Annotated in this window: 97 protein-coding genes and 14 pseudogenes (1 of these 111 cut by a window edge); 77 read left to right on the top strand and 34 right to left on the bottom strand. The window is 51.5% G+C overall.

Annotation, left to right across the window (positions count from 1 at the left end; translation table 11 throughout):
- Nucleotides 1-21: 21 nt before the first annotated feature.
- The 6 genes and pseudogenes from LU633_RS17725 to LU633_RS17700 all read left to right on the top strand — a co-directional run bounded on the left by LU633_RS17725 (nt 22) and on the right by LU633_RS17700 (nt 2,505).
- Complete coding sequence (locus LU633_RS17725; protein WP_016190063.1) at nt 22-381, top strand: GtrA family protein; 360 nt, start codon at nt 22-24, stop codon at nt 379-381.
- A pseudogene (locus LU633_RS17720) lies at nt 378-864 on the top strand (glycosyltransferase family 2 protein); the annotation flags it as partial. The gene LU633_RS17725 and the pseudogene LU633_RS17720, both read left to right, overlap by 4 nt.
- 70 nt (nt 865-934) lie before the next feature.
- Nucleotides 935-1,332 (top strand): annotated as a pseudogene (locus LU633_RS17715) (transposase); the annotation flags it as partial.
- Between the two features lie 141 nt (nt 1,333-1,473).
- Nucleotides 1,474-1,785: a hypothetical protein gene (locus LU633_RS17710; RefSeq protein WP_016190061.1), complete on the top strand. Its 312-nt coding sequence runs from the start codon at nt 1,474-1,476 to the stop codon at nt 1,783-1,785.
- Nucleotides 1,786-1,880: 95 nt separating this feature from the next.
- Nucleotides 1,881-2,027, top strand: coding sequence for a hypothetical protein (locus LU633_RS17705; protein WP_157275211.1), 147 nt, complete (start codon nt 1,881-1,883; stop codon nt 2,025-2,027).
- A gap of 1 nt (nt 2,028) precedes the next feature.
- Complete coding sequence (locus tag LU633_RS17700; RefSeq protein WP_016190060.1) at nt 2,029-2,505, top strand: hypothetical protein; 477 nt, start codon at nt 2,029-2,031, stop codon at nt 2,503-2,505.
- Between the two features lie 41 nt (nt 2,506-2,546).
- Here LU633_RS17700 and LU633_RS17695 read toward each other — a convergent pair whose 3' ends face one another.
- From LU633_RS17695 to LU633_RS17685, 3 genes are all read right to left on the bottom strand, one after another.
- A complete protein-coding gene (locus LU633_RS17695) occupies nt 2,547-2,852 on the bottom strand; it encodes a DUF1493 family protein (RefSeq protein WP_016190059.1) in 306 nt (101 codons plus the stop codon).
- Nucleotides 2,846-3,286, bottom strand: coding sequence for an STM2901 family protein (locus tag LU633_RS17690; RefSeq protein ID WP_016190058.1), 441 nt, complete (start codon nt 3,284-3,286; stop codon nt 2,846-2,848). The genes LU633_RS17695 and LU633_RS17690 overlap by 7 nt, the downstream gene beginning before the upstream one ends.
- Nucleotides 3,287-3,490: 204 nt before the next feature.
- Nucleotides 3,491-3,736 (bottom strand): DinI-like family protein, encoded by a 246-nt coding sequence (locus LU633_RS17685; protein ID WP_016190057.1) that lies wholly within the window; start codon nt 3,734-3,736, stop codon nt 3,491-3,493.
- 99 nt (nt 3,737-3,835) lie between these two features.
- On the opposite strand from LU633_RS17685, the gene LU633_RS17680 reads away from it, so the two are divergent.
- Nucleotides 3,836-5,056 carry an ISL3 family transposase gene (locus LU633_RS17680; protein ID WP_046371806.1) on the top strand — a complete coding sequence of 407 codons (1,221 nt, stop codon included), beginning with the start codon at nt 3,836-3,838 and terminating at the stop codon, nt 5,054-5,056.
- A gap of 246 nt (nt 5,057-5,302) precedes the next feature.
- Here LU633_RS17680 and LU633_RS17675 read toward each other — a convergent pair whose 3' ends face one another.
- Complete coding sequence (locus LU633_RS17675; protein WP_046371813.1) at nt 5,303-6,343, bottom strand: IS481 family transposase; 1,041 nt, start codon at nt 6,341-6,343, stop codon at nt 5,303-5,305.
- A gap of 253 nt (nt 6,344-6,596) precedes the next feature.
- Here LU633_RS17675 and LU633_RS17670 point away from each other — a divergent pair.
- Nucleotides 6,597-7,407, top strand: a pseudogene (locus LU633_RS17670) (IS5 family transposase).
- A 605-nt stretch (nt 7,408-8,012) separates the two neighbouring features.
- Here LU633_RS17670 and LU633_RS17665 read toward each other — a convergent pair.
- Entirely contained in the window at nt 8,013-9,335 is a 1,323-nt protein-coding gene (locus LU633_RS17665; protein WP_046371900.1) for an IS4 family transposase, read from the bottom strand.
- 153 nt (nt 9,336-9,488) lie between these two features.
- On the opposite strand from LU633_RS17665, the gene LU633_RS17660 reads away from it, so the two are divergent.
- Both LU633_RS17660 and LU633_RS17655 read left to right on the top strand, forming a co-directional pair.
- Nucleotides 9,489-10,609 (top strand): IS3 family transposase gene (locus tag LU633_RS17660; RefSeq protein WP_152664185.1). Its coding sequence is split into 2 segments (ribosomal slippage): nt 9,489-9,747 and nt 9,747-10,609, totalling 1,122 coding nucleotides; the frame shifts between segments, so codons are not numbered across the junction.
- 716 nt (nt 10,610-11,325) lie between these two features.
- Nucleotides 11,326-11,715 (top strand): cytochrome c-type biogenesis protein, encoded by a 390-nt coding sequence (locus LU633_RS17655; RefSeq protein ID WP_016190054.1) that lies wholly within the window; start codon nt 11,326-11,328, stop codon nt 11,713-11,715.
- Between the two features lie 31 nt (nt 11,716-11,746).
- Here the strand turns inward: LU633_RS17655 and LU633_RS17650 are convergent, their stop codons facing one another.
- Nucleotides 11,747-11,968, bottom strand: a complete 222-nt coding sequence (locus LU633_RS17650; RefSeq protein WP_152664184.1) for a hypothetical protein — start codon at nt 11,966-11,968, stop codon at nt 11,747-11,749.
- 104 nt (nt 11,969-12,072) lie between these two features.
- Here LU633_RS17650 and mlaA point away from each other — a divergent pair, with 104 nt between their 5' ends.
- The gene (gene mlaA / locus LU633_RS17645; protein WP_016190053.1) at nt 12,073-12,834 is read left to right on the top strand and encodes a phospholipid-binding lipoprotein MlaA; all 762 of its coding nucleotides are present in this window, start codon (nt 12,073-12,075) and stop codon (nt 12,832-12,834) included.
- A 47-nt stretch (nt 12,835-12,881) separates the two neighbouring features.
- On the opposite strand, the gene fadL is transcribed toward mlaA, so the two are convergent.
- Complete coding sequence (gene fadL / locus LU633_RS17640) at nt 12,882-14,153, bottom strand: long-chain fatty acid transporter FadL (protein ID WP_016190052.1); 1,272 nt, start codon at nt 14,151-14,153, stop codon at nt 12,882-12,884.
- Between the two features lie 375 nt (nt 14,154-14,528).
- Here fadL and LU633_RS17635 point away from each other — a divergent pair, with 375 nt between their 5' ends.
- From LU633_RS17635 to sixA, 5 genes and pseudogenes are all read left to right on the top strand, one after another.
- Complete coding sequence (locus LU633_RS17635) at nt 14,529-14,825, top strand: YfcZ/YiiS family protein (protein WP_016190051.1); 297 nt, start codon at nt 14,529-14,531, stop codon at nt 14,823-14,825.
- A gap of 173 nt (nt 14,826-14,998) precedes the next feature.
- Nucleotides 14,999-15,608 (top strand): annotated as a pseudogene (locus LU633_RS17630) (thiolase family protein); the annotation flags it as partial.
- A gap of 65 nt (nt 15,609-15,673) precedes the next feature.
- Entirely contained in the window at nt 15,674-15,856 is a 183-nt protein-coding gene (locus tag LU633_RS17625; protein ID WP_040465306.1) for a 3-hydroxyacyl-CoA dehydrogenase family protein, read from the top strand.
- A gap of 122 nt (nt 15,857-15,978) precedes the next feature.
- Entirely contained in the window at nt 15,979-16,314 is a 336-nt protein-coding gene (locus LU633_RS17620; RefSeq protein WP_152664183.1) for a hypothetical protein, read from the top strand.
- Between the two features lie 168 nt (nt 16,315-16,482).
- On the top strand, nt 16,483-16,965 hold the full coding sequence (sixA, locus tag LU633_RS17615; protein ID WP_016190047.1) for a phosphohistidine phosphatase SixA: 483 nt from the start codon (nt 16,483-16,485) through the stop codon (nt 16,963-16,965).
- Between the two features lie 34 nt (nt 16,966-16,999).
- On the opposite strand, the gene smrB is transcribed toward sixA, so the two are convergent.
- Entirely contained in the window at nt 17,000-17,551 is a 552-nt protein-coding gene (smrB, locus tag LU633_RS17610) for an endonuclease SmrB (RefSeq protein WP_016190046.1), read from the bottom strand.
- 172 nt (nt 17,552-17,723) lie between these two features.
- Here smrB and prmB point away from each other — a divergent pair, with 172 nt between their 5' ends.
- From prmB to LU633_RS17580, 6 genes and pseudogenes are all read left to right on the top strand, one after another.
- Nucleotides 17,724-18,656, top strand: a complete 933-nt coding sequence (gene prmB, locus LU633_RS17605; protein WP_016190045.1) for a 50S ribosomal protein L3 N(5)-glutamine methyltransferase — start codon at nt 17,724-17,726, stop codon at nt 18,654-18,656.
- Nucleotides 18,657-18,826: 170 nt separating this feature from the next.
- Nucleotides 18,827-19,912: a chorismate synthase gene (gene aroC, locus LU633_RS17600; protein WP_016190044.1), complete on the top strand. Its 1,086-nt coding sequence runs from the start codon at nt 18,827-18,829 to the stop codon at nt 19,910-19,912.
- A 10-nt stretch (nt 19,913-19,922) separates the two neighbouring features.
- Nucleotides 19,923-20,727, top strand: a pseudogene (mepA, locus tag LU633_RS17595) (penicillin-insensitive murein endopeptidase).
- Nucleotides 20,728-20,758: 31 nt separating this feature from the next.
- The gene (locus tag LU633_RS17590; protein ID WP_016190043.1) at nt 20,759-21,562 is read left to right on the top strand and encodes a sulfite exporter TauE/SafE family protein; all 804 of its coding nucleotides are present in this window, start codon (nt 20,759-20,761) and stop codon (nt 21,560-21,562) included.
- 48 nt (nt 21,563-21,610) lie between these two features.
- Complete coding sequence (locus LU633_RS17585) at nt 21,611-22,156, top strand: elongation factor P hydroxylase (RefSeq protein ID WP_016190042.1); 546 nt, start codon at nt 21,611-21,613, stop codon at nt 22,154-22,156.
- 30 nt (nt 22,157-22,186) lie between these two features.
- The gene (locus tag LU633_RS17580) at nt 22,187-22,468 is read left to right on the top strand and encodes a YfcL family protein (RefSeq protein WP_016190041.1); all 282 of its coding nucleotides are present in this window, start codon (nt 22,187-22,189) and stop codon (nt 22,466-22,468) included.
- Nucleotides 22,469-22,517: 49 nt separating this feature from the next.
- On the opposite strand, the gene mnmC is transcribed toward LU633_RS17580, so the two are convergent.
- Entirely contained in the window at nt 22,518-24,518 is a 2,001-nt protein-coding gene (gene mnmC, locus LU633_RS17575; protein ID WP_016190040.1) for a bifunctional tRNA (5-methylaminomethyl-2-thiouridine)(34)-methyltransferase MnmD/FAD-dependent 5-carboxymethylaminomethyl-2-thiouridine(34) oxidoreductase MnmC, read from the bottom strand.
- 155 nt (nt 24,519-24,673) lie between these two features.
- Here mnmC and fabB point away from each other — a divergent pair, with 155 nt between their 5' ends.
- Nucleotides 24,674-25,897 (top strand): beta-ketoacyl-ACP synthase I, encoded by a 1,224-nt coding sequence (gene fabB, locus LU633_RS17570; RefSeq protein WP_016190039.1) that lies wholly within the window; start codon nt 24,674-24,676, stop codon nt 25,895-25,897.
- A 541-nt stretch (nt 25,898-26,438) separates the two neighbouring features.
- On the opposite strand, the gene flk is transcribed toward fabB, so the two are convergent.
- Nucleotides 26,439-27,473 carry a flagella biosynthesis regulator Flk gene (flk, locus tag LU633_RS17565; protein ID WP_016190038.1) on the bottom strand — a complete coding sequence of 345 codons (1,035 nt, stop codon included), beginning with the start codon at nt 27,471-27,473 and terminating at the stop codon, nt 26,439-26,441.
- A gap of 668 nt (nt 27,474-28,141) precedes the next feature.
- Between flk and LU633_RS17560 the strand changes: the two genes are divergently transcribed.
- From LU633_RS17560 to LU633_RS17545, 4 genes are all read left to right on the top strand, one after another.
- Nucleotides 28,142-29,254 (top strand): DUF3410 domain-containing protein, encoded by a 1,113-nt coding sequence (locus tag LU633_RS17560; protein WP_152664273.1) that lies wholly within the window; start codon nt 28,142-28,144, stop codon nt 29,252-29,254.
- A 109-nt stretch (nt 29,255-29,363) separates the two neighbouring features.
- Nucleotides 29,364-30,374: an aspartate-semialdehyde dehydrogenase gene (locus LU633_RS17555; RefSeq protein WP_016190036.1), complete on the top strand. Its 1,011-nt coding sequence runs from the start codon at nt 29,364-29,366 to the stop codon at nt 30,372-30,374.
- Nucleotides 30,374-31,189, top strand: a complete 816-nt coding sequence (gene truA, locus LU633_RS17550) for a tRNA pseudouridine(38-40) synthase TruA (RefSeq protein WP_016190035.1) — start codon at nt 30,374-30,376, stop codon at nt 31,187-31,189. Before LU633_RS17555 ends, truA begins: the two co-directional genes overlap by 1 nt.
- A gap of 29 nt (nt 31,190-31,218) precedes the next feature.
- Nucleotides 31,219-31,878 carry a DedA family protein gene (locus LU633_RS17545; protein WP_016190034.1) on the top strand — a complete coding sequence of 220 codons (660 nt, stop codon included), beginning with the start codon at nt 31,219-31,221 and terminating at the stop codon, nt 31,876-31,878.
- 284 nt (nt 31,879-32,162) lie between these two features.
- Here LU633_RS17545 and LU633_RS17540 read toward each other — a convergent pair whose 3' ends face one another.
- A complete protein-coding gene (locus LU633_RS17540; protein WP_016190033.1) occupies nt 32,163-32,705 on the bottom strand; it encodes a chorismate mutase in 543 nt (180 codons plus the stop codon).
- Between the two features lie 359 nt (nt 32,706-33,064).
- Between LU633_RS17540 and LU633_RS17535 the strand changes: the two genes are divergently transcribed.
- The 8 genes and pseudogenes from LU633_RS17535 to LU633_RS17500 form a co-directional block, all read left to right on the top strand.
- Entirely contained in the window at nt 33,065-34,489 is a 1,425-nt protein-coding gene (locus LU633_RS17535) for a hypothetical protein (protein WP_016190032.1), read from the top strand.
- 288 nt (nt 34,490-34,777) lie between these two features.
- On the top strand, nt 34,778-35,692 hold the full coding sequence (accD, locus tag LU633_RS17530; RefSeq protein WP_016190031.1) for an acetyl-CoA carboxylase, carboxyltransferase subunit beta: 915 nt from the start codon (nt 34,778-34,780) through the stop codon (nt 35,690-35,692).
- 64 nt (nt 35,693-35,756) lie between these two features.
- The gene (gene folC / locus LU633_RS17525) at nt 35,757-37,019 is read left to right on the top strand and encodes a bifunctional tetrahydrofolate synthase/dihydrofolate synthase (RefSeq protein WP_016190030.1); all 1,263 of its coding nucleotides are present in this window, start codon (nt 35,757-35,759) and stop codon (nt 37,017-37,019) included.
- A complete protein-coding gene (dedD, locus tag LU633_RS17520) occupies nt 37,009-37,743 on the top strand; it encodes a cell division protein DedD (RefSeq protein ID WP_016190029.1) in 735 nt (244 codons plus the stop codon). The genes folC and dedD overlap by 11 nt, the downstream gene beginning before the upstream one ends.
- A 437-nt stretch (nt 37,744-38,180) precedes the next feature.
- Entirely contained in the window at nt 38,181-38,666 is a 486-nt protein-coding gene (cvpA, locus tag LU633_RS17515; protein ID WP_016190028.1) for a colicin V production protein, read from the top strand.
- A 37-nt stretch (nt 38,667-38,703) separates the two neighbouring features.
- On the top strand, nt 38,704-40,221 hold the full coding sequence (gene purF, locus LU633_RS17510; protein WP_016190027.1) for an amidophosphoribosyltransferase: 1,518 nt from the start codon (nt 38,704-38,706) through the stop codon (nt 40,219-40,221).
- Nucleotides 40,222-40,317: 96 nt separating this feature from the next.
- Nucleotides 40,318-40,887 (top strand): UbiX family flavin prenyltransferase, encoded by a 570-nt coding sequence (locus LU633_RS17505; RefSeq protein ID WP_016190026.1) that lies wholly within the window; start codon nt 40,318-40,320, stop codon nt 40,885-40,887.
- 37 nt (nt 40,888-40,924) lie between these two features.
- Nucleotides 40,925-41,315, top strand: a pseudogene (locus tag LU633_RS17500) (ATP-binding cassette domain-containing protein); the annotation flags it as partial.
- 323 nt (nt 41,316-41,638) lie between these two features.
- On the opposite strand, the gene LU633_RS17495 reads toward LU633_RS17500, so the two are convergent.
- Nucleotides 41,639-42,532 carry a TIGR01777 family oxidoreductase gene (locus LU633_RS17495; RefSeq protein WP_016190022.1) on the bottom strand — a complete coding sequence of 298 codons (894 nt, stop codon included), beginning with the start codon at nt 42,530-42,532 and terminating at the stop codon, nt 41,639-41,641.
- Between the two features lie 226 nt (nt 42,533-42,758).
- Here LU633_RS17495 and yfcF point away from each other — a divergent pair, with 226 nt between their 5' ends.
- From yfcF to LU633_RS17470, 4 genes and pseudogenes are all read left to right on the top strand, one after another.
- Complete coding sequence (gene yfcF, locus LU633_RS17490) at nt 42,759-43,406, top strand: glutathione transferase (protein WP_016190021.1); 648 nt, start codon at nt 42,759-42,761, stop codon at nt 43,404-43,406.
- Nucleotides 43,407-43,500: 94 nt separating this feature from the next.
- Nucleotides 43,501-44,043 (top strand): NUDIX hydrolase YfcD, encoded by a 543-nt coding sequence (yfcD, locus tag LU633_RS17485; protein ID WP_016190020.1) that lies wholly within the window; start codon nt 43,501-43,503, stop codon nt 44,041-44,043.
- A gap of 70 nt (nt 44,044-44,113) precedes the next feature.
- Nucleotides 44,114-44,811 (top strand): IS1 family transposase gene (locus LU633_RS17475; protein WP_325175728.1). Its coding sequence is split into 2 segments (ribosomal slippage): nt 44,114-44,363 and nt 44,363-44,811, totalling 699 coding nucleotides; the frame shifts between segments, so codons are not numbered across the junction.
- 10 nt (nt 44,812-44,821) lie between these two features.
- Nucleotides 44,822-45,394 (top strand): annotated as a pseudogene (locus LU633_RS17470) (ABC transporter ATP-binding protein); the annotation flags it as partial.
- A 149-nt stretch (nt 45,395-45,543) separates the two neighbouring features.
- Here the strand turns inward: LU633_RS17470 and LU633_RS26525 are convergent.
- Nucleotides 45,544-46,777, bottom strand: a pseudogene (locus LU633_RS26525) (IS91 family transposase).
- A 326-nt stretch (nt 46,778-47,103) separates the two neighbouring features.
- Between LU633_RS26525 and LU633_RS17455 the strand changes: the two are divergent.
- A pseudogene (locus LU633_RS17455) lies at nt 47,104-48,042 on the top strand (omptin family outer membrane protease).
- Nucleotides 48,043-48,732: 690 nt separating this feature from the next.
- Here LU633_RS17455 and LU633_RS17450 read toward each other — a convergent pair.
- Both LU633_RS17450 and LU633_RS17445 read right to left on the bottom strand, forming a co-directional pair.
- Nucleotides 48,733-49,947, bottom strand: a complete 1,215-nt coding sequence (locus tag LU633_RS17450; protein ID WP_046371879.1) for an IS91 family transposase — start codon at nt 49,945-49,947, stop codon at nt 48,733-48,735.
- Between the two features lie 8 nt (nt 49,948-49,955).
- Nucleotides 49,956-50,291: a hypothetical protein gene (locus LU633_RS17445; RefSeq protein WP_052734695.1), complete on the bottom strand. Its 336-nt coding sequence runs from the start codon at nt 50,289-50,291 to the stop codon at nt 49,956-49,958.
- Nucleotides 50,292-50,490: 199 nt separating this feature from the next.
- On the opposite strand from LU633_RS17445, the pseudogene LU633_RS17440 reads away from it, so the two are divergent.
- A pseudogene (locus LU633_RS17440) lies at nt 50,491-50,799 on the top strand (TOBE domain-containing protein); the annotation flags it as partial.
- 51 nt (nt 50,800-50,850) lie between these two features.
- On the opposite strand, the gene pta reads toward LU633_RS17440, so the two are convergent.
- Together pta and ackA are read right to left on the bottom strand one after the other, a co-directional pair.
- On the bottom strand, nt 50,851-52,998 hold the full coding sequence (gene pta, locus LU633_RS17435) for a phosphate acetyltransferase (protein WP_016190016.1): 2,148 nt from the start codon (nt 52,996-52,998) through the stop codon (nt 50,851-50,853).
- A 179-nt stretch (nt 52,999-53,177) separates the two neighbouring features.
- Nucleotides 53,178-54,380, bottom strand: a complete 1,203-nt coding sequence (gene ackA, locus LU633_RS17430) for an acetate kinase (RefSeq protein ID WP_016190015.1) — start codon at nt 54,378-54,380, stop codon at nt 53,178-53,180.
- Nucleotides 54,381-54,696: 316 nt separating this feature from the next.
- On the opposite strand from ackA, the gene yfbV reads away from it, so the two are divergent.
- The 4 genes from yfbV to LU633_RS17410 all read left to right on the top strand — a co-directional run bounded on the left by yfbV (nt 54,697) and on the right by LU633_RS17410 (nt 58,372).
- Nucleotides 54,697-55,149, top strand: a complete 453-nt coding sequence (gene yfbV / locus LU633_RS17425; RefSeq protein ID WP_016190014.1) for a terminus macrodomain insulation protein YfbV — start codon at nt 54,697-54,699, stop codon at nt 55,147-55,149.
- 144 nt (nt 55,150-55,293) lie between these two features.
- Nucleotides 55,294-55,788 carry a YfbU family protein gene (locus LU633_RS17420; protein WP_016190013.1) on the top strand — a complete coding sequence of 165 codons (495 nt, stop codon included), beginning with the start codon at nt 55,294-55,296 and terminating at the stop codon, nt 55,786-55,788.
- Nucleotides 55,789-55,802: 14 nt separating this feature from the next.
- Nucleotides 55,803-56,462, top strand: a complete 660-nt coding sequence (locus tag LU633_RS17415; protein WP_016190012.1) for a sugar phosphatase — start codon at nt 55,803-55,805, stop codon at nt 56,460-56,462.
- Nucleotides 56,463-56,539: 77 nt separating this feature from the next.
- Entirely contained in the window at nt 56,540-58,372 is a 1,833-nt protein-coding gene (locus LU633_RS17410; RefSeq protein WP_016190011.1) for an SLC13 family permease, read from the top strand.
- A 4-nt stretch (nt 58,373-58,376) separates the two neighbouring features.
- On the opposite strand, the gene yfbR is transcribed toward LU633_RS17410, so the two are convergent.
- Both yfbR and LU633_RS17400 read right to left on the bottom strand, forming a co-directional pair.
- The gene (gene yfbR / locus LU633_RS17405; RefSeq protein WP_016190010.1) at nt 58,377-58,973 is read right to left on the bottom strand and encodes a 5'-deoxynucleotidase; all 597 of its coding nucleotides are present in this window, start codon (nt 58,971-58,973) and stop codon (nt 58,377-58,379) included.
- 121 nt (nt 58,974-59,094) lie between these two features.
- On the bottom strand, nt 59,095-60,309 hold the full coding sequence (locus LU633_RS17400; RefSeq protein WP_016190009.1) for a pyridoxal phosphate-dependent aminotransferase: 1,215 nt from the start codon (nt 60,307-60,309) through the stop codon (nt 59,095-59,097).
- An 850-nt stretch (nt 60,310-61,159) separates the two neighbouring features.
- Between LU633_RS17400 and lrhA the strand changes: the two genes are divergently transcribed.
- The 14 genes from lrhA (at nt 61,160) to nuoN (ending at nt 77,911) form a co-directional block, all read left to right on the top strand.
- Nucleotides 61,160-62,086 (top strand): transcriptional regulator LrhA, encoded by a 927-nt coding sequence (lrhA, locus tag LU633_RS17395; RefSeq protein ID WP_016190008.1) that lies wholly within the window; start codon nt 61,160-61,162, stop codon nt 62,084-62,086.
- 661 nt (nt 62,087-62,747) lie between these two features.
- Nucleotides 62,748-63,185: an NADH-quinone oxidoreductase subunit A gene (locus tag LU633_RS17390; RefSeq protein ID WP_016190007.1), complete on the top strand. Its 438-nt coding sequence runs from the start codon at nt 62,748-62,750 to the stop codon at nt 63,183-63,185.
- Nucleotides 63,186-63,200: 15 nt separating this feature from the next.
- Nucleotides 63,201-63,875 carry a NuoB/complex I 20 kDa subunit family protein gene (locus tag LU633_RS17385; protein WP_016190006.1) on the top strand — a complete coding sequence of 225 codons (675 nt, stop codon included), beginning with the start codon at nt 63,201-63,203 and terminating at the stop codon, nt 63,873-63,875.
- A gap of 106 nt (nt 63,876-63,981) precedes the next feature.
- Complete coding sequence (nuoC, locus tag LU633_RS17380; protein ID WP_016190005.1) at nt 63,982-65,781, top strand: NADH-quinone oxidoreductase subunit C/D; 1,800 nt, start codon at nt 63,982-63,984, stop codon at nt 65,779-65,781.
- A 2-nt stretch (nt 65,782-65,783) separates the two neighbouring features.
- The gene (gene nuoE, locus LU633_RS17375; RefSeq protein WP_016190004.1) at nt 65,784-66,299 is read left to right on the top strand and encodes an NADH-quinone oxidoreductase subunit NuoE; all 516 of its coding nucleotides are present in this window, start codon (nt 65,784-65,786) and stop codon (nt 66,297-66,299) included.
- Nucleotides 66,296-67,642: an NADH-quinone oxidoreductase subunit NuoF gene (nuoF, locus tag LU633_RS17370; RefSeq protein ID WP_016190003.1), complete on the top strand. Its 1,347-nt coding sequence runs from the start codon at nt 66,296-66,298 to the stop codon at nt 67,640-67,642. The genes nuoE and nuoF overlap by 4 nt, the downstream gene beginning before the upstream one ends.
- A 114-nt stretch (nt 67,643-67,756) precedes the next feature.
- Entirely contained in the window at nt 67,757-70,483 is a 2,727-nt protein-coding gene (gene nuoG / locus LU633_RS17365; protein WP_016190002.1) for an NADH-quinone oxidoreductase subunit NuoG, read from the top strand.
- The gene (gene nuoH / locus LU633_RS17360) at nt 70,480-71,457 is read left to right on the top strand and encodes an NADH-quinone oxidoreductase subunit NuoH (protein WP_016190001.1); all 978 of its coding nucleotides are present in this window, start codon (nt 70,480-70,482) and stop codon (nt 71,455-71,457) included. Before nuoG ends, nuoH begins: the two co-directional genes overlap by 4 nt.
- A gap of 13 nt (nt 71,458-71,470) precedes the next feature.
- Nucleotides 71,471-72,013 carry an NADH-quinone oxidoreductase subunit NuoI gene (gene nuoI / locus LU633_RS17355; protein ID WP_016190000.1) on the top strand — a complete coding sequence of 181 codons (543 nt, stop codon included), beginning with the start codon at nt 71,471-71,473 and terminating at the stop codon, nt 72,011-72,013.
- A 10-nt stretch (nt 72,014-72,023) separates the two neighbouring features.
- On the top strand, nt 72,024-72,572 hold the full coding sequence (gene nuoJ, locus LU633_RS17350; protein ID WP_016189999.1) for an NADH-quinone oxidoreductase subunit J: 549 nt from the start codon (nt 72,024-72,026) through the stop codon (nt 72,570-72,572).
- Entirely contained in the window at nt 72,569-72,871 is a 303-nt protein-coding gene (gene nuoK / locus LU633_RS17345; RefSeq protein ID WP_016189998.1) for an NADH-quinone oxidoreductase subunit NuoK, read from the top strand. Before nuoJ ends, nuoK begins: the two co-directional genes overlap by 4 nt.
- Complete coding sequence (nuoL, locus tag LU633_RS17340) at nt 72,868-74,706, top strand: NADH-quinone oxidoreductase subunit L (protein WP_016189997.1); 1,839 nt, start codon at nt 72,868-72,870, stop codon at nt 74,704-74,706. Before nuoK ends, nuoL begins: the two co-directional genes overlap by 4 nt.
- Before the next feature lie 220 nt (nt 74,707-74,926).
- On the top strand, nt 74,927-76,447 hold the full coding sequence (nuoM, locus tag LU633_RS17335) for an NADH-quinone oxidoreductase subunit M (RefSeq protein WP_016189996.1): 1,521 nt from the start codon (nt 74,927-74,929) through the stop codon (nt 76,445-76,447).
- Nucleotides 76,448-76,453: 6 nt separating this feature from the next.
- Nucleotides 76,454-77,911 (top strand): NADH-quinone oxidoreductase subunit NuoN, encoded by a 1,458-nt coding sequence (gene nuoN, locus LU633_RS17330; protein WP_016189995.1) that lies wholly within the window; start codon nt 76,454-76,456, stop codon nt 77,909-77,911.
- A 45-nt stretch (nt 77,912-77,956) separates the two neighbouring features.
- On the opposite strand, the pseudogene LU633_RS17325 reads toward nuoN, so the two are convergent.
- A pseudogene (locus LU633_RS17325) lies at nt 77,957-79,278 on the bottom strand (IS4 family transposase).
- Nucleotides 79,279-79,571: 293 nt separating this feature from the next.
- Here LU633_RS17325 and LU633_RS17320 point away from each other — a divergent pair.
- Nucleotides 79,572-79,778 (top strand): hypothetical protein, encoded by a 207-nt coding sequence (locus LU633_RS17320; RefSeq protein ID WP_016189994.1) that lies wholly within the window; start codon nt 79,572-79,574, stop codon nt 79,776-79,778.
- A gap of 323 nt (nt 79,779-80,101) precedes the next feature.
- On the opposite strand, the gene LU633_RS17315 is transcribed toward LU633_RS17320, so the two are convergent.
- From LU633_RS17315 to LU633_RS17295, 5 genes are all read right to left on the bottom strand, one after another.
- Nucleotides 80,102-81,316 (bottom strand): IS91 family transposase, encoded by a 1,215-nt coding sequence (locus tag LU633_RS17315; protein WP_046371879.1) that lies wholly within the window; start codon nt 81,314-81,316, stop codon nt 80,102-80,104.
- 8 nt (nt 81,317-81,324) lie between these two features.
- Nucleotides 81,325-81,465: a hypothetical protein gene (locus LU633_RS17310; protein WP_161796965.1), complete on the bottom strand. Its 141-nt coding sequence runs from the start codon at nt 81,463-81,465 to the stop codon at nt 81,325-81,327.
- Nucleotides 81,466-81,968: 503 nt separating this feature from the next.
- Entirely contained in the window at nt 81,969-83,621 is a 1,653-nt protein-coding gene (locus LU633_RS17305; protein WP_040465407.1) for a glucan biosynthesis protein D, read from the bottom strand.
- A gap of 209 nt (nt 83,622-83,830) precedes the next feature.
- Nucleotides 83,831-84,031 carry a hypothetical protein gene (locus tag LU633_RS17300; protein WP_016189992.1) on the bottom strand — a complete coding sequence of 67 codons (201 nt, stop codon included), beginning with the start codon at nt 84,029-84,031 and terminating at the stop codon, nt 83,831-83,833.
- A 19-nt stretch (nt 84,032-84,050) separates the two neighbouring features.
- Nucleotides 84,051-84,362: a LysR substrate-binding domain-containing protein gene (locus tag LU633_RS17295; RefSeq protein WP_051124329.1), complete on the bottom strand. Its 312-nt coding sequence runs from the start codon at nt 84,360-84,362 to the stop codon at nt 84,051-84,053.
- A 277-nt stretch (nt 84,363-84,639) separates the two neighbouring features.
- Here LU633_RS17295 and LU633_RS17290 point away from each other — a divergent pair, with 277 nt between their 5' ends.
- The 5 genes from LU633_RS17290 to LU633_RS17275 all read left to right on the top strand — a co-directional run bounded on the left by LU633_RS17290 (nt 84,640) and on the right by LU633_RS17275 (nt 88,094).
- The gene (locus LU633_RS17290) at nt 84,640-85,176 is read left to right on the top strand and encodes a hypothetical protein (RefSeq protein WP_232426807.1); all 537 of its coding nucleotides are present in this window, start codon (nt 84,640-84,642) and stop codon (nt 85,174-85,176) included.
- Between the two features lie 33 nt (nt 85,177-85,209).
- The gene (locus LU633_RS17285; RefSeq protein WP_016189988.1) at nt 85,210-85,419 is read left to right on the top strand and encodes a hypothetical protein; all 210 of its coding nucleotides are present in this window, start codon (nt 85,210-85,212) and stop codon (nt 85,417-85,419) included.
- Nucleotides 85,420-85,638: 219 nt separating this feature from the next.
- Entirely contained in the window at nt 85,639-86,181 is a 543-nt protein-coding gene (locus LU633_RS25820) for a phage protease (protein ID WP_016189987.1), read from the top strand.
- Entirely contained in the window at nt 86,178-87,023 is an 846-nt protein-coding gene (locus LU633_RS25815) for a phage protease (protein ID WP_016189986.1), read from the top strand. Before LU633_RS25820 ends, LU633_RS25815 begins: the two co-directional genes overlap by 4 nt.
- A 48-nt stretch (nt 87,024-87,071) precedes the next feature.
- Complete coding sequence (locus LU633_RS17275) at nt 87,072-88,094, top strand: BNR-4 repeat-containing protein (protein ID WP_016189985.1); 1,023 nt, start codon at nt 87,072-87,074, stop codon at nt 88,092-88,094.
- A gap of 29 nt (nt 88,095-88,123) precedes the next feature.
- On the opposite strand, the gene LU633_RS17270 is transcribed toward LU633_RS17275, so the two are convergent.
- The gene (locus tag LU633_RS17270) at nt 88,124-88,261 is read right to left on the bottom strand and encodes a LysR family transcriptional regulator (RefSeq protein WP_016189984.1); all 138 of its coding nucleotides are present in this window, start codon (nt 88,259-88,261) and stop codon (nt 88,124-88,126) included.
- A 25-nt stretch (nt 88,262-88,286) separates the two neighbouring features.
- Here LU633_RS17270 and LU633_RS17265 point away from each other — a divergent pair.
- Nucleotides 88,287-88,481, top strand: a pseudogene (locus tag LU633_RS17265) (VOC family protein); the annotation flags it as partial.
- A gap of 70 nt (nt 88,482-88,551) precedes the next feature.
- On the opposite strand, the pseudogene tnpA reads toward LU633_RS17265, so the two are convergent.
- Nucleotides 88,552-88,988: pseudogene (gene tnpA / locus LU633_RS17260) on the bottom strand (IS200/IS605 family transposase).
- A 547-nt stretch (nt 88,989-89,535) separates the two neighbouring features.
- Between tnpA and elaB the strand changes: the two are divergent.
- From elaB to LU633_RS17210, 8 genes and pseudogenes are all read left to right on the top strand, one after another.
- Nucleotides 89,536-89,847, top strand: coding sequence for a stress response protein ElaB (gene elaB / locus LU633_RS17250; RefSeq protein WP_016189981.1), 312 nt, complete (start codon nt 89,536-89,538; stop codon nt 89,845-89,847).
- A gap of 332 nt (nt 89,848-90,179) precedes the next feature.
- On the top strand, nt 90,180-91,841 hold the full coding sequence (menD, locus tag LU633_RS17245) for a 2-succinyl-5-enolpyruvyl-6-hydroxy-3-cyclohexene-1-carboxylic-acid synthase (RefSeq protein WP_016189980.1): 1,662 nt from the start codon (nt 90,180-90,182) through the stop codon (nt 91,839-91,841).
- Nucleotides 91,838-92,602: a 2-succinyl-6-hydroxy-2,4-cyclohexadiene-1-carboxylate synthase gene (gene menH, locus LU633_RS17240; protein ID WP_016189979.1), complete on the top strand. Its 765-nt coding sequence runs from the start codon at nt 91,838-91,840 to the stop codon at nt 92,600-92,602. Before menD ends, menH begins: the two co-directional genes overlap by 4 nt.
- Nucleotides 92,603-92,611: 9 nt before the next feature.
- On the top strand, nt 92,612-93,469 hold the full coding sequence (menB, locus tag LU633_RS17235; RefSeq protein ID WP_016189978.1) for a 1,4-dihydroxy-2-naphthoyl-CoA synthase: 858 nt from the start codon (nt 92,612-92,614) through the stop codon (nt 93,467-93,469).
- Nucleotides 93,469-94,440, top strand: a complete 972-nt coding sequence (gene menC, locus LU633_RS17230; RefSeq protein ID WP_040465403.1) for an o-succinylbenzoate synthase — start codon at nt 93,469-93,471, stop codon at nt 94,438-94,440. The genes menB and menC overlap by 1 nt, the downstream gene beginning before the upstream one ends.
- Nucleotides 94,428-95,798 (top strand): o-succinylbenzoate--CoA ligase, encoded by a 1,371-nt coding sequence (gene menE, locus LU633_RS17225; RefSeq protein WP_016189976.1) that lies wholly within the window; start codon nt 94,428-94,430, stop codon nt 95,796-95,798. The genes menC and menE overlap by 13 nt, the downstream gene beginning before the upstream one ends.
- A gap of 284 nt (nt 95,799-96,082) precedes the next feature.
- A complete protein-coding gene (locus LU633_RS17220) occupies nt 96,083-97,288 on the top strand; it encodes a nicotinamide mononucleotide deamidase-related protein YfaY (RefSeq protein ID WP_016189975.1) in 1,206 nt (401 codons plus the stop codon).
- Nucleotides 97,289-97,659: 371 nt separating this feature from the next.
- A pseudogene (locus LU633_RS17210) lies at nt 97,660-98,358 on the top strand (IS1 family transposase).
- Nucleotides 98,359-98,546: 188 nt separating this feature from the next.
- Here the strand turns inward: LU633_RS17210 and LU633_RS17205 are convergent.
- The 5 genes from LU633_RS17205 to ubiG all read right to left on the bottom strand — a co-directional run bounded on the left by LU633_RS17205 (nt 98,547) and on the right by ubiG (nt 104,124).
- Nucleotides 98,547-98,870, bottom strand: coding sequence for a hypothetical protein (locus tag LU633_RS17205; protein WP_040465300.1), 324 nt, complete (start codon nt 98,868-98,870; stop codon nt 98,547-98,549).
- A 279-nt stretch (nt 98,871-99,149) separates the two neighbouring features.
- A complete protein-coding gene (yfaE, locus tag LU633_RS17200) occupies nt 99,150-99,410 on the bottom strand; it encodes a class I ribonucleotide reductase maintenance protein YfaE (protein ID WP_016189973.1) in 261 nt (86 codons plus the stop codon).
- 1 nt (nt 99,411) lies between these two features.
- A complete protein-coding gene (nrdB, locus tag LU633_RS17195; RefSeq protein WP_016189972.1) occupies nt 99,412-100,542 on the bottom strand; it encodes a class Ia ribonucleoside-diphosphate reductase subunit beta in 1,131 nt (376 codons plus the stop codon).
- A 63-nt stretch (nt 100,543-100,605) separates the two neighbouring features.
- Complete coding sequence (gene nrdA, locus LU633_RS17190) at nt 100,606-102,891, bottom strand: class 1a ribonucleoside-diphosphate reductase subunit alpha (protein ID WP_016189971.1); 2,286 nt, start codon at nt 102,889-102,891, stop codon at nt 100,606-100,608.
- Nucleotides 102,892-103,395: 504 nt separating this feature from the next.
- Nucleotides 103,396-104,124, bottom strand: coding sequence for a bifunctional 2-polyprenyl-6-hydroxyphenol methylase/3-demethylubiquinol 3-O-methyltransferase UbiG (ubiG, locus tag LU633_RS17185; protein ID WP_016189970.1), 729 nt, complete (start codon nt 104,122-104,124; stop codon nt 103,396-103,398).
- 192 nt (nt 104,125-104,316) lie between these two features.
- On the opposite strand from ubiG, the gene gyrA reads away from it, so the two are divergent.
- Nucleotides 104,317-106,956, top strand: coding sequence for a DNA topoisomerase (ATP-hydrolyzing) subunit A (gyrA, locus tag LU633_RS17180; protein WP_016189969.1), 2,640 nt, complete (start codon nt 104,317-104,319; stop codon nt 106,954-106,956).
- A 199-nt stretch (nt 106,957-107,155) separates the two neighbouring features.
- The gene (gene rcsC / locus LU633_RS17175) at nt 107,156-110,011 is read left to right on the top strand and encodes a two-component system sensor histidine kinase RcsC (RefSeq protein WP_016189968.1); all 2,856 of its coding nucleotides are present in this window, start codon (nt 107,156-107,158) and stop codon (nt 110,009-110,011) included.
- 395 nt (nt 110,012-110,406) lie between these two features.
- On the opposite strand, the gene rcsB is transcribed toward rcsC, so the two are convergent.
- Nucleotides 110,407-111,057 carry a response regulator transcription factor RcsB gene (rcsB, locus tag LU633_RS17170; protein WP_016189967.1) on the bottom strand — a complete coding sequence of 217 codons (651 nt, stop codon included), beginning with the start codon at nt 111,055-111,057 and terminating at the stop codon, nt 110,407-110,409.
- A complete protein-coding gene (gene rcsD / locus LU633_RS17165) occupies nt 111,054-113,708 on the bottom strand; it encodes a phosphotransferase RcsD (RefSeq protein ID WP_233485069.1) in 2,655 nt (884 codons plus the stop codon). Before rcsD ends, rcsB begins: the two co-directional genes overlap by 4 nt.
- A 1,372-nt stretch (nt 113,709-115,080) precedes the next feature.
- Between rcsD and ompC the strand changes: the two genes are divergently transcribed.
- On the top strand, nt 115,081-115,343 hold the beginning of the coding sequence (ompC, locus tag LU633_RS17160; protein ID WP_016189964.1) for a porin OmpC. Its footprint extends 844 nt past the window's final position; the window shows 263 of its 1,107 coding nt (coding positions 1-263); its start codon is at nt 115,081-115,083; its stop codon lies off the right edge, out of view.

The raw sequence follows: 115,343 nt of genomic DNA, 5'->3' as shown, positions 1-115,343 counted from the left end.
CGGTCTATCCGGTCGTCTGATATGCTAAAACTATTCGCCAGATATTCCTTTATAGGGGTCTTTAACACGCTAATACACTGGCTGGTCTTCTCGTTGCTTTATTCACAAGAAGTCAGCCAGTCCCTGGCAAACCTTGTGGCTTTCTGTATCGCCGTTACATTCTCATTTTTTGCTAATGCACGCTGGACATTCAACACTGAAGCGACGACCATTCGCTATGGCCTTTATGTATTTTTTATGGGTTCTATGGCGGCTGGTATCGGAAAATTAGCCGACCATGCACATATTAACCCGGTAATCATGCTCATAGCGTTCTCAGTTCTCAGCCTGGCATTCGGCTTTATCTACTCAAATTTCATTGTTTTCAGGGAGAAAAAGTGAAAATTTCTCTGGTTGTTCCGGTCTTCAATGAAGAAGACGCAATACCCATTTTCTACCGTAGCGCAAAAGAAAAGCTTTCCACTTACAATATTGAAATCATCATTTATCAATGATGGCAGTACCGATGCTACTGAGCAGATTATCAACTCGCTTGCAGAAACTGATACTTCTGTTAAGGCAATCAACTTCATTCGTAACTTTGGCAAAGAGCCGGCCCTGTTAGCAGGTCTGGAGAATGCAACTGGCGATGTGGTTATCCCGATTGATGTTGACCTTCAGGATCCAATTGAAATCATTCCATCACTAATAAGTAAGTGGCAGGAGGGTTGGTCGGTTGTGCTGGCCAAGAGATGTGACAGAAACAGTGACAGCCACTTTAAACGGAAAACCGCCGCGTGGTTTTACAGCCTTCATAATAAAATCAGATCTCCCCAAATTGAAGAAAATGTCGGTGACTTTCGCTTTCTCTCCCAGGAAACTGTAGTGGCACACTAAACCTGTCCACCTGAACAGAGGTGATATCATCGTCTCATAGTTAAAAACAGGTGACATTATGACCGGACGTAACAGACGCAATTTTAGCCCCGGATTTCGCCTCGAAGCTGCCCGGCTTGTTCTTGATCAGAACGACACCGTCACCGCTGCTGCCACGGCAATGAATGTCGGTAAATCCACGATGGATAAGTGGGTTCGGCAGTTGAAAGAAGAGCGAGCGGGAAAATCCCCTACAGCTTCACCCATGACACCTGAGCAAATTGAAATACGCGAACTTAAGAAACGACTTCAACACGTTGAAATGAAAAGAGATATATTAAAAAAGGCTACCGCGCTCCTGATGTCAGACTCCCTGAACAGTTCTCATTAATTGAGAAACTCAGAGCGCGGTTTCCTGTTGCCGTTGTGTGCAATGTGTTTGGGGTTCATCGCAGCAGTTATAAATACTGGCGGCAGCCAGAGAAACCTGACTCTGCACGGGTGACGCGGGGAATGATTCTGGATAAAGTCAACTGGCAGTAATTCTACTCAGCTGACGGAAATATTACCGTCAGTCTTCCTGATAATACATCCGTAAACGGCCCCGGCTGGCCTGCCATGCAGCAAACAATCAGCAATGGCATCAAAGGAAGAGCGGCCAGTGGCGCGAACAGTGATATCACTTCACTCACCGGGCTGACAACAGCACTGAGTATTGAGCAGGGCGGTACGGGAAAAACCAGCACGGCAGATGCTATTACCGCGCAGGGTGGACTGCCAGTGTCGGGTGGAACCATGAAGGGGCGCTGGACTGGATTTCAGCGGCGATCCTGCAAACCAGCCTCGGCAACAGTGGCTTCACCGCTATTGATACAAACGGCTCTCAGTCCGGCGTTACCGTACATACCTCTATCGGGACGTTTACAATAAAATTTGGCAGCATGGTTGTAATTGCTAATGCGGCTGGCGAGGGGACGATATCATACTCTTCAGCTTTTACGACGCGGGCCGATACGGTAATGATAATGAACGGTGATAATGGCCACAACACATCGGACGGCACTATTTACGGCATTAATTTTAACCAGTCACGCACCGCAGGCTTTGACTATCACGCAGTCAACCGCGCTAACGCAATGATGCGTATAAATTTCATCGCAACAGGCAGATAATATGAGCTATTTGTACAGTATGAAGACGAAGGGATTTTATCCTGCAGGCGAAGAAGAACAGCAACCTTATATTGAAGCCGCGACGCTGCCGGATGATCGGCAGGCCATAAGCGATGAGGATTACGCAGCCTTCTTTAATCCGCCTGATGGCTGCTATGGGGTGTTTGATGAAGCCGGGCCGTACCTTGAAAAAGTCCCTGAGCCGGACCACGCCGCAGAAAATTTACAGACGGCTCAGGATGAGTACGATTCTGTGCCTGAGCACATCACAGCACTGCAACAGCGTATGGATGATGACGATTACAACGACGCGAACACAGAGGAATCGGTGAAGGCGCAGAAGGCGACGTGGACAATCTACAGGAAAGCGCTCAGGGCTTATATTGCTGCGGCTGACGGCACTAAGTCTCTTCCCACCGCTCCCCGGCAGAGTCTTAAGGCAGGCACAAAAGACCCGTGCCGGTATGGCCGGGTTTGATTACTGTCCATAAATTTAAAATTATGATGGGTAAATATCATTCATAATTTAATATCCTGCCATACCCCAATCTCTGCTGAACGAATTAAAAGGTCTATCGTAATTGGGGCGTGAGGAGCGCTCAGGTCATCGGGGAAATATCTCTGAAAATTAATGTCTTTAGGATTTAAATTGAATGTCTCAGCATATTTAACCAATAAATCATAGGCGTCCTCAGGAAGCATCCTGAAGTCATCATTCAAATCGGTTTCTCTCTTCAATACAGGGCGCTTACTACTGAAAAGCCCAGGTCCGTTATAGGTTTCAATTAAATCGAATACGGACTTTTCGATATTTTTATCTACCATATACGGTCTTCCTTCTTGACTATATTGTTGTATTTGTTAACAGCTTTCCATATGATGAGACCAATATCAGAACCAACAATCACCCATCCTACTACTGGTATTGTTCTTCCAATTGCAGCGGCAAGATTATTTGTCGTCCGAATCTTCACCTTGAACGGATTTGGGCCGCCAACCAGGGTTGGGACGGGGCGGGAAAGCGTAAAGTTTTTAATATATTTCCGGCACCACAGGGAGGCGCGTGACGTGCCATACTTTGCGCCACCTAATTTGCCAGGAACGTAGATATTGTTATCACCAGCGAGTAGCATTGCTGCGGCAGCAAGATTCACTGTGGATGTTACCAGCCCGACAAAATGTTTAGAGACAACATCTACGGACACCCAGAAAAAAAGCTCACCTGGAGACAGGTTGGTGAATCCGCGATAATCCGCCATAGAAGTATCCATCAATTTTCGCAACAGTATCCATCAGTAATCTCCTTGTACCAGCGCTATTGAAATCCCTTCATCGGATTACCTAATCATAACCTGGCCTTAACATTAGTAAATTATGGTGATTTAAACAGTCTGGATGGGCGTACAGATTTAAACACAGGCGCGGGGACTCAATTGCCCGGCACACCAGGCTTAGGACTATTTTTAAACTTCATTCACCAGCCACATATCAGCCTCCTCAAACATTTCTTCCAGCAGTCTGTTGAGCTTCTCTTTTTCGCTTTTGCTGGCATCGGTGTTAATGCTGCTGTTATCCATCATTGGTTTCACTTTTACTTCTGCCTGAGGGAAGATACGGTGCACACGCTTCTCCAGTTCAGCCAGGATCAGCGCTTTAGCGTTCGGCAGCTCTTCAACATTGCGTTTGTCATAGATGAGTTCGACGTACATATTACACCTCTGATTTATACTGGTTTAAATATGGGTCTTCCCCTGTTGTGGTGGCTAAGGGCATTATGATGGCAGTCTTGATTTTCTGAGGAGTCTGCCATGGACGAAAAGTCCCTCTATGCCCATATCCTTAACCTGTCCGCACCGTGGCAGGTAAAATCCCTTTCTCTTGATGAAAAATCTGGTTCAGTGACTGTGATTGTCGGCATTGTCGGGCACACTCAACTGACCTGTCCAACATGCGGTAAATCCTGCCCCATACATGACCACCGGCGTCGCAAATGGCGTCACCTCGATACCTGTCAATTCACCACGCTGGTTGAAGCTGATGTACCCCGCATTGACTGCCCCGAGCACGGTTGCCAGACACTGCCGGTTCCGTGGGCGGGGCCAGGCAGCCGCTACACCCTGTTGTTCGAAGCCTTTGTTCTTTCATGGCTGAAAATTAGCACCGTGGATGCTGTCAGAAAGCAGCTCAAACTCAGTTGGAATGCCGTGGACGGCATCATGATGCGCGCAGTAAAACGAGGCCTGGCCCGGATAAAACAACCCTTATCGGCCCGTCATCTCTGCGTGGATGAAGTCGGGTTCAAAAAAGGACACCAGTACGTCACCGTTATCTCTGACAGGCAGGGACGCGCTTTGCAACTGACCGACGATCGCGGTGTAGAAAGTCTTGCCAGTTATCTGCGTAGCCTGAGAGATCACCAGCTTGAAGAGATAAAAACGCTGTCTATGGACATGAACACGGCCTATATCAGTGCTGCACGCATCCATCTCCCCAATGCCGTGGATAAAATCGCCTTCGATCACTTCCATGTGGCAAAAATGTTGTGCGCCATCGTTGATAAAACCCGTCAGGCTGAGATGAAACAGATCCCGTCGTCAGACAGGAAAGACGCCCACCGCTCACGCTACTTATGGTTTTACAGCAAACAAAATCGCTTTGGGCGCCGCGCTGAGAGGTTAGAAGTTGCCCGGCTGGTGTTACCGCAAACGAACCAGTGCTGGGTAATGAAAGAGCTTGCCCGCGATCTGTGGCACCGCCGCTATGACGACCATAGCCGTAAGTTGTGGCAGGAATGGATGGCGATGGCTAAAGACACCGGCATACCACTCATGGTCAGCATTGCCCGCATGGTGGCAAAGCGGCTTTACGGCATTCTGAATGCGATGAAAAACCGGGTATCGAACGGCAATGCGGAGTCTCTGAACAGTAAAATACGGTTGCTGAGGATCAAGTCACGGGGCTTCAGGAATAAAGAACGGTTCAAGCTGGGCGTAATGTTCCACTACGGGAAGCTGAACATGGCGTTCTGAGTCTCCCACCATGATCGGGGAAGTCCCTTTAATATACAGAAAATTAGTAGTGGATTAACAATGAATAAATCAGTAATGAGAAAATTTGGGAGTTGTTCAACATTACGGGAAAAGACTAAGAGATGAGTTTAACCGAATGATAGTGCGTACATGGATTGGTACATAAAAAACAAAACAACCATATTATGTGTACTAGCTCAGACCTGATCTGACAGTTACCGGTTATTTATACAGGTGTCTGTCAGATTACATCTGGTTCAGATTTTTTTCTGCCCAGACTCGTTTACCATCAAGTAACGTGGCCATTGGCGTACGCCCGCAGCACATTTTTCCCTGATGAGTTCGCTCATTATTGTAATGCCACAACCAGTTGTCCAGATCCGTTTGCAGGCTCTCCAGGTCTTCGTATAACTTCTTACGGAACGTAACCTGATAAAAATCCTGCAAAATAGTTTTATGGAAGCGCTCGCAGATGCCGTTCGTCTGCGGAGACATCGCCTTCGTTTTTGTATGGTCGATATCGTTGATGGCCAGATACAGCTGGTAATCATGCTGCTCCACCTTACCACAGTACTCCGTTCCCCTGTCGGTCAGGATCCTCAGCATCGGCAGTCCCTGAGCCTCGTAGAACGGCAGTACGCGATCATTGAGCAGGTCTGCGGCGGTGATCGGCGTTTTACTCGTATACAGCTTGCAGTGTGCCACTTTCGAGTACGTATCCACGAACGTCTGCTGGTAGATACGACCCACACCTTTCAGATTGCCCACGTAGAAGGTGTCCTGCGACCCGAGATAACCCGGGTGAGCAGTTTCGATTTCTCCGCTGGCCTCGTCATCGTGGGCCTTCTTCTCCAGCGCTGCGATTTGAGCGTCGGTAAGCACGATGCCTTCTCTGGCGACCTTTTCCTCAAGTGCCTTCAGGCGTTTACGGAAGTTCTCCAGGTCGTGCCGTTGCCAGATGGAGCGCACGCCGCTACCGGAGATAAACACGCCTTTTTTACGCAGCTCATTACTGGTCCGGTGTTGCCCGTGGGCCGGGAACTCAACGGCATATTCAACAACAGCGCGTTCAGTGGCTTCGTCGGCGCGGTTCTTCAGGTTGGGGACGCGGCGGTTCTGGTTAATCAGCGCATCGATGCCGCCTTCAGCAGCCAGTTCCTGATAACGGTAAAACGTGTCGCGTGACACGCCCATGATCTTGCAGGCTTTTGATACGTTACCGAGTTCTTCGGCGAGATTGAGCAGGCCGGCTTTGTGTTTGATGATGGGATTGTTAGTATGAATCATGAGAGTTACCTCGCGTTTTGTTTAAGGATTAGACACCCATATCAAAACCGGTAACTCTCAACCTTTCAAGGTCCAGTGTCAGATCAAGTCGCGACTAATACATATTATGTATATGATACTTATTGTTTTATTTTTATCCATTTAACTAAGAACCTATCCCGGAAGGGATTGCCAGATACTAAAAAATGGCAATTTCTGAGGGCGAAGAATGGCGGGCGGCAAGTGGCAAATCAGCGTTTAACTTTGGGAGAAAATGGCTCCTCCCATCCCTGAACATAAAACTCAGCATCCGCCGGGTACGCATCGTCGGCGGGTTGATAATCGTGCTGCAATGAACGCTGTTTTCTTTGTACTCAGAACGGGTTGCCAGTGGAATGCCCTCAATGCCACAGAGCGCTGCTCGTCAGGCTCTGCCCACCGACGATTTCAGGAGGGGCGTGATGCCGGGGTGTTTGAACGCTTCTGGCAGAACGCCTTGCCTGCCTGCGAACATCCGGACGGCACTGACTGGTCATGGTTATCAACAGATGGCTGCATGACCACATCGCCGCTGTCAGGGACAAAAAACTGGCCGCAACCCCACGGACAGAGGGAAACAGGGCGTAAAGCGCAGTCTGATGACAGATGCCAGCGGGCTTCCTCTTTCACGGGTCGTTGCAGCGGCGAACACCCATGATATCAGACTGGTTGCGGATACACCTGATGCTCTTCAGACGGGGCGTCAGGTGCAAAAACCCGGGCTATGCCCGGGCAACGGCGACGAAGCGGTCTGGCTGAAAACATAGCTGCAAAGCCGCCGTTACGAGCCTCATATTCAGCCCCGAAAAGAGGAATCCGATGCCAGTAAATCAGGGGAGGTCAGGGTCCACAGGTGGGCCGTCGGGAGGGTTCATAGCGGGATGAACCGGTTTCGCCAGCCCCTGACCCGACGGGAAAAGACGTCTGAAAATGACGAGGTCCTGTTGCATTTTGCCTGTGGTCTTATCGTATGGAATAACGTCCTGTTGAGACAGGCTCTAAGGAGACAGTGTCGGCAGTATATTGTAGTTTTATCAGCAGATTAAGCAGTTATCCATCTGACTGATGTTTTTGTCATCAATGCTTTCTTTGCCAGGGGCTTGATGCTCGTCGATAAGCCATCATCCCCGGTTCTGAGTCTGCCCTTACTGAAACGTGCAATTCCCGAAAAAGTTGGGCCAGATCAATATTACTCTCATCACTCAGGAATACTTTAATCCGAAATCCCCTGTCTGAATCATTCCTGAGGAATTTACTATGCCAACCAAATTAACGCTCACCATAATTATTGCTATCTGGCTAAGTTACATTGTGTTTGCTGCGGGATATTACGCCAGTACTTTCGCCCTGTTTAACTGAGCGCCGCGGTCCGTGCTGTAGGGTTAGCAGAAAAGCAGTCGATATTGCCAGGCGACAAAATAATGTCTGGCTTTCATTCCGTCCTTTGAAAATCGCAGCTTACCGTGTTTGCTTTAAACAGGTTAGTTGCGATTGATACCAGTGAGTTATGCAGATCTGATAGCTAGCCGTCCCGGGCATTTTTTTCTTTCTTCCCTTGGCCTGATGACTTTCCAGAGAAAACCGGCATATCGCACAACGCTATGGTCATGGCTCTGAGATACGATTCCATTGACCTGCTCCCTAATGCTGGTCACTTAAGGTGACCAGCAACCTTTTTATCCGGATATTTCCTGCTCTTTACCCTCAACTCTCTCGGGTAACTTCGCTCTCTTCTACCCGGTAACACAAGCCATTTCGCCTGTTCATACAGGGTTCTCAGTTCTCCCGGCATTTTTCCCGGCGAAGCCCAGGGCAGGGTTATCAGCATCCGGATTATTTCGCTTATCGCTCCACTGAAGCTCAGCTGGTAAGGCAGGTAATCTCCTTTCAGATGGAACGCCATCTGCACCATCTGATATCGCACCAGGTTATAAGCCAGCAGTACCCCCCATAGCTCCTGTCTCACCAGCTCCGGCAGGCGACTGCGTAATGTCCACCGGCTGTCCAGCATACCCTGCTTTGCTTCCCGGTAGCCCAGTTCTGTTTCCCAGCGGTGGCGATATAGCTCGCTGATATCTTTACCCGGATAGCGATTCGGGTCTGTCAGTGACGTCAGCACCTGCCTCTCTTTACCGTCTACCCTGCGGGTCAGCAGTCTTGCCACCATTTCTTCCGGGACCCCTGGCCATTGCTTCCTGGCTCGTGGACTGGTTTTCAGGCATATCAGTTCATCTCCACGCCCCAAACGGCGAACCACCTGATACTGTACGTGTTTTTTCAACGGCAACAACCAGTGACGGTGTTCTCCTGCTGTCTGCCAGTGATGAAGCAGACCCATCGAATAAAATCCCTTATCGAACAGGGTGATACTGTTATTCGGGGTTTTCTCCGTCAGGTGTTCAGCCAGCCGCATTTCACTGACTTTTTCACTGTCGAATGCACTGGCGGCGATCAGATGGCTGCTCAGCTCCATCAGACAAACCATTCGCACCTGAGGATAGCCGCCTTCGCCGTACTGGCTGCTGTGTTTACTGAAGACGGCTCTGTTTTCCGGCGTATCGGCGGTACGCCAGACCACGCCGTCGACAGCAAACAGATTCAGACCGTGCCATTTTGGATGTGCAGCCTGCTGATTCCAGTGCTGCTGTGTGATATCAAAAAGCTCCCGCACTGCATTTTCACCCAGAGTCTTACGGCGCTGAATGACAGCGCTGCGTGCGGTAAAAGGAGCTCCGGTCCGGTCAGTAATATCCATCAGATTGACGATTTCGGTCATCGGACGATCGCAAAAAATGGACATCCCAACGACAAGCCAAATCATGGATTCGAGGGAAAGTTTACGTTTACGCAAAGTAACGGTATCGGTCAGGGTGAGCGCCTGCTGAATAAGCTCGGGAGGAATAAGGTCGGCGAGACTACGGGCGCGCTCAGGAGTGGCGGCATTGATGATGCCGAGGGCCTGGGAAAGTTCCATTTAAAAAGGGTTCCATGATGAACATAGAACCCTTTTTACCGCATAAACCGGATCGGTCAACCGATCCTTAAATGATCGGCATTAACCTGCTCCCCGTTGATTAATACAGCGCGATGTTAGTAATGTCTTCATAAGTCACATGAGGACATCCCCATGAAGAAGCGATTTTCCGACGAACAGATCATCAGTATTCTCCGCGAGGCCGAAGCCGGGGTTTCGGCCCGGGAACTCTGCCGCAAGCATGCTATTTCAGACGCTACCTTCTACACCGGGCGCAAGAAGTTTGGCGGCATGGAAGTCCCCGAAGTGAAGCGGCTCAAGTCACTTGAAGAGGAGAACGCCCGCCTCAAGAAGCTGCTCGCTGAAGCCATGCTGGATAAGGAGGCGCTTAAGGTGGCTCTGGGCCGAAAGTTCTGACGACAGACCAGAAGCGGGAAGCCGTGGAAGTCATGTGTGAGATAACGGGTCTGTCGCAACGTCGTGCCTGCAGGCTGGCCGGTCTGTCCCTTTCAACCTGCCGTTATTCGGTTCAGCGTCCGGCTGCTGACGCGCAACTATCTCTGCGTATCACAGAGCTGGCACTTGAACGTCGCCGATTTGGTTACCGGCGCATCTGGCAGTTATTGCGTCGGGAGGGCCTTCACGTCAACCACAAGAGGGTTTGCCGCATCTATCACCTTAACGGTCTCGGTGTAAAACGCAGGCGACGCCGTAAGGGTCTGGCGACTGAGCGGCTTCCGCTTCTCCGCCCGGATGCGCCGAACCTGACATGGTCGATGGATTTTGTCATGGATGCACTTGCCAGCGGCCGCCGGATTAAGTGCCTGACCTGCGTGGATGATTTCACGAAGGAGTGTCTGACGATCACCGCCGCTTTCGGTATTTCAGGCGTTCAGGTCGCACGTATTCTGGACGGCCTCGCGCTGTTTCGCGGCTATCCGGCAACGATAAGAACCGATCAGGGCCCGGAATTTACCTGCTGTGCGCTCGAACAGTGGGCTTTTGAGCATGGTGTAGAACTGCGACTTATCCAGCCGGGTAAGCCAACACAGAACGGATTTATTGAGAGTTTTAACGGACGCTTTCGGGATGAATGCCTGAATGAGCACTGGTTCAGCGATATTCTTCATGCCCGGAAAATCATTAATGACTGGCGGCAGGATTATAACGAGTCCAGACCTCATTCATCGCTGAATTACCAGACGCCGCTTGAATTTGCAGCATGCTGGCGAAACGGGAAACATGAAGAAAAACCAACCGACATTACTAACTGAAGGTTGTATCTAATACTGGGGGCAGGTCACCATGACAGACCAGGAGCGTCTTGAGCTTTTAGCCAACATAGAGAGGACTCACTCGTCAGTATCTGGCCACAAGCCAGGTGACAAGCAAACGGGTTGAGGGGCTTCATTAGCCCCGTTGTCTAAAGGCGATTTAAAAATGATTTAAACGCTGATTGATGCGGTCCCTCGCTTTATCAGAATAAGTGACTCAAAAGCAGTTACACAGAATTTTTTCTCATTTCAAAAAATGCACTTTTCTTTGCAGGGTTAATCTATAACATAGTGCCACAAGCCGATTCCATACCCGCGAAATCCCGTTTTTTTTCATTTATTTCCTGCCTACGCTGTTTCTCATTCCTTGTGGTTCATAACACAGAGTAAGTGGCGTAAAGCCTGTTGAGGAGGTGGCCGGGATCCTTAGTAAAAAAAGTGTAACTTCATGAATTATCGGAAAATGAAATGTAATCCTGTAAGAAACCTGATTAAAGAACTAAAGCGGATAATTGCTCCGGATAATGCTTATTAATTGAGTCTGTGAGAGGGTGACGGTATGCTCTGGGCTAATGAAAGTGCTCAGGACGTCCTGAGGATTCCTCTGAAAAATGGCAATGAAATGTTCATTGTCACAAAGTAAGACGGTTTGCATAGTGGGTGAGGGAATACTCAAAAAGTAACTGAAAGATAAATCAGGCAAGGAGGCGAAATCCATGAAGATCTGCATCATTTTACTGATGTCATTACTGCTGGCGGCGACTAAGGTGCTGTCTGAGACGACCTACAGCTCAACATTTTCTGCAATTGCGGAACAACAATATCCTTACTTCACTGAAACACTACGTTGCCCTGAATGTCAGTACAAAAGTATTGCTGATTCCGGTTCATTTATTGCGGCTGATATGAGGCTCATAACGTTTCAGTCGCAGATGATAAGAAAGAAATCTGACGAAATAAACGCGCAAATGGTGGACAGTCATTGTCCCGATGTGGTTGATCGGTCTTCTAATCTCCTTCTCTGGGCCGGCCCTGCACTTTTTGCATTTTTAGGGGCAGCGCTCATTCTTTTACGAGCCAGAATACGTCGACTGGGCCAGCGTTAATCTGTGCGCAAAGCAGAGAAACAGAAATACGTTACTTAACCTCAATAACTTCAGCGTGATTATCTGACCTTGCAGCGATGAAGGCTGCAGCAGGCTGATTTTCCATCACGTCCGATAATAATACTGCCAGAAAAAATGTTGCCTGCAGGCAGAGTAATGTATATTTTTGTCGCTGTTTTACTCTGGCGCACGACGCTAAAAGAGAGTGTATCTCTCTTTTAACAGTCGATAGAGGAGCTGCTATCTTTTGCACTTAAGCAGATCCACGGTCCTATATTTTAAGTGCAAGCTTTCTCAGTCCGTTAACATTCATCAACAAAAATATACATACCTACTACTTGCTACAGGGAGAATGATATGAGCTACCGTGTGATGGGCATCGCGCTCGCCAGTATGCTGCTGTTTGGCTGTGCCAGTTCACAAAGGGCGGATCAGCCGCAGGGCAGACCCGATCCGTTGGAAGGCTTTAACCGCTCCATGTTCAACTTTAACTATACTGTGCTCGATCCTTACATTGTCCGTCCCGTGGCAGTGGCATGGCGTGACTATGTTCCTGTCCCAGCGCGAACCGGTATAAGCAATTTCCTGGGGAACCTCAGTGAGCCATCGACCATGGTGAACTATTTTGTGGAAGGTAAGCCCTACAAAGCAATGATCCATTTCAATCGTTTTTTCCTGAACACTATTCTTGGAATGGGCGGTTTTATTGATGTTGCCGGAATGGCAAATCCTGCGCTGGCTAAAGAAGAACCGCACCGTTTTGGCAGTACGCTGGGCAACTATGGCGTGGGCTATGGAACCTATGTAGTTCTGCCGGGCTATGGCAATTTTACCCCGCGGGAAGATGTAGGTGGCCTGGTTGATAATCTTTACGCCCCGCTGGGCTTGCTGACGTGGTGGATGTCTGTTGGCAAATGGACGCTGGAGGTGGTGGAAACCCGTGCGCGGCTGCTTGACAGCGATGCGATGCTGCATAATACCGGCGACCCTTATTCATTCGTCAGGGCAGCCTACTTCCAGCGTCATGACTTCCTGGCGAGAGGGGGGAAACTCACTCCGCAGGAGAATTCAAATGCGGCGGCAATTCAGGGCGATCTGAATGATATCGATGCCAACTAGCTAAAAAAAGGTCTGTCAATGACAGGCCTGCTGCATATGTGTCGCCATTAAAATTTATAGTTAAAGTTCGCGCCATACAACCATGCTTTGCCGGTTGAATGGAAAGTGTAAGGGCCTTCTTTAACGGTGACATCCTGGCCGTGCATATAGGAAATACCCAGGTCAACTGAGGTATCCTGATTGAAAGCATAAGAGGTACCGGTACTTAGCCATAAACGGTCCTGATCGGGTATGGAGATGGTGCGGTTATCGGTCGGTACCGGGCTGTCATCGAAGGCAATGCCTGCGCGGAATGTCCAGTTATCATCATAAAAGTAAGATGTACCTAACGCGATTCTGTAAGCATCTCTGTAACTTTTATCTTTTTGGAACAGCGTCTGGCCACTGCTACCCGTTGCTTTCAGCTCCTGGAACTGACTCCAGCTGGTGTAGGCCATGCTGTAATGAATGACCCATTGAGGAGCAACCTTATGATAGCCGGAGACTTCCCATACTTCAGGCAGGTTGAGTGTTAAGGCTCCGGGGATGGTTGAGCCACTGGTTGCGTACGGTAACCCAAGGTTTAGCGGGTTAATGGAGCCAGGCAGGTCGCTTCTGTAATTGCCGTCAAAATCAACCTTGACTTCAGATCGATAGGTGAAACCAAACCGGTTATCTTTATCAACCTCATATAAAACCCCGGTATTCCAGCCATAGCCCCATTCGTCCCCTTTCAGGTGTGCGATTTGAGTATCTGAGGGTAACCCCAGCGCCTGGCCTGACTCACCGGCATAGCGTTCAATTTTGGCTCTTGCATAAACGGCATCGAATCCCACGCCAAAGCTAAAATGTTCGTTGAGCCGATAAGCCGTGCTCAAATTCAGATTCATGGTTTGCAGGCCCGTTTTTCCGGCGTAGAACCCTGCGGTGTAGTCATTATTGTACTCAGTCGCCAGCCCGTAATTCGATGTCGCCGACGCGCCCAGCCACCAACGATCGTTTAATGGTTGAACATAGTGAATATTGGGTACCCATTGCGACGGCGCGATATTACTGGCGTTGAGACTCCATCCGGTCGGACTGCCGCCGTTGACGCTGACGTCGGGGTCGATAAACACCGCGCCAATGGAAAACTCAGGACTATCCATCAGTACCATGGTTGCCGGATTACGGCTGGCTGAGGCTGCCGTGTCCCCCATCGCACCTTCACCTGAATAAGCCCGGCCCAGACCAATAGCGGAAAATTCATTAAGCTGGAAGCCTGCTGACCAGACGGTTGAAGAAACAAGCACCACTGCCATGGCTAAAGCCGACTTTGCAAACAGGTTTTTATGGTTCATGACCACAACCTCATTATCTGATTATTATTTACTCTGTTGCATCAAGTAACAAATGCCGGGGAGTGCAGGGACGGAATAACAACTGACAAATCAGACCAGTGGCCCCAGTATAGGTCTGACCTGTTACGCAGTGGCAATATTGATTTATAAATATTTCAGAAATGATCCAAGAAAAGCGTTAATCATAACAAAAAATAACAATGTTCTGCGGTTGTTTGCGTCAGAGATGTTTCAGATCAATTTTTACTGTGATATTCGTCACTTAACGTCATGAGCCGAATCCGTCAGCGGACAAATTAAACGCAGCTGAGTAAACTGTGGGCATTCTGCTAATGCAAAGCCAGTGTGCAAACACCGTCTAACCGGAGACCTTATATGACTGATGCGATAAAAAAATGCAGTGCTAATGAAACGGCAACCTGCTGCTGTGTCGATGTTGGCACCATTATTGACAACACAGGCTGTACAGCCATCTGGCGTCAGCTTTTCACCAGTCGTCAGCAGGCAGAGCAGACGCTGGCGGAACTGACTGAAAAAGCACGCTGTGTGGAATCGGAGCCTTGTAAAATCAATGCCAGTCTGACGGAGTTGCCGCAAGGCGTTCAGCTTGACGCACATTTTACTTTCAGCTGTCAGGCTGAAACCATGATTTTTCAGCTTGGTCTGCGATAACGTCCTCTTCTGAAGGGTTGGCGGACGAGCCAGCCCGCTTGCTTTTCGCTAAAATGTGTTCATTCTCCTGTTTTCAGCATCTCCCTTGTGCAAAATGTAAGAACCTGATTAACAATAAACAGGTCAGACCTCTTCAGGCCAAACGGCCCGTTGCGATTCTAAAGGGGAAAAGCATGTCTGAAACGTTATCGTTGCTGACCCGAAAGGGTGATCGTATCGTCATCACGCATGGTTTGCATACGCCGTTTGCCTGTCAGGCGATGGTGCTGCACGGCATTTCTGTGCTGGAATTAGGGCGGATGATCATTAGCGAGCTACTGGCGCGTGGCGAGATCCTCCAGAGGCGATAGAGATGCTGGTGTTTGGGCAGTAACACAAATGCCAGAAGCCCCCAATATTGCGCGTGAAATAGTGCTGAGTAGCGGTCTGCATGTTGCAACGGATGCCTACAGCGTCACTTGTGCTACCAGCTTTCAGACGGTGGCGAATATCGCTGAAAGCCTGCTGGCTGGCACCATCTGTGCGGGAATAGCGGGCAGAGCGGAATCGTCATCTGTTCTGCCTGTTGGGATGAGTAAAAAACTTGCCCGCATTTTGGTTGAGCTTAGTAAAGCACGAACATGGCAGTAGAAACGGTTTAATCAGCTGCGTCCACGCGATTTGTTGCCTGTTCCCCCTGCGGTTGCAGAATACTCCACCGGCCTGCGTATGGGGGACACTGCAGAACAAATGGCAAAAACATACGGTATCACCCGCGAGCAGCAGGACGCACTGGCGAAGAAACAGGGAAAGATGCCGATAGTGGTGGCGGATAAAGCAGGTACGTTAATCGTATTCTGGCACCTGACATGAAGGAAGCAATGCATTGCCTCCCTGACGGTGAGCCTGTTGGTGCCATTGACCTGGCCCTGGTTGATTTCGGCTTTCCGGTTGGGCTAATCCAGCTACTGTACGAGGTGGGTATTGATGTGGCAACGCATATTATGCCGCTACTGGCCAGGGCGATCACTTCAGTGCTCCGCAGGAATTGAGTGCGCTACTCAACGATGATCGTAAAGGGAAGAAAAACAGCCGGGGGTTCTAACTGTATAACGCTAACAAACCTGGACGGAAAAAAACGTCATATCGCAGCATTTATACGCTGCTTAAGATCGTGCCAACGTCTCATCTCAGCAGCGATAACATTGCCCGGCGCTGTGTGATGATGAACGAAGTGGTCAGGGCGCTGGATGATCGAGTGATAGGTTCTGCGCGTGAGGGCGGTATAGGGGCGATATATGGTATCGACTTCCCTCCTTTTCTTGGGGGACCCTTTTGTTATATGGAGCGGCTGGGTATTCTCCATGTGGTTAATACTCTGGAGCATCTGATGCAGTCTGAAGGCGAGCGGTTTACACTTTGTCCGCGTCTCTGCCAGATGGCAGGTGCACAGGAAATTTTTTATTCAGCACGTTTGCAAGGTGAGAATGAACACAATTCAGCAGGTTAGAATTTCTTCTGTTGCAGTATGGGACGAGAGTATTCTGGAATGCGGTTAATTAGTAAACAAGCGGTTGACTTAACTTCCGGCATTAAGGTACAACACAGCGTTTATTCCCTGAATGAAGAGTCGGAAAGCGGTTTTTCCGGCGTTTTTGTCTAACAAAAGCGGTGCATTATGCAAGTTTTCATTATGCGTCACGGCGATGCGGCTCTGGATGCTGCCAGTGACTCGGTAAGACCTCTGACCCATTGTGGCTGTGATGAATCACGGCAAATGGCAAGCTGGCTCAACGGCCAGGTAATTGATATTGAACGGGTGCTGGTCAGCCCTTATCTGCGCGCAGAACAAACCCTCACAACCGTGCGAGAGTCGCTGACACTGCCTGAAGGACAGGATGTTTTGCCGGAATTGACGCCGGGTGGCGACCCCGAGATGGTCGCTGGCTATCTGCAGATGCTGGCAAAGGAAGGGGTAAAATCCGTGCTGGTCATTTCTCATCTGCCGCTGGTGGGATACCTGGTCTCGGCGCTCTGCCCGCAGGAAGCTCCACCCATGTTCGCCACCTCGGCGATTGCCTGTATTGAATACGATATTGACAGTGCCTGCGGCAAGCTTGAATGGCAGGTCAGCCCGTCGAAGCTGGCAAAAGCTATCTGATCGCGCGGTGGGCCAGTCACATCGGCCCACCCCGTCAGGGAAGTTCAGGCGGTTGCCACTCTTCCACCTCAATGAGTACCAAAAGTGCCGCATCCCCACCAAACAGTTTTGTTGCCTGATGAAACGCCATCACCATTGGATGCTGGGCCAGCCAAAGCGGCGTTTGTTGCTTTAACACATGTTTTCCGTGGCCGTGCATCACACTGGCACAAAGAATGTGCTCGCGGCGGCAGGCCGCAATCAGCGCGCCCAGTTCATCTTTAGCCTGCCTCTGGGTTAAACCATGCAGGTCCAGAAATATTTCCGGCGTGTAATCGCCGCGACGCAGCTTCTTCAGTTCATAGTGCCTGACGTCCCTGCGGACATAGCGCACCGGGCCTTCTTCCGCCAGCAACGGCTGAAATTCATCCGAAAAATAATGGCTGGCGTCCGCTTGTTCAGACAGCAGGCGTTTCTGCGGCACCCGCGATATTTTTTTACGGACAGGTTTATGAACAATTTTATCCTGTGACAGTTTGCGTGTACCTGCCATTAATCCGCGAAACAGCGCCTCATCTCCGGCACTGAGAGACTGCTTTTTATTCATTGATTCTCCCAAGACACAAACAGTGCCTGGATTTTTAACGACTGAGCACAGTCTACCCCGACTTTTCCGGGCTGATAAACAAAAGTGCGCTTTTTCACACTGCTGCGCTGAATTATCCGTGGCTTCATGGCAAACTAGTTGCCAGGATTAAATCTGGCCTGTGGAGGGCACTTTGGACAAAATATTCGTTGACGAGGCAGTCAGTGAACTGCATACCATCCAGGACATGTTGCGCTGGTCAGTCAGTCGTTTTGCTGCGGCCGAACTCTGGTATGGACATGGCACCGATAACCCCTGGGACGAAGCTGTTCAACTGGTCTTGCCCACACTCTATTTGCCTCTCGATATTCCTGAAGATATGCGTAACGCACGCCTGACGTCTAGTGAGCGTCACCGCATTGTTGAGCGAGTCATCCGCCGTATCAATGAACGTATACCGGTCGCCTATCTGACCAACAAAGCCTGGTTCTGTGGCCATGAATTCTACGTCGACGAGCGCGTGCTGGTGCCTCGTTCACCCATCGGCGAATTAATCAACGAGCGCTTTACCGCCATTTTGCCGCAGGAGCCAACGCATATTCTTGATATGTGTACGGGCAGCGGCTGCATTGCCATTGCCTGTGCTTATGCGTTTCCGCAGGCGGAGGTGGATGCGATAGATATCTCGCCGGGAGCGCTGGCGGTGACTGAACAGAATATTGAGCAGCACGGCATGGAACATCATGTCACGCCGATTCGTAGCGATCTGTTCCGCGAGCTGCCAAAAACGCCTTATGACCTGATTGTGACCAATCCGCCTTACGTCGACGAAGACGATATGAGCGATCTGCCGGGTGAATACCGCCATGAGCCTGAGCTGGGCCTCGCGGCAGGAAGCGATGGACTCAAGCTGGTACGGCGAATTATTGCCTGTGCCCCGGATTATCTCAGTGAGCAGGGCGTGCTGATTTGTGAGGTTGGCAACAGCATGGTGCATATGGTTGAGCAGTACCCGGACGTGTCATTCACATGGCTGGAGTTCAGCAACGGCGGGGACGGCGTATTTATGCTGACCCGCGAGCAAATTGTTGCGGCACAGCACCATTTCAGTATGTTTAAAGATTAACCAACGCAGGCATTGCCGGGCAGTTTCGACGCTATCCCGAAAAAACAGCAAGGTTGGCGCTGCCAGTGAAGGTGCCGGGAGCTAACGCTCTCCTTCTGGTATCTCAGTCACCGGCTAATGTGTCAGTGCAGGGCAAGATAAACGGCCCTTTAAAGAATAAAGGAGTAAAAATGGCGGGTAATACTATCGGTCAGATCTTCCGTGTCACTACCTTTGGTGAATCCCACGGGCTGGCGCTTGGCTGCATTATTGACGGTGTTCCGCCGGGCATGCCGTTGATGGAAGCCGATTTGCAACACAATCTGGACCGTCGTCGTCCGGGAACCTCACGTTACACCACCCAGCGCCGTGAACCCGACAGCGTGAAAATTCTGTCTGGTGTTTTTGAAGGCGTAACTACGGGGGCCAGCATTGGCTTGTTAATTGAAAACACCGATCAGCGCTCACAGGATTATGGTGAAATCAAAGACCTGTTCCGTCCCGGTCACGCAGACTACACCTACGAGCAGAAGTATGGTGTGCGCGACTACCGTGGCGGTGGACGTTCCTCCGCCAGGGAAACCGCGATGCGCGTGGCTGCCGGTGCTGTGGCAAAAAAATATCTGGCGATGAAGCACGGCGTCCGGGTGCGTGGTTACCTGGCGCAAATGGGCGATGTTGTCTGTGAACTGAAGGACTGGGATCAGGTCGAAAAAAATCCGTTCTTTTGCCCGGACCCGGATAAAATTCCGGCACTGGATGAACTGATGCGCGGGTTGAAAAAAGAAGGCGATTCTATCGGCGCAAAAGTGTCCGTGATGGCGGAGAATGTGCCGGTGGGCTTGGGTGAACCGGTTTTTGACCGCCTGGACGCCGATTTAGCCCATGCGCTGATGAGCATCAATGCGGTGAAAGGTGTTGAAATGGGTGACGGTTTTGCCGTTGTTGCCCAGCGTGGCAGTGAGCACCGTGATGAAATCCGTGCTGACGGTTTTCAAAGCAATCATGCTGGCGGCATTTTAGGCGGCATCAGCACCGGACAAACGATTCTGGCGACCATTGCGATGAAACCTACCTCCAGTATCACCGTGCCGGGTAAGACGATTAAGCGCGATGGTTCTGAAGTCGAGATAATCACGAAAGGTCGTCACGATCCCTGCGTGGGTATCCGTGCGGTGCCGATCGCAGAAGCGATGATGGCGATTGTGCTGATGGATCATCTATTGCGGCAGCGCGCTCAGAACGCCGATGTTAAAACGGAGATCCCTCGTTGGTAAGCTTACCCTGATGAAAAAGACGCGACTTGCGCTTTGTGCGCTGATAATAAGTGCAGGCGCTCTTGCCGCCACGCCCTTGCAGTCGATTCGCCAGCCGATAGAGGGACGCCCTCAGGCTATAGGGTCTTTTGCCAATGGCTGTATTATTGGTGCGCAACCTTTGCCGTCAGACGCGCCCTGTTGCCAGATTATGCGCCAGGATCAGCGACGGTTTTATGGTCATCCTGAGCTGATACTGTTTATTCAGCGCCTCAGCCGCCTGGCATATAACCAGCATCTGGGAGAGGTGTTGGTGGGTGATATGGCTATGGCGGCCGGGGGAGGCTTCAGCAGCGGTCATGTCAGCCACCAGTCGCGGTTTGATGTCGATATCTGGCTGCAATTGCTTGAAACGTGCTGGACGGTCAACCATGCTGCTTAACCCACGGTCTTTAGATCTGGTCAGCGCGGACGGTAAAAGTGTGGTTGTTCGGCACTGGCAGCCGGGGATTGCCAGCCTGATCAAACTGGCAGCAGAAGACGATAATGTCACGCGTATCTTTGTTAACCCGGCGATTAAAAAGCAGCCCTGCGCCGATGTCGGTGCTGATCTTGACTGGCTACGAAAGGTGCGTCCCTGGTTCGCACATCGGGCGCATATGCATGTTCGTTTTCGTTGTCCTGCTGACAGCCCTGAATGTCAGGATCAGCCTGTGCCGCCGCCGAGTGATGGCTGTGGGACCGAATTGCAAAGCTGGTTTTCGCCAGCGAAACCGGGTGATGGTGAGGCAGTAAAACGTCAGCCGCCACCTTTACCGCCACCCTGTCAGGCATGACTCGATAAGCATTTGTTTTAGGAAGGTAATAATGGCGTGGTTTGCTGTCAGCCCTGCTGTGGCTGGCCTGTTGTTTTTTGTGGCGGTATTTGCCGCATTTATTGATTCGATTGCCGGCGGCGGTGGGCTGCTGACCGTGCCTGCATTGCTGTCGGCGGGATTATCGCCTGCGCAGGCGCTGGCAACCAATAAGCTGCAGTCAGTGGGGGGTTCTTTTTCTGCCAGCCTGTATTTTGTCCGGCGCAAAGCGGTGAATCTTCGCGAGCAGCGTCTTAATATCCTGCTGGCGTTTGTAGGATCGGTCACCGGGGCCATGCTGATTCAGCATATTCAGCCGGGCCTACTGCGACAGGTACTGCCGTTGCTGATCATCAGCATTGGCCTGTATTTTTTGCTGATGCCAAAAGTGGGTGAGGAAGACCGACATCACCGTCTTCACGGTCTGCCTTTTGCTCTGGTCGCCGGAGGTTGCGTCGGGTTTTACGATGGTTTCTTTGGGCCGGGTGCCGGCTCGTTTTATGCGCTGGCTTTCGTCACGCTCTGCGGCTATAACCTCGCAAAATCTACCGCCCATGCAAAGGTGCTTAACTTCAGCTCTAATTTGGGCGGTCTGCTGTTCTTTATGTTTGGCGGCAAAGTGGTATGGGGCATCGGCTTGATTATGCTGATTGGTGCCATGTGCGGTGCCCGCCTTGGCGCACGTATGGTGCTGAGTCGGGGACAGACACTAATCCGTCCTGTGGTGGTGACGGTCTCTGTTGTGATGAGTGCAAAGCTGCTGTACGACAGCTATGGTGCAGCGATGCTGGCTTCGTACCACCACTTTTTTGGTTAAAACCGCGTGCACCATGGATTTGGTGCCAAATCAGAGTGATTAACAACCATGCGTTCGGCACACCATTTTCAGCAGTTGATTGATATCTTTGAGCGCTGTTTTTTTGACGATTTTCAGACGCGCCTCATAAAAGGCGATGACGAGCCAATTTATCTTCCTGCAGATGAGCAGGTGAAATTCCACCGCGTGGTATTTGCCCATGGCTACTATGCCAGCGCCATGCATGAAATATCTCACTGGTGTATTGCCGGTGCGGAGCGACGTAAGTGGGTTGATTTTGGTTACTGGTATTGCCCTGATGGGCGTGATGCGATGACGCAGAAACAGTTTGAGGCCGTGGAGGTTAAACCCCAGGCGTTGGAATGGATGTTTTGTGTTGCTGCGGGGTTTCCCTTCAACGTGAGTTGTGACAATCTCAGCGGGGACTGTGAACCAGATCGCATAGCATTCCAGCGTAGCGTTCACGCACGGGTGATGCTGCTATTGGAAAACGGCCTGGCTGAACGGCCAGCGCGCTTTATTACTGAACTGGGCCACTATTATTCAACTCCCCCGCTGAGTGCAGCACAGTTTCCGTGGCCGGAAGACCTGTGAACCCGGAAAAATGATCGGAAAAGGATGAATATGATTGACGAATTCGAAGCACGTATCCTGACTCTGATCGACGATATGGTGGAAAGCGCCAGTGATGATGAACTGTTTGCCAGTGGCTATTTGCGTGGTCACCTGACCCTTGCGGTAGCGGAGATAGAGCAGGCGGGCCAGCACACGCCTGAAGCATTACAGATTCAGGTGCAAAACAGCCTGCAAAACGCCATCCAGGCCAGCGAGTTGTCACCCCGGGATCAGGCGCTGGTAATCGGCATGTGGGATAATCTTTTTCTTCAGGCCAGTCAGCCAGTGTGACTTAACGCTGGCGGGGTTGAACCGCCAGCTTGCCCTCTTTTTAGTCGGTTTATTTTACCGCTTTGCCTTTCAATAATTTTCTTACCCAGTAGCGATTTGTATGCAGGGCAGCCAGAGTATGGCTGTCCAGCGGGACAGGTTCACCACTGAGTTGTGCAGCCAGTACCTCTGCTGCCAGCGGTGCGCTGCACAAGCCTCTGGAACCCAACGCCCCTAATACGAACAGCCCCGGATGCACCGGTGCCGGACTGGCATGGTCTTTTTTTTCCGCAAGTGTGGCGTACTGTTCCAGCGTCTGCTGGTAGTCGGGCAGGGGCCCCACCATCGGAAGGTGGTCACGGGTGGCACAGCGCACAGCGCAGCGTGCGTTACCTTCACTGATATCCACTGCTTTAGTCCATTCTGCTTCTGGCAGGCAGCGTATTAATCGCTCGCGGTTCTCCTGCTGGTCCTCCTCACGGTAGCGGGGCGCACTTTCGCCACGATGGTAGCTGGCACCAATACAGTGATGTTGGTTAGTCGGGCTGACCGGTGTCAGGTAGCCATCATAACAGAGCACCTGCCTGAGTTTTCCCAGTTCGGGAGTTGTTGGAACATGGCTGACCTGTCCGCTAACAGCATATACAGGCAGTTTTTCACTTTGTGAAAATGAAGTCAGCGCATGACCGGTTGCCAGTACCACATTTTGGTGTGACCGCTGTGGGTGAGTGGAAAAATGCAGTATCCAGTCTTTATCGCTCTGTGTCAGGTGTGTCAGATGGTGCCGCCAGTTAAGCTGTAACCCCTGCAGCGCGGCCAGTTGATGCAGTGCCTGAGTAAGCTGGCCGGGAGAGAGCCAGCCACCATCAGGATAGGTTATGCCATCACATCCGGTTGCCACCCCGCTGAGGGCGTCAACTTGTGCTTTACTGATGCCACAAGCCAACTGTTCAGGCAGCCTCATGCTGATCATTTTGGCAATTTTGTCACGGCTTTTCTCATCCCAGCCAAGCTGTGTGACGCCGCACCAGTGATGATCGAAGCACACATGCAGCCGGTCATACATGCGGCGGGCAAAGGTGAATGCGCTGGGAAAAAAGCAGGCAAGCGCCGGATCGTGAGGATTAAGCAACGGGTACAGTGCGCCTTGACGATTGCCCGATGCCCCTTCAGCAGCGGCGTCATCGGCACAGTAAAGCGTCACTTTTTTGCCGCGCCGCAGCAGAGCAAGCGCCAGCAGTACGCCGGAAATTCCTCCGCCGATAACGGCAAAGTCGTTTCCTGAAGCGGCAGGGCGGGCATACCACGGTGCCGCGGGCTGTGTGCAAGCAGCCCTGGGCAGTACGCCGCAAAGCATTTCCCGTTTAATGCCAAAGCCTTTACGTTTTATCATCGTAAATCCGGCATCTTGCAGGCCACGACGGACGAAGCCTGCAGAGGTAAAGGTGGACAGTGTACCGTCTTTACGGGATAACGTTGCCATGCACTGGAACAGTGCTGGCGTCCACATATCCGGATTTTTAGCGGGTGAAAATCCGTCGAGAAACCACGCATCAGTTTGTTGGTGCAGGCTGTCATCAAACTGATGTATCAGTTGATTAATATCGCCAAACCACAGATCGAGCGTCACCCGGCCGCTATCCAGCAGCACTCGCTGACAGCCGGGCAGCGCCACTGGCCACTGTTCACGCAGTGCCGCCGAGAACGGGGCCAGCTCAGGCCAGCTGGCATGGGCGCTGGCGAGGTCGCTGACCGTTAACGGATATTTCTCACAGCTGATGAAGTGCAAACGTTGTAACCTGGCGGCCGGATTTGCCTGGCGAAATTGCGCAAAGGCCTGCCAGAGTGCCAGAAAGTTCAGCCCGGTACCGAACCCGGTTTCAGCCACGATAAACAGGTCGCGTGGATGTTGCACAAACCGCTCGGGTAAGCCGTTGCCTGCGATAAAGACGTAACGACTCTCCTCCAGCCCGTTATTGTTAGAAAAATAGACGTCGTCAAAGGTTCGGGATACAGGTGTACCCTGTTCATTCCAGAACAGTCTGGCGTGTTCAATCGGCGAATTTTCCACAAAAGATGCTCATTTATCAGGCGGTGTCGCGATTGTAACGATGCGCTGATGACTGCGCAAATTTACAAACTAACCGCTGATCGGACTTGTTCGGCTTACAACTGTAAGCTAAAGTACCTGTCGAATCCAAACGTAAGTGGTAAATGAGGTATTGAATGAAACGAGCAGTGATTACTGGTCTGGGGATCGTTTCCAGCATTGGTAATAACCAGCAGGAAGTTCTCGCATCTCTGCGCGAAGGACGTTCCGGCATTACCTTCTCTCAGGAGCTGAAAGATTCCGGCATGCGTAGTCACGTCTGGGGGAACGTCAAGCTGTCTAAAGACGATATCGCCAGCCTCATTGACCGCAAAGTGTTGCGCTTTATGAGTGATGCCTCGGCCTATGCCTATATTTCAATGCTGGAGGCTGTAAAAGACTCTGGTCTTACCGTTGAGCAGTATCAAAATAATCCTCGAGTTGGCCTGCTTGCTGGTTCCGGCGGCGGCTCGCCTTTTTATCAGGTAGCCAGCGTGGATGGTATGCGGGCAAAAGGCTTGCGCGGAGTCGGCCCTTATATGGTCACCAAAGCCATGGCCTCCGGCGTTTCAGCCTGCCTTGCCACCCCGTTTAAAATTCACGGTGTGAACTACTCAATCAGTTCGGCCTGTGCGACCTCCGCCCACTGTATCGGTAATGCGGTAGAGCAAATCCAGTTAGGCAAGCAGGATATCGTTTTTGCTGGCGGCGGCGAGGAGCTGTGCTGGGAAATGTCCTGTGAATTTGACGCGATGGGTGCACTTTCAACCAAATATAACGAGACGCCGGAAAAAGCGTCTCGTACCTACGATGCCAGCCGTGACGGTTTTGTTATCGCTGGCGGTGGTGGCATGGTGGTGGTCGAGGAACTGGAGCACGCACTGGCGCGCGGTGCACACATCTATGCTGAGGTGGTTGGTTATGGCGCAACCTCGGATGGCGCGGATATGGTGGCCCCATCCGGCGAAGGAGCTATCCGCTGTATGCGCATGGCGATGCAGGATGTTGATACTCCCGTTGACTACCTCAACACGCATGGCACCTCAACGCCGATTGGCGATGTGAAAGAGCTGGGTGCTATTCGTGAAGTATTTGGTGATGCTGCTCCCGCGATGTCAGCAACCAAATCTATGACCGGTCACTCGCTGGGCGCGGTCGGCGTACAGGAAGCAATCTATTCATTGCTGATGTTAGAGCATGGCTTCATTGCTCCAAGTATTAATATTGACCAGCTTGATCCGGCGGCCGAAGGGCTGAATATTGTTACACAGCCTGTTAACAAGCCGCTGAAAACCGTTATGTCCAACAGCTTCGGCTTTGGCGGCACCAACGCAACTCTGGTGATGCGTAAGCTGAACTGATTTTCTCCGGGGCGCTGCTGTGCCCCTCTTTTTTCCACCTTTTTTTCTGCGATTTTCCAGCTTTCCTGCGCCGTATCACACATTGCTTCACCGTCATGCTCCGCTGATGTCACCGTTCGGTTTCTGAAAAACGGATCGCTATTATCAGTGCTGTGGAAAAGACAGTGCTGCGTGCCTGATACGTCTTCCTTTTGTTTCCTGGTAAAAATGAGACAGACCACATCGTCTGATAATTAAGGACACCCAGCGAGCGGTATTGGGAAAGGCACATGGCAAAAACCAGGGTGACAGGCAAGATGAGACATATCCTCAGCCGACGCAGCAACGACAACCTGTCCTGAGACCCACGCTCGGAGATCTGGTGGTGATGTTTACCAGAAACGTAGGCTATTAACGCCCGCTTTTGAATATCCGACAACGCAGACCACGCCAGCGGGCGTTGATAACTGCAGGTGAGAAGCTGAAATTAAGCAGGGGCGGGCGGGGTTCATTTCACGCTCACCCTGCGCACCCTGGCGTCAATGTACTGTCCGGGCAGGCTTCAGAGAAAAAACCACATCAGAAAAACCAGCAGCACTGCGGCAAAGACGGTGACTGCTGGACGATAGAACAGCGGTTGCAGGTTCGGAGGAACCCAGGTCCAAAGCGGTGAAACAATTGGCTGCGGATCCATTTCGCTTGCGCTTACTGGCTGCTCGTGTAATCGCTCGGCTCGCCGGGCAAAAAACAGGTTAATCAAATCCTGTGCCTGGGCGGGAGTAAGTGCCGCCTGGGGAGGCAGCTGGAAACGTTGCTGACTGGCGTCTTCCAGCATTTTTTGTTCCGCATGATCGGGGGGCACTTTCAGGGCAGAAAGCAGGTGCGAGAGCGTGGGCGCACTATGCTGGTTCAGCATTTGACTGGCCTGAAGATACTGGGTCAGCAGGGGGAAAACCCGCGAAGGAATGGGATCGCCACTGTGCAGGTTGACCATTTTCAATACCGCCGCCCACAGTTTCACCGGGTGCTCGCCAGTGGCAGCAGCCAGCTTTGCCATCTGTTGATTCAGCGTATGATATTCGGCAGGCAGCAGAGTGCGATCGGTTATATGATTCTGCTGTGGTTGAGGGATCGTCATCTGGCTATTTTGCAACATAGTCAGTACCTGGCGCAGCTGGTCCGGGGTCAGCGTACTGAGCACGGTATGACCAAACTGCTGGCGAATAAAATCACTGACGGCCTGGCGATTATTACCCTGTGGTAGCAGGTCGGTTAACTGTTGAAAGAGCTGGCGGGTTGCGTGTGTGGTTTGCACCTGCGCCAGCCGTTCGGTAAGAAACTGCTCGGCTACGGAAAAATGACGCGAAAGCAGACCTGCATCATTCTTCACCCCCACTTCGTGATGCACACCAGCCCACAGTTCCGCGGCTTTTAGCGAACTGAGCGACACAATCTTAATGATCAACTTCTCCAGCGTGGTGCGCTGGGCAGGTGATAGCGGTTGATCTCCGGGGCCGGATGACAGCGTCGCCGGTCTGACATCGACCGTTGTACGAACGCCGGTAATCGGCGCACCGGGGCCACTAAGCGGTTGCATGGCAAAATCCTTAACTGATCGATCAACATCCGGGGCGCGCCGGAACAGGGTGAAACAGCATGATAACAATCCCGCTTGGGGATAGGTAGAGATCGCAGCCAGATGTGGGGAAATATTTTACGGGGCAACCTGCTGGAATTCTGAAACCTCAAGCTGTTCGACGTTCGTTGATTGCACGATTTGGCGCTATTGCAGGTCAGCGTCCGGGCGTGCCATGTCGGGAACAGGCCGGGAGCTTTTTCACTGCCTTAAACAACACGCCCTATCCTGTTGATATTATTGCTGGGGCTGCTGTTTTCTGAAACCGACTGCAAGGGGTTTTGCTCCGTACTTAACATGCCATTTATTAATAAGCACCCCTGGCAGGCACATTTACTGCCTTGCAGAGTGGAATCTGACACGGTAGTGAAATGGCCTGAATATTTCTATCTGATCTGACGCTCCCGATAGTCGATGCGGGGCAGCGTCCCGGGTCTAGCACCCGCCTCTTTGACGATTACGCCTGAAACAGGAACGTATGCTTTTACTCTGCCGGGATGTGATAAATTTATTGCAATTTTTTTTAAAGGCTTTCTTGCTATTACGTTCAGATATGCAGCAGCGATACCCACAGGAGGTTAACCGTGCCAGAAACGAAGAAAGAGCTCAAAATCCTCGTTGATGAAAATATGCCCTATGCCCATGAACTGTTCAGCCGTACGGGGACGGTTGTTGCCGTACCGGGACGCCCCATACCGCAGCACGAGTTGAATGATGCTGACGGGCTGATGGTGCGATCGGTCACGCCGGTCAATGCAGAGCTATTAAAGGGTAAGTCGGTCAGGTTTGTGGGGTCCGCAACCGCCGGGACCGATCATATTGATGAAAGCTGGCTGAGGGAGCAGGATATCGCCTTCTCGGCTGCGCCGGGCTGTAATGCCATCGCCGTAGTGGAATATGTCTTCTCGGCGCTATTGATGCTGGCCGAACGGGACAGTTTCCAGCTTAAGGACCGCACCGTTGGCATTATCGGTGTCGGGAATGTTGGCAGTCGTTTGCAGGCACGGCTTGAGGCGTTGGGGGTGCGCACGTTGTTATGCGATCCTCCCCGCGCTGATCGTGGTGAGGAAGGCGATTTCTTGCCGCTTGCCACGCTGGTTAGCCAGGCTGATATTCTCACTTTCCACACGCCATTATTCAGGTACGGAAATTATCAGACACTGCATCTGGTAGACGACGCGCTGCTGCGTGCGCTTAAACCCGGAACCATTCTGATTAACGCCTGCCGCGGTTCGGTGGTGGATAATGTCGCTTTGCTGAGGGTCCTCCAGGAGCGCCACGACCTGAGCGTGGTGCTGGATGTGTGGGAGCCGGAACCAGAAATCTCTCTTCCACTGCTGGAAAAAGCGGATATCGCCACTGCACACATTGCGGGCTACACGCTGGAAGGCAAAGCTCGCGGAACCACCCAGGTTTTTGAAGCCTGGAGCGCATTTTTAGGTCAGTCCCAGCAGATAGCACTGGATACGCTCCTGCCCGTACCAGAATTTCGTCGCGTATCGTTGCATGGTGAGCTTGATCAACCCGCGCTAAAAAGACTGGTTCATCTGGTGTATGATGTGCGTCGCGATGATGCGCTGTTGCGGAAGGTCGCCGCGCATAAAGGGGAGTTTGATCGACTGCGTAAAAATTATCAGGAACGTCGGGAATGGTCTTCGCTTGAGGTGATGTGCGACTCGCGTGAGGCTACCACTTTATTGTCAAAACTGGGCTTTAATGCTGTTTTCCTGACGTCATCCTGAAAGCGCGGATGCTTCCTAAGGTTGCCATAAGGTGTTGTGAATAATCTTATTTCCTGGGCGGTGCTGTCACCGCCTTATGTTTTTGTGCCAATGTCTGGAGTAAACCAACATGTCTGACGGCTGGAATATTGCGCTATTGGGCGCGACAGGCGCAGTAGGGGGAGCGTTACTGGAGCTACTGGCAGAACGCCAGTTCCCGGTTGGTGAGTTGTATTTGCTGGCCAGTGAATGTAGCGTCGGTGAAAACTTTCGCTTTGAAGGTCGAACGTTGTCGGTCACGGCTGCCAGTCAATTTGACTGGTCTCAGGTGCAGCTGGCGTTTTTTGTCGCTGGGCGTGACGCGTCGGCGTGCTACGCAGAAGATGCGGCGAACGCCGGTTGTCTGGTGATTGACACCAGCGATTGCTTTGCACTGGAGCCGGATGTGCCGCTGGTGATACCGGAGGTGAATTCGCAGGTGCTGGCGGACTACCGTAACCGCAATATCATCAGCGTTGCAGATAGCCTGACCAGCCAGCTACTTTGCGCAATCAAGCCGCTGGTGGATCGGGCTGGAGTGGGGCGTTTGCAGGTAACTAACCTGATTGCTGCGTCCTCCCACGGAAAAGCCGCTGTCGATTCGCTGGCAGGCGAGAGCGCTCGTTTATTAAATGGCCTGCCTGCAGAGGATAATTTTTTTGGTCGGCAGCTGGCTTTCAATATGCTGCCGTTACTGGCTGATGCTGAGGGCAGCGTGCTGCACGAGCGCCGTCTGGTCGATCAGGTACGTAAAGTCATGCAGGATGAGGGGCTGCCGATCACGGTGAGTACCGTTCAGGCACCGGTTTTCTATGGCAATGCGCAGATTGTGCATCTCGATAATCTTCGCCCGTTATCGGCTGAAGAAGCGCGTGAGGTACTGATGCAGGCCGAAGATATTGTGCTGTCTGAGGAGGATGATTACCCCACTCAGGTAGGAGATGCCTCCGGCAACGTACACCTTAGCATTGGCTGCCTGCGCAATGACTATGGCGTGCCGGAAATGCTGCAATTCTGGTCGGTAGCGGATAACGTCTGTTATGGCGGCGCACTCATGGCAGTCAAAACCGCGGAAAAACTGGTGCAGGAGTTCTTCTGGTGATGTCAGATCTCGCCCCAGCGCCGTCGGTATTCAGGCTGGCGTTGGGCATCGAATATGACGGTGCCCGTTATTATGGCTGGCAGCGTCAGCAGGAAGTTCGGAGCGTACAGGAAAAGCTTGAAAAAGCGCTTTCCAGCGTCGCCGCGCATCCCGTCACCGTTTTCTGTGCGGGGCGAACAGACGCTGGCGTGCATGGTACCGGTCAGGTTGTCCATTTTGATACCACCGTGTTGCGTAAGGATACAGCCTGGACATTGGGGGTGAATGCCAACCTGCCGGATGATATTGCGGTTCGCTGGGTTAAAGCGGTACCGGACGATTTCCACGCCCGTTTTAGTGCTACGGCTCGGCGCTACCGTTATGTTATTTACAACCAACGTTTACGACCAGCGATCCTGCATGGTGGCGTGACGCATTTTTATCATCCTCTGGATGTGCAGAAAATGCAGCGGGCAGGACAGGCGTTGCTGGGTGAAAATGATTTCACCTCGTTTCGTGCCGTGCAGTGCCAGTCGCGTACGCCCTGGCGCAATGTGATGCACCTGAATGTCAGTCGACACGGCGTATGGGTGGTAGTGGATATCAAAGCCAATGCGTTTGTTCACCATATGGTTCGCAATATTGTTGGCAGTCTGATGGAAATAGGCTGTGGAAATCAGCAGGAAAGCTGGATGGCAGAATTGCTGGCGGCAAAAGACCGCACGCTGGCTGCTGCAACCGCCAGAGCTGAAGGGCTTTATCTGGTGGCGGTTGATTACCCTGAATGTTTCGATTTACCACGTCCGCCAATGGGGCCATTGTTCCTTGCGGATTAAATCTGACCTGGAGTATCAAGGAAACACCTATGGAACTGATTCACACCGTTATTGATTTTATTCTGCACATTGATGTCCATTTGCAAGCGATGGTTGCGCAGTACGGCGTCTGGATTTATGCCATATTGTTCCTGATTCTGTTTTGTGAAACGGGGTTAATTGTCACGCCGTTTTTACCGGGTGACTCGCTGCTGTTTGTTGCCGGAGCGCTGGCGGCAATTCCTGACAGTGCCCTTAACGTGTATTTGATGGCGGGGTTACTGTGCGTGGCGGCCATTGCGGGTGATACGGTGAACTACACAATTGGTCGGCTGTTCGGTGACAAACTGTTCAGCAACCCGAATTCAAAAATTTTCCGCCGGAGCTATCTGGATAAAACGCACCAGTTCTATGAGCGTCACGGTGGCAAAACCATCATTCTCTCGCGCTTTGTTCCGATTGTCCGCACTTTTGCCCCTTTCGTTGCGGGAATGGGCAATATGTCCTATCGGCATTTTGCGTTTTATAACGTTACTGGTGGACTGCTGTGGGTTCTGCTGTTCTCCTACGCTGGCTATTTCTTCGGTAACCTGCCTGCGGTGCAACAAAATATTCATTATCTGATCGTGGGGATCATCCTGGTTTCCATTCTGCCCGGAATAGTGGAAATTGTGCGTCATCGCCTTGCGGGAAAAAAACAAAAATCATAACGGCCGTTTTTTTATTCTGGTGCCAGAGCGTATGCTCTGGCACTGGCCAGCTAGCCACCAGTCATATTCCACGATGGTTTGGCGTTCCTACTTTCAACCAATATAACAGGGCCTTATAAGGTCCTGTGCCAGTGAGAAACGCGTTCAGACCAATAAAACTTAAGGTCAGTTGCAAAATTCAGTATCGGCAAAAGGCCCGGCGTAGCCGCGAGTGGGAAAGCCCGACGGTGGTGTTTTCAGTTCTTTTATCGGTCAGAGTGTGGTGATGCCACTGACAAGATAATTTACTGTTTAAGCGTAATTTTTTGCAGGGAATGCCACAGCTGTTTTTTATCCGCAGGTGCTAAGTTTTTCTGGGCAATAGCCTGCATAAAGGCCTGCTTGTCCGTGAAGTTGACACCGTGTTTAAGGTTTGCGCTAATATCCGCTAGTATCTCGCTGTTCAGCGCGCTAATTTTAACTCTCACCTGATCAAGCGGAGCAGGTTGCCAGCCACTTTCCCTTTGTGATAGCCAGTCAGCCCGATAGCGATATTGAATGGCTTTAGCCGCGTCCATTTGCGCATGAATAAATGGTTTTACGGATTCACCATCCAGTCCCGACTTCTCAGCAATGGCCACTGAGTCAGACAACACCTTGTCTTCCTGGGTTAAATCTTCCACAGGCAGATGATTTTTTGCCTTGTAACCAGCGACGTCTTTCATATAAGAGAGACGCTGATTAATTAACTGGGCTACGCTATCTTTTACCGCAGGTAAAGCCATCGCGCTGGTAGACATCACTATTCCCCCTAATAGCAGCGAACTCATCATCATCTTACTTTTCATTTTTTCATTTGCCTTAATTTATGTTTCCATGGAAGATCAGTGGATAATATTCATGAATTTTGCCTTTAAATAGCGCGGCAGTTAGGCATATTACATCTGTTGCGATAAATCTGCACCTGATGCCTTAACATTTTTTTTCATTGAACGCAAATATCAGTTAATTCTTATCGCCAGATAAGTTAAGCCGACCTTGCCCGGCAGACGTTTCGAACCGACGTTGTGTCAGAACTGCCCTGAAACGGAAGACTTCAAAGCAGTCGCTAAAGAAATGTCAGCTGAGAAAAAGCGTTTTTTGAAAGTAAAGATGCCAGCTTATGGGTTTACTGTAAGCTTTACAGGAAAAATAAGGTGGAAAAATTATGTCTGTTATAAATGGAAAAAGTGCTGCCATATTTCCAAATACGGAAATCATCAGCGGTTCAATCACAAGGCCAAATTGGGAGGAGGGTAAAAAATTTTCTTCCAGACTGTTGTCATGTTTGCGGATGGTGAGCAATACATTTCTAAAATTAATTCCTTGCGTCAGGTGCCAGGGAAGCCATGAAGTTCAGAAAAGTCAGTGGGTTCGGGAAAGTCAGTTAGAAACAAGCCATAATAAGAAAGCAGAGTTAATCAATCTTTACAAAAATTTTATTTTAATCAAAATTAAGGATAATGATGTAAACGGTATTTTTCGGGTGTCACCTCATCCCGGAAAAATCAAAGAATTAGAAAGTGATAAGTTAAATCCAGAAGAAACACAATCATTTTTACAAAGTGATAAGGGCGGGGCCATCGTTGCTGCTTATATGTTATTAAAAGAGCTAAAAAGAATTAACGGTAATCTTGATATGAAAGCCACTGCAGAAGTGTTAAATTCAGGTGGTAATTTGCACGATATAATAGTTAAAGTATGGAAGACAGAAAGCAAATCCGAAAATAAATGCGGGAAGGATGAGTTTCAGTTAATCCTGACTGCGCTATCTGAAATATATGTTGCCCTCAGAGAGACACCACGTGAAGAAGCGCCCCCTTATGCGCTTGCTATGGCCGTTGCACCAAATCTGTTCCCTCCCAGGTTTTCATCTGAGCCAGGGAATGCAGTGGTTTCAGGGGAACAATTTAAAACAATCATGGATGAGGGAATTGCAATCACTGAGCGAATGATGGCTCAATCAAAAAATAATGGCAGCGTAAAAAAAACAGTTCAACACGAGGAAAATAAAAAAAGTGAACCGACGAGCACTTTCTTGGATAAGTTCAAAACTGTTGCAATTAACAAAAATGACTTATTTGATACATCGAAAGATCAGGGGGTAAAGTTCAGTCATGAAAATAAGGAGAGCACAGCGCAGCCAGACTCTGCTCCTTCTTTCAGAGAAATAAGGCCCAATAAAAGCCAGCTTTACGCAATAGTAGCAGGAGGTGTAAATAAAGAAAAATTATCAATGCCAGGCGGCTATATTGAAAGTCTTGTTTTCTGTATGTTGCAGCATTTTAACAAGGCTAATGGTGATAATACAGGTGTTAGTAAAAAAGATTTTGATTATTATCTCAATCGGGTACAAGGAAACAAATCGAGGGGTAATGGATTTGTATACGCCACCGAGAGTATTGGTATGTCCCTAACCGAGCTGTTAAATAATAAATTATTGGAGAACAATAAAAGTCAGATGCGAGTCATAGTTAACAGGCATATTCCCGCTCCTCTAAGTCATATTAAACACCAGGAAAAGTTTGGTCCAAACGATGGCACAGAAGTGCATATATATCAGAATGGCAATGAATTTATCGCCGGTGATTAAGCTCAGAAGAGAATGAAACGCAATAATATCACCACCGCATCAGGCGAGTTAGCAGTCTGTCACTTTAAAAGGGAGAGTCGCTTCAAAGCGATAGCAACTTGAAACTGAACGGTTAATGTTTGATTCCTCTGATACGCTTTTGTCACAGAATCGTTTGAACTCGCCTCTGGAAGCTTGATGAATGAGTAGCGCGATGTAGTGATTTGTGGTGTAATAATGCCTGTTTTTCAGACGATAATATGTGTTAAGCATATGATTTAGCACAATAAACAACAGAACAGGTCATCAATGAGCTGGATTGAACGAATTCTTAACAAGAGCACCATCTCCCCCTCACGTAAAGCCAGCATTCCGGAAGGTGTCTGGACCAAATGCGACAGTTGCGGACAGGTGCTCTACCGTGCCGAACTGGAACGCAATCTTGAGGTCTGTCCAAAATGCGATCATCACATGCGTATGCATGGCCGTCAGCGCCTGCATAGTCTGCTGGATGAAGGCTCGCTTGTTGAACTGGGCAGTGAGCTGGAACCCAAGGATTTGCTCAAATTCCGTGACTCCAAGAAATACAAAGATCGCCTTGCCAGTGCGCAAAAAGAGACTGATGAGAAAGACGCGCTCATTGTGATGAAAGGCACCCTCTGTGATATGCCCGTGGTGGCTGCTGCGTTTGAATTCTCTTTTATGGGCGGTTCAATGGGTTCTGTAGTGGGGGCGCGGTTTGTTCGTGCTGTTGAGCAGGCGCTGGAAGATAACTGTCCGATGATTTGTTTTTCTGCTTCTGGCGGTGCGCGCATGCAGGAAGCGCTGATGTCGCTGATGCAGATGGCAAAAACCAGCGCCGCGTTGGCAAAAATGCAGGCGCGTGGCCTGCCTTATATCTCTGTGCTGACCGACCCTACCATGGGCGGTGTTTCGGCCAGTTTTGCCATGCTCGGCGACCTGAATATTGCAGAACCCAAGGCATTAATCGGCTTTGCTGGCCCGCGTGTTATTGAGCAGACGGTACGTGAGAAATTGCCACCGGGCTTCCAGCGGAGTGAATTTCTGATTGAAAAAGGTGCCATTGATATGATTGTGCGCCGTCCTGTGATGCGGTTAAAACTGGCAGGGGTATTGTCCCGGATGATGAATCTGCCAGAGCCACAGGAGGAAATTCTGTTCCCGGTGGCTACGCAAGAAACGCAGCAGAGTCATGAAGCCTGAGTGATAATCGAAAGGAGCCGACGGCTCCTTTCTCCCATGAACCGCAACCTTGTGGACGGGAAAAATGGACACCATTCCTCAAGCTACGTCATCTTTGGTCACGTGGCTTCATTATCTTGAGAATCTGCATGGGCAATCCGTTGATCCTGGCCTGGAGCGTATTGCTCAGGTGGCACAACAACTTGATCTGCTGACGCCTGCCCCCTTTATATTCACCGTGGCCGGAACCAACGGTAAAGGCACGTCCTGCCGCATGCTGGAAACGCTGCTTCTGGCGGCGGGCTATCGGGTGGGCGTATACAGCTCCCCGCATTTACTGCGCTACACCGAGCGTGTTCGGGTACAGGGTGCTGAACTGGCAGAGTCCGATCACACGGCGTCCTTTGCGCGAATTGAAGCGGGACGTGGCAATATCTCTTTGACCTATTTTGAATACAGCACGCTGTCAGCTCTCGCCTTGTTTAAACAGTTGGCGCTGGACGTGGTGATCCTTGAAGTGGGGCTGGGAGGCCGGCTGGATGCGACGAATATCGTCAATGCTGATATTGCAGTGATTACCAGTATTGCCCTGGACCATACCGATTATCTTGGCCCGGATCGCGAAAGCATAGGGCGTGAAAAAGCAGGCATATTTCGCAGTGGTAAACCTGCTGTGGTGGGTGAACCGGATATGCCCCTTTCAATCGCAGAGGTTGCGAAATCGGTCGGGGCCACGCTGCTCAGAGAAGGTCAGGCATGGTCTTATACCGTCGGTGAAAATGACTGGTGTTTTCATGACGACAGGGGCGATCTTGCAGGGCTGCCCCTGCCGCAAATCCCATTGCCCAACGCGGCAACCGTGCTGGCAGCGCTGCGTGCCTCTTCTTTGGATATCGACCCGGCCATCATCCGTCACTGGCTGGATAAGGTTGTGGTGACGGGACGTTTTCAAACGATCTCTGACTCACCCCGCATCATCCTCGATGTGGCGCACAATCCTCATGCCGCCGCTTGGCTTGCCGGGCAATTAGGCAGGCTGGCGAAGAACGGTAGCGTTCACGCCGTGGTTGGTATGCTACATGATAAAGATATTCCCGGAACCCTGGCCTGTCTGAAGCCACAGATTGATCGTTGGTACTGCGCCCCGCTGGACGGGCCACGCGGAGCCCGTGCGGATGAGCTGATGGCGCACTTGACCGATGCCGATGCTTTTTCCTGTGTGGCTGATGCGTTCGCGCACGCACGCAGGCAGGCCTTAGCTCAGGATATTGTGCTGGTGTGTGGTTCATTTCATACCGTAGGGCAGGTGATGGAAATGCTGGAAATGGAGAAGGGCAGTGGCAAGTAAATTTCAGAACCGACTAGTCGGCACTGTGGTCATCGTGGCACTGAGCGTGATCGTTCTGCCAGGTTTGCTTGACGGTAAGAAAAAACACTATAAAGAGGAGTTTGCGGCGATTCCTCTGGTACCAAAGCCCGGCGATCAACAGGAAACTGAAGCGCTGCCACCCGTCACGCAGGCTCTGCCTGTGCACCCACCCGAGGGTGCGGGCACCGTGGTGGAAGGGCGTAACAGCGGTAATACTTCTCAGGCGGAAAGCGGTTCAACGGTGCCGCAGTCGGCAAGCCAGCCCACGTTGGTTACGCCACCTGTGCCACAGGCCGTACAGCAGAAACCGGTCGAGAGAGCAAAATCGGTGGAAAAAAATCGACAGCCAGATACGGCGAAGGTCGCGCCTAAACTGGTTGAAAAACCCAAAATGCAGCCGAAAGTTGAACCCGATGTTCCGCAGGCCACTGAAGCCCCTGTGGATGAGCGTTCACCAGCCGGTCAGGCTTATGTTGTTCAGCTTGGGGCACTTAAAAATGCCGGTAAAGTGAATGAGATTGTTGCCAAACTGCGGTTGTCGGGTTACCGCGCGTTTACCGTGCCTTCCACGCCGGTTCAGGGAGAGATCACCCGTATTTATGTCGGGCCGGATGCCTCCGAAGCGAAGATGCAGGCTTCGGTAGCGAAATTGAAAGAACTTTCGGAACTTGAGGGCAAGGTAAAAGTCTACAGTCCACGCTGATTTTGCTGGGTAAAGGCTATTACTGTAATAGTCTTTACCTTAGAGTCTGTCCCATTAGGCTATTTTACTTGCCATTTTGAACCTGGGCAGTGCCCGGAATCCTCACGTACTTTGTGTACGCTCCGGTTCCTCCGTGCTGTCCGTGTTCAAACTGTCAGCGACAATAACGCCTGATGGAACAGGATCTTAGCTGTGTGCTTCCGTCAGGGTCAGCACACGCTGACAGCAAGTTGGCCGCAATCGGTTATCCGATGTAAATCAGTCAATTGCCAACAGGCCACTGACAAGGCACTTTCAGGTAACTGTCTGGCATTTTTGCTGGTATTTTTAACGCGCTGTTTTAGTTATTTTGGTAAAGGAAAACCCTGCACAAACGTTTTCTTTTTCTGTTAGAATTCGCCCCGAACTGGATGCGGACACTGTCTCTGGAAGAGTTCATGATCTGGATAGATTACGTCATTATTGTAGTTATTGGTTTTTCGGCTCTGGTCAGCCTGATTCGTGGGTTTGTCCGGGAAGCATTATCCCTTGTTACTTGGGGTTGCGCATTTTTTGTTGCCAGTCATTACTACTCTTTCCTTGCCGTCTGGTTCACGGGTTTCCAGGATGAACTGGTTCGAAATGGCATTGCCATTGCGGTGTTATTTATCGCCACGCTCATCGTGGGTGCCATTGTTAACTTTGTTCTTGGCTCACTGGTTGAAAAAACCGGCCTGTCGGGAACCGACAGAGTGCTTGGTGTCTGTTTTGGCGCATTGCGTGGCGTGCTGATTGTTTCCGCCATCCTGTTTTTTCTGGATACCTTTACTGGCTTTTCCAAAAGCCCTGACTGGCAGCAATCCCAGTTGGTTCCCCAGTTCAGTTATATCATCAGATGGTTTTTCGACTATCTGAAGAGTACGTCAAGTTTTTTGCCCCGGTAATGGCGTCGGGGTTGCGGCTTAATGAGGAAATGACCACATGTGCGGTATTGTCGGGATCGCCGGTTTTATGCCGGTTAACCAGTCGATTTATGATGCGTTAACGGTGCTACAACACCGAGGGCAGGATGCCGCAGGCATTGTCACCATTGATGCTCAGAACTGCTTTCGTTTGCGTAAAGCAAATGGTCTGGTCAGCGATGTTTTTGAAGCCCGCCACATGCAGCGTATGCAGGGAAATATGGGCATTGGTCACGTTCGTTATCCGACGGCGGGAAGCTCCAGTGCTTCCGAGGCGCAGCCTTTTTACGTCAATTCACCCTATGGAATTACCCTTGCGCACAACGGGAACCTCACCAACGCCCACGAACTGCGCAAGCAGCTTTTTGAGAGCGGACGTCGCCACGTTAACACCACCTCTGATTCCGAAATCCTGCTCAATATTTTCGCCGTTGAACTGGATCGATTCCAACATTACCCGCTGGAAGCCGAGAACATTTTTGCAGCGGTTGCGGCGATGCACCAGCAGGTTCGCGGCGCGTATGCCTGCGTTTCAATGATTATCGGGCACGGTCTGGTGGCTTTTCGCGATCCGAACGGCATTCGTCCACTGGTCATTGGCAAACGTCCCATGGCTGATGGCCGCAATGAATATATGGTCGCGTCTGAGAGCGTAGCGCTGGATACATTAGGCTTTGAGTTCCTGCGTGATGTCGCCCCAGGTGAAGCGGTCTATGTAACGGAAAAAGGGCAGCTTTTCACCCGTCAGTGTGCGGAAAACCCGAAATGTAATCCCTGCCTGTTTGAATACGTCTATTTTGCCCGGCCGGATTCCTTCCTGGATAAAATTTCCGTATACAGCGCTCGCGTACGTATGGGAACCCGGCTGGGCCAGAAAATCGCTCGCGAGTGGGAAGACCTGGATATAGACGTGGTGATCCCCATCCCGGAAACCTCCTGTGATATTGCGCTGGAGATGGCGCGCATCCTTAACAAGCCATATCGCCAGGGATTTGTAAAAAACCGCTATGTTGGCCGTACTTTTATTATGCCGGGCCAGCATCTGCGCCGCAGTGCGGTTCGTCGCAAGCTTAACGCTAACCGCGCAGAGTTCCGTGATAAAAATGTTCTGCTGGTAGATGACTCCATTGTGCGCGGCACAACCTCTGAACAGATCATCGAAATGGCGCGCGAAGCGGGAGCAAAAAAAGTGTATCTGGCCTCTGCCGCCCCTGAGATCCGCTTTCCCAACGTCTACGGGATTGATATGCCTAGCGCCACCGAGCTGATTGCTCACGGTCGTGAAGTTGAAGAGATCCGCCAGCTGATTGGGGCGGATGCCTTGATTTTCCAGGATCTCAACGATCTGATTGATGCAGTGCGGGAAGAAAACCCGGATATCGCGCAATTTGAATGTTCTGTGTTTAACGGCGTGTACGTGACGAAAGACGTCGATCAGCAATATCTGGAATACCTTCAGTCACTGCGTAATGACGATGCTAAATCGCTGGCCCGTCAAAATGAGGTGGAGAACCTGGAAATGCATAACGAAGGCTGATGTCCTCGGATGCTGTAACAGGTACTATAATGGGCCGGGCGTAATCCTGGCCCATTTTTACTTTTACAAACGGGGCTGAAACCAAGAGGGAATCTGATGCGACGATTGATTATTGGTATCTCTGGTGCCAGCGGCGTGATTTACGGTATTCGTACGCTGCAAATCTTACAGCAGGTTGCAGATGTGGAAAAGCATCTGGTAATAAGCCATGCAGCCCGGCAGACGCTGGCTCTCGAGAGTGATTACACATTGCGCGAGGTGCAGGCCCTGGCTGATGTGGTTCATGATGCGCGGGATATCGCAGCGAGTATCTCTTCCGGGTCGTTCAAAACGGATGGAATGGCAATTCTGCCCTGCTCGATAAAAACCCTTTCCGGCATCGTTCACAGCTACAGTGATGGACTGCTGACGCGCGCTGCTGACGTGATGCTGAAAGAACGACGCAAGCTGGTGTTGTGCGTACGTGAAACTCCGCTGCATCTTGGGCATTTGCGCATGATGACCGCAGCCGCTGAATTGGGCGCAATTATTATGCCGCCGGTTCCTGCTTTCTATCACAAGCCTGAGAGCATGATGGACATTGTTGATCAGACCGTGAACCGCGTGCTGGACCAGTTTGACATTACCCTTGAGAACGATCTTTTTTTGCGCTGGCAGGGTGCATAACTCTCCGCGTTTTGCTTTTTTTGGTGCGGTAATTGCAGCACAGGAGCGGGCTATTCGCTACCTGGACAAAGTGGGGATTGACGAGCGCGTCCGAGCAAAGTATCCGGTTAACCTTTCTGGCGGTCAGCAGCAGCGCGTGTCCATTACCCGTGCGCTGGCGATGGAGCGGAAGTGCTGCTGTTTGATGAACCAACATCCGCACTCGATCCTGATCTGGTGGGCGAAGTATTGAGAATCATGCAGAAACTGGCGGAAGAAGAGAAATCATGGTGGTCGTGACCCATGAAATGAAGTTTGCCCGTCATGTTTCTAACCATGTTATTTTTCTGCACCAGGGAAAAATAGAGGAAGAATGCCCGCCGCACGAGCTGTTTACCCAACCGAAAAGTCCGCGTTTACAGCAGTTTCTTTCGGGTACGCTGAAGTAATCCAGCGAAGGTCAGGCAGAGTTGTTAATGGCAGTGCAATGGTTTCACTCTGATACCGCCATGTTCAGAAAAAACCAGCCTTGCATCAGGAGGTGGTTGTCCCTGCATCATCGGGCAGATCCCCTGAAAATAAATGCTTTCGTTATGCAGGACGCCCGTAGCGGCATTTAAAAAAAGCCTTATGGGCGTCAGATTTTTTACCGACCAGAACTGTTGCTCATTTTTCATTCATCCCTGGTCGTCGCTGCCAGCCTGAGCTGGTGCCAGCAATACATCGCTGCCCGGCTGGCCACAGGCAGGATAATTTCCTGAAATGGCGTATGTTAAATCACATTGGCCAGCGCACTGGCCAGCTGAGGCCAGCGGAAAATAAAACCTGATTCTTCAAGCCGTTTTGGGATGACCTGCTGTCCTCCCAGCACCAGGACCGATGATTCGCCCATCATCAACTTAATGGCGCTTGCAGGCGTGCGTATCAGTGCCGGGCGATGCATCGCCTGTCCCAGCGTGGCGGCAAACTGCGCATTACGTACCTTACCAGGAGCCACCATATTGAACGCGCCGCGCAGCTGTGCATTATTCAGCAACCACAGAATGGCATCGATCATGTCATCAATATGGATCCAGGGCATGTACTGCCTGCCGTCTCCCAGCGGACCGCCGATGCCAAACTGGAAAGGGAGTTTCATTTTGCCAAGCGCCCCCCCTTTTTTTGACAGAATGACGCCAGTGCGTAGAAGGCAGACCCGGGTTCTTTCGCTGTCAGCACCGAGCGCCAGTGCTTCCCACTTGGCGCAGAGTCGGTGAGTAAACTCATCCCTGCCTGTATCCTGCTCCGTCAGGATCGTTTCGCCGCAGTTACCGTAATAGCCCGTGGCCGAGCCGGAAATAAACACGACAGGAGGGCAATCACTGTCTTTAATTAAGGCTGCCAGCTGTCCGGTGATTTGCCAGCGACTCTGGCAAAGTCGCTGCTTTTGCTGTTCGGTCCAGCGCTTGTCTGCGATGGGTTCCCCTGCCAGATTAATCACCGCATCAATACCATTTAAATCGCGCTGCTGCGTCAGTTCTGACCACAAATTAACGCGCTTATCCAGTTTTTCGCGTGCAGCTGCGACATTGCGTGTCACCACGCTCACCTGATGGCCCTGAGTTAACAGGAGAGGGATAAGGTGACGACCAATAAGGCCGGTCCCGCCGGTCAGTAAAATATGCATCCTGTTTATCCTTAAAAGGTGAAGGTTGAAAGCCAACGGCCCAGCACCAAGCTTAGAATATCCCGAGCGGCATGGGGTGAAGATCTGCAATAAAAAAGAGGGAGATAATGGATTTACGCCGATCTCCGCAAGGCTGTGCTGTAATGTTGTTTTGGTGTTGCAGAGAGATTGCCTTCCGTTAAAAAAGTGGGTAAACAAGAGAAACCCACCTTGTGAGGAAATCAGGATGAATTATCCCGCTATTACGCTCTGGCCTGATGTCTGCTTCTTTAGCCCTTATGCCATGTCGGTTTATGTTGCTCTGAGCGAGAAAGGCGTTCCTTTTTCGCTGAAGCATATTGATCTTGCCCGTCAGCAAAATTTGGCAGAGCCTTATTGCCATCTATCATTAACCCGCCGGGTGCCGACGTTGCAAATTGACGATTTTACGCTGTCAGAGTCGTCGGCCATTGTGGAATACCTTGAAGAACGTTTTCCTGCACCGGAATTTGAGCGCCTGTATCCGGGTAACCGAGAAAAGCGCGCCAGGGCGCGTGAAATTCAGGCGTGGCTGCGTAGCGATTTAATGTCAATACGTCAGGAAAGACCCACCGATGTCATCTTTGCTGGCGAAACCTTTGCTCCCCTGAGTGATCGGGCGCGGCGGGTGGCGACCATACTTTTTGAGGCAGTCGCACGACTGCTGGAACCCGGTCAGCGTAATTTATTTGGAGAATGGTCCATTGCAGATACCGAGCTGGCATTGATGATCAATCGGCTGGCGTTACATGGCGATGTGGTACCTGATTTCATCGTGGACTATGCTCATTTTCAGTGGCACCGTGCATCGGTCCAGCTCTGGCTGGCGAAGTCATCCAGAAGCGATATTGATTAGCACACTGTCGAATTATAAATTTTCTTCAGACCGTGGCACACTGCGCCGGGAAAACAGATAAGCGCATTAGCGCCAGAACAGAAAAGGGTGAAGGATGATCGAGCAAGACAGTGGCATAGAGTGGGTGGACATCGTCAATGAAGATAATGAGGTGATAGCACAATGTGGTCGTGCACAGATGCGCACTCAGTGTTTGCGCCATCGTGCAACCTACATTGTGGTTCACGATGGCATGGGGAATATCCTTGTTCAACGTCGCACCGCAACAAAAGACTTTATGCCGGGCATGCTCGACGCAACGGCCGGGGGCGTGGTGCAAAGTGGTGAGGAGCTGCTCGAATCCGCGCGGCGCGAAGCAGAAGAAGAGCTGGGTATCGCCGATGTGCCTTTTGCCGAACATGGCACCTTCTACTTTGAGGACCAACACTGCCGGGTATGGGGGGGCTTATTCAGCTGCGTTTCGCACGGCCCGTTTGCCATGCAGGAAGAAGAAGTGGACGAGGTTTTCTGGATGACGCCGGAAGAGATCACCGCGCGTTGCGATGAGTTTACGGATGACTCACTGAAAGCGCTGTCACTTTGGTTGAGTCGCAATAGCGAACAGAGCCATCAGCCTTCCTTTGCACAGCAGAAATAACGCGTGATGATATTTGGGGTCGTGACGCAGACTTGCTGATCACGTATGCTTTGCGCTTTGGATGTAACATATGGCTAAAGTTGATGTCGTCTGCCCTCAGTGCAATGAAACTCATGCTGTACGATGTAACGGACATTCAGCATCCGGTGCCCAACGTTACATCTGCAAGCATTGTTCAAAGACCTTTCAGCTCAACTTTAGCTACTCCGGTGCCAAACCAGACACACACCAGACCATTGTTAATATGGCCATGAATGGTTACGGATGTCGCGATACCGCACGGGTTCTCGGTATCAGCCTCAATACGGTTCTGCGGCACGTAAAAAAATTTCGCCAAAGCAGGTAGCTGAGAATATCGACCCCGAAACGGAGGTTGTTATCTGCTGTGAAGCCAGTGAACAATGGTCTTACGTGCGGTGTAGAAGCAATCCCCGGTGGTTGTTCTATGCTTATGACCGTATCCGCAAACGTGCTCTGGCCCACGTCTTCGGCCCGAGAAATGCCCCGACCCTGCGACGATTGCTGGCCCTGTTAAGCAAATTTAACCTTGCCTTTTATATGACAGATGCCTGGCCGGTTTATAAAGTTCTGTTAAGTGCAACAGGCCACGTGGTGAGCAAGAAATATACCCAACGGACAGAACGACATAATCTTAATCTTCGCACACATATCAAACGACTGACCCGCAGAACAATTTGCTTTTCGAAGTCAGAGGAAATGCATGATAAGATCATCGGTTGGTATCTTACTCTTCATCATTATCAATAAATCTGCGTCACTACCCGATAAGCCGTTACACACGTTGCTACCGCATCAGCGCGATATCGGCATGGGATTTCAGAATTATGCGTTGTTTCCGTACATGACCGTCGCTGAAAATTTGACGTTTCCGCTAACTATTCGTCGTATGAGCAAGGCCGATGTGAAAGAACGCGTCAGCTGTGCACTGGTATGATTAAGCTGACTTCCCTTGCCGGGCGCTACCTGGCTCAGATGTCCGGGGGACAGCAGCAGCGCGTTGCCCTGGCAAGAGCGCTGGTGTTTGAGCCACGGCGAATCTCTGGACGCATTGGATAAACAGTTACGTGAACATATGCAGATGGAAATCAAAAAGTTGAACGAAATGCTCGGCTTGGCCATTGTTTATGTCACCCACGATCAGAGCGAGTCCATGACCATGTCCAATCGTGTGGCGGTGTTTAACGATGGCATGATACAGCAGATGGGCAGCCCGGAGCATCTGTATGAATCGCCTGCCAATGCGTTTGTCGCGCAGTTTATCTGTGAAAACAACAGTCTGAGGGTAACGCAATTGTCCAGCCAGGGCGATTATTACAGCGTGCAGCTTGATGGTTAGGAAACTGAATCATCGTTTTAAAATTTTCCTGACCATGAATATCGGTGTCATAAACACAGTGATGACGTGAAGTCAGGTGAGTTACGGTAATAAAATGCTGGTTTCGGTGCATTTTTAACCTGAAAACCATTTTTCAGGCGCACTTATCCCGTAGCCTGTGCCAGAAGCCAGCGTTTCCGGTCGATGTTATGCAGCCTTTCTGCCACTAATTCGCTGGCATGTCTGCCTGTGCGCTGCTGAAGCGCAGCCGGTTACCGCACAGAAGGCATTTGTACGGATCCGTGCGCAGAAATTCCTTCATCAGCGCGGCGAAGCCGGGCTGCTCCGGTTTTTTCCTCGCCTCCATCTGCAGTGCCTCATACACTTTCGGCAGCTGCTTGCCCCGTTTACGGCTGGACAAAAAGCCGTAGTAGCGCACCATTTTAAAATGTTTCGCCGGGATATGACTGATATAGCGCCCGATCATCTCTTCCTGCGTCAGCGTCTGCTGCCGGTACTGCTGCGTGCGGTGGTCATAATAGTGATGCACCACCGCACCACCGCACCACCGCACCACCGCTGTAGTGCCTGAGTTTCGCTGCTGGCACTGGCGGTCGTTTCAGGTACCGGCCCAGGTATTTGACACTCTGCCAGGCTCCCCGGGTTTTCTTCGCGAAATGTACTTTCCAGCGGCACCTGTACTGGGCCTGGAGATACCGTTGCCACTGCCTGTTATCGCGGATATGTCCCAGCCCCGGCAGGCTGCCTGGATTTATCAGGTCATAGCTGTGGCGCAGCAGGCGGATGACGGCACCGCGCCAGATTTCCTCCACGGCGTGCTTCTTAAAGAAGAGGTCGCGCCAGACGCCGTGTTTAATATCGAGCCCGCCACGGGTGACAGACAGATGAATGTGCGGATGCTGGTTGAGCTGGCGACCGTAGGTGTGCAGGGCGCAGAAAATGCCGACCTCCACGCCCTGCGCCCTGCTTGCGGGCCCAGCGGAGCATGGCGCGGGTGGCAGCACGGAACAGGGCGTTGAGCAGGGGCCAGTTGTTGTTAAAAAACGGCCAGAGCAGATGGGGCATGGTAAAGGTGATGTGCTGCCAGTCGCAGTCGGGAAGAATGTGGCTCTGCTGCGACACCCACTGTTCGGTAGCTTTGAAGCCGCAGGCGCTGCAGGCCTTTGACTTGCAGCTCTGGCAGAAGAAGCGGGAGTGGGTGCAATCTGCTGATGAACAGCAGTAGCGGCGGACTCCCATACTGGCGGTACCACAGGCGAGCATGCGCTCAACGCAGAGGCGGTTCCAGGGAGTGATATTGTCGCCGAATTTTTCGAGGAATCTGTTCCAGCCATCATCGGTGGTGAAGAGCAACTTTGCGGGGCGCGGAATATACATGCCGCAGAATATAAAACGGGGCTCAGGGCATGAAAACTATAGGAACCGCGAAGCGGTGACGCTCGTCCAGTCTCAACTTTTCACCAATCCCTATCGTTTTCCGATCGGGAAGTGATATGAGCCCGCTATCAAAGAACAATCAAAAGAATAAAGGGAATATTTTATCTATAAGGAATTGAATTATAAGAATATTAACCAAAAAATCAGAGGGCCTATGTATGTTTTCAGAAACTTAAAATTACAAAAATTGACAGTTGATTCATGTTTGTATGAGTTTTAAACTATTTCTGCAACTTACGGACAACCATCTGATTATCGGAATAAAAATGAACAAAAGTACAATTACATTAATGATGATGGCCATGCCTTCAGGTACTGCTTATGCTGAGTCTACGTAGTTAACGCCAAATTTTTCACCGGAAAGCGTAACTGTATCCACCTCTGCCGGGATGTTAAGCGGAACGTCTCATGAACTGATTTATGATACAGATACAGGAAGAAAGGGCAGCCAGCTGGACTGGAAGATCAAGAATGTGGTCATTCTAAAAGGCGACATTTCCTGGGATGCATATTCGTTTCTGACACTGAATGCACGAGGCTGGACATCCCTGGCTTCCGGGGCTGGTTACATGGACGACTATGACTGGATGAACGATAATCAGTCAGGATGGACTGACCACTCATCCCACCCCAGCACGAATGTCAACTATGCCAATGAATTCGATCTGAACGCAAAAGGCTGGGTTTTCCAGAATGAAAACTATAAAGCCGGTGTAATGGCTGGTTATCAGGAGACTCGATTCAGCTGGACTGCAACCGGTGGTTCCTATAACTACGATAATGGTTCACATACTGGAGAATTTCCTGCTGGTGAACGTGGAATTAGCTATAGCCAGCGGTTTTCCATGCCGTACATTGGCCTTGTAGGTCAGTATCGTATTAATGATTTTGAGTTCAATGCATTGTTTAAATTCAGTGACTGGGTTCGGGCGCACGATAACGATGATCACTACATGCGGGATTTAACGTACCGTGATAAGACTACCAGTTCACGTTACTATGGCACTTCAATTGATGCCGGATATTACGTAACTCTGAATGCCAAAGTATTTGCTGAGTTCACCTACAGTAAATATGAGGAGGCTAAGGCAGGGACTCAGATTATTGATACTAAAATTGGTGAGTCCGCCTCCATTGGAGGAGATGCTGCTGGGATATCAAATAAAAACTATACGATTACAGCGGGTCTGCAATATCGATTCTAAGTAAAAATCATGATTAGGATGATTATTTCCATTTCATTCGTTACCTAACCATGACTCATGCCATATTTAATGCCAGAGAAACGGATCTGGCATTAAAAAATTGCATAAATTTTAAGTCAGGCATACCCGTTAAACGTAAAAGATGAAATCCACTTTAAAAACAGCATCATAGTATGATACTGCCCCATATCATACATCAAGATTTCGTAGGGTCTAAGAAAAGAAGTTATTAACATACAAAGGTGTTAAACCCCGTCACTCCTTACGAAATAGTGTTTTACACCAACTCATTATTCATAAACAAACCATAGTTCTCAATGAATCAGCTGTTCATGGTGAATAATACACCGCAGAGACAGGTCCACGGGATCACGCTGTCGCCGAACGTATTGATGAACAAACTCCAGCCGTCATCGACTGGAAGAGCAGTCTGGCAGGGCGCGGAATATACATGTCACAGAGTATAAAACGGGGCTCAGGGCATGCAAACCATCGGAAGCGCGAAGCGATGACGCTCGCCCTGTAAGGGCGCTACGTTCATGGTTAGGAAACTGAATCATCGTTTTAAAAATTTCCTGACCATGAGCAGCAGTGTCTGTAATGCAGTAATGATGTGCCATCGGGAACGTTATGGTCATAAAATGGCATTTGCGGCGCGTTTTTAACCTGAAAGCTGTTTTTCAGACGCACTTATCCCGCAGTCTGTGCCAGAAGCCATCGTTTCCGGTCGATGTTATGCAGTCTTTCTGCCACCAACTCCGACGCGTGCCTCCCGGCCTGCGCACTGCTGAAGCGCAGTCGGTTGCCGCACAGAATGCATTTGTACGGATCCGTGCGCAGAAATTCTTTCATCAGCGCGGCGAAGCCGGGCTTCTCCGGTTTTTTCCGCGCTTCCATCTCCAGGGCTTCATACACCTTCGGCAGCAGGCTACCCCGTTTACGGTTTGATAAAAAACCGTAATAACGCACCATCTTAAAATGCTTCGCCGGGATATGGCTGATATAACGTCCGATCATATCTTCCTGCGTCAGCGTCTGCTGCCGGTACTGCTGCGTACGGTGGTCGTAATAGTGGTGCACCACCGCGCCGCCGCTGTAGTGCCTCAGCTTCGCCGCCGACACGGGGGGCCGTTTCAGGTACCGGCCCAGATATTTGACGCTCCGCCAGGCCCCCCGGGTCTTCTTCGCGAAGTGGACCTTCCAGCGGCGCCCGTACTGCGCCTGCAGATAGCGCAGCCACTGTTTTTTGTCGTGGATATGCCCCAGCCCCGGCAGCCTGCCGGGGTTAATCAGGTCATAGCTGTGGCGCAGCAGCCGGATGACGGCTCCGCGCCAGATTTCCTCCACGGCATGCTTTTTAAAGAAGAGGTCGCGCCATACGCCGTGTTTAATATCAAGCCCGCCGCGGGTGACGGAGAGATGAATGTGGGGATGCTGGTTGAGCTGGCGACCGTAGGTGTGCAGGGCGCAGAAGATACCGACTTCCACACCCTGTTTTCTGGCCCAGCGGAGCATGGCGCGGGTGGCTGCGCGGAACAGGGCATTGAGCAGAGGCCAGTTATTGTTGAAAAAGGGCCACAGCAGATGGGGCATGGTGAAGGTGATATGCTGCCAGTCGCAGTCGGGCAGAATTTGCTGTTGCTCTGTAATCCACTGCTCCGTGGCCTTATGTCCGCAGGAGCTGCAGCCTTTTGATTTACAGGTCTGGCAGAAGAAGCGGGTGTGGGTGCAGTCCGGGGAGGCGCAGCAGTATCGCTTCACCCCCATGGCAGCAGTGCCGCAGGCGAGCATGCGCTCGACGCAGAGTACGGTCCAGGGGCTGAGGGTGTCCCCGTGTTTATCCATATACCGGTTCCAGGCGTCATCAGTGGTGAACAGCAGTTTTGCCGGGCGCGGGATATACATGCGGCGGATTATCGCTCTGCAGTGGCACCGGTATTATAGTGCCAGTCGTCACAGTCATCGGCCCAGTTGTCGGTGTGTTTATCCCAGGGAGCGAAGGTCACCGGCAGCATGCCGGATTCTGTGGCGATAATAAACACATCGGCTGGCATGGACTCAAGGACGACATCGCCGTCGGGTGAGTCAGGCGGCTCAAAGCCGCGGATGATGCAGACGAGAGGCGGGTCGAAGTGTGTATCGAGGAAAAACTGTGGCCCCAGGTGGACACAGTGACGAATGGCATCCTGCGGAGTGTCGTAAAAAAACTCGTCGGGGTCGTCATAATCGCTCCGGGGTGGAATGGACACCAGAAAACGCTTAGGATATCCGGGTATAGCGCGTCGGGACGAGGGCGTGGGTTTACGCTTTCTGGGGGCTTTGCTACGGGCAATGTGAATGATTTCCTGAGAAATTAACATACCGCAGAGTATAAAGCTGTGAGCCGGTCATGAACACCCTCGGAACGGCAGAGCCGTGACGCTCGCCCTGTAAGGGCGCTATGTTCATGATGGCACGCGGCTTGATGCACTGAAGGTGCGGCCCAGTTCGCCAGGTAGACAAATCCGGCTCAGTATTTGCCCCGAACGGGTGAATGTGAACGCGCCGGAAGCGGGCGATCAGCAGGTCCGTGCTCGTATCCAGCAGTTTATCTACCTTGGCAACCACGTATGTATGTTGACGGAAGTGGCCGGGCAGGGGAGTTTTATGGTGAAGCTGAGTCCGGCGAAGATGGACAGCAGCTGGAAACCCGGCAGTGAGGTGAGGCTATCCTGGCAGCCGCAGCGCCTGCGCGCGTTAGATGTGATGATCCAGTAATGTTCGGTGCTGTTGGGTTAGGGCCACAGCTGCGGCCCTTATTATCACTGTTTACGGGACTTCAGCCTGTTTAGACTGAATTGCGGTGAGCGCAATGGTGTACACGATATCGTCAACCAGCGCACCACGTGACAGGTCATTTACCGGCTTGCGCATGCCCTGTAACATCGGCCCAATAGAAATCAGATCGGCAGAACGCTGAACCGCTTTGTAAGTGGTGTTGCCTGTGTTCAGGTCAGGGAAAATAAAGACGGTGGCGCGGCCCGCAACCGGTGAGTTTGGTGCCTTTGATTTTGCCACATCGTCCATAATTGCCGCATCATATTGTAATGGACCATCGATGATCAGGTCCGGGCGTTTTTCCTGCGCGATGCGTGTGGCTTCCCGTACTTTTTCTACGTCACTGCCTGCACCAGAATTTCCTGTTGAGTAGGAGATCATCGCGACGCGTGGTTCAATACCGAAGGCGGTAGCGGAATCCGCAGACTGAATGGCAATTTCTGCCAGCTGTTCCGGGTTTGGATCCGGGTTAATGGCACAGTCGCCGTAAACCAGCACCTGTTCCGGCAGCAGCATGAAAAAGACTGAAGAGACCAGCGAGCTGCCTGGCGCTGTTTTGATCAGCTGTAATGGTGGACGGATGGTGTTTGCCGTGGTGTGAACTGCACCGGATACCAGACCGTCTACCTCGCCCCGTTCCAGCATCATTGTGCCGAGCATGACGTTATCTTCCAGTTGTTCCTGCGCGACAACTTCGGTCATTCCTTTGCTTTTGCGCAGTTCCACCAGACGAGCGACGTAATTTTCGCGTACCACGTCAGGGTCGACAATTTCAATCCCTTTGCCCAGCTCGACGCCCTGAACGGTGGCGATTCGCTGGATTTCATCCGGGTTACCCAGCAGAATGCAGGTGGCGATACCACGTTCGGCACAGATTGCGGCAGCCTTCACCGTGCGCGGTTCGTCGCCCTCTGGCAGGACAATACGTTTGCCCGCCTGGCGAGCCAGTTCGGTAAGCTGATAGCGGAACGCTGGAGGGGACAGGCGGCGGCTGCGTTCCAACTCGGCGGTCAGCGACTCGATCCAGTCTGAATTAATATGGCCGGCGACATATTCCTGAACCCGTTCAATACGTTGGATATCGTCGGCGGGAACTTCCAGATTAAAACTTTGCAGGCTCAGGGACGTCTGCCAGGTGTTGGTTTTAACCATGAAAACAGGCAGTCCGGTGGCAAATGCCCGCTGGCACAGATTGTTAATATGTTCATCAATTTTATAGCCACCGGTCAGCAGGATGGCGCCGATCTCCACGCCGTTCATTGCAGCAAGGCAGGCGGCAACCAGCACATCAGGGCGATCGGCTGAAGTCACCAGCAGTGATCCCGGACGAAAATGCTCAAGCATATGCGGCAGGCTACGCGCACAGAAGGTGACTGATTTGACGCGGCGGGTGTGGATGTCGCCTTCATTAATCACATCTGCATTGAGGTGACGGCACATATCAATGGCACGGGTGGCGATCAGGTCAAAACTCCACGGGACGCAGCCCAGTACAGGTAGCGGACTGTTGGCAAAGAGCTGTCGCGGATCGATATGAGTGATGCTGGCTTTGGTTGAATCATCGAATATCTCAGACAAGTCAGGGCGGGTGCGGCCCTGCTCGTCAACCGGCGCATTGAGCTTATTAATAATCACACCGGTGATGTTTTTGTTTTTATTGCCTCCAAAGCTGCTCTGAGTAAGCTCAATCCGCTCTTTGAGCTGGGTCGGAGAGTCATTGCCCAGTGACATAACGAAGACAATTTCGGCATTGAGCGTTTTAGCTATTTCATAGTTAAGTGCATTGGCAAACTGGTGTTTGCGGGTTGGCACCAGACCTTCCACCAGCACGACCTCTGCATCTTTAGTATTTTCATGATAGTGGGCGATAATCTCTTCCATCAGCACGTCCTGCTGATCGGCACCCAGTAAAGATTCAACCCGACTCATCGATAACGGTTCAGCGGCGGGAATCGTGGAGCTTTTACGAATAATAGTGGTGGTTTGATCCAGTGAATTACCGTCGGCGCGAGGCTGGGCGATGGGTTTGAACACGCTCAGGCGTACGCCTTTACGTTCCATGGCGCGAATAACGCCCAGGCTGATACTGGTAAGGCCGACGCTGGTGCCGGTAGGGATAAGCATGATAGTTCGTGACACAATAAACCTCTCTCAGGTTTGAATCCTCATCAGCATTGCTACCAGCGATAATGCTTTACCATGGTTTGAACAGCATCAGGGCGTCAGAAACATGTGGTGTGCTGGGGTGCAGGTGAGGTCAGGTTGTTTGTTTGTATCTGAAAACAGTACCGCCAGCCGAAGCTGGCGGTACTCAGGAGTTAAGCCGTCAGCCGGCTCGCATCCTGTGCAATGACTAATTCTTCATTAGTCGGGATAACCAGTGCTGGCCGGGTTCCGTCTTTATTGATATAGCCGGACTTGCCAAAGCGGGCGGCCAGATTACGCTCGTTATCGATTTCGAACCCGAGCAGCGCCAGCTTATTCAGCGTCAGTTCGCGCACCATTGCTGCATTTTCACCAATTCCTCCGGTGAAAATAACCGCATCAAGGCGGCCCTCCATCAATGCTGAATAAGAGCCGATATATTTTGCCAGGCGGTGGCAATACACGTTCATTGCGCGTTTGGCATCTTGTTTCGTCGCGTAATTATCTTCCACGTAGCGGCAGTCGCTGGTTACGCCAGTCAGCCCCAGCAGGCCAGACTCTTTCGTCAGCATTTTGTTAATCGCATCAACGCCCATTCCCAGGGTGTCATGCAGGAAGAACATGATAGCCGGGTCGATATCACCTGAACGGGTACCCATGACCAGACCTTCAAGTGGGGTCAGGCCCATTGAGGTATCGACACATTCACCGTTGCGAATGGCGGAAACCGAGCCACCATTGCCAAGATGGCAGGTAATAATGTTCAGCGTTTCCAGAGGCTTGTTAAGTGTTTTTGCAGTCTGATGGGTAACATAAAAATGGCTGGTACCATGGGCACCATAGCGACGAACGCCATGCTCCTCGTAGAGATGATAGGGCAAGGCATAAAGATAGGACTCTTCCGGCATTGTCTGATGGAAAGCCGTATCAAAAACGGCGACATTTTTATCAGAAAGGTGCGGGAAGTTTTTCATTGCTTCATCAATACCGATCAAATGCGCCGGATTGTGGAGCGGAGCAAAAGATGAAGCATCTTTAATGCCCTGCAAAACAGTCTGATCGATGATGACTGATTGCGTCAGTTTTTCACCACCGTGGACAATACGATGACCAATTGCAGCGATTTGTTCCGAAAGTTCAGGTTTTTGTGCCAGGATAGATTTAACGATAAAGTTAAGTGCCTCGCTGTGTGCGGCGCCAGCGCCAAGCTCGGCTTCCTGTTTAGCGCCTTCCAGTTTCCATTTAATGCGCGCTTCTGGCAGGTGGAAACATTCGGCCAAACCGGAAAGGTATTCATCACCGCTTGCCGGATCGATAATGGCAAATTTTAGTGAAGAACTACCGCAGTTCAGAACCAAAACTAACTTAGTCGACATGAAAGGTCCCTATTGGTTAAAGTGACAAAAAACACAATCAGACTATCAGCGTAGTGCATGTTTGCTGATTTATTAATAATGAGCATCGTGCTGGCTGAAATGTTGTTTTAAAGCAAATAATTTCATCATTGATGCTGTGTTTGTTTCATTTCTCCACGCGCCATGGCCTGTTTGATTAAACTGGCTGCCTGAAGCCTGAAAACGTGCACAGGATAACCAGTGTTTCTTTCAAAAACAAAATATTTTGAGATATGTAAGATTAAGTTGCTTTATTGCGTTTTTTGTTTAATTTTTGTCTCTGAAGTTGAGGTAAGGCATGGCTAACGAATCCGGTTCTGACGGTTGGTTTAAACTGTTCCGGCATGGGCAGCATTATATGAAGACATGGCCTGCCGATAAGCGTCTTGCCCCTGTTTTTCCCGAAAATCGCGTAATGAAAACGACACGTTTTGCTATTCGCTACATGCCGCCGCTGGCGGTTTTCGTGATGACATGGCAAATTGCGCTTGGTGGACAACCAGGCCCTGCCGTTGCCACTGCGCTGTTTGCCTGTAGCCTGCCAGTGCAGGGATTGTGGTGGTTAGGTAAGCGCTCCGTAACGCCCCTGCCTCCGGCGTTGCTTAACTGGTTTAACACGGTACGCGATAAGCTGCTGGCTTCCGGTATGGCGCTGGCTCCAGTTGAAGGCAAACCAACTTATCAGTCACTGGCTGATGTTCTTAAACGTGCCTTTAAACAACTGGACAGAACCTTTCTTGACGATCTTTGATCGAAAATACTTCTGAGATTAGCAATCAAAACCCCTGTCTGGGTCAAAGAAGCGTGTGTTTGCCTTACGGCATGAACGCGGGTTATGCGATCCTTACGTCATCCCCTTCAACGTTTTTATATTTTAATGACTCTGGAGCGAATGATGGAAATGACCCATGCCCAACGCCTTATCCTTTCTAACCAATATAAAATGATGAGTATGCTCGATCCTGATAATGCCGAGCGCTATCTCCGTCAGCAAACCATTATTGAACAGGGCTACTGCCTGCAAATGCGCGAACTTAACGGTGACTTTGGTCAATTAAGTGAAGAAGTTTGCCGCACGATTATCGATATTATGGAGATGTATCACGCGCTAAATATCTCCTGGAGTAACCTGAAAGATATCACCACTATTGACGAACGTCGGCTGAGTTTCCTGGGGTTTGATGCAGTAACTGAAGGGTCTTGTCTCGGTTATGTGCGGTTTCTTATTAATGTGGAAGGGCGCTATCCCGAATTTAACTCCGAGGATCATGGTTTTAATGCACAAACGCCAATGTGGCAAAAATATCAACGAATGCTGACCATATGGCACGACAGCCCGAGGCAGTATCATCTGTGCGCGAATGAGATTGCTCAAATTATTAATGCCTGAGAAGGAAAATCGTAGTGAAGCGTAAAGGCTTTTTGTTTGATCTGGATGGCACGCTGGTGGACTCTCTCCCTGCTGTTGAACGCGCCTGGATGAACAGGGCACGTCAGAACGGTGTTGCCATAGATGAAGTGTTGGATTTTATTCATGGCAAACAAGCAATGGCCTCACTGCGGCACTTTATGCCGGGAGCATCTGAAGAGTCTGTCAGGCAGGCGTTTCACGCGCTGGAAGATATGGAGTCTGAAGACATCCAGGGCGTTGTTGCTATGCCGGTAGCGTTGGCACTGATTGCCACGCTGGAAGAACTGGATATTCCCTGGGGGATTGTCACGTCAGGATCGATTCCCATTGCCTCGGCACGGCGTTGTGCTGCCGAAATACCGGAGCCAGAGGCGTTCGTCACGGCTGAACGGGTGCAGAACGGTAAGCCCGCACCTGATGCTTATTTGCTCGGAGATGCGTTACTGGAACTGGAGCCTGAAGAATGTGTGGTTCTGGAAGATGCAGCAGCCTGCGTGCTCTCCGGGCTTGCGGCAGGCTGTCATGTGATCACAGTGAATGCGCCGCCTGAATCACCTCGTCTTGATGAAGTCACGATGCAGTTGAGTTCGCTCGAGGATCTGATCGTGCATAAAAATCCTGACGGATCCGTCGATATCTTCAGAAAGCACTAACTTATGATTTAACCCCGCATCAGCGGGGTTTATTTCATGGCATTCTCTGTTCTTTCTTCCCTTAACCGAGACCAACCGTGAATAAAGAACTGATTTGGGTTCTCAGTCTTCTATCCTTCGTCATTATGCTGTTTATCAGTGGCAAGCTGCGTATGGATGTGGTCGCGCTGCTGGTTATCATTGCGTTTGTCCTGAGCGGTACCCTGACTTTGCAGGAATCCACGGCGGGTTTCAGCGATCCCAATGTTATTCTTATCGCCGCTTTATTTGTGATTGGTGAAGGTCTGGTACGGACAGGCGTTGCCCTGAAAATGGGTGAATGGCTGATAAAAATGGCGGGAAGCAGCGAAACGAAGATGTTGATTTTACTCATGGTTACCGTTGCAGGACTGGGGGCCTTTATGAGTTCAACAGGGGTGGTGGCCATTTTTATTCCGGTGGTGATGAGTGTCGCGGCGAGAATGAAGACGTCTCCTGGCAGACTGATGATGCCGCTAAGTTTTGCGGGATTGATCAGCGGAATGATGACGCTGGTTGCTACCCCGCCTAACCTTGTTGTGAACAGTGAATTACTTCGCGCAGGTCTGGCGGGGTTTCGTTTTTTCGATGTCACCCCTGTTGGGCTGATCGCCTTAATTCTGGGTATAGGGTATATGCTGGTTGCGCGTTTCTGGCTGGTCACCCCAGATAATCAGGATGAAGCTAAGAAAGGTGTTCGCAGAACATTTCGCGATTTGATCCGGGATTACAAATTAAGTGGGCGAGCCAGAAGGTTAGCGGTACGCCCCGGATCGCCATTGATTGGGCACCCGCTGGATGATTTACAGCTACGTCAGCGCTACGGCATAAATGTCGTCGGGCTGGAGCGCTGGCGTAAATTTCGCCGTGTTATGGTGCCTGTCACCGGCACCACAGAATTTCATGCCCGTGACGTGCTGCTGATTGACATGTCGGCTGCTGATATCGATTTACGCGAATTTTGCTCGGTTAATATGCTTGAACCGATGATTTTGCGTGGTGAATATTTTTCCGACCGCGTTCAGGATGTCGGCATGGCTGAAGTTTTGGTTATCCCGGACGCAGAGTTACAGGGTAAAACACTGCGTGACATTGCTTTCCGAACTCGCTATGGCGTCAGCGTAATTGGCCTGCGGCGCAGGGAAGAGGTGGCAGAAGGCGCACTTAACGATCTGCCCCTTGAGCTGGGTGACCGCCTGTTGGTTATTGGTGACTGGAAAAAAATTACCCAGTTACAACAGCAAAAGCGCGATCTTATTGTTCTTCATTTACCTGCTGAAGTTGACGACGTTGTTCCCGCAAACAGTCAGGCTCCCCATGCGATTTTTTGCCTGGCATTAATGGTGGCGATGATGCTGACCAACGAGATTCCTAATCCGGTTGCTGCAGTAATTGCCTGCCTGCTGATGGGGAAATTTCGCTGTATAGATATGGAAAGTGCTTACCGGGCTATTCACTGGCCCAGTATTATTCTGATTGTTGGCATGATGCCGTTTGCACTGGCGTTACAAAAAACAGGCGGGGTAAGACTTATTGTTGACGGGCTGATGGATCTGGCAGGAGACAAAAGTCCTCATGTGATGCTGCTGTGCCTTTTTATCCTTTGCGCAACCATCGGCCTGTTTATCTCTAATACGGCAACAGCAGTGCTGATGGCACCAATTGGCATTGCTGCTGCCGGTCAAATGGGCGTTTCTCCCTATCCGTTTACGCTTATTATTGCAGTGGCTGCCTCAGCAGCCTTTATGACGCCAGTATCGTCGCCAGTTAATACATTAGTGTTGGGGCCTGGAGGGTATCGTTTCAGTGATTTTGTTAAAATGGGCGTGCCTTTTACCATTTTGATTATGGTGGTGAGCGTGATGCTGGTCCCGCTGTTTTTTCCATTTTAAGGGATTATAGCGATTGCTGGCTTATTTCATCCAGGGAAAGGTTGAAACTTGGAACAAACACTTCAACAAAATATTCCATCTCTGCGCTGTGGCGCGCATGGAGTGTTTTTTCCAGCCGTACTTTTGCAAGCTGGAATTCGTGGTTACCGGCTGACAGCTCTTCAAGACATTTTAAATAGGCACAAAGCGCATCAGCCTGTTTAACAATCGCGGTTTCATCTTCGCTACGCTGTTGCTCATCCAGAAGTGGGCGGTAAACATTGCGTAACTCTTCTGGTAGCATTTCGACCAGTTTCAACTGGGCAATTTTTTCTATTTTCTTGTATTCATGGGCAATTTGTGCATTGTAGTACTTTACCGGGGTAGGCAAATCTCCGGTCAATACTTCACTGGCGTCGTGATACATCGCCATAAGTGCAATGCGCCCGGCATTGAGGTTGCCATTAAATTTCTGATTTTTAATTACCGCCAGCGCATGCGCCACCATGGCAACCTGTAAGCTGTGTTCAGAGACATTTTCAGTTCGTACATTGCGCATCAGAGGCCAGCGATTAATAAGCTTCAGGCGAGAAAGGTGAGCAAAAAAATGGCTCTTGATCATAAGTTGCCTTTTTCCTGTGGCGAGGGGAGCCATAAATGGCTCCTGGAACGTTCGTCCTGTCTCAGACAGGACGGTAAAGCATGACGTCTGTACAACTATGGGAAAACGATCACAAACACCATTACTGGCGGTAGTCTTCGAGAAAGTCCCCAAATTTGCCAATCGCTATTTCAAGATCGTTGACGTGAGGCAGGGTAACAATGCGCACATGGTCAGGCCACGGCCAGTTAAATGCCGTTCCCTGCACCAGCAGCACCTTCTCCTGCAGCAGAAAATCCAGTACCATTTTCTGATCGTCATGAATATTGAATTTTTTGGCATCAATCTTTGGGAACATATAGAGTGCGCCATCGGGTTTCACGCAGCTGACCCCCGGGATCTCATTGATCAATTCCCAGGCACGTTGTCGTTGTTCATAGAGTCTGCCGCCCGGTACGATAAATTCGCTTATGCTTTGATACCCGCCCAGCGCGGTTTGAATGGCATGTTGCGCCGGTACATTCGCACACAGGCGCATTGAGGCGAGCATTTCCAGTCCCTCGATATAGCCTTTAGCCTGTTTTTTAGGTCCGTTAAGCACCATCCAGCCCTGACGGAATCCTGCAACCCGGTAGGTTTTTGACAGGCCGTTAAAGGTTATGGTGAGCAAATCAGGAGCCAGCGCCGCGATGGAATGATGCTGTGCGGCGTCGTAGAGAATCTTGTCGTAAATTTCATCAGCAAAGATGATCAAATTATGCTGGCGTGCCAGTTCAACTACTTCTGACAGCAGTTCTTTACTATACACCGCACCCGTAGGATTATTCGGGTTTATTATCACAATACCACGTGTGCGAGGGGTGATTTTACTGCGAATATCGTCAAGGTCAGGAAACCAGCCTGCAGACTCGTCGCAAAGATAATGTACCGCTTTGCCGCTGGATAACGATACAGCTGCCGTCCAGAGCGGGTAATCAGGGGCGGGTACCAGCATTTCATCGCCGCTGTTCAGCAGTGCCTGCATGGACTGAACAATAAGTTCTGATACACCGTTACCAATGTAAACGTCTTCCACCGTCATTTCACGCATACCGCGAGCCTGATAATGCTGAACAATGGCCTTGCGAGCCGGGTACAGCCCTTTAGAGTCGCAGTAACCCTGTGCTCCAGGTAAATTACGGATCACATCAACAAGGATTTCATCAGGTGCTTCGAAGCCAAACGGGGCAGGGTTACCAATGTTGAGCTTAAGAACTTTATTTCCTTCTTCTTCCAGTCGTTTTGCTTCTTTCAATACCGGACCGCGAATGTCATAACACACGTTATCCAGTTTGCTGGATTTATTAATAAGGGTCATCTGTTTTGCCTTTGACTAAACCGCATTCCTGCTGTGGAGAGTGAATCCGCTCAATGTACTCTTCCTGACCCTGCTTTTGAAGCGTCACAACAGGTTTTAGCCTGTTTGCGAAGTTGCACTGTTTTCTCTTTCTTCATTCGGTAATATTTAGTGGATAGAAAGAGGGTTAAACTATTAAACACAATTTTACTGAGTGGTTAAAAAGTAAACTTTGCGCCATCATGCTATGCTGATATCTGCTGAAGGAAAAAACGGTAGCATTTTGCTTTTTTTGGAAACGGAGAGGTGCTTAATGACTATTTTTTACACAAAAAAGCATTTGTAATACAGTTTTACCAATAAAATCACGTTTTCATGGCAAGATTAATCATATTCAGGCTTAAAAAGTAATCGACAGTATGTCAGGATAATGTTGAGTGGATTTAGTAGGTGGGGTGAATGTCCCACGGAAAAAAATTAACGGTTTTTCCTTGTTAAATGTTTAGATTTTCTTAATTGTTTTGTGTTTTTAATGTAAATGGTTCAGAGGTGGATCAACAGCAAGTAAAAATTGAGAAGTTAGTCTTATCCACTATTTGAAGTATTCACTGACTCCTTTCCATCATTTTCAAGTCAGGGAGGGTACGAAAAAAGCATCAGTGATGTATCAGATATACGAGCTTCTTGAGTGGATCTTCTCTGGCTTCAATCAGAGATTTTGGTCCCCGGCGCTGCAATATCTGCGTTAGAAGGTAATGCTGTGGAAATTGCAACCTCCAACATTACCATTTTGTTACCTTTTATCTTTTTGATTAATAAGGTAATGACACCAGGGTAGCTGTTATTAAAAAACTTATAAAGTGAAGAAAATATGACTAGTGCAAATCGTCCAATTCTCAACCTTGACCTCGACCTGTTGAGAACCTTTGTTGCTGTTGCTGACCTGAACACCTTTGCTGCGGCTGCCGTGGCAGTCTGCCGCACACAATCCGCTGTAAGCCAGCAAATGCAGCGACTTGAGCAGTTAGTGGGTAAAGAGCTGTTTGCCCGCCACGGGCGTAATAAATTATTAACTGAACACGGTATTCAGTTGTTGGGTTATGCCAGAAAAATATTGCGTTTTAACGACGAAGCCTGCACTTCGTTAATGTACAGCAATATCCAGGGAGTATTGACGATCAGTGCTTCTGACGATACGTCGGATACTATTTTACCGTTTTTACTCAATCGAGTGACGTCGGTTTATCCCAAACTGGCAATTGATGTACGGGTCAAGCGCAATCCGTTCATGATGGAAATGTTAAATCAGGGGGAAGTTGATTTGGTTGTTACCACGTCAAGCCCCATGAACTTTACCTGGCAGGTGCTCCGTACTTCTCCGACCCTCTGGTACTGCGCAGCGGATTATGTATTCCAGCGGGGTGAAGCGATTCCTCTTGTTTTGTTGGACGAGCCGAGTCCGTATCGTGATATGGCCATTGACCACCTCAACGAGGCCGGAATTCCATGGCGTATTTCGTATGTAGCCTCGACGCTCGCTGCCGTTCGTGCTGCTGTAAAAGCAGGGCTGGGCGTGACTGCTCGTCCTGTAGAAATGATGAGTCCTGAATTACGTGTTATGGGTTCTGCCGAGGGGTTGCCTGTTCTGCCTGACACAGAATATTTACTCTGTCGTAATCCGGACAGTTCTAGTGAACTTGCGCTTGCCATTTTTAACGCAATGGAGGCCAGTAACGATCCCTACAATTTTGCTGCAGGCATGCAAAATGGTGGTTCGTTACTGGATGAAGATCAGTAATGCCTGAGCAGCGGTTTTCGTTTAATTGTTAATTTTCTTCCATAAATAATAGATTTTTTTCAATAAAAAGCCCTTTAGTGTTCTTTTTTGCACTAAAGGGCTTTTTTTCTGCTTTTACTGTCGTGTTCATGCTTATGAAACATCATGTATCCGTTACGCTGTTAAAATTACTCTTTTGAACATTTCCATTTTCACTCTACGGCTGTTTTGAGGGCGCAGAATTGATGGTTGAAAAATGTGTAGCAGGGTGTACTCTTCGTTTTCAAAAGATAAAACTGTGTTGTCGATCATAAAAATAACCCCAATAAGGAAAAGGAAAAAAAGTACAATTCCCGCGAAAAAACATTTTGTTAAACCCACGAACTATATAGGGAAATATCCGCTACACTCAATACCAGGGACAACGCTGGCACGATTTAGCACATTTTTTGCACATTAAATGTTAATTAAATGGTTTTTATATAAAATAATATATGGATGCTTTTGTTAAAGTTGACAAAAGGTTACTTAAAGGAGTAAAAACCACATAAAATTGCTGCTTAATCGATAAAGACAGCAAGCTTTATGAGGTTTTTAATTTTTTTTATTGAATCGCGTGGTCGGTAATCTGCCAGTTAACAGAAGCAGAACGCTAAATCACGTTTTAAATGAAGCAGAGTTTATGTCAACAACAACTGAAGTCGCCGCTCATCACTGGGCGTTTGCTGTATTTCTGGTCGTCGCCATTGGTCTGTGCTGCGCAATGTTGGCAGGCGCATGGTTCTTGGGTGGAAAAGCACGCGGACGTTATACCAATACCCCCTTCGAGTCTGGTGCCGCACCCGTCGGTACCGCCAAATTACGCATGTCCGCGAAGTTTTATCTGGTTGCCATGTTCTTTGTCATCTTCGATGTTGAAGCTCTCTATCTGTATGCCTGGTCCACGGCCATTCGTGAAAGTGGCTGGACAGGCTTTGTCGAAGCCACCATCTTCATTTTGGTTCTGCTTGCTGGTCTGGTTTACCTGGTGCGTATCCGCGCACTCGACTGGGCGCCACCACCCCGTCGTGTCTTGATAAAGCCGACTACCATTTCGCATTCCAAACGTCATACGCAGTAACAGCGAGGCATAAAAATGGATTACACGCTTACCCGCGCCGATCCTAACGGTGAGAATGACCGTTACCCGTTGCAGAAGCAGGACATTGTCACCGATCCCCTGGAAAAGCACGTTAACCAGACCGTCTATATGGGCAGGCTCGAGCATGCTCTGCATGACATGGTGAACTGGGGACGTAAAAACTCTCTGTGGCCGTTTAACTTCGGTCTTTCCTGTTGTTATGTCGAAATGACCACGTCATTCACTTCAGTACATGACGTGGCTCGTTTTGGTTCGGAAGTTATCCGTGCTTCGCCGCGCCAGGCCGATTTTATGGTCGTTGCCGGTACCTGCTTCACCAAAATGGCCCCGGTCGTGCAGCGTCTTTATGACCAGATGCTGGAGCCGAAATGGGTGATTTCAATGGGGGCGTGCGCCAACTCCGGTGGCATGTACGACATCTATTCCGTGGTGCAGGGCGTGGACAAGTTCCTGCCTGTTGATGTCTATATTCCCGGTTGTCCGCCGCGTCCTGAAGCTTATATGCAGGCGCTGCTTCTGCTGCAGGAATCGATCGGCAAAGAGCGCCGCCCGCTGTCGTGGGTAGTGGGCGATCAGGGTGTCTATCGCGCCAACATGCAATCAGAGCGTGAGAGAAAGCAGGGTGAACGCATTGCCGTCACCAACCTGCGCACACCTGACGAAATTTAAGCGGCAGTTAATGGATGTGGCCTGACCAGGCTGGCGCATAAAAAACACAACACGCGCCCGGTCCATCCTGACGGCAATACTGAGTCACACACATGGTGAACGACTTATGACAGATTTAACCACGCAAGATCTCGCTCAGCCTGAATGGCAAACCCGTGATCACCAGGATGACCCGGTGATCTTTGATCTGCGTAACCGTTTTGGGCCAGATGCCTTTACCGTTCAGCCAACCCGTACCGGCGTACCGGTGGTGTGGGTGAAACGCGAACAGTTACTGGAAATTGTTGAGTTTCTGCGCAAGCTGCCGAAACCGTATGTGATGCTCTACGACCTTCATGGGATGGATGAGCGTCTGCGAACTCACCGCACCGGGTTGCCTGCCGCGGATTTTTCCGTTTTCTACCATTTCATTTCCATTGAACGCAATTGCGACATCATGCTCAAGGTGGCACTGTCTGAAAAAGACCTGCATGTGCCAACCCTGACCACTATGTTCCCGAACTCGAACTGGTACGAGCGCGAAACCTGGGAAATGTTCGGTATTACCTTCGATGGTCACCCACACCTGACGCGCATTATGATGCCGCAAACCTGGGAAGGGCACCCGCTGCGTAAGGACTACCCTGCGCGCGCCACGGAATTCGATCCGTTCGAGCTCACCAAACAGACCGAAGATCTGGCGATGGAGCAGATGACCTTCAGGCCGGAAGAGTGGGGCATGAAGCGCGGTACCGCCAACGAGGACTTTATGTTCCTTAACCTCGGCCCTAACCACCCCTCAGCGCACGGCGCTTTCCGTATCGTTCTGCAGCTGGATGGCGAAGAGATTGTCGACTGCGTGCCGGACGTGGGTTACCACCACCGGGGTGCCGAGAAGATGGGCGAGCGTCAGTCCTGGCACAGCTATATTCCTTACACCGACCGTATCGAATATCTCGGTGGCTGCGTTAACGAAATGCCCTACGTGCTGGCCGTTGAGAAACTGGCCGGGATCAAAGTCCCTGAGCGCGTTGACGTTATCCGCGTGATGCTTTCAGAGCTGTTCCGTATAAACAGCCACCTGCTGTATATCTCTACTTTTATTCAGGACGTCGGTGCAATGTCTCCGGTGTTCTTTGCGTTTACTGATCGCCAGAAAATTTATGATGTGGTGGAAGCTATCACTGGCTTCCGTATGCATCCGGCCTGGTTCCGCATCGGCGGTGTGGCGCATGACCTGCCAAAAGGCTGGGATCGCCTGCTGCGTGAGTTCCTCGACTGGATGCCAAAACGTCTGAAAGCTTACGAACAAACGGCGCTGAAAAACTCCGTGCTGATTGGGCGTGCCAAGGGCGTTTCCGCTTACGGTATGGGCGAAGCACTGGCGTGGGGAACCACCGGTGCCGGCCTGCGTGCCACCGGTCTGGACTTCGACGTGCGTAAATGGCGTCCGTATTCCGGCTATGAAAACTTCGACTTTGAAGTGCCGATTGGCGATGGCGTCAGCTGCGCGTACACCCGCGTGATGCTGAAGATGGAAGAGATGCGTCAGAGCATGCGCATCCTTGAACAGTGCCTGAAGAACATGCCGGAAGGCCCGTTTAAGGCCGACCATCCGCTGACTACGCCGCCGCCGAAAGAGCGCACGCTGCAGCATATCGAGACCCTGATCACTCACTTCCTGCAGGTTTCATGGGGCCCGGTGATGCCGGCCAACGAATCCTTCCAGATGATTGAGGCGACCAAAGGGATTAACAGCTACTACCTGACCAGCGACGGCAGCACCATGAGCTACCGCACCCGTGTGCGTACGCCAAGCTTCCCGCACCTGCAGCAGATCCCATCGGTGATCAACGGCAGTCTGGTATCCGATCTGATCGTGTACCTCGGTAGCATCGATTTTGTTATGTCAGACGTGGACCGCTAATTATGCACGATCAAAGAATTGAGATCGAAACGATCGAAGACAACGCCACTTTTGTGCTGAGTGCGCTTGAGCATGACGCCATTGAACATGAAAAGCACCACTACGAAGATGCCCGCGCGGCGTCGATCGAAGCGCTGAAAATCGTTCAAAAGCAGCGTGGCTGGGTGCCGGATGGCGCCATCAACGCCATCGCGGAAGTGCTGGGTATCCCGGCCAGCGACGTGGAAGGCGTGGCAACATTTTACAGCCAGATCTTCCGTCAGCCAGTTGGTCGCCACGTGATCCGCTACTGCGACAGCGTGGTGTGCCACATCACTGGTTTCCAGGGCATTCAGGCCGCGCTGGAAGAGAACCTGAAGATCAAGCCAGGCCAGACCACGGCGGATGGCCGCTTTACGCTGCTGCCAACCTGCTGTCTCGGTAACTGCGACAAGGGCCCGACGATGATGGTGGACGAAGATACGCACGTGCACCTGACGCCGGAAAACATCGTCAACTTACTGGAGCAGTATCAATGACATTCAAACAGATCGTTCGTACTGCGGAGATGCACCCGCTGACATGGCGTCTGCGTGATGACAAACAGCCGGTATTCTTTGACGAGTACCGCAGTAAAAACGGCTATGCCGGTGCCGACAAAGCCCTGAAGACCATGTCGCAGGACGAAATCGTGGCAGCGGTGAAAGACTCTGGTCTGAAAGGTCGCGGTGGCGCAGGCTTCTCCACCGGTTTGAAGTGGAGCCTGATGCCGAAAGACGAATCCATGAATATCCGTTATCTGCTGTGTAACGCCGATGAGATGGAGCCGGGTACCTATAAAGACCGCCTGCTGATGGAGCAGATGCCGCACCAGCTGGTGGAAGGAATGCTGATCAGCGCTTTCGCCCTGAAAGCCTACCGGGGTTATATCTTCCTGCGTGGCGAATACATTGAAGCCGCTGTTAACCTGCGTCGTGCTATTGCCGAAGCCACTGAAGCGGGCTACCTGGGGAGAAACATTCTCGGAACCGGTTTTGACTTTGAACTGATTGTTCACACGGGTGCTGGTCGCTACATCTGTGGTGAAGAGACCGCGCTGATCAACTCGCTGGAAGGCCGTCGTGCTAACCCACGTTCCAAGCCGCCGTTCCCGGCCTCTGCTGGTGCATGGGGCAAGCCGACCTGCGTGAACAACGTGGAAACGCTCTCCAACGTTCCGGCGATCCTCGCCAACGGCGTTGACTGGTACAAAGGTATCTCCACCAGTGATGACACTGGCACCAAAATGATGGGCTTCTCCGGCCGGGTAAAAAACCCGGGCGTCTGGGAACTGCCATTTGGTACTACCGCGCGTGAAATCCTGGAAGAGTATGCCGGTGGCATGCGTGATGGCCTGAAATTCAAAGCCTGGCAGCCGGGCGGGGCAGGCACTGACTTTCTGACTGAATCGCACCTCGACCTGCCGATGGAGTTTGCCAGCATAGGCAAAGCAGGCAGCCGTCTGGGTACCGCGCTGGCGATGGCGGTTGACCACGAAATCAATATGGTTTCACTGGTGCGCAATCTGGAAGAGTTCTTTGCCCGTGAATCCTGCGGCTGGTGTACACCATGCCGTGACGGTCTGCCGTGGAGCGTGAAGATCCTGCGTGCGCTGGAGCGTAAAGAGGGGCAGCCGGGCGATATCGAAACCCTGCTACAGCTGTGTCGTCAACTCGGTCCGGGCAAAACCTTTTGCGCCCATGCGCCAGGTGCGGTAGAGCCACTGCAAAGCGCGATCAAATATTTCCGCGAAGAGTTCGAAGCGGGCATTGCACCACAGGTCTACAGCAACGCCCATGCCATTGCTGGCATCCAGGCAAACCTGCTGAAAGCCCGCTGGTAGAGAAGCTCACACGCAACTAAACAGTGCGAAATAGCCAAAGCGGCAGGTCAGCAGGCTATTAAGATTTATGTTTAACGCCCGGCTAACACCGGGCCTTACGGAAGCATGTTCACTATGGCTACAATTCATGTAGACGGTAAAGAATATGACGTCAATGGTGCGGACAACCTGCTGCAGGCTTGCCTCTCACTTGGCCTTGATATTCCTTATTTTTGCTGGCACCCGGCGCTCGGTAGCGTCGGTGCCTGCCGTCAGTGCGCGGTAAAGCAATTCCAGAATGCCGAAGATACCCGTGGCCGCCTGGTGATGTCCTGTATGACCCCGGCATCAGACGGTACCTTTATCTCTATTGATGATGGCGAAGCGAAAGAGTTCCGTGAAAGCGTGGTGGAATGGCTGATGACCAACCATCCCCACGACTGTCCGGTCTGTGAAGAGGGCGGAAACTGTCATCTGCAGGATATGACGGTGATGACCGGCCACAGCTTCCGCCGCTATCGCTTCACCAAGCGTACCCACCGCAATCAGGATCTCGGCCCGTTCATTTCCCACGAGATGAACCGCTGCATCGCCTGCTATCGCTGCGTGCGTTACTACAAAGATTACGCTGACGGCACCGATCTCGGCGTGTACGGCGCGCACGACAACGTCTACTTCGGTCGGTCGGAAGACGGAGTGCTTGAAAGCGAGTTCTCCGGTAACCTGGTTGAAATCTGTCCGACCGGCGTGTTCACCGATAAAACCCATTCCGAGCGCTACAACCGTAAGTGGGATATGCAGTATGCTCCGAGCATCTGCCAGCAGTGCAGCATTGGCTGTAATACCAGCCCTGGCGAGCGCTATGGCGAACTGCGTCGTATCGAAAACCGCTACAACGGCACCGTAAACCAGTATTTCCTCTGCGACCGTGGTCGCTTTGGTTATGGCTACGTGAACCTGAAAGATCGCCCACGCCAGCCCATGCAGCGCCGGGGTAATGACTGGATTGCGCTGAACGCCGAACAGGCGATGCAGGGCGCGGCGGATGTGCTGCGCCAGGCGAAGAAAGTGATCGGTATTGGTTCACCGCGTGCCAGCGTTGAGAGCAACTTTGCCCTGCGCGAACTGGTCGGTACGGAGAACTTCTCCACCGGTATTCCTGCTGGTGAGCAGGCGCGTCTGGAACTGATGCTGAAAGTGTTGCGTGACAGCGGCGTTCACACACCAGCGCTGCGTGAAATTGAAAGCTACGATGCGGTGCTGGTGCTGGGTGAAGACCTGACGCAGGTTGGTGCCCGCGTGGCGCTCTCCGTTCGTCAGGCGGTGAAAGGTAAAGCGCGCGAAATGGCTGCTGCCCAGAAAGTGGCAGACTGGCAGATTGCTGCGATCATGAACATCGGCCAGCACGCCAAACACCCACTGTTTCTCACCAACGTTGATGCTACCCGTCTGGATGATATCGCGGCGTGGAGCTATCGCGCCCCGGTGGAAGACCAGGCTCGTGTCGGCTTCGCCATCGCTAATGCGCTGGATGAGGCTGCTCCGGCGGTGGAAGGTCTCGATCGTGACCTGAACGACAAAATTGACGTAGTGGTTCAGGCGCTGGCTGGTGCGAAAAAACCGCTGATTATTTCCGGTGTTCACGCCGGGAGCGAGGCGATGATCCAGGCGGCAGCCAACGTTGCCAAAGCGCTGAAAGGTCGCGGTGCTGAGGTGGGGATTACCCTGCTGGCAGGCAGCGCTAACAGCGTGGGTCTGGGACTGATCGGCGGCCAGCCGCTTGAAGCTGCCCTGAGCGAGCTGGAAAGCGGCTCGGCAGATGCGGTGATCATCATGGAAAACGATCTGTACCGCCATGCGCCGAGAGCCAAAGTCGATGCGGCACTGAGCAACGCGCCGAAGGTGATCGTTATCGATCACCAGCGTACCGCCACCAGTGAGAAAGCCGGCCTGATCCTCTCTACTGCCAGCTTCGCCGAAAGCGATGGCACGGTGGTGAACCAGGAAGGTCGCGCCCAGCGGTTCTTCCAGGTCTATGACCCGGCTTACTACGATAATCGCGTTGAGATACTGGAGAGCTGGCGCTGGCTGCACTCGCTGCAGAGCACTATCGACAGCCGCAAAGTTGACTGGACGCAGCTGGACCATGTTATAGATGCCTGCGTGGCGGCACTGCCGCAGCTGGCTGGGATCAAAGATGCCGCGCCGGATGCCAGCTTCCGTATTCGCGGTCAGAAACTGGCCCGTTCGCCAGCCCGTTCCAGTGGACGTACTGCAATGCGTGCCAATATCAGCGTGCACGAACCGCGCCAGCCCCAGGACAAAGACACCATGTTCGCCTTCTCGATGGAAGGGAACAACCAGCCGTCGGCGGCCCGCTCGCAGATTCCCTTTGCGTGGGCGCCGGGCTGGAACTCTCCACAGGCCTGGAACAAATTCCAGGACGAAGTGGGCGGTAAACTGCGTAACGGCGATCCGGGCGTGCGGCTGTTTGAAGCAGGCAGCAGCCAGCTTGACTGGTTTGATACAGTACCTGCCGCATTTACCGGTCAGGAAAACAGCTGGCGCGTGGCACCTTACTTCCAGCTTTTCGGCAGCGAAGAGATGACCCAGCGTTCTCCGGTGATCCAGCAGCGTATGCCTGAGCCATACGTGATGGTCAATCCGGTTGATGCCGCTAAACTGGGCGTCAATGCCGGGACTGCGGTTGAGTTCAGCTGCGAAGGTGAAACCCTTCGTCTGCCGGTGCGTTTCTCTGAAACGCTGCAGGCGGGACAGGTGGGTCTGCCGCTGGGGATGCCGGGCATTCCACCGTTCCTGCTGGGTGCCAGTATTGACAATCTGCGGGAGGCGGCACAATGAGCTGGCTGACACCGGAAGTGATTGACGTCATTATTGCTGTCGTTAAAGCTTTAGTGATCCTGCTTGTCGTGGTGGGCTGTGGCGCATTTATGAGCTTCGGCGAACGTCGACTGCTCGGCCTGTTCCAGAACCGTTACGGGCCAAACCGTGTCGGCTGGGGCGGTTCGCTGCAGCTGGTGGCTGATATGATCAAAATGTTCTTCAAAGAGGACTGGACGCCACCGTTCACTGATCGTGTCATCTTCACCCTCGCACCGATGATCGCTTTCACCTCGCTGCTGCTGGCGATGGCAATCGTGCCGGTAACCTCCACCTGGATGGGCGCAGACCTTAATATCGGCCTGCTGTTCTTCCTGATGATGGCAGGCCTGGCGGTGTATGCGGTGCTGTTTGCGGGCTGGTCCAGTAACAACAAATACTCCCTGTTAGGAGCGATGCGTGCGTCTGCCCAGACCCTGAGCTACGAAGTGTTCCTCGGCCTGTCGCTGATGGGTGTGGTGGCGCAGGCTGGTTCCTTCAATATGGTTGATATCGTCAACAGCCAGCAGCATGTGTGGAATATCATTCCACAGTTCTTTGGCTTCGTGACCTTTGCCATTGCAGGCGTGGCGGTCTGTCACCGTCATCCCTTCGACCAGCCGGAAGCGGAGCAGGAACTGGCCGACGGTTACCACATTGAATATGCCGGGATGAAGTTCGGTCTGTTCTTTGTCGGTGAATACGTGGGTATCGTTACCGTTTCTTCGCTGATCGTGACGCTGTTCTTTGGCGGCTGGAACGGCCCGTGGCTACCACCGATCTTCTGGTTCGCCATCAAAACGGCGTTCTTCATGATGATGTTCATTCTGATTCGTGCTGCATTACCGCGCCCGCGCTATGACCAGGTGATGTCGTTCGGCTGGAAAGTTTGTCTGCCGTTGACGTTGTTGAACCTGCTGGCGACCGCCGCAGTGATTCTGTACAACGCGCAGTAAGGGGTTATAGATCATGACATTAAAAGACATTCTGGTGGGATTTGGCACCACAATACGCAGTATCGTATTGATTGGTTCCAATGCTTTCGCCAGGCGTGAAACCATGATGTACCCGGAGGAACCGGTTTATCTGCCGCCTCGCTACCGTGGCCGCATTGTGTTGACGCGCGATCCCGACGGACAGGAGCGCTGCGTTGCCTGTAACCTTTGCGCGGTAGCCTGTCCTGTAGGCTGTATTTCGCTGCAGAAAGCGGAAATGGCGGATGGACGCTGGTACCCCGAGTTCTTCCGTATCAACTTCTCGCGCTGCATTTTCTGTGGCCTGTGTGAAGAGGCTTGCCCGACCACTGCGATTCAGCTTACCCCAGATTTCGAACTGGGTGAGTTCAGGCGTCAGGATCTGGTGTATGAAAAAGAAAACCTGCTGATCTCCGGACCGGGTAAATACCCGGAATATAACTTCTACCGGATGGCGGGTATGGCGATCGACGGGAAAGACAAGGGCGAAGCGGCTAACGAAGCCAAACCTATCGACGTCAAGGGCTTGTTACCTTAAGGAGCCAGGCATGGAATTTGCGTTTTATCTTTGCGGACTGGTGGCGGTGCTCACGACTTTGCGCGTGATCACCCACACCAACCCGGTCCACGCACTGTTATATCTGATCATCTCCCTGCTGGCGGTGGCCGGGGTGTTTTTCTCGCTGGGCGCGTACTTCGCCGGTGCGCTGGAGATTATCGTTTACGCTGGGGCGATCATGGTGCTGTTCGTCTTTGTGGTGATGATGCTCAACCTCGGCGACGCCGTTCAGGCACAGGAGCGCGAATGGCTGAAACCGACCGTCTGGCTCGGTCCTGGCCTTTGTTCATTGCTGCTGCTGGCGGTAGTCGTCTATGCCATTCTGTCCGTTCACGATCGCGGCATCGACGGCACAATGATCGATGCAAAAGCGGTGGGCATCAGCCTGTTTGGCCCTTACGTCCTTGCGGTCGAGCTGGCGTCAATGCTGCTGCTTGCCGGTCTGGTCGTGGCTTATCACATCGGTCGCGAACAGCGGCCAGGTGAAGTCCTGACCAACCGTCCTGCGGATGTGGTGAAGAAGGAGGAACACGCATGATCCCTTTGCAACATGGCCTTATTCTGGCGGCCATTCTGTTTGTTCTTGGGCTGACCGGCGTGATTATTCGTCGCAACCTGCTGTTTATATTGATTAGCCTGGAAATCATGATTAACGCCGCTGCACTGGCGTTCGTGGTGGCCGGAAGCTACTGGGGGCAGGCCGACGGTCAGGTGATGTATGTCCTCGCCATCAGCCTAGCGGCAGCGGAAGCCAGTATCGGTCTGGCGTTGCTGCTGCAACTGCATCGTCGCAGCCAGAACCTCAACATTGACAAAGTGAGTGAGATGTGCGGATGAATCTTCTCTGTTTGACCATTTTGTTTCCGCTGATCGGCTTCGTGCTGCTGGCGTTTTCCCGTGGCCGCTGGTCAGAGAATCTCGCTGCCACAGTGGGTATGGGCTCCGTCGGACTGGCGGCACTGACCACTATTTATGTCGGCATGGACTTTTTCAGTCACGATCAGGCGGTCTTTAACCAGTTGCTGTGGACTTGGATGCACGTCGGTAACTTCGACATTCAAGTGAACCTCACCCTGGACGGCCTGTCGCTGACCATGCTGTCGGTGGTCACAGGTGTGGGCTTCTTTATCCACATGTTTGCCTCCTGGTATATGCGTGGAGAAGAGGGCTACTCCCGCTTCTTCGCTTATACCAACCTGTTTATCGCCAGCATGGTTGTGCTGGTGCTGGCCGATAACCTGATGCTGATGTATCTGGGCTGGGAAGGCGTGGGTCTCTGCTCCTATCTGCTGATTGGCTTCTATTACACCGATCCGAAAAACGGCGCGGCGGCAATGAAGGCCTTTATCATCACCCGTGTCGGTGACGTGTTCCTGGCGTTTGCGTTGTTCATTCTCTACAACGAGCTGGGGACGCTGAACTTCCGCGAGATGGTCGAACTGGCACCTGCACACTTTGCTGCTGACAATCATATGCTCAAATGGGCAACGCTGATGCTGCTGGGTGGCGCGGTCGGTAAATCTGCACAGCTGCCGCTGCAAACGTGGCTGGCCGATGCAATGGCTGGCCCGACGCCGGTTTCTGCACTGATCCACGCGGCGACCATGGTAACGGCGGGTGTCTACCTGATTGCCCGCAGCCACGGCCTGTTCCTGCTGACGCCGGAAGTGCTGCATCTGGTAGGTATTATTGGTGCGATTACGCTGGTGCTGGCAGGCTTTGCCGCGCTGGTGCAGACCGACATCAAACGTGTGCTCGCTTACTCAACCATGAGCCAGATTGGGTATATGTTCCTCGCTCTGGGCGTTCAGGCCTGGGACGCGGCCATTTTCCACCTGATGACCCATGCATTCTTTAAAGCGCTGCTGTTCCTCTCTTCCGGTTCGGTGATCCTTGCCTGCCACCACGAGCAGAACATCTTCAGGATGGGCGGCCTGCGTAAGAGCATCCCGCTGGTTTATGTCTGCTTCCTGGTGGGCGGCGCGGCGCTGTCAGCCTTGCCGTTGATTACTGCAGGCTTCTTCAGTAAGGATGAGATCCTGGCCGGTGCGCTGGCAAATGGTCACATTAACCTGATGGTTGCCGGTCTGGCCGGGGCATTTATGACCTCGCTGTATACCTTCAGAATGATCTTTATCACCTTCCATGGCGAAGAGAAAATTCACGCTCATGCTGGCAAGGGAATTACCCATCACCTGCCGCTGATTGTGCTACTTTGCCTCTCAACCTTTATTGGCGCAATGATCGTTCCGCCGTTAAAAGGCGTTCTGCCGGATACCGCCGAGCTGGCGCACGGCAGCGTGCTGACACTGGAAATCACCTCTGGTGTGGTCGCTATTGTTGGGATCCTGCTGGCAGCTGCCCTGTGGCTGGGTAAACGAACGCTGGTCACCCGCATTGCCAAAAGCGCGCCGGGTCGCTTCTTCTCGACCTGGTGGTTCGCCGCTTGGGGCTTCGACTGGCTGTACGACAAGGTTTTCGTCAAACCTTACCTGTTTGTGGCCTGGCTGCTGAAAAGCGATCCGCTGAATGCGCTGATGAACATTCCTGCCCTGTTCTCCCGTCTGGTGAACAAAGGGCTGGTGGTCAGCGAAAATGGCTATCTGCGCTGGTACGTTGCCTCAGTCAGCCTGGGTGCCGTAGTGGTGCTTGCCCTGCTGATGGTGGTGTAACGGTTTGTGAGCGGGGTGGGGCAGACTGCTCCATCCCAATAAAAATATTGTGAAAATATTCCCCAGATAAATGGGTGTCATCGGTGACGGGAGTTTGGTTTTCGTCAGTGCACAGCACCTGTAGCATACTTCAGTATGTGAGGACTGCGGGCACTGCCGGAAATCAAAATACCGGGCAAGATAGCCCAAACGGGGATTCAAAGAAGGGAAAAATACCGCCATGTTATTACCCTGGCTTATACTCATCCCGTTCATCGGTGGCCTGCTCTGCTGGCAGTTTGAGCGCTTTGGCAGTAAAGTGCCGCGCTGGATTGCGCTGATCGCAATGGGACTGACGCTGGCGCTTTCGCTGCAACTCTGGTTGCAGGGCGGCTACTCACTGACCCAGGCAGCGGGCGGTCCGAAATGGCAGTCTGAATACCTGGTTTCCTGGATCCCACGTTTCGGTATTAACGTGCATCTGGCGCTGGACGGGCTCTCGTTGCTGATGGTGGTGCTGACCGGCCTGCTCGGCGTGATGGCGATCCTCTGCTCATGGAACGAAATCGAAAAATGGCAGGGTTTTTTCCACCTCAACCTGCTGTGGATCTTGGGTGGCGTGATTGGCGTTTTTCTTGCCATCGACCTGTTCCTGTTCTTTTTCTTCTGGGAAATGATGCTGGTGCCGATGTACTTCCTGATTGCGCTGTGGGGCCACAAAGCATCGGATGGTAAAACGCGCATCACAGCAGCAACCAAGTTTTTCATCTATACCCAGGCCAGCGGTCTGGTGATGTTGATTGCCATTCTGGCGCTGGTATTTGTTAACTACAACGCGACCGACGTGTGGACCTTCAACTACGAAGATCTGCTGAAAACGCCGATGTCGCACACGATGGAATACCTGCTGATGCTGGGTTTCTTTATTGCCTTTGCGGTGAAAATGCCTGTTGTGCCACTGCACGGCTGGCTGCCGGATGCACACAGTCAGGCACCTACGGCCGGTTCCGTTGACCTGGCGGGGATCCTGCTGAAGACCGCGGCCTACGGTCTGCTGCGCTTTGCGCTGCCGCTATTCCCGCACGCTTCAGCAGAGTTCGCACCAATCGCTATGTGGCTGGGTATCATTGGTATCTTCTACGGCGCGTGGATGGCCTTCTCGCAGTATGACATCAAGCGTCTGATCGCTTACACCTCTATCTCGCACATGGGCTTTGTGCTGATTGCCATCTACACCGGTAGCCAGCTGGCATTCCAGGGTGCGGTGGTGCAGATGGTTGCCCACGGTCTTTCTGCGGCGGCTCTGTTTATTCTGTGTGGCCAGTTGTATGAGCGCCTGCATACTCGGGATATGCGTCAGATGGGCGGACTGTGGTCACGAATCAAATGGCTGCCTGCGCTGTCGCTGTTTTTTGCCGTAGCAAACCTCGGCATGCCCGGTACCGGAAACTTTGTTGGTGAGTTTATGATCCTGACCGGTAGCTTCCAGTCGGTGCCAGCTATTATTGTTACCGCTACTTTCGGTCTGGTGTTTGCGTCTGTTTATTCGCTGGTGATGATGCAACGTGCTTACTACGGTGTGCCGAAATCAGAGACGTCGCTTCGGGCAATGTCGCCGCGTGAGTTTCTGATTATTATGGTGCTGGTGGTCCTGCTGGTGCTGTTGGGTATTTATCCGCAGCCGATTCTGGACACCTCACATGCTGCAATGAGCAATATTCAGCAGTGGTATACCGCTTCAATTTCAACTACAAGGCCGTAATTCGCCATGACAATAACTCCTCAACAATTGATCGCGCTTCTGCCGATGCTGATCGTCGGATTGACGGTGGTGGTTGTGATGCTGTCCATTGCGTGGCGACGCAACCACTTCGTCAACGCTACACTGGCGGTGGTGGGCCTGAATCTTGCGCTGCTGTCGCTGTTTTTTGTCGCCAAGGTGGGCCCAATGGACGTCACGCCGCTGTTACGGGTCGATGGCTATTCGATGCTCTACACCGGGCTGGTAATCCTGGCAAGCCTGGCAACCTGCACTTTCGCTTACCCCTGGCTGGCAACGTATCCCGATAACCGCGAAGAGTTCTACCTGCTGGCGCTGATTGCGGCGCTGGGCGGCGTGGTGCTGGCGAGTGCCAACCACCTGGCTTCGATGTTTATCGGTATTGAACTGATTTCCCTGCCGCTGTTTGGCCTGGTGGGGTATGCCTTCCAGCAGAAACGCTCGCTGGAAGCCGGTATCAAATATACCATCATGTCAGCGGTGGCTTCCTCTTTCCTGCTGTTTGGCATAGCGCTGCTCTACGCTGATTCAGGCAATCTCAGCTTTGTTGCTTTGGGCAAAAGCCTGAATGATACGATGGTGCACCAGCCGCTATTGCTGGCCGGTTTGGGCATGATGATTGTCGGCCTCGGCTTCAAGCTGTCGCTGGTGCCGTTCCACCTGTGGACGCCGGATGTGTATCAGGGGGCGCCTGCGCCGGTTTCCACCTTCCTGGCCACCGCCAGCAAGATTGCAATCTTTGGCGTGGTGATGCGTCTGTTCCTGTACGCACCGGTTGCGAACAGCGAGTCGGTGCGTCTGGTGCTGGCGATTATTGCCTTTGCCTCCATCCTGTTCGGTAACCTGATGGCTATTTCGCAGAGCAATATCAAGCGTTTATTAGGCTACTCATCTATTGCTCATCTGGGCTATCTGCTGGTGGCGCTGATCGCTATTCAAACGCATCAACTGTCGCTGGAAGCGGTGGGCATTTATCTGGCGGGATATCTGTTCAGCAGCCTGGGGGCATTTGGCGTGGTCAGCCTGATGTCCAGCCCATATCGCGGGCCGGATGCTGACTCGCTGTACTCTTATCGTGGCCTGTTCTGGCATCGCCCAATCCTCTCGGCGGTGATGACGGTGATGCTGCTGTCGCTGGCCGGTATCCCGATGACGCTGGGTTTTATCGGTAAGTTCTATGTGATTGCAGTTGGTGTCGGTGCTCACCTGTGGTGGTTGACCGGTGCCGTCGTGGTCGGCAGCGCAATCGGTCTTTACTACTATCTGCGCGTGACCGTCAGCCTGTACCTGACGCCTCCAGAGCTGTTAAAGCGCGATACGCCGGCCAACTGGGCCTTCACTGCTGGCGGTGTGGTGGTATTGATTTCAGCCGTTTTGGTACTGCTGCTGGGTATTTATCCTCAGCCGCTGATCTCGCTGGTGCAGATGGCACAGCCACTGATGTAACTTCGCGTGCGACAAACGATAAACGGGCTCTCAGGATAATGCTGGTCACTTAAGGTGACCAGCAACCTTTTTATCCGGATATTTCCTGCTCTTTACCCTCAACTCTCTCGGGTAACTTCGCTCTCTTCTACCCGGTAACACAAGCCATTTCGCCTGTTCATACAGGGTTCTCAGTTCTCCCGGCATTTTTCCCGGCGAAGCCCAGGGCAGGGTATCAGCATCCGGATTATTTCGCTTATCGCTCCACTGAAGCTCAGCTGGTAAGGCAGGTAATCTCCTTTCAGATGGAACGCCATCTGCACCATCTGATATCGCACCAGGTTATAAGCCAGCAGTACCCCCCATAGCTCCTGTCTCACCAGCTCCGGCAGGCGACTGCGTAATGTCCACCGGCTGTCCAGCATACCCTGCTTTGCTTCCCGGTAGCCCAGTTCTATTTCCCAGCGGTGGCGATATAGCTCGCTGATATCTTTACCCGGATAGCGATTCGGGTCTGTCAGTGACGTCAGCACCTGCCTCTCTTTACCGTCTACCCTGCGGGTCAGCAGTCTTGCCACCATTTCTTCCGGGACCCCTGGCCATTGCTTCCTGGCTCGTGGACTGGTTTTCAGGCATATCAGTTCATCTCCACGCCCCAAACGGCGAACCACCTGATACTGTACGTGTTTTTTCAACGGCAACAACCAGTGACGGTGTTCTCCTGCTGTCTGCCAGTGATGAAGCAGACCCATCGAATAAAATCCCTTATCGAACAGGGTGATACTGTTATTCGGGGTTTTCTCCGTCAGGTGTTCAGCCAGCCGCATTTCACTGACTTTTTCACTGTCGAATGCACTGGCGGCGATCAGATGGCTGCTCAGCTCCATCAGACAAACCATTCGCACCTGAGGATAGCCGCCTTCGCCGTACTGGCTGCTGTGTTTACTGAAGACGGCTCTGTTTTCCGGCGTATCGGCGGTACGCCAGACCACGCCGTCGACAGCAAACAGATTCAGACCGTGCCATTTTGGATGTGCAGCCTGCTGATTCCAGTGCTGCTGTGTGATATCAAAAAGCTCCCGCACTGCATTTTCACCCAGAGTCTTACGGCGCTGAATGACAGCGCTGCGTGCGGTAAAAGGAGCTCCGGTCCGGTCAGTAATATCCATCAGATTGACGATTTCGGTCATCGGACGATCGCAAAAAATGGACATCCCAACGACAAGCCAAATCATGGATTCGAGGGAAAGTTTACGTTTACGCAAAGTAACGGTATCGGTCAGGGTGAGCGCCTGCTGAATAAGCTCGGGAGGAATAAGGTCGGCGAGACTACGGGCGCGCTCAGGAGTGGCGGCATTGATGATGCCGAGGGCCTGGGAAAGTTCCATTTAAAAAGGGTTCCATGATGAACATAGAACCCTTTTTACCGCATAAACCGGATCGGTCAACCGATCCTTAAATGATCGGCATTAGGCTCTCAGGAGCCCGTTTTTTTTCAGCTGAACATTAAGCTAAAACTAAGACAACTGGCGTAATTTGCCCGAACACTAACCGTTATTAAACAAACGCATTACTTCTGCCTCCGGCGGGAACCCTTCTGTTTTTGAGGCGTCTCTGTTGGGTATACGGGGTATCAGGTTCGTTGCAGGCAACGTAAGGCCGGAGAGGTCGTGCTCAGATTGTGCCTGGCGCTCAACTGCTGAAGTCTCGCTGGTTGGTACTGGTTGGCGTGGCGATTGTCTGTCTCTCGTTGAGCGTGGCCATCTTTATCGATATTGCGGATGACGGGCTGCTTTCCGCACCGCTGGACACGCTGGCAGTGCTGCTGCTGGTTGGGGGCGTGGTGGAAATGATCTCCGCAATGGTCGCTCATCTGCGCATCAACTGACCCGTCGTTGCCAGAGGGGCTGGCTTCCTGTTTATCGCTTTCCTGGTATTCAACAATGTCGGTACCGTCTCGCTGCTGTTCTGCGTCGCATTCCTGCCTGATCTCCACTTCTCTGATGCGCTGCCGACTGTGGCACAAAAAGATCTGGCTGGGCGTGACAGAGCTACTGTTCATGGTTAGGAAACTGAATCATCGTTTTAAAAATTTCCTGACCATGAGCAGCAGTGTCTGTAATGCAGTAATGATGTGCCATCGGGAACGTTATGGTCATAAAATGGCATTTGCGGCGCGTTTTTAACCTGAAAGCTGTTTTTCAGACGCACTTATCCCGCAGTCTGTGCCAGAAGCCATCGTTTCCGGTCGATGTTATGCAGTCTTTCTGCCACCAACTCCGACGCGTGCCTCCCGGCCTGCGCACTGCTGAAGCGCAGTCGGTTGCCGCACAGAATGCATTTGTACGGATCCGTGCGCAGAAATTCTTTCATCAGCGCGGCGAAGCCGGGCTTCTCCGGTTTTTTCCGCGCTTCCATCTCCAGGGCTTCATACACCTTCGGCAGCAGGCTACCCCGTTTACGGTTTGATAAAAAACCGTAATAACGCACCATCTTAAAATGCTTCGCCGGGATATGGCTGATATAACGTCCGATCATATCTTCCTGCGTCAGCGTCTGCTGCCGGTACTGCTGCGTACGGTGGTCGTAATAGTGGTGCACCACCGCGCCGCCGCTGTAGTGCCTCAGCTTCGCCGCCGACACGGGGGGCCGTTTCAGGTACCGGCCCAGATATTTGACGCTCCGCCAGGCCCCCCGGGTCTTCTTCGCGAAGTGGACCTTCCAGCGGCGCCCGTACTGCGCCTGCAGATAGCGCAGCCACTGTTTTTTGTCGTGGATATGCCCCAGCCCCGGCAGCCTGCCGGGGTTAATCAGGTCATAGCTGTGGCGCAGCAGCCGGATGACGGCTCCGCGCCAGATTTCCTCCACGGCATGCTTTTTAAAGAAGAGGTCGCGCCATACGCCGTGTTTAATATCAAGCCCGCCGCGGGTGACGGAGAGATGAATGTGGGGATGCTGGTTGAGCTGGCGACCGTAGGTGTGCAGGGCGCAGAAGATACCGACTTCCACACCCTGTTTTCTGGCCCAGCGGAGCATGGCGCGGGTGGCTGCGCGGAACAGGGCATTGAGCAGAGGCCAGTTATTGTTGAAAAAGGGCCACAGCAGATGGGGCATGGTGAAGGTGATATGCTGCCAGTCGCAGTCGGGCAGAATTTGCTGTTGCTCTGTAATCCACTGCTCCGTGGCCTTATGTCCGCAGGAGCTGCAGCCTTTTGATTTACAGGTCTGGCAGAAGAAGCGGGTGTGGGTGCAGTCCGGGGAGGCGCAGCAGTATCGCTTCACCCCCATGGCAGCAGTGCCGCAGGCGAGCATGCGCTCGACGCAGAGTACGGTCCAGGGGCTGAGGGTGTCCCCGTGTTTATCCATATACCGGTTCCAGGCGTCATCAGTGGTGAACAGCAGTTTTGCCGGGCGCGGGATATACATGCGGCGGATTATCGCTCTGCAGTGGCACCGGTATTATAGTGCCAGTCGTCACAGTCATCGGCCCAGTTGTCGGTGTGTTTATCCCAGGGAGCGAAGGTCACCGGCAGCATGCCGGATTCTGTGGCGATAATAAACACATCGGCTGGCATGGACTCAAGGACGACATCGCCGTCGGGTGAGTCAGGCGGCTCAAAGCCGCGGATGATGCAGACGAGAGGCGGGTCGAAGTGTGTATCGAGGAAAAACTGTGGCCCCAGGTGGACACAGTGACGAATGGCATCCTGCGGAGTGTCGTAAAAAACTCGTCGGGGTCGTCATAATCGCTCCGGGGCGGAATGGACACCAGAAAACGCTTAGGATATCCGGGTATAGCGCGTCGGGACGAGGGCGTGGGTTTACGCTTTCTGGGGGCTTTGCTACGGGCCATGTGAATGATTTCCTGAGAAATTAACATACCGCAGAGTATAAAGCTGTGAGCCGGTCATGAACACCCTCGGAACGGCAGAGCCGTGACGCTCGCCCTGTAAGGGCGCTATGTTCAGCGTGGTGATTTTCAGCAACTCCTGGCCTGTCAGAATAAAAAAACACCCTGTCAGCGCAGTGCTCACAGGGCGTCTGGACTCTCTGATTAAAAGCAATTAACCCGAATTTCTTAACCAGCCGTCATCTGACGGTCATCAATGTATTTTCGCTTATCGGGCGCTGGCGGGAAGTATTGATACAGCCAGGTTTCACTCAGGGTCTCCTCTTTCATGCGCAGGAACAGACGCAGGTTCACTGGTTCGGTTGAGGAGCTGTTCGGGTACCAGTCAAACAGGATACGGTAGCCGTTAATCGGCTCTACATAGAGGATTTCAACCTGTTTGACGGTGCCTGACGTGACGTTAATCACCGGCTCGATCCCTTTAGGCGCGGCGGCTTTCAGATCGCCACCAACGAAATCAACGGCAAAGCGACGCGCCCAGACGTCCGGGTAGTGTTCACCCGGTGCCCAGCCTTCAGGGAAGCCGCCCATGCCGGTGCGCGTTGCATTAACCCGTGCCAGGCTGCTGTGTATCGGCGGCAGACCGCTCCAGTACAGTTTATAGCTGAAACTGTGCTCGCTACCCGCTTTGATTGCATCGGCAGGACGCCAGAAGCACACGATATTATCCAGCGTTTCACCGGTGGTGGGGATCTCCATTAAATGGATTGCCCCTTTACCCCATTTGCCTACTGGCTCCACCCACAGACTCGGACGTTTGTTATACCAGCCAATGACGTCCTGATAATCCTGGAAATCATGATCGAGCTGCAACATACCGAAACCGCGTGGATCCTCATCCTGATAAGCATTGTAGGTCAGACGTTGCGGGTTATTGAGCGGGCGGCAGATCCACTCACCGACGCCGGTCCACATTGCCAGACGATCAGAATCATGGATTTGTGGGTGAATGGTGTCACACATTCGACGCTCATTATTGCCACAGCTGAACATGGTGGTCATTGGTGCAATGCCCAACTGTTCAATGTCTTTACGGGCAAAAATATGGTTTTCAACCTCCATTACCACGCATTTATCTTCGCAGTGGATAATGAATTTAAACGCGCCAGTACAGCTGGGGCCGTCCAGAAGGCTATAAATGGTAAAAGTGGTGTCTTGCGCTTTTGGCGTTTCAAACCAGAATGCGGTGAAGTCAGGGAACTCTTCTTTGCTGCCGAAGGTATTTATCGCCACGCCACGGGCAGAGAGACCATATTGATAGGTCTCATCCACGGCACGGAAATAACTGGCGCCGAGGAAAGAAACAATATCTCTGCTGGCCAGCTCAGGCTTTTTAAAGGCGCGAAAACCGGCGAAGCCCAGATCAGTTTTGTTTTCCAGCTGTTTGGTATCAACTTTGGCGTTGTTATAGTTAAACAGCTCAGGGCGGAAATGGATCTCCCGTGCCTGGCGATGCTCATCGACGGCGAACATGCGCAGTCGACGCTTAAAGCCCATGCCCACATGGAAAAACTGTACGTCCAGCTCACGGTCAGCGCTGCTATTCCACAGGGAATGACTGGCATCGTACTGAATTTCGTTATACGCCTGAGGGGTCAGCGTGGCCAGCGTGTTCGGGAGGGGAGCAGGTGCACCGGCCCAGGCATTTTTTGCCAGATCGGCGGCCATTTTTTTTAGCACGTCAAAATCAAATTGTTTCGCAGAGCCGTCGGCGATGTCTGTGTCTGCCCATGCGGCCCGGGCAAAGAGAGAGGAGAAACCAGCCATGCCGCTGACTGCTGCACAAGCCATTGACGCTTTCATAAACATTCTTCGATTCATGCCAGAAGCCATTTCCTTTGCTGAACGGAGTTTGTAGTGCCTGTCGTGCAGTTGCGCTCAGAGACCTGCTCGTGAGCATAAACAACCTGCCTGAACTCTTAATCAGGTCAGAATGAAATACGACAGCTGATAATAGAGATAATTCAGTGGCTGAAAATTTATCAGAAAACTCCTGGAAAAGCTGTCTTTCAGACTGATTTTATTTAATTTTAATCTGTTTTCATATCCGTGGCATGCTGCTGCAAAATGCGGGTGATAAACTGATGCAGCGGCGTCTGGTGATCGGCCTGACGCATCACCACAATCAGTTCGCGAAAAAAAGTCAGCTCTCCCAGCGGGGCAATGCGCACCGCTGTCAGGCGGTCAACACACAATCCTGCCAGCGCCACACCCAGGCGCATTTCAACCATTCGAGCAATGGCATCTATCTCACCAGTTTCCGGCGCAATCTGTGGGTTCGCCAAACGAGGTGCGATCGTAGCGGATACAAGGATAGTCACGGAGCAGCATAACGGCATCACCGCCTTGCACATCAGGCGGAACAATCAAGACAAAGGGTCCTTTCAACAATGTTTCGGCATAGAGATCTTTGGTGAGGGCGCACCCCGGCTTAACGACCACGGCCAGATCAACATTGCCAGCATCCACCTGACTCAACAAACTGAAAGAAACGCCGGGAACCAGCTGGGTTTCAAGAAAAGGAGCCTGCTGATGCAGTTTCACCAGAACGGTGGGAAGCATGTCAGTTTGTACGGAGGCGATATCCGTGCTGTAAATTACCTTATCAATATCCCGGCCCGCCCGTTTCTGCCGATCACGCCTGACGGCCAGTTAATCCCCCCGGCGATGGAAGCTGTAAACCGTGTGCTGGTCAGTAAGTTTGTTAAAAAATAGCCCGCATGATGATTGTTTTACCGCCGGGTGAAACGTAGATTAAGGGGACAGTTTACATTCACATGGAGGTTTTTAAATGGATGCAGGATCATTAGCACGTTCAGTGGTTTCCGGGGTAATTTAAGTGCCTACAGATTTTTATTACGGACTGGAACGCACAATGCAGGATATGAAGCTGTCCGACGGCCGCAGCTGGACCCAACAGCGAAATTTCAGGGATGATGTGCGGTTTTATCACGCCGTGAAAAGTGTGATAAATGACCGCAGCACGATTGGTGATATCGTTGGAATAATCATTGATGATGCATTAAACGATCTGCCTGACGAAGCGCTTGAGAAAATTCATGACGCCATCGTGGGCAAGGCAACCTCAGTCTCTTCACGTACGGTAATGCAGTTAGCCGTTTCATCCTGGTTGGAATCAAAAGTTGTCAGCGGCCTGATGGGACCATTAATTGTGCAGCTCTCAATGCGCTTTGCCACTGGTATGCTGACAGGAGACGTTATTGCACAGGGCGTTGTTGCCCGCGCCTGTGAATCATCACGACGTTTGCAACTCACTAATCCGGCATTATGGCAGCGCCTGTACATCAACGACTACGACCTGCTTTATTTTTTGGTTGAAGAGCCGCTGAAGCAATTTTCAGAGCTAAAAAACTGAAATCGAATCCGGCCAGACTGGAGGAATTTGTCAGTGCTCTCTAAATTAATCAGGCTGTTTCGTAAAGTGCTGTCGGAAATATCAGGAGCAATCATTATTACTGTTGCGCTCCTGGGGGTGATTGTTTCCGTCATTGAATGCCAGGGCATAATGCGGGTTATCACGCCGGTTCTGATCGTTGCTGTCTGCTTTGCCCTCTACTATCTCAGCTGGCTAATCTCAGCAAAAGAGGATCGCAAGTAGTCAATAATTCACAGCGGCTTTGTCTGCGCCATTCTGAGTCGCTGATCTTCACCACCTATGGTTACCGCCAGGATTCTTTTAAACCAATCTGATGCGATTTAAACGGGTTTTAAGCGGGGTTATGCGTGCGTGTTCAGATGTGATCCCTAATCTCTCTCCTTAAAGGGTGACGAACCCCGTCACCAGCGCGGTTTTTTCTGACGCCGTTACAGTGGCCGCATGAAAAAGCCCGCTTCCGGACACCACTACCACGCCATCGCCGCCTGTGCCTTTGAAATCAGCACGGCGGGGGGCCGTATCCAGCTGTTTCCTGCCGGTAAATTTCGGGCAGTGGACGGCCGCCCGACCGACTGCACGCACTGGTTTATCGATGCTGTGGTGGCAGAACACCTGATCGTCGCACTGTCGGCACGTAAAAACCCCATCGTGATTGATTGCGAACACCAGACACTGCGCACCGGTGAGAACGACATGCCCACGCCTGCCGCTGGCGGGATGCATGGCGGTAAGATGGTGTGGGAGGACGGCTGCTTTTTTGCCGACGGCGTGGAGTGGACCAGCCGCGCCCGTGAGCTGATCCAGAACCGTGAATACCGCTACATCTCCCCCGTCTTTTCCTACAACCGCACCACGGGTGCGATTGACCAGATCATCCACGCTGCCCTGACCAACGATCCGGGGCTGGATGGTATGAGCGAAGTTACTTTAGCGGCGGCCTCGCGGCTGGACGCCCTTACCAATACAATGGAGATCCCCCCGTGAATGATGAACTGTTGATCCTGCAGCGAAAGCTGCTCGGCCTGCCTGACGATGCCGCCATTACGTCAGCGCTGCAAAAAATGGCGGCGGATCTGGCTCCCGTAAAGGATGACGCCGGTAACCGCGTCGGACTGACCAGCCTGCTGACGTCAGTCAGTGGAAAGGACCAGAAAATTGCCGCCCTGACCGTGGCGCTGGAAACGGCGAAGAAAGCACAGGCAAACATTGACCCGGATCCGGCTAAATTCGTGCCGGTGGACGTGGTTACGCAGCTGACGCAGCAGATCGCCGCGCTGACGAGCCGTGTTATGGGCTTAATTATTCAGGATAAGTCCGCCGACTACGGCAGCCAGTTTGATGCAATTATTTCAGCTGCCGGGGAGTGTATTGCTATTGGCTATTTTGGCAATGAGTCAACCCCGGCAAGCCTGCGATTAGGGGAATTTAATGAAACCGTTCGCGTGGGTACTATTGTGCCAACGGGTAACGGTGCGGTATTACCGGACACCGGGGGGATACAGACAGAAAAAGACAGCGGGACGACTAACCCGCCCCGCTTTGTTAATTCGTGGAAAAATGCATCGGCTAAATGCTGCATGCTTGTTGTCGCACACGTCGCGGCGGGAGGCGGTATTATTGCGTTTGCCGGAACGCGAATAAGGCTGGATACCACCCGGAAAATGGGCGTCAGAGGTGCTGATGGTTCAGGCCGTGATTTAACTACTGTCGTACCTGATGAAGCGGTATGTTTCTTTCTGAACAGCAATGAAACTTCATGTCAGAATGGCTGGATTACTTCTGTTGGTGCAATCATCCGCGTGGCATTCAGTAACGATGCCAAATAGTTTACCATTGCAAACGCAACCAATTACATCGGCGGCGTGGGTTATTCTATGTCAGGTTTCCCCGGACCCAATACCTATTATTCTTACGCTGCCTTTGACCGTTTTTTAACGGATGATGAATTAATCGCGCAGGCGCAACAGTTAGTCAGGTACGCTAATTCGCCTGGTGCGGGGGGGCATAATGTCTGGCCGGTATTCACTAAAATGCCCGTTACGGTAAAAAGTTCGAATCAGGCCGGATGGTGGACGCCGTTTTGCCTGGACAGCGCCGGAAGCCAGTATTTTGCGTTTGTCGCGGCTTCAAATAATGGCACGGCTAATATGCATAATTTAGGCATTATGAGGCGTGACGCTGACGGAGCGACAACGCTGGGCTATCTGCTTAACCGTGATGGCCGCCGTGCTCAATTCCTTGATGATAACGGTCATAACCAGCCGTCTGTTGCCGTTGACCCCGACGGTAATATTTTTGTTATTACCTCAATGCACGGCGATTACTGGAACTATTATCGCTCAACCATTCCCCGCGACGTTTCCAGCCTGGTTTATGCTGCGGAGGAAATGCCCGATACCACGTTTAACTTCACCTATCCGGTGCTGACGACCGGTAGCACCGGGGACGTTTATTTGATGGTCAGGGGTGGCGCGTCGCCAAATGGATTTGACCGGGTGGGTATTGTCTACCGGCGTGATCGGGCGCGGGCGATGTGGGAGCGCCTTTTAATCGTGGCTAACGAGGCCAACAACAGTTTTTACCCGGACGGCCTGCGCGTCGATACCGCTAATAATGTCCATATTCTGTGGGAATGGGGGCCGTGGAGTGCTGGCGTTCTCTGGCATAAGGGGTCGTATCTGGTCGCCAGTTCTGCGGGCGCTATCAGCAGTATCAGCGGCCGGGAAATGCAGACGCCGGTCCCGGTTGCAGACGATGGCGATCACGTTTACCACCCGCTGGAGGAAGGGGAAGAGTTCGTTTCCAACTCAAGTGAAAAAGTCGGCACGATGGCGGGTATTCAGACTGCAAGGCTGATTTATAACGCCGGGACAATATACGGCGTGATATACCGTTAACGGCTGTTTCGGGATGAGGCACAGGCCGCTTATGGGGTTTTTAACGTCAATATAGCGACGTTTAAAGACGGTGACTGGGGCAGGCCAATTTGCTGTCCGGCGGCGGCAAACGTGCCAGTCTGGCTGATAGCAACAAAGGTTTTTAGTTTTCGCAACATATTTTTCACACTCAATTTCCTTTACGGAGAAAGCATGGCGCTCAGTCCATTTCACCTGGCTATCCCTGTCTCGGACCTGGCTGTGGCCCGCCATTTTTACCGCACCGTATTTAATTTGAGGGAAGGCCGTTCCAGTGATGAGTGGGTGGATTTTGATTTCTACGGACGCCAGCTGGTCATTCATGCAAACCCGCAAACTGATACGCAGAACCGCGTACGTAAAAAACCACCTGCATAGCAGGTGGCATTGATTTCGCCCCACAGGGGCGCACTAAGTCCAGACTCAGAGAGCCTTCCCTTCACACTTCTTTCAGTGGAAGCTGGCTCTATTCAACTTCATGTTTTCCTGATACTTCACGTACTTTATTATCATTTCTTCGTTTATACCTACGGTATCGACACAATAACCTCTTGCCCAAAAATCATTCCCCCACTGCTTGTTCTTACGCAGGCAGGGAAATTTACTGAACAATCGAAGGGCTGTTTTACCCTTTAAGTCGCCTGTTACATGGGAAATCGAAAGCCGTGAAGGCACTTTTACCCGCAAATGGACATGGTCTGTCTGGTCATTCAGCTACACTGCTTCTATCCCGGGCTGCTCACCTGAGATCCTTATCGGCTTACAGACCTCTTTACCAACATTGTTCCTGAGGATGCGAAACCGGTACCTGGGTGTCCATACGATATGATATTGACAACACCAGAGCACATGAGATGCTTTCTGGAATCTGCTCATGGTTAAATCCCTGGCAGTTATGGGGATAACAGATTCGGATTTTCCCATGAGTAGCATGACTGGCAGAGCCAACTTATTGCTGACCACCTCCACAGGAGGTGGTGTTCATGCAGGGATAAAAACGCCGTTGATGGACACGGTGTACTTGTGCCGCATTTTGGACTGGTACTGAGTTGGCAGCATTGGGAAACACTGGCGGTGTGTTTGTGCTAGGTCGGTGTCAAATTCCAGATTGAGCCTTATATCCGGTTTAAAGGTCAGGCTGGCGGGCAGGCCACCCTGTTTTTCTACGATCCCAGCGGCAATGCGCTGGAGTTTAAAGCCTTCAATGAGATTGAGCCGATGTTTGCCCGATAGTCAGGCCTGCCATTCCATGAGCATCCTTTTATAAGACCTTATCCGGTCACCTGCCGTCGTGGCCGATTTTTTTATTCACAATGTAGCCAAACGCCGCCATGCCATTTATCAGGCAATTCCTGGTCTTTACGGCCAGCGGGCAGGATAAATGTGTCTATACTCAGAAAGTCAATTTGTACAAGGAGACGGTATGGCTACAAAAACAGAACCACAGGAAACACATCCCGATGACGACCTGGCGCTGTTAAGCGAAACGCTTGAAGAAATTCTGAAATCTTCCGGTGACCCGGCGGATCAGAAATATCTTGAGCTGAAAGCCAAAGCGGAAAAATTGCTGAACGACGTGAAATCTCGCGTGAGCAATGCATCCGACACCTATTATTACCATGCTAAACAGGCTGTTAATCTTGCGGATGAATATGTTCATGAGAAACCCTGGCAGGGAATCGGCGTCGGTGCGGCGCTGGGCCTGGTGGTTGGACTGTTGCTGGCGCGTCGCTGAGTCAGCCTGACGGGCACCTGATGGTGCCCGTTTTTACGGTCTGATAAAATCACCTTCTATGGACGTCATTATTGACCTGTTTTTGCTCTGCCGTGTTGTCTTTGACGTTAACGCTGACAGCACAAGTGAAGCTTTTTTTTGAGGTTTCAGTTCGGCCCGGTGAGGCGCGATAAACGCCAGCGTGGGTGAGTGACTTCCTGACAACAGCATAAAATTATTACAGGTGACGCTGGTTCTGTCCGACTGCAAATCCCGCCAGGCATGGCTTAAATCAACATTGGGCTACCAATACAAGGCTATACTCACCCGACTGATTTGATCTGGGATGGGTTATGTCACACAGCATCTTCAACCGCCGCTGGGCTGCGGTCATTCTTGAAGCCCTCACGCGACATGGTGTACAGCATCTCTGTATTGCTCCTGGTTCCCGTTCGGCACCGTTAACCCTCACCGCTGCGGACAACAGTAAATTTCTCTGCCATACCCACTTTGATGAACGCGGCATCGGCTATCTGGCGCTGGGTATTGCCAAAGCGACGCGCCAACCGGTAGCGCTGATTGTCACCTCCGGCACGGCGGTGGCTAACCTTTTCCCGGCGGTGGCGGAAGCGCGTATGACCGGTGAACGGCTGATCGTGCTCAGTGCCGATCGCCCACAGCAGCTGATTGACTGCGGCGCGAATCAGTCTATTTGCCAGCCGGGAATGTTCGGTAATCACGTTGCGGGCGCGCTTAATCTTCCTTCACCTTCGCCAGAGATCCCTGCCCGCTGGCTGGTAGCCGTGGTGGATGGCCTGCTGCAACAGCATCAGAGTGGAGCCGTACACCTGAACTGTCCCTTTGCCGAACCGCTTTACGGCGGCGATCCGGCTGCCTGGCAAACGTGGCACGACCCGCTGGGTGACTGGTGGTTCGATGACCAGCCGTGGACCGCGATGCCCGCGAAAATGACATTAACACCACAGTCTGACTGGGCGAACTGGCGGCAACAAAAGGGAGTGGTGGTGGTGGGTAGGGTCGATGCTGAGGAGGGCGTGGCGATTGCCGGGTGGGCTGCCGCGCTCGGCTGGCCGCTGCTTGCGGATGTTCAGTCACAAACGGGTAATCCGTTGCCCTGCGCCGAATGCTGGTTACGGCTGCCGGAGGCGCAGGAAACACTCAGTCAGACGCGTCTGGTGGTGCAGTTTGGCAGCCATCTGACCGGTAAAGAGCTTACCTGCTGGCTTGCCGGGATCGAACCGTCAGCATTCTGGTTGATTGATCCGATAACCGGCCATCGCGACCCCGCTTATCACCGCAGTCAGCGCCTTGTGGCGAATATCGCTGACTGGCTGGCGGCGCACCCTGCTCTTTCGCGTCCGGCATGGGCGGCACCGCTCTCACGGCTGGCAGAGCAGGCACGGCAGCAGGTGGCTGACCAGACCATCGTTTTTGGCGAGGCGCAGCTGGCCGCGAGATTGGATGCGCTTTTACCTTCGCAGGGCAGTTTGTTTGCTGGCAACAGTCTGACCATTCGCCTGATTAATGCCCTTGCCCGATTACCTGCCGGATACCCGGTGTATGCCAATCGAGGGGCCAGCGGCATCGACGGGCTGATTGCCACGGCGGCAGGGGTACAACAGGGTAGTGACGCGCCGGTGCTGTTGGTGCTGGGCGATATTTCCGCACTTTACGATCTCAACAGCCTCGCGCTGCTGCGGCAGGTCAGCGCGCCGCTGGTGATGATTGTGGTGAATAACAACGGCGGGCAGATTTTCAGTATGTTGCCCACGCCGCAGGGCAGGCGGGAGCGTTTTTTTGCTATGCCGCAGCAGGTCTGTTTTTCGTCTGCCGCAGAAATGTTTGGCCTGTCTTATTACCAACCTGAAAACTGGCAGCAGCTGCATCGCGCGGTGACTGACGGCTGGCAGCGTCGGGAAGCGACCCTGATTGAACTTTGCGTAGTGGAAGACGACGGTGCAAATCAGCTGAAAAACGGCGGAAAAGCACCATGATCCTTCACGCTTGCTGGCGGGGCTCACACCATAACCCTCGTCCCGTACTGGTCTGGTTGCACGGTTTTCTGGGAAGCGGAGAGGACTGGCGGTCAGTTCAGGCTGACTTTGATGGCTGGCCACAGTTGAGTATCGACCTGCCCGGTCACAGCGGTTCAGGTGACCAGCGGGCTGGTGATTTCGACACGCTTTGCACGCAACTAAAGGCCACGCTGGCACATCATCAGGTGCAGCGCTATTGGTTGATTGGCTACTCGCTGGGAGGGCGGCTGGCGCTTTATTATGCCTGCCGTCATGCTCAGGCTGGATTGCAGGGCGTGGTGGTGGAAGGCGCGCATTATGGCCTGGCTTCTGCTACGGCAAGAGAGCAAAGACTGGTGCACGATCGGCGCTGGGCGGCTAAATTTCACCACCAGCCGCTGAAACTGACGCTGGAAGAATGGTATCAGCAGTCGGTTTTTGCCGATCTTACCGTCCGGCAGCGCGACACCCTGGTTAGCCTGCGTGCCTGCCATCATCCTGATGCGCTGGCCTGTGCGCTGCTGGCGATGTCCCTTGCCCGGCAGCCATTTTTACTTCCCGAACTGCATCGTCTTCCGCGATTGCATTTTCTCTGTGGTGAGCGGGACCACAAATTCCGTCAGCTGACGGAACAGGCTTCCCTGCCGCTTACCGTGGTGCCGGACGCGGGTCACAATGCGCACCGCGCGAATCCATCAGCTTTTGCCGCAATTCTGGCGCATCAGATTATTAATGTTTAAGGAGTGAAAATGTTCTACCCCGAAGAGGCGATGCTTTACGCCCCCGCTGTATGGCACGACAGCGGTGTGAATTTTAGCGATATCCGCTATGCCAAATCTGCCGATGGCATTGCCAGGATCACCATCAACCGCCCCGAAGTGCGTAATGCTTTTCGTCCGCACACTATCAAGGAGATGCTGGAGGCGCTTAACGATGCCCGACATGATGAGCAGATTGGCGTTATTGTGCTGACCGGTGAGGGCGAGCAGGCATTTTGTGCCGGAGGTGATCAGAAAATTCGCGGTGATTATGGCGGTTACCGTGACGACAATGGAGTACATCACCTTAACGTGCTCGACTTTCAGCGCCAGATCCGCACCTGCCCTAAGCCAGTGGTGGCAATGGTGGCGGGGTATGCCGTTGGGGGCGGGCATGTGCTGCACATGCTGTGTGACCTGACTATTGCGGCAGATAACGCCCGTTTCGGGCAGACCGGACCGAAGGTAGGTTCGTTCGACGGTGGCTGGGGGGCAGCCTATATGGCACGAATTGTCGGGCAGAAAAAAGCCCGTGAAATCTGGTTCCTGTGCCGTATGTACAACGCGCAGCAGGCGCTGGAAATGGGGCTGGTTAACACGGTGGTCCCGCTGGTGGAGCTGGAAAGAGAAACGGTGCGCTGGTGCCGTGAGATGCTGCAAAACAGCCCGATGGCACTGCGCTGCCTGAAGGCCGCACTCAATGCCGACTGTGACGGTCAGGCCGGGTTACAGGAGCTGGCGGGCAATGCCACCATGCTGTTTTACATGACTGAAGAGGGCCAGGAAGGGCGCAATGCGTTTAATCAGAAACGTCAGCCCGACTTCAGCAAATTTAAGCGTAACCCATGATGCGTGGGGCAACGCTGTTTGCGTACTGCATCCCGCTGGCAGCGGGTACGGTGCTGCGTGACCGCAGGGTGAAAACGCGCGCCGGGCTGCTGGTGCGGTTAACGGAGTCCGGGCGGCAGGGCTGGGGAGAGATAGCGCCGCTGCCGGGTTTCAGCGTGGAGTCGCTCAGTGAAGCGCAGGCTAAAGCGACGATATGGCTGCAGAGGTGGTGCTCAGGTGAAGTGATGGATGCGGAAAGCACGCTGCCTTCGGTGGCGTTTGGTCTGAGCTGTGCGCTGGCGGAGCTGCACGATACGCTGCCACATGAAGCCCGATATCAAGGCGCTGTTCTGTGCAGTGGCGACCCTGAGGACCTCTTTGAGCAGCTTCACTGCCAGTGCAATCCGGTAGCGAAAATGAAAGTTGGCATGTATGAACCGGTGCGTGATGCGATGGTGGCCAATGTGCTGCTGGAAGCGCTGCCCACGCTGACGCTGCGGCTGGATGCCAACCGCCAGTGGACGCCTGAAAAAGCCCGAAAATTCGCTGGTTTTCTTACTGAGGAAAGTAAATCCCGCATCGCCTGGGTGGAGGAACCCTGCTGTACGCCGCAGGAGTCGCGGGAGTTCGCGCAGGAGAGTGGCCTGGCGCTGGCCTGGGATGAAAGCGGACGTGAAGCCGGTTATCAACCGGTGGCTGAATCTCATCTGGCGGCGCTGGTGATCAAGCCGTCACTGACCGGCAGTCTGGCGGCTGTGGCGGCATGGACAGCACGGGCGAAACAGGCTGGGCTGCAGGTGGTGATCAGTTCGTCGCTGGAATCCAGTCTTGGCCTGACGCAGCTGGCTCGCGTGGCAGCCTGGCTTACGCCGCACACTTTACCTGGGCTGGACACGCTGGATCTGATGTCGCACCAGCTGGTGCGAATCTGGCCCGGTTGCTCACAGCCGTCGATCGCTGCCAGCGAGCTGGAGGTGATATGGTCGCACTGAATGACTGGCCCTGGCGTGACCATGCGCGGCGGCACCCGGATCGGCCAGCAATGATTGCAGGCAACAGGCAACTCAGCTGGTTTGCGCTGGCCCAACAGGTCGACGCGCTGGCTGCGGGATTTCTCTGTCAGGGCGTGTACACTGGCTGCGGTGTGATAATGAAAGCGGTAAACAGCCAGCAGGCAGCGTTGGCGTACCTTGCTTTATTGCAATGCGGCGTAAGGTTGCTGCCGCTCAATCCTCGGATCCCACAAGCACAAATCGATGTGTTGTTACCGGGATTGAATATCGATTTTGCCCTGATTTTAAGCGGCACACCGTTGCCGGGTGTGGCGGCGCTCTTTTTACATTCGCAGCAAAAGGCTGTCAGCTGCCCCTGGCAACCGCAGGCGCTGGCAACGATGACGCTGACGTCTGGATCGTCCGGCGTGGCGAAAGCGGCGGTACATACCTTTCAGGCGCACCTTGCCAGCGCGGCGGGCGTCGTGGAAAAGCTATGCTTCAGCGCCGAAGACAGCTGGCTGCTGTCGCTGCCCCTTTATCACGTTTCCGGGCAGGGCATCATCTGGCGCTGGTTACGGGCAGGTGCCCGTCTGGTGCTGGCTGAAGCTACACCGTTGCCGCAGGCGCTGGAGCAGTCTACCTTTGCCTCGCTGGTGCCAACGCAGCTTTTGCGGCTGTTGCAGCAGCCCCGACGGCCACAGCATCTGCGCACGCTGCTATTAGGGGGGGCGACCATTCCTGTCGGGCTGGCCTGTGGAGCTGAAGCGCTTGGCATCGCCTGCTGGTGCGGTTATGGCATGACGGAAACTGCCTCGACCATTACCGCAAAGAGAGCGGACGAGAGCGGTAGCGTGGGGCTGCCATTGGCCGGACACCGCATCAGGGTAGTTGACGGAGAAGTGCAAATTCAGTCTGATGCGCTGGCCAGCGGCTACTGGCAGCAGGGGCAACTTCTGCCTCTGGTGAACGATAAGGGCTGGTTCGCGACCCGCGACGGTGGCTATTTCAATGCTGACGGATTGCAGCTTACGGGGCGTCTCGACAATCAGTTTTTCTCCGGTGGAGAAGGGATCCAGCCGGAACAAATCGAAGCGGTGCTCCAGACCCATCCGGCGGTGGAACAAGTGTTTATTGTCCCGGAATGGGACTTAGAGTTTGGCCATCGCCCGGTTGCGCTGGTCAGATTAAAGCACGCTGTGCCGCTGGCCGCGCTGGCGGACTGGGCTGCTTCCCATCTGGCGGGTTTTCAACGACCTGTAAGCTGGTATCCGTTGCCGGAACCGGATGGCGGCGGCATTAAAATCTCCCGTCAGTGGCTGAGAACCTGGCTGGCCAACCGCCAGCGGATGGAGTGAGTACCGTCCAGCGGGTGGGTTTCAGTGATTCGCCAGCGACGGAAAGAAAGCATGCGCCGTGTTGAAGCAACCCGCAGTTTGCACCGCACAGGTCAAAGACTGTCTCCTGAACACTGTTCCACCATGCACCCTTGTGTCATTACTTTTGCTCTCGCGATTGTATCGCTGCATCTGTCTTGTCAGGGTAGTAAACCCTGTTATCCTGAAAATCTGTGTGAGATGACATTGTGTTTATGCGCATCCCTTCATACAGTTAAGCAACCCTGACCGATGCGGAGAAAAAAATGATCAGAGTGGAAATGCTGGCGACAGGCGATGAAGTGCTGCACGGGCAAATCGTTGATAGCAATTCGGCGTGGCTGGCGGAGCTGCTGTTACAGCATGGCCTGCCGATGACGCGTCGCCAGACGGTAGGCGACAGCCTTGACGAGCTGGTCGGTGTGCTGAAGGAACGCAGCGAGGTCGCTGATGTGCTGATCGTTAACGGTGGCCTCGGCCCAACCAGCGATGATTTGAGCGCACTGGCGGCGGCAAAAGCGGCTGGCGTGCCGCTGGTGCTGAACGAATACTGGCTGACACAAATGGCAGCGTTTTTCGCCGGGCGTGGTCGCAAAATGGCTGCGAGTAATCGCAAGCAGGCGGAGCTGCCTGACGGTGCGGAAATGCTGGATAACCCGATTGGTACGGCCTGCGGCTTTGCTATAGAACTGAATCGATGCTGGATTTTTTTCACGCCAGGGGTGCCTTCGGAATACAAAATGATGGTTGAGCAGCAAATCCTGCCGCGCCTTCAGGCGCGTTTTACGCTGCCAGCGCCGCCGGTGTGTTTGCGAATGACCACCTTTGGCCGCGGTGAGAGTGAGCTGGCTTCGGCCATTGAGCCGCTGCCGCTGCCAGAAGGTGTGGTGATGGGCTATCGTGCGTCCATGCCGATTATTGAACTGAAGCTGAACGGCCCGGTCTCCAGGCTGCCTGAAATGGAGCGCGTCTGGCAGCAGGTTCGTGAGATTGCCGGTGAAAGTGTGATTTTCGAAGGCAGGGAAGGGCTTCCGGCACAGATCGCGCGATGCCTTACGGAAAAAGGGCACTCGCTGGCAGTCAGCGAGCAGTTTACCGCCGGGCTGTTGCAGTGGCAGCTGGCATCGGCTGATGCGCCGCTGAAAGCGGGCAATATGTTGCCGACAAGGGAAGAAAACCTTAGCGCATTGATTGAGCGCGCACAACAGCTCGCCGGAGCGGATAATGCCAGCCTGGCGCTGGTGGTGGGTGGCATCCAGAATGAAACGGTGGGCTTTGCGCTATTCACGCCGGATGGCTGCTGGGGACAGCGCGTTAAAATCAGTCTTTCCCGTTACGATCTGAAAACGCGTCAGGATGTGGTGGCGATGATCGCACTGAATATGCTGCGCTGCTGGTTAAATGGTCTGGACCTGACAGTTGTTGGGCAGGGTTGGATTGAAGTGGTGGAGTCTCTCAGTCAGCCTTGTTGATAAATTGGAAGGATAAGCCGTATCCTTACCGATTACCGCTTATCTTTTCACAGAGTGACAGAATCGCTTTTGTCTCTGTTGCAAGCGTAACAGGTAAGACGAATGTTATGCTCCTCACTACACTGCCACCTCTGGATACTGGAATAATGTGATCAAATTCCACCTCATCATCGCGTAAATGTTTGCTGCTGACTACCCTTATTTTTGTTGCGAAAGAAATATAACGTCCTCTCCGTCTTTCTTCCGATGTTTCGGTTATATTTTCCCCCGCAAAAACGAACGGGCAGATATGACCAAAAATATTACAACTTAAATCTTGGTCGTGACGCAGACTTGCTGATCACGTATGCTTTGCGCTTTGGGTGTAACATATGGCTAAAGTTGATGTCGTCTGCCCTCAGTGCAATGAAACTCATGCTGTACGATGTAACGGACATTCAGCATCCGGTGCCCAACGGTTACATCTGCAAGCATTGTTCAAAGACCTTTCAGCTCAATTTTAGCTACTCCGGTGCCAAACCAGACACACACCAGACCATTGTTAATATGGCCATGAATGGTTACGGATGTCGCGATACCGCACGGGTTCTCGGTATCAGCCTCAATACGGTTCTGCGGCACGTAAAAAAATTTCGCCAAAGCAGGTAGCTGAGAATATCGACCCCGAAACGGAGGTTGTTATCTGCTGTGAAGCCGGTGAACAATGGTCTTACGTGCGGTGTAAAAGCAATCCCCGGTGGTTGTTCTATGCTTATGACCGTATCCGCAAACGTGCTCTGGCCCACGTCTTCGGCCCGAGAAATGCCCCGACCCTGCGACGATTGCTGGCCCTGTTAAGCAAATTTAACATTGCCTTTTATATGACAGATGCGTGGCCGGTTTATAAAGTTCTGTTAAGTGCAACAGGCCACGTGGTGAGCAAGAAATATACCCAACGGACAGAACGACATAATCTTAATCTTCGCACACATATCAAACGACTGACCCGCAGAACAATTTGCTTTTCTAAGTCAGAGGAAATGCACGATAAGATCATCGGTTGGTATCTTACTCTTCATCATTATCAATAAATATGCGTCGCGACCTAAATCTTCAAAAAATCCGTGATATTTTCAGGGTAATCATCTTCATTAAAGTTATCCAGCATTGTTTTGAACATCAATAAACGATCAGGATCCAGTGGTTTTCTTTCATCGAGCACCTTATGTTTAAGTTATTATCTTATTGATATTATTTCATATTCTTCGGATTTAATCCATTATTCGGTGATAATTAACTCCACTGCAGAGGTTTGTTTTTGCGTAAAGGGGAAGGGGACATTGTATTCCTGAAAGGGAGGTAAAGGCACTGCTGATAATAACTGCTTAATCCTCTCCGGATTGGAAAAGAAATTCTCCCTTTCTATTTTACTTGCCACATACAAAAGAAATTTGCGCAATCCCATTCGCGCACAGATGATACTGCCTCGGGCTGTCGTGCCATATGGGCTGTCACGATTATTATTGTAAGCGTAGGAAAGCTCCGCCAGATTTTTAATTTCTTCTGTGGAAAGTATTATTTCATTACCAATTTTTTTTGTCATCAATACATTTTTGAAGGTAACTATTGTGTTCCAGTTTATCTTTGAGCAGAGGAGGAAGCAGAGACGACTGTTCCACAAACAAGCCATATGGGCAATATTTCAATTCCCGGCAGGGCTTACAAACGTGACTGGAGCACTCTTTCCATTGAGCAGTGAAATCCTTATCACTCATATCAGGGTTGTATCCCCCAGCACTTTTTTATTACCGGATGTATTATGTTTTTTTCTTTCCGGGCATCAGTGATTGCTCCAGGTTGGAATAACCAGGTTAGGGGGTGTTTACAGCTCCAGTTCGATATCCCCTTTCGCCATGCAGCAGCAGGGCAGGATTTCATCCTGCTGCACAAAGGCCAGCGGGCGGGCCAGATAGCAAACTTCGCCTTTTAGCAGCCGGGTACGACAGGAGCCGCAGTAACCCTCCCTGCACTGATAGTCGACCGGAATACGATGAGCCTCCAGCGTATCCAGTAGCGAGCGATGCTCTTCCCGGCAGTACAGCTGCGTACCAGAAGTCCGCAGCGTAATCATTGCCCCGGCCATCTTACAGCTGGAAGTCGTCGAAGTCGTTTGCGTCCACTTCTGAATCGATCTGACCGACCAGATAAGAACTGACTTCCACTTCCTGCGGCGCAACCTGCACGTTATCAGACACCAGCCAGGAGTTGATCCACGGAATCGGGTTGGAACGCGTCTGGAAGGGCAGATCGAGGCCAACGGCCTGCATACGGATATTGGTGATGTACTCTATGTACTGCCACAAAATATCCTTATTCAGGCCAATCATGGAACCGTCACGGAACAGGTATTCCGCCCACTCTTTTTCCTGCTGTGCCGCTTGCACGAACAGGTCATAGCATTGCTGGCGGCACTCTTTAGCGATTTCTGTCATTTCCGGGTCGTCTTCGCCGCTGCGGAGCAGATTTAACATGTGCTGAGTACCGGTGAGATGCAGCGCTTCATCACGGGCAATCAGACGGATAATTTTTGCATTCCCCTCCATCAGTTCGCGTTCGGCAAAAGCAAAAGAGCAGGCAAAGCTGACATAAAAACGGATCGCTTCCAGTGCGTTCACGCTCATCAGGCAGACATAAAGTTGCTTCTTCAACGCACGCAGATTAACGACTACCGTTTTGCCATTAACTTGGTGTGAACCCTCACCCAGCAGATGCCAGTAGTTGGTCATTTCGATCAGGTCGTCGTAGTAGCCGGAGATATCTTTGGCGCGGGAGAGGATCTGTTCATTGGTGACAATATCGTCAAATACGATAGCTGGCTCGTTAACGATATTACGGATGATATGGGTATAGGAGCGCGAGTGGATCGTTTCAGAAAATGCCCAGGTTTCCACCCAGGTTTCCAGTTCAGGGATGGAGATCAGCGGCAGCAGCGCCACGTTGGGACTGCGCCCCTGGATGGAGTCCAGCAGTGTTTGATATTTCAGGTTGCTGATAAAAATATGCTTTTCATGATCGGGCAGGCCCTGATAGTCAATACGATCACGTGACACATCCACTTCTTCCGGGCGCCAGAAGAAAGAGAGCTGTTTTTCAATTAGCTTTTCGAAAATGTCATATTTTTGCTGATCGTAACGGGCGACGTTAACCGGCTGACCGAAGAACATCGGTTCGTCCAGCTGGTTGTTTTTATTTTGCGAAAAGGTGGTGTAAGCCATAAACAGTGATCCAGTAAGAACGCATTCGGGAAATGGGGCGAAGTCTGTCGCCCCGGCTTAAAGTTAAATCTTGCAGGCACCGCTTTCGCAACCGTCATCCTGAACCGACGGGGCCAGATCGTCCTGCGAATCCTCTGCGCCATCGCGCGTGTTCTGGTAGTAAAGCGTCTTCACGCCAAATTTGTAAGCGGTCAGCAGATCCTTCAGCATCTGCTTCATCGGTACCCGACCATTGGCAAAACGGCTTGGATCATAGTTGGTGTTCGACGAGATCGCCTGGTCAATGAATTTTTGCATCAGGCCAACCAGCTGCAAATAACCGTCATTGCCAGGCATCTCCCACAGCAGTTCATAGCTGTCTTTCAGGCGTTCGTACTCCGGGACGACCTGCCGCAGAATGCCATCTTTCGAAGCCTTAATGCTGATATGCCCACGCGGCGGCTCAATGCCATTGGTGGCGTTGGAGATCTGCGAGGAGGTTTCAGAGGGCATCAGCGCTGAAAGCGTGGAGTTGCGCAGGCCGTGGACTTTGATTTCCTCACGCAGCGTTTCCCAGTCCAGATGCAGCGGTTCATTGCTGATAGCGTCCAGGTCTTTTTTGTAGGTATCAATGGGCAGGATGCCTTGTGAATAGGTGGTTTCATTGAACCACGGGCAGGCACCTTGCTCTTTTGCCAGTTTATTGGACGCTTTCAGCAGATAATACTGAATTGCTTCGAAGGTGCGGTGCGTCAGATTGTTGGCGCTACCGTCCGAGTAGCGCACGCCGTGCTTCGCCAGATAGCAGGCAAAGTTGATCACACCAATTCCCAGCGTACGACGGCCCATCGCGCCGCGTTTTGCCGCCGGGATAGGGTAATCCTGGTAGTCGAGCAGCGCATCCAGCGCACGTACCGCAAGGGTAGCCAGCTCCTGGAGGTCATCCAGGCTGTCGATAGCACCGAGGTTGAATGCTGACAGCGTACAAAGCGCGATTTCACCGTTAACATCGTTAACATCGTTCAGCGGTTTGGTCGGCAGCGCAATCTCCAGACAAAGGTTCGACTGACGAACTGGTGCAATGGACGGATCAAACGGGCTGTGGGTGTTGCAGTGATCGACGTTCTGAATATAAATACGGCCGGTGGAGGCACGTTCCTGCATCATCAGGGAGAACAAATCAACCGCCTTCACGCGCTGCTTGCGGATGCTGTCGTCTTTCTCATATTTGGTGTACAGACGCTCAAATTCATCCTGATTGGCAAAGAACGCGTCGTACAGCCCTGGTACGTCAGAGGGGCTGAACAGCGTGATATCTCCCCCCTTCAGCAGACGGGTGTACATCAGCTTGTTGAGCTGTACGCCGTAATCCATATGGCGTACGCGGTTGCCTTCCACACCGCGGTTATTTTTCAGCACTAGTAGGCTTTCTACTTCCAGATGCCACATTGGATAGAACAGTGTGGCGGCACCGCCGCGAACGCCACCCTGCGAGCAGGATTTTACGGCGGTCTGGAAGTGCTTGTAAAAAGGGATACAGCCGGTATGGAAAGCCTCTCCGCTGCGAATCGGGCTGCCCAGCGCGCGGATGCGCCCGGCGTTGATGCCGATACCGGCACGTTGCGAAACATATTTAACAATGGCGCTGGAGGTGGCGTTGATCGAATCCAGACTGTCACCGCATTCAATTAATACGCAGGAACTGAACTGGCGGGTTGGCGTGCGTACACCAGACATAATTGGCGTTGGCAGTGAGATCTTGAAGGTGGAAACCGCATCGTAGAAACGTTTAACAAAGTCCAGACGCGTTTCACGTGGATAACCGGAAAACAGGCAGGCGGCCACCAGCACGTACAGAAACTGAGCACTTTCGTAAATGTCACCGCTCACGCGGTTCTGCACCAGATATTTGCCTTCCAGTTGCTTAACGGCGGCGTAGGAGAAGTGCATGTCACGCCAGTGATCGATAAAGCTGTCCATCTGCTCAAATTCTTCCCGGCTGTAGTCTTCCAGCAGGTGACGATCGTACTTGCCCTGATCAACCATGCGTTTAACCTGATCGTACAACGCTGGCGGCTCAAACTGACCATAGGCTTTTTTACGCAGGTGGTAGGTGGCGAGACGCGCGGCCATGTATTGATAATCCGGTGCGTCACGGGAGATGAGATCGGCGGCAGATTTGATAATGGTTTCATGAATATCAGAGGTTCTGATCCCTTCGTAGAACTGGATATGTGAACGCAGTTCAACCTGCGAAACGGAGACGTTTTGCAGGCCTTCGGCAGCCCAGTCAAGCACACGGTGGATTTTATCGAGGTTGATTCGTTCGGTGCGGCCATCGCGTTTTGTGACAAGCAGGCTTTGATTCATTGCGCGTTTTATCCTGTCTGTGAAGTCAAAAGGATCCCCGGTTTATGCACAGATGTGAATACATTGTGGATAAACACTATATGTAGGGGGAAAGTGAAATATGGATAACAATATGGTGAGTATTTTAGTAATTAATCACTTCTTAACAAGGCTTGATTTTCACACGTTTTTACTGTTGAGGTACTGGCTTTTTTCCTAAGTCCACGTTTCTCAAGGCGATGTGGTAAGTCAACCGCATGAGAAATTTTTTCAAAATAGCTCTGGTCGCTTTTTTCTTGTTCATCCCCGAAAATACGTGGTTTTTTCGCACAGGAATCACGTCCGGCGGCTTCTGCGTAGCTTCTTCAGCGGGATGGCCCGTCGTGCTTACAGCATATCATGGCGTTTGTAGCGCCAGTTATTTCAGAAAAATTTCAGGAAAGTGAAAAAGAATCGCGCTGAAGGTGGCAGGGGTGTGGAACAGACACCGAACACAGACTCACGCCTGCATTCGGTCAGTGAGATTCAGCCAGCGGCGTGGTGCGTGTGCAGCATATAGTTAACATCCACCCCGGGGGCCAGCCTGAACTTATTGGTCAGTGGATTATAGTGCAAACCAATGATGTCACTTTCGCGCAGCGGGGTTTCATCTGTCCAGCCAATTAGTTCGCCGGGACGGATAAACTTTTTAATGTCATGGGTGCCGCGAGGCAGCATGCGCAGCACATATTCTGCGCCGATGATCGCCAAAAGCCAGGCCTTGCTGTTGCGATTAATGGTGGAGAAAAACACCTCACCACCCGGCTTAACCAGTCGGGCACAGGCGTGGACCACCGAACGCGGATCGGGAACGTGTTCCAGCATCTCCATGCAGGTTACCACGTCATACTGTCCGGCGAATTGCGTCGCATGATCTTCGACCGTCTGCTGCACATAATCGATTTTTAGCCCGCTTTCCAGCGCGTGCAGATGGGCAATATGCAAGGGTTCCGTCCCCATATCCAGCCCGCTTACCTCCGCGCCTTCACGCGCCATACTTTCTGCGAGAATGCCGCCACCGCAGCCGACGTCGAGAACTTTTTTACCAAACAGGCCATGACTGCGTTCAGCAATGTAGCCCAGCCGTAAAGGGTTAATACGATGCAACGGTTTGAATTCGCCTTCCAGATCCCACCAGCGTGAGGCGGCCGCTTCAAATTTAGCAATTTCACTGTGGTCAACGTTAGCTGTCTGCCCGTTTTGCTCTGCTTTCATTCGTTCTTAACTCCGTGCAAGGTTTGCAGGAAGTATACATTTTTCCGCGTGGTTTAGGGCAGCGCTCCGTCCTGACGCGATTCAACTGCTTTTAACCTACGCAAAACGATGCTTTCCATTCACCACCTGGCCTAAAGGTGATATACTTTCGCACCTTTGAATCCGGGTATATTTTAGAAGGAAAGCGCCTTAATGAGTGACTTGGCCAGAGAAATCACACCGGTCAATATCGAAGAAGAGTTAAAAAACTCCTATCTCGATTACGCCATGTCGGTCATTGTTGGCCGCGCATTGCCTGATGTTCGCGACGGTCTGAAACCTGTACACCGTCGTGTGCTCTATGCCATGAACGTGCTGGGCAATGACTGGAATAAACCTTATAAAAAGTCCGCTCGTGTTGTCGGCGACGTTATTGGTAAATACCATCCCCACGGCGATACCGCCGTTTATGATACTATTGTTCGTATGGCGCAACCGTTTTCCCTGCGCTACATGCTGGTGGATGGTCAGGGCAACTTCGGTTCTGTTGACGGCGATTCTGCTGCGGCGATGCGTTATACTGAAGTGCGTATGGCGAAAATTGCCCACGAACTGCTGGCCGATCTGGAAAAAGAAACCGTCGATTACGTGAATAACTACGACGGCACCGAGCAGATCCCGGACGTTATGCCGACAAAAATTCCCAACCTGCTGGTTAACGGCGCATCGGGAATTGCCGTTGGAATGGCAACCAATATTCCTCCCCACAATCTGACCGAAGTGATTAACGGCTGTCTGGCCTATATCGCTGATGAGAACATCAGCCTTGAAGCGCTGATGGAACACATTTCCGGCCCGGATTTCCCCACCGCTGCGATCATTAACGGTCGTCGGGGAATTGAAGAAGCCTATCGTACAGGCCGTGGTAAAATTTATATCCGCGCCCGCGGCGAAGTGGAAGTCGATGCGAAAACTGGTCGCGAAACCATCATCATTCATGAGATCCCCTATCAGGTAAACAAAGCTCGCCTGATTGAGAAAATGGCGGAGCTGGTGAAAGAGAAGCGCTTGGAAGGAATCGGCGCGTTGCGCGACGAATCTGACAAAGACGGTATGCGTATTGTTATTGAGATCAAACGCGATGCCGTTGGCGAGGTGGTGCTGAATAATCTTTATTCACTCACCCAGCTACAAACCTCTTTTGGCATTAATATGGTTGCCCTGCATCAGGGACAGCCAAAGATTATGCCGCTGAAGGAGATTCTGGAAGCCTTCGTCCGTCACCGCCGTGAAGTGGTGACGCGCCGTACTATCTTTGAACTGCGTAAGGCCCGCGATCGTGCGCACATTCTCGAAGCACTGGCGATTGCGCTGGCTAATATTGACCCGATTATAGAGCTGATCCGCCGTGCGCCCACGCCTGCTGAAGCAAAAGCCGGTCTGGTGGCGCGTCCTTGGGCGCTGGGTAATGTCTCTGCCATGCTCGAACGCGCAGGCGACAACGCTGCGCGTCCTGAATGGCTGGAAGATGAGTTTGGTATCCGCGACGGTAACTATTATCTGACCGAGCAGCAGGCGCAGGCCATTCTCGATCTTCGTTTGCAAAAACTTACCGGCCTTGAGCATGAGAAGCTGTTGGATGAGTACAAAGCGCTGCTGGAGCAAATCGCTGAACTGATCCACATCCTTGAAAGTGCGGAGCGCCTGATGGAAGTCATTCGTGAAGAACTGGAGCTGATCCGCGATCAGTTTGGCGATGCGCGGCGTACTGAAATCACTGCAAACAGCGCTGATATTAATATCGAAGATTTGATTAACCAGGAAGATGTGGTAGTAACCCTGTCAAATCAGGGGTACGTCAAATATCAGCCGCTGACCGATTACGAAGCTCAGCGTCGCGGCGGTAAAGGCAAATCAGCTGCACGCATCAAAGAAGAAGACTTTATTGACCGCCTGCTGGTGGCGAATACCCATGACACGATTTTGTGCTTCTCCAGCCGTGGACGTTTGTACTGGATGAAAGTGTATCAGCTGCCAGAGGCCAGCCGTGGGGCACGCGGACGGCCAATCGTTAATCTGTTGCCGCTGGAAGCTAACGAGCGTATTACCGCCATCCTGCCGGTGCGTGAGTACGCTGAAGGCTGGAATATCTTTATGGCAACTGCCAGCGGCACGGTGAAGAAAACTACACTGCAGGAGTTTAGCCGTCCACGCAGCGCCGGTATTATTGCGCTTAATCTGCGCGAGGATGACGAGCTGATTGGTGTGGCGCTGACCAACGGCCAGGATGAAGCGATGCTCTTCTCCGCGGCCGGCAAAGTGGTGCGTTTCTCTGAGCAGGCAGTTCGTACGATGGGGCGTACCGCCTCCGGCGTACGCGGCATCAAACTGGCGGAGGGTGATCGGGTAGTGTCACTGATTGTGCCGCGTGACGAAGGGGCTATCCTGACAGTGACGCAAAACGGTTACGGTAAGCGTACGAATAACATCGAATATCCTACCCGTTCGCGCGCCACTCAGGGTGTTATCTCAATTAAGGTGACCGAGCGTAACGGACCGGTTATCGGTGCCGTGCAGGTTGTCGACAGCGATCAGATTATGATGATTACCGATGCCGGTACGCTGGTGCGCACGCGCGTTTCAGAAGTAAGCGTAGTGGGGCGTAACACCCAGGGCGTTATTCTGATCCGCACGGCGGATGACGAAAGTGTGGTGGGCCTGCAACGCGTGGCCGAACCAGTGGCAGAAGAAGAGCTGGATGCCATTGATGGTAGCGTGGCGGAAGGGGACGAAGATATTACCCCGGAAGTCGAGCAGGATGATGATGCACCAGAAGGTGATGATGAGGAATAATTCCTCTTCGTTCCCTTTGTTCTGTCTGTTTACACTCTGCCAGCCTGTGCTGTCAGGGTGTTTTTCTTTAAGGCAGCTCCCGTGTTTAATACAGATTTTTCTCATCCCGGAAGCGGAGGGGATCTGGCTTTTTTACCATTCTGGCGCTACTGTAATGAGCTTAAATTAGTCGATAGCCTGCCGTTTTATAGGGTTTCGTTTGAAATACTTAGTCTCCTTCAGAACCACGTTACGAATCTCCCGCTATTTGTTTCGTGCACTGGCACTCATGCTCTGGACGCTGGGGGCGTTGCTGACGACGTTTTACATTATTAACGTTGTGCATGAGAAAGAAGTTCAGGTTCGACAGGAGTTTAACGCCAATGTTGAACAGGTGCAGTGGTATATGACCCATGCAGCTGACGTGACCCGGGAACTGAAATTTATTGCAGAAAACCGACTTAATGCTTCAGCTAATGGCCTCGACGTGCTGAATGGCATGTTTCCCGGCAAAACTACGTTGCCGCAGTTCTATCCCCTTTACTCCGATTCCGACTGCAGCATCATGAGCAATACATGGCGCAACTCGCTGGAATCACTGAGTTATTTTCTGCGTTACTGGAAAGATAACTTCTCTTCAGCTTATGAACTTAACCGGGTGTTTTTTATCGGCGGGGAGAGTCTTTGCCTGGCCGATTTTGGCGTGGGGAGTGCGTCTGCCGAGCGCGGACACGTGCTTAAATCGTTGCAGGAGCATATTCTTAAATACCGTAACGCTAACGACGATGAGCGTAAAAACAGTATTTTTTGGGTTGTGTCATCAGGTCAGCCGGGTGTCGGCTATTACTATATGTTAACGCCTGTGTATGTAGTAAGCAGAATGGCCGCACTGCTGGGAATTGAGCAGAGCATTCGTCTGGATGATTTTATTGCTCCCGGTTCTTTTCCTATGAGTGCCATTCTGCTGGATGCAAATAACCAGCGCATAATGTCATCTTCCCGTAGCGGAGAGTGTATTTCGCTTGAGGATTTGCCCGATGAAAGCGACTGGTTTGGCTATATCAATGGCTATAAGCAGCTGGTTTTGAAGAAAACCTTGATGCCTGCTTCACTGACCATAGTCTATTCAGTTGAGACCAGTGATATGGTCGAGAAACTGAAAATGCTGATTATCAATGCTGTTTTGCTTAACCTCATCAGCGCGATCTTTCTTTTTACTCTGGCCTGGCTGTTCGAACGCCGCATGTTTCTCCCCGCAGAAGAGAATGCCCAACGGCTGGAGGAACATGAGCAATTTAACCGGAAAATTGTGGCCTCAGCGCCGGTGGGGATCTGTATCCTGCGAACCAGCGATGGAACCAATATTCTCAGTAATGAACTGGCGCATAATTATCTCAGCATGTTGACCCAGGAAGATCGGCAGCGCCTCACGGAAATCATTTCTGGTCAGCAGGTTAATTTTGTGGATGTGCTGACGGGAAGTAACACCAACCTGCAAATCAGTTTTGTGCATTCACGCTACCGCAATGAAAATGTGGCGATCTGCGTTTTGGTGGACGTCAGTGCACGGGTGAAGATGGAGGAATCCCTGCAGGAAATGGCGCATGCAGCGGAGCAGGCCAGCCAGTCCAAGTCAATGTTTCTGGCAACGGTCAGTCATGAACTGCGCACGCCTTTGTATGGCATCATCGGTAATCTTGATTTGCTGCAAACCAAATCACTGCCGAAAGGCGTTGATTCGCTGGTTACCGCGATGAATAACTCTTCCAGTCTGTTGCTGAAAATCATCAGCGATATTCTCGACTTTTCAAAAATTGAGTCAGAGCAGCTTCGTATTGAGCCAAGAGAGTTTTCTCCGCGTGAAGTGATAACCCATATCACCTCGAGCTATCTTGCCATGGTGGTGAAAAAGCGTCTGACGTTGTGGTGTTTTATTGATGGTGATGTGCCGGTAACACTGGAAGGTGATCCGATTCGCCTTCAGCAGGTCATATCAAACCTGCTCAACAATGCCATCAAATTCACCCACACCGGCGGCATTATGCTGCAGTCTTATGTCAAAGACGGTTATCTCGTTTTCTGCGTACGTGATACCGGAGTGGGAATACCGGCAAAAGAAATTCCTCGTTTGTTTGATCCCTTTTTCCAGGTTGGAAGCGGTGTGCAGCGTAATTTTCATGGTACCGGTCTGGGGCTGGCTATCTGTGAAAAGCTTATCAATATGATGGATGGCGACATTGAAGTAGATTCCGAGCCGGGAATGGGCAGTCAATTTACAGTTCGTATTCCATTATACAACAGTTATACTTTGCCCCCGGTGTTGCATGAGGGGCTGCTGGGAAGAAAATGTTGGCTTGAGCTTCGTAACGATACTCTGGCCACCTTTCTTCAGAAACTCTTACAGCAGCATGGTGTCACCGTGCTCAGACTCGGTGAAGACGCTCACTGTGATGCTGATGATATTATTGTCACTGATTATGATTTTCATCCACCGCAAAGGGTTCGCGGTATTATTCGTTTTGATGGAAGCCATAACGATGGCCCGCTTGAGATTATCAACGGGCGCTGGATTTATGGTACCACCACGCCACATGAATTGCCCGCATTGTTGGGGCGGATATTCAGGGTTGAAGTCAGTATGCATGATTTACCGTTCTGCCTGCGTGAGGTAGAAGAGCCGGTTATCAGCAACGAAGATATTCTGATCCTGGTGGTGGACGATCACCCTATAAACAGGATGCTGCTTTCCGATCAGCTTGGCACGCTGGGATACCGGGTAAAAACCGCGCATGATGGTGTGGACGCATTGAATGTTCTTAGTCGTCACGAGTTTGATATTGTGCTGACCGATGTAAACATGCCAAATATGGATGGTTATCACCTTACTCAACGTTTACGTCAGCTCGGATTAACTTTCCCGGTCATTGGGGTAACGGCCAATGCGCTGGCGGAAGAGAAACAGCGTTGTATGGAAGCGGGTATGGATAATTGCCTTTCAAAACCCGTTACGCTCGATACCCTACAACAAACTTTGGTGTTTTATGCCGACAGCGTTCGCAAGGGGAGGGAAGGATGAGCAGGCATTACGCTTAATTCGGTTAAAACAGAGAAGGTAATAGCAGGTTCAATAAATGCTTTGTCAAATCCCGGCAGGCTAAAATAAAAAAGGCGAATAACGATTCGCCTTTTTTATTGCTGGCGCAAACGTGCCCTGAAAAGTCGTCACTTCAGCGCGTTGCTTTAACGTTATTTCTCATGTGTTAACTATTCTGTGCAGGGATATTGAGTTCCGGGGATTTGCTCCACCACTATCAGGTGACTTAATCACAGGCAGGCGTAAGCTTCTGTGAGAGGAACCCGGCTTCCTTGTTGGCGTTGGAAAAGTGCAAGGCCAAAACAGGTTTATTCCTTCTGGTGGAAGGTCGTAAAACCGCCTTGACGAAGGCGGTTTTATCATTGACAGAGGGTTAATTAACCTTTATCAACGGGCATCGTACTGACGGAAGAGAGGTAATTCAGCAGAGCAATATCATTGTCCACGCCCAGCTTCATCATTGCTGATTTTTTCTGACTGGAGATCGTTTTAATACTGCGATTGAGTTTTTTGGCGATCTCGGTCACCAGGAAACCTTCCGCAAACAGGCGTAGCACTTCACTTTCTTTCGGCGACAGGCGTTTGTCTCCGTAACCCCCTGCGCTGATCTTCTCCAGTAGTTTCGCCACGCTTTCTGGCGTGTACTTTTTACCTTTCTGAAGTGCTGCCAGCGCTTTGGGCAGGTCCGTTGGTGCGCCTTGTTTCAGCACTATGCCTTCGATATCCAGATCGAGCACGGCGCTCAAAATTGCCGGATTATTGTTCATGGTCAGCACAATAATGGACAGTTCTGGGTAGTGGCGTTTGATGTACTTGATCAACGTGATACCGTCGCCATATTTTTCACCGGGCATCGACAGATCGGTAATCAGTACATTGGCATCAAGTTTGGACAGGCTGTTAATCAAGGCGGTAGAATCTTCAAATTCACCAATGACATTGACCCATTCGATCTGCTCCAGCGACTTACGGATGCCGAACAGCACAATAGGATGGTCATCGGCAATGATTACGTTCAGGTTGTTCATATTATTTGGTTACCTTGCAGCAGCAGTTCATTGACATAGTTGTCAATCTCACTGGTGGTATTTTTAATGTTTGAAATGTCACACTCGGTAATGTGTTGTTCTAATGTTTCACAAAGCTGCTTGCCTGGTATCAGATTTAGCATGGCAAACACGCCTTTCAGGCGGTGTGCGGTCTGAGCAAGCGAACTCAAATCTCCCTCGGCCGACTCATTATACAATCTCTTTACATCGTCTGGTACTGTGTCAACAAATAGCTGAAAGTAACCCGGTGAGAATAGCTGGGCGACATTCTGTTCTTCAACGCTTTCATCCATGGACAGCTGTTGTTCGATGAGTTGAAGTAATGCATCCTGCATCGCATTACTGAGATTGAAATTGACTCTGAATTGATTGCGCGACATTGCAGTGAAGCCTGCTTCGTTATCATTGAGCAACAGCGCCCATGGCGTCATATTGGCAGATTCATCGGTAATCAAAATATCATGGCCCTGCCCGGAAAAACGTTCATCTGGCGTAATGCAGTTCGCTCCCCAGTTTTCAAGCTGGCGAACCACTATTTTTCTGACATCATCTACCGAAATGTCGATTAGCGTAGTCAGTCCTTCCAACAATTTCTCTTCCTGTGGTTGCTCAAGTTCCTGTGGAACCTGGATCTGAACAGTATAACGAGTGCCAATATCGGGCCGGGCAACAATTTCAAGATGCCCACCCAGCTGTTTACAGAGCTGCTTAATCAAAAAAAGAGCCAGCCCTGACGTTTGACTGAAGCGGTCATGAGTAGTTTCACCAAGGAATGGAAAATCTGCATTGCCAAGTTCATCTGCTTTCAGTCCTGCACCGGTATCAACTATCTCTATCAATAACGCGTCCGGACGGCCTTCAGGATGACTTGCTTCAATAGTAATGCGCCCCCATGTTGTTGTGGTAATGGAATAATGCAGAAGTGTAGTAAGGATTTTATAAAGCGCGCGCCGATCGCCGAAACGATTTTCATCGCCGCCAAGACGGTTATTGACTAATAAATTCAAACCCTTCCGTCGCACAGAGGGCAGGGCTTCCGTGACCAGTTCATCCAGAACAGTTTGTACGTTAAAGGCTCCCGCATCGGGTGCCCAGTCGTGTGTTTCCAGTCGATTAAGTAATACGATATCATCAACGAGACGACTCAGGGCCTGAGACGATTCCAGCACATCGCTGACGTCATCCGACCCCTCACTCAGACTGAGTTGTTGTAATTGAATGATGACATTATTCAGGGGGCGGTTGAGGGCATGTCCGAGGTTCTGCAAGAGCTGCTGACGTGTCTGGTGGTTTTTATCCAGAATTTGTTGGGCTTTTTGCAGTTTTTTATTGACCAGTAGTTCACGATCCTGGTCACGCATCATAAACAACTGAGTATTCGGTGAGATCACGCTGCGCGCATGTCGTATTTCATACACTTCGTTATTCACCGTGGCCTGAAGTACACCTTGATGCTGATCGGACATGCTAATGATTTTTTGCAAATTGAGGTGCGGCAACAAATGTTCAGCAATTTTGTTACTGATAATAGTACGATTGCTGGAGAAGTCATACACCAGCAGGCCAACCGGTAAGCTGCTAACGATCTCTTCGTTTAACACGCGCAGTGAATCCAACTCAGCACTTTGATTTTCATTGGGTCTGCGCGATTGCTGACGTATCAGGAATATTCCACACAACGAAAGCAGAATCATTAGCAGATTAGCTATGAGCGGCAACATAAGATTGTGGAACGTATCAACGATCAGCTCAAAAACACGGACGCGATAAACCAGCTGAAGTGGTGTGCTGGTTAGCGATGCTGAAATTTCAATATTGGGATTGTTTAACGAAACGCTGGTACTGTTAGTCGCCTCACTAACGTTGCTGTTTTCAAGGGGGCCGCTACTATCATGTTTGATCTGAAAATTTTCCAGCGGCATATTCAGAGGAATGAGATCGTTAACAGGTAAATCGAATGCCACGACGGTGGCAAGATGACCAGGTTGGTTGAATGTGGTGCGTACGGTGAAATAGGGATCGTTTTGCCAGGTAAAACGCCTGAGTGGTGAAAAGCTTTCTCTTTCATCCAGTGCGTTGGCCTGCTGCAACATTTCGGTGTGACGCGTATCGACTATATTGCTGATAGCACTCTCTTTATAACGTGTCGCCATATCTTTCAATGGCAGAGTGGAAATAAAGATTAAGCTGTTATCCTGGCCATCCAGAAAATACATAGACCAGGTACTGTTTTCGGCACCCCACAGAGTATCAAGGTAGTTTGACATGCGCATTGCCATATCAAGCGTGCTGCTGTCATGAGATCCAAAAATCAGCGATTCGGTCTTACGACGGTTTTTTTCAAGGTAATAAACATCCGGCCGTAAACGTGTTTCCTGGAGACTGCCAGATTGTGAACCGGCTGCGCTGGTAGCAAGATTTTCATAAATTTGCCAGGTTGCAAAACGGTAGGTGTTGATCCTCTTTTGCACCAAATGGGCAATGTCGGCCATAGCATAGCGTTTGTCCAGTAACCAGGCATTTACCGCGTTATGGATGGTAAATCCAGAACCAATCAGGACCAACAGGATAAATATCACAAAAAAATGTGTGGGATTGCCTGATCTCAGAGGAAACTTGTAGGACAACATGGTGTAACTTACCTCTGTGAACGTAAAATCGGGCAGCAGCGAACGGTGGCCCTGGTGCAGTTAAATCGCTATTGCCAGCCCTGACCATGTTGAAAGGAATTCTGACAGCGTCTGGCTTGGGAGGATACCTCTATAAGCTGTCGTTGTCATGAGAGAAATAGCCGCATCATGAAGCATACTCCAGCATTTCCCAACAGACTTGACGGGCAGCGAAAATGCGTCCCTGCTGCTGCACATATCACCAGTATGCCTGTTCACTAAAATTCCAGGGTTGGGAATACAACATAGTGAAACAACTCGCTCGCGTCTGCATCGGTATTAATGTACTGGGAAAGGGGGATCTTCATTGTTTAATTGTTAAACCTGTTATGATTAGTGCTATTCTTACCACAGTCAGCAAACTTAAAGAAGCTTATCCTGAATTTTCTCTAAGTCGATAATTTCGGCTCGTACGACTTATCAAAATTTATTGATAATTACGTGCTGAAAAATAATATTTAAATGTGATTGTTACGTCTGTTATTGTTGTTTTCATTAAAAAATTAAATTATTTAATAAATTAATTCAGCATTATTTGATACAGATAACTGGAAGCCGCTTGTGTCTGGCCACGTAAATGACCTGAATGCGTAGTTGATAATGATATTCGATTTACATCCGCCCCGCCAACGCTTGTGCTAATAGAGTGAATGCGTATCAGCGTGCTCATTATATCAGGAATAATACACTGATATTGCGGTCTGAAATGGTGCTGGCTTTTCTGTCATCAGGGATGTTATATGGAAGCATTAGCATTTTTGTATGTTTCAATTATCTGTCAACAAAAAAACAAAATAATATGTATATTTTCTGAAATTGTTTGGTGCTTTTTTATTAAAGTTATATGTAAAAAATATATTCTGATTTTTTATAGCGGGTGCCGAGAAGAAAAAATACAATAAGATTTTTCAAATTTAATACAGGCAAAAAAAAGCCGGACAGATCTCCGGCAACAAAATCTATTCTGACAAGTAATTCGGGGTGAATGAAGATAATAAAATGATGATAGCGGGATGATTGTATTACTTGAAGACTGTGTTTTTTTATCATTCAGTGCGTTATGATCTCTGATTATTTAAAATATTGTTTTTTAATACTATTTTTATTTATTGATAATTAGTGTTAAGTAACTTGTCAATATGTGTTGCTTAAAATTTCCCTTTAATTCACAAAATGAAATAGTTAATTTATATTCTGAAACATAATCGGAAATATGGTATTATTTTCTTGATGGGTTATTACTTTTCTCTCATTAACATAAATTTACTGGATGAATTTTTAACATCCAGCACACAATGGCTGATTAAAGGTATAACTACCAGAGGGTATCAAAATGAAACTTCGCGTTCTCTCCCTTATGATTCCAGCGTTAGCGATTGCAGGATCTGCGGGGGCGGCTGACATTTATAATAAACTTGACCTTTATGGAAAGGTTGATGGACTACATTACTTCTCCGATGACAAAAGTTCTGACGGAGATCAGTCCTATGTCCGTTTTGGTTTCAAAGGTGAAACCCAGATTAGTGAACAGATTACCGGATACGGTCAGTGGGAATATCAGGCTGCACTGGACAGTGCCGAGTCTGAAGGTACTGC

It is taken from the genome of Erwinia tracheiphila (genome assembly GCF_021365465.1).
In the GTDB taxonomy this organism is placed as follows: domain Bacteria; phylum Pseudomonadota; class Gammaproteobacteria; order Enterobacterales; family Enterobacteriaceae; genus Erwinia; species Erwinia tracheiphila.
The sequence above is the reverse complement of the archived record's forward strand: the minus strand, read 5'-3'. Positions and strand labels throughout refer to the sequence as shown.

Excerpts from the sequence above, each read along its gene's own strand:
- LU633_RS17680 (WP_046371806.1), top strand. The coding sequence starts at position 3,836 with ATGGACGAAAAGTCCCTCTATGCCCATATCCTTAACCTGTCCGCACCG.
- LU633_RS17695 (WP_016190059.1), bottom strand. The coding sequence starts at position 2,852 with ATGGTAGATAAAAATATCGAAAAGTCCGTATTCGATTTAATTGAAACC.
- LU633_RS17555 (WP_016190036.1), top strand. The coding sequence starts at position 29,364 with ATGTCTGACGGCTGGAATATTGCGCTATTGGGCGCGACAGGCGCAGTA.
- LU633_RS17690 (WP_016190058.1), bottom strand. The coding sequence starts at position 3,286 with ATGGCGGATTATCGCGGATTCACCAACCTGTCTCCAGGTGAGCTTTTT.
- nuoF (WP_016190003.1), top strand. The coding sequence starts at position 66,296 with ATGACATTCAAACAGATCGTTCGTACTGCGGAGATGCACCCGCTGACA.
- LU633_RS17590 (WP_016190043.1), top strand. The coding sequence starts at position 20,759 with ATGGCGTGGTTTGCTGTCAGCCCTGCTGTGGCTGGCCTGTTGTTTTTT.
- LU633_RS17505 (WP_016190026.1), top strand. The coding sequence starts at position 40,318 with ATGCGACGATTGATTATTGGTATCTCTGGTGCCAGCGGCGTGATTTAC.
- nuoC (WP_016190005.1), top strand. The coding sequence starts at position 63,982 with ATGACAGATTTAACCACGCAAGATCTCGCTCAGCCTGAATGGCAAACC.
- fabB (WP_016190039.1), top strand. The coding sequence starts at position 24,674 with ATGAAACGAGCAGTGATTACTGGTCTGGGGATCGTTTCCAGCATTGGT.
- nrdA (WP_016189971.1), bottom strand. The coding sequence starts at position 102,891 with ATGAATCAAAGCCTGCTTGTCACAAAACGCGATGGCCGCACCGAACGA.
- nuoJ (WP_016189999.1), top strand. The coding sequence starts at position 72,024 with ATGGAATTTGCGTTTTATCTTTGCGGACTGGTGGCGGTGCTCACGACT.
- LU633_RS17295 (WP_051124329.1), bottom strand. The coding sequence starts at position 84,362 with ATGCTTCCCACCGTTCTGGTGAAACTGCATCAGCAGGCTCCTTTTCTT.
- LU633_RS17275 (WP_016189985.1), top strand. The coding sequence starts at position 87,072 with ATGTCAGGTTTCCCCGGACCCAATACCTATTATTCTTACGCTGCCTTT.
- ackA (WP_016190015.1), bottom strand. The coding sequence starts at position 54,380 with ATGTCGACTAAGTTAGTTTTGGTTCTGAACTGCGGTAGTTCTTCACTA.
- LU633_RS17635 (WP_016190051.1), top strand. The coding sequence starts at position 14,529 with ATGACTGATGCGATAAAAAAATGCAGTGCTAATGAAACGGCAACCTGC.
- LU633_RS17625 (WP_040465306.1), top strand. The coding sequence starts at position 15,674 with ATGAAGGAAGCAATGCATTGCCTCCCTGACGGTGAGCCTGTTGGTGCC.
- yfaE (WP_016189973.1), bottom strand. The coding sequence starts at position 99,410 with ATGGCCGGGGCAATGATTACGCTGCGGACTTCTGGTACGCAGCTGTAC.
- LU633_RS17390 (WP_016190007.1), top strand. The coding sequence starts at position 62,748 with ATGTCAACAACAACTGAAGTCGCCGCTCATCACTGGGCGTTTGCTGTA.
- nuoK (WP_016189998.1), top strand. The coding sequence starts at position 72,569 with ATGATCCCTTTGCAACATGGCCTTATTCTGGCGGCCATTCTGTTTGTT.
- LU633_RS17585 (WP_016190042.1), top strand. The coding sequence starts at position 21,611 with ATGCGTTCGGCACACCATTTTCAGCAGTTGATTGATATCTTTGAGCGC.
- LU633_RS17535 (WP_016190032.1), top strand. The coding sequence starts at position 33,065 with ATGTCTGTTATAAATGGAAAAAGTGCTGCCATATTTCCAAATACGGAA.
- LU633_RS17700 (WP_016190060.1), top strand. The coding sequence starts at position 2,029 with ATGAGCTATTTGTACAGTATGAAGACGAAGGGATTTTATCCTGCAGGC.
- menE (WP_016189976.1), top strand. The coding sequence starts at position 94,428 with ATGGTCGCACTGAATGACTGGCCCTGGCGTGACCATGCGCGGCGGCAC.
- LU633_RS17420 (WP_016190013.1), top strand. The coding sequence starts at position 55,294 with ATGGAAATGACCCATGCCCAACGCCTTATCCTTTCTAACCAATATAAA.
- LU633_RS17655 (WP_016190054.1), top strand. The coding sequence starts at position 11,326 with ATGAAGATCTGCATCATTTTACTGATGTCATTACTGCTGGCGGCGACT.
- flk (WP_016190038.1), bottom strand. The coding sequence starts at position 27,473 with ATGCAACCGCTTAGTGGCCCCGGTGCGCCGATTACCGGCGTTCGTACA.
- LU633_RS17310 (WP_161796965.1), bottom strand. The coding sequence starts at position 81,465 with ATGCCAGCCGATGTGTTTATTATCGCCACAGAATCCGGCATGCTGCCG.
- LU633_RS17495 (WP_016190022.1), bottom strand. The coding sequence starts at position 42,532 with ATGCATATTTTACTGACCGGCGGGACCGGCCTTATTGGTCGTCACCTT.
- nuoM (WP_016189996.1), top strand. The coding sequence starts at position 74,927 with ATGTTATTACCCTGGCTTATACTCATCCCGTTCATCGGTGGCCTGCTC.
- nuoN (WP_016189995.1), top strand. The coding sequence starts at position 76,454 with ATGACAATAACTCCTCAACAATTGATCGCGCTTCTGCCGATGCTGATC.
- truA (WP_016190035.1), top strand. The coding sequence starts at position 30,374 with ATGTCAGATCTCGCCCCAGCGCCGTCGGTATTCAGGCTGGCGTTGGGC.
- nrdB (WP_016189972.1), bottom strand. The coding sequence starts at position 100,542 with ATGGCTTACACCACCTTTTCGCAAAATAAAAACAACCAGCTGGACGAA.
- menB (WP_016189978.1), top strand. The coding sequence starts at position 92,612 with ATGTTCTACCCCGAAGAGGCGATGCTTTACGCCCCCGCTGTATGGCAC.
- menC (WP_040465403.1), top strand. The coding sequence starts at position 93,469 with ATGCGTGGGGCAACGCTGTTTGCGTACTGCATCCCGCTGGCAGCGGGT.
- aroC (WP_016190044.1), top strand. The coding sequence starts at position 18,827 with ATGGCGGGTAATACTATCGGTCAGATCTTCCGTGTCACTACCTTTGGT.
- yfbR (WP_016190010.1), bottom strand. The coding sequence starts at position 58,973 with ATGATCAAGAGCCATTTTTTTGCTCACCTTTCTCGCCTGAAGCTTATT.
- elaB (WP_016189981.1), top strand. The coding sequence starts at position 89,536 with ATGGCTACAAAAACAGAACCACAGGAAACACATCCCGATGACGACCTG.
- purF (WP_016190027.1), top strand. The coding sequence starts at position 38,704 with ATGTGCGGTATTGTCGGGATCGCCGGTTTTATGCCGGTTAACCAGTCG.
- nuoG (WP_016190002.1), top strand. The coding sequence starts at position 67,757 with ATGGCTACAATTCATGTAGACGGTAAAGAATATGACGTCAATGGTGCG.
- LU633_RS17705 (WP_157275211.1), top strand. The coding sequence starts at position 1,881 with ATGAACGGTGATAATGGCCACAACACATCGGACGGCACTATTTACGGC.
- LU633_RS17385 (WP_016190006.1), top strand. The coding sequence starts at position 63,201 with ATGGATTACACGCTTACCCGCGCCGATCCTAACGGTGAGAATGACCGT.
- LU633_RS17450 (WP_046371879.1), bottom strand. The coding sequence starts at position 49,947 with ATGTATATCCCGCGCCCGGCAAAACTGCTGTTCACCACTGATGACGCC.
- LU633_RS17315 (WP_046371879.1), bottom strand. The coding sequence starts at position 81,316 with ATGTATATCCCGCGCCCGGCAAAACTGCTGTTCACCACTGATGACGCC.
- yfcF (WP_016190021.1), top strand. The coding sequence starts at position 42,759 with ATGAATTATCCCGCTATTACGCTCTGGCCTGATGTCTGCTTCTTTAGC.
- sixA (WP_016190047.1), top strand. The coding sequence starts at position 16,483 with ATGCAAGTTTTCATTATGCGTCACGGCGATGCGGCTCTGGATGCTGCC.
- smrB (WP_016190046.1), bottom strand. The coding sequence starts at position 17,551 with ATGAATAAAAAGCAGTCTCTCAGTGCCGGAGATGAGGCGCTGTTTCGC.
- menD (WP_016189980.1), top strand. The coding sequence starts at position 90,180 with ATGTCACACAGCATCTTCAACCGCCGCTGGGCTGCGGTCATTCTTGAA.
- LU633_RS17710 (WP_016190061.1), top strand. The coding sequence starts at position 1,474 with ATGCAGCAAACAATCAGCAATGGCATCAAAGGAAGAGCGGCCAGTGGC.
- yfbV (WP_016190014.1), top strand. The coding sequence starts at position 54,697 with ATGGCTAACGAATCCGGTTCTGACGGTTGGTTTAAACTGTTCCGGCAT.
- LU633_RS17545 (WP_016190034.1), top strand. The coding sequence starts at position 31,219 with ATGGAACTGATTCACACCGTTATTGATTTTATTCTGCACATTGATGTC.
- nuoE (WP_016190004.1), top strand. The coding sequence starts at position 65,784 with ATGCACGATCAAAGAATTGAGATCGAAACGATCGAAGACAACGCCACT.
- LU633_RS17205 (WP_040465300.1), bottom strand. The coding sequence starts at position 98,870 with ATGACAAAAAAAATTGGTAATGAAATAATACTTTCCACAGAAGAAATT.
- fadL (WP_016190052.1), bottom strand. The coding sequence starts at position 14,153 with ATGAACCATAAAAACCTGTTTGCAAAGTCGGCTTTAGCCATGGCAGTG.
- menH (WP_016189979.1), top strand. The coding sequence starts at position 91,838 with ATGATCCTTCACGCTTGCTGGCGGGGCTCACACCATAACCCTCGTCCC.
- accD (WP_016190031.1), top strand. The coding sequence starts at position 34,778 with ATGAGCTGGATTGAACGAATTCTTAACAAGAGCACCATCTCCCCCTCA.
- nuoL (WP_016189997.1), top strand. The coding sequence starts at position 72,868 with ATGAATCTTCTCTGTTTGACCATTTTGTTTCCGCTGATCGGCTTCGTG.
- ubiG (WP_016189970.1), bottom strand. The coding sequence starts at position 104,124 with ATGAAAGCAGAGCAAAACGGGCAGACAGCTAACGTTGACCACAGTGAA.
- rcsB (WP_016189967.1), bottom strand. The coding sequence starts at position 111,057 with ATGAACAACCTGAACGTAATCATTGCCGATGACCATCCTATTGTGCTG.
- rcsD (WP_233485069.1), bottom strand. The coding sequence starts at position 113,708 with ATGTTGTCCTACAAGTTTCCTCTGAGATCAGGCAATCCCACACATTTT.
- LU633_RS17675 (WP_046371813.1), bottom strand. The coding sequence starts at position 6,343 with ATGATTCATACTAACAATCCCATCATCAAACACAAAGCCGGCCTGCTC.
- LU633_RS17580 (WP_016190041.1), top strand. The coding sequence starts at position 22,187 with ATGATTGACGAATTCGAAGCACGTATCCTGACTCTGATCGACGATATG.
- folC (WP_016190030.1), top strand. The coding sequence starts at position 35,757 with ATGGACACCATTCCTCAAGCTACGTCATCTTTGGTCACGTGGCTTCAT.
- lrhA (WP_016190008.1), top strand. The coding sequence starts at position 61,160 with ATGACTAGTGCAAATCGTCCAATTCTCAACCTTGACCTCGACCTGTTG.
- mlaA (WP_016190053.1), top strand. The coding sequence starts at position 12,073 with ATGAGCTACCGTGTGATGGGCATCGCGCTCGCCAGTATGCTGCTGTTT.
- LU633_RS17685 (WP_016190057.1), bottom strand. The coding sequence starts at position 3,736 with ATGTACGTCGAACTCATCTATGACAAACGCAATGTTGAAGAGCTGCCG.
- nuoH (WP_016190001.1), top strand. The coding sequence starts at position 70,480 with ATGAGCTGGCTGACACCGGAAGTGATTGACGTCATTATTGCTGTCGTT.
- LU633_RS25820 (WP_016189987.1), top strand. The coding sequence starts at position 85,639 with ATGAAAAAGCCCGCTTCCGGACACCACTACCACGCCATCGCCGCCTGT.
- nuoI (WP_016190000.1), top strand. The coding sequence starts at position 71,471 with ATGACATTAAAAGACATTCTGGTGGGATTTGGCACCACAATACGCAGT.
- LU633_RS17560 (WP_152664273.1), top strand. The coding sequence starts at position 28,142 with ATGCCCTATGCCCATGAACTGTTCAGCCGTACGGGGACGGTTGTTGCC.
- LU633_RS17540 (WP_016190033.1), bottom strand. The coding sequence starts at position 32,705 with ATGAAAAGTAAGATGATGATGAGTTCGCTGCTATTAGGGGGAATAGTG.
- yfcD (WP_016190020.1), top strand. The coding sequence starts at position 43,501 with ATGATCGAGCAAGACAGTGGCATAGAGTGGGTGGACATCGTCAATGAA.
- LU633_RS17400 (WP_016190009.1), bottom strand. The coding sequence starts at position 60,309 with ATGACCCTTATTAATAAATCCAGCAAACTGGATAACGTGTGTTATGAC.
- LU633_RS17220 (WP_016189975.1), top strand. The coding sequence starts at position 96,083 with ATGATCAGAGTGGAAATGCTGGCGACAGGCGATGAAGTGCTGCACGGG.
- cvpA (WP_016190028.1), top strand. The coding sequence starts at position 38,181 with ATGATCTGGATAGATTACGTCATTATTGTAGTTATTGGTTTTTCGGCT.
- LU633_RS17305 (WP_040465407.1), bottom strand. The coding sequence starts at position 83,621 with ATGAATCGAAGAATGTTTATGAAAGCGTCAATGGCTTGTGCAGCAGTC.
- gyrA (WP_016189969.1), top strand. The coding sequence starts at position 104,317 with ATGAGTGACTTGGCCAGAGAAATCACACCGGTCAATATCGAAGAAGAG.
- LU633_RS17300 (WP_016189992.1), bottom strand. The coding sequence starts at position 84,031 with ATGGTTGAAATGCGCCTGGGTGTGGCGCTGGCAGGATTGTGTGTTGAC.
- LU633_RS17665 (WP_046371900.1), bottom strand. The coding sequence starts at position 9,335 with ATGGAACTTTCCCAGGCCCTCGGCATCATCAATGCCGCCACTCCTGAG.
- LU633_RS17725 (WP_016190063.1), top strand. The coding sequence starts at position 22 with ATGCTAAAACTATTCGCCAGATATTCCTTTATAGGGGTCTTTAACACG.